Genomic DNA, 114528 nt, shown 5'->3' with positions numbered 1-114528 from the left:
GATGATCGAGACCTCGACGTTCTTGATCGTCACCGGGTCCTGGTTGATGCCCAGGACGCAGGCGGTCTCGCACGGCGCGGGGCACAGCCGCCCGGTGAACTCCGGGAAGTTGTTGGTGGCGTGGAGGCGCTCGATCGCGCCCTCCCAGTCACCGCGCCAGACCAGGTCGTTCCACTCGGGGATGATGTTGCCCAGCGGGCAGCCCTGGTGGCAGAACGGGATGCCGCAGTCCATGCAGCGCCCGGCTTGCTGGGTGATGATCGGCAGCAGCGCCCGACCGGCCGAGCCCGGGTAGACCTCGTTCCAGTCGTGGATGCGCTCCTCCACGGGGCGGCGCTCGGCCACCTTGCGGCCTTCCTTCAGAAAGCCCTTCGGGTCAGCCATGCAGCGCCTCCATCATCGCGTGGGCGATCTCGTCTTCGTCGAGACCGTCGGCCTCGGCCTTGGCCTTGGCCTCGAGCACGACCCGGTAGTCGCGCGGCATCACCTCGGTGAACCGGGTCAGGGCGGTCTCCCAGTCGGCCAGGAGCTCCTCGGCGACCAGCGAGCCGGTCTCCTCGTGGTGCTCGCGCACCAGCGACTCGAGCTCGCGGGCGGCCTCACCGAGGACCGGACCGAGCTCGACGAGCTCGGTGTTGACCCGGAAGTGCTTGAGGTCGAGCACCCAGGCGATGCCGCCGGACATGCCGGCTGCGAAGTTGCGTCCGGTCTTGCCCAGGACGGCCACCCGGCCACCGGTCATGTACTCGCAGCCGTGGTCACCGACGCCCTCGGTCACCAGCCAGGCGCCGGAGTTGCGGACGGCGAACCGCTCCCCCACCCCGCCGCGCAGGAAGATCTTGCCGGAGGTCGCGCCGTAGGCGATCGTGTTGCCGGCGATGATCTGCTCGTGGCTGTGGAAGGTGGCCGCCCGGTCGGGGCGCACCACGATCCGGCCGCCCGACAGGCCCTTGCCGACGTAGTCGTTGGCGTCGCCCTCGAGGCGCAGGGTGATGCCTCGCGGCAGGAAGGCGCCGAAGGACTGGCCCGCGGAGCCGGTGAAGGTGAGGTCGATGGTGCCCTCGGGCAGGCCCTCGCCGCCGTAGCGCTTGGTGACCTCGTGGCCCAGGATCGTGCCGACGGTGCGGTTGACGTTGCGGACGGCGACCTGGGCGCGCACGGGCTCGCCGCGCTCGAGGGCCGGCTCGGCCAACGGGACCAGCTCGGTCACGTCGAGCGACCGCTCCAGACCGTGGTCCTGGCTGCCGGTGCAGCGTCGGGCCTGGTCGGGGAAGTGGCTGGTGTCGACCTCGTGCAGGATCGGGCTCAGGTCGAGACCGGCGGCCTTCCAGTGGTTGACCGCGTCGGCCACGTCGAGCGCCGAGACCTCGCCGATCGCCTCCTCGAGGCTGCGGAACCCGAGCTCGGCGAGCAGCTCGCGGACCTCCTGGGCGATGTACTCGAAGAAGGTGACGACGTACTCGGCCTTGCCCGAGAAGCGCTCGCGCAGCACGGGGTTCTGGGTCGCGACGCCGACGGGGCAGGTGTCGAGGTGGCAGACCCGCATCATGATGCAGCCCGAGACGACCAGGGGCGCGGTGGCGAAGCCGTACTCCTCGGCGCCGAGCAGCGCGGCGATCACGACGTCGCGCCCGGTCTTGAGCTGTCCGTCGGCCTGGACCACGATCCGGTCGCGCAGGCCGTTGAGCAGCAACGTCTGCTGGGTCTCGGCCAGACCGAGCTCCCAGGGGCCGCCGGCGTGCTTGAGCGACGTCAGCGGCGACGCGCCCGTGCCGCCGTCGTGCCCGGAGATGAGCACCACGTCGGCGTGCGCCTTCGACACCCCGGTCGCGACCGTGCCGACGCCCATCTCGCTGACCAGCTTGACGTGCACCCGCGCCTGCGGGTTGGCGTTCTTGAGGTCGTGGATGAGCTGGGCGAGGTCCTCGATGGAGTAGATGTCGTGGTGGGGCGGCGGGCTGATCAGCCCGACGCCGGGCGTGGAGTAGCGGGTCTTGGCCACCCACGGATAGACCTTGTTGCCCGGCAGCTGGCCACCCTCACCGGGCTTGGCGCCCTGGGCCATCTTGATCTGGATGTCGTCGGCGTTGGTGAGGTACTCCGACGTCACCCCGAACCGGCCGGACGCGACCTGCTTGATCGAGCTGCGGCGCTCGGGGTCGTAGAGCCGCTCCGCGTCCTCGCCGCCCTCGCCGGTGTTGGACTTGGCGCCGAGCCGGTTCATCGCGATCGCCAGGGTCTCGTGGGCCTCCTGCGAGATCGAGCCGTACGACATCGCCCCGGTCGAGAAACGCTTGACGATCTCGGAGACCGGCTCGACCTCCTCGATCGGGACCGGGTCGCGACCGGTCACGTGGGCGCCCTTGAAGCGGAACAGCCCGCGCAGGGTCATCAGCTGTGTCGCCTGCTCGTCGACGGCCTGGGTGTACTGCTTGAAGACGTCGTAGCGCTGGGTGCGCGTCGAGTGCTGCAGGCGGAAGACCGTCTCGGGGTTGAACAGGTGGGGCTCGCCGTCGCGGCGCCACTGGTACTCGCCGCCGATCTCGAGCTCACGGTGGGTGGGCAGCACGCCGCCGCGGGGGTACGCCGTGGCGTGGCGCCGGGCGACCTCCTCGGCGATCGTGTCGAGACCGATGCCGCCGAGCTTGGAGGTGGTGCCGGTGAAGTAGGGGTCGATGACCTCCTGCGACAGCCCGATGGCCTCGAAGATCTGCGCGCCGGTGTAGGACGCCACGGTGGAGACGCCCATCTTGGACATCACCTTCAGCACGCCCTTGCCGAGGCCCTTGATCAGGTTGGCCACGGCCTTCTCGGGCTCGACCTTGACGTAGTAGCCCTCGCGGGCGAGGTCCTCGACGGACTCCATCGCCAGGTAGGGGTTGACGGCCGCGGCGCCGTAGCCGACCAGCAGGGCGACGTGGTGCACCTCGCGGACGTCTCCGGCCTCGACGAGCAGGCCGACCTGGGTGCGGGTCTTCTCGCGGACCAGGTGGTGGTGGACGGCGCCGGTGAGCAGCAGCGACGGGATCGGCGCGAGGTCGGCGTCGGCGTGCCGGTCGGAGAGCACGATGATGCGCGCCCCGTCGGCGATGGCCTGGCTGACCTCGGCGCAGATCTCCTCCAGGCGCGCCGCCATGGCGGCGCCACCGCCGGCGACCTCGTAGAGGCCGCGGGCCACGTGCGTGATGAAGCCCGGCATGTCGCCGTCACGGTTGATGTGGCGGATCTTGGCCAGGTCGTCGTTGGAGATGACCGGGAACGGCAGCACGACCTGGCGGCACGAGGCCGGGGTCGGCTCGAGCAGGTTGGACTCGGGCCCGATGGTGCCGTTGAGCGAGGTGACGAGCTCCTCGCGGATCGCGTCGAGCGGCGGGTTGGTGACCTGCGCGAACAGCTGGGTGAAGTAGTCGAACAGCAGGCGCGGCTTGTCGCTGAGCGCCGCGATGGGGGTGTCGGTGCCCATCGACCCCAGGGCCTCACCACCGGTACTGGCCATGGGGGTCAGCAGGACCCGCAGCTCCTCCTCGGTGTAGCCGAAGATCTGCTGGCGCCGGGTGACCGAGGCGTGGGTGTGCACGATGTGCTCGCGCTCGGGGATGTCGTCGAGGTGGATGAGGCCTGCGTGCAGCCACTCGCCGTAGGGGTGCTCGGCGGCGAGCTCGGCCTTGACCTCCTCGTCCTCGATGATGCGGTGATCGTCGGTGTCGACGAGGAACATCCGGCCCGGCTGCAGCCGGCCCTTGCGCACGATCGTGGCCGGGTCGAGGTCGAGCACGCCGACCTCGGAGGCCAGCACCACGAGCCCGTCGTCGGTGACCCAGTAGCGCGAGGGCCGCAGGCCGTTGCGGTCGAGGACCGCGCCGATCTGGGAGCCGTCGGTGAACACCACGCAGGCCGGACCGTCCCAGGGCTCCATGAGCGCGGAGTGGAACGAGTAGAACTCGCGCCGCTTGGCGTCCATCTCGGTGTGGTTCTCCCAGGCCTCCGGGATCATCATCAGCACCGAGTGCGGCAGCGAGCGGCCACCCATGTGGAGCAGCTCGAGCACCTCGTCGAAGGACGCGGAGTCGGACGCACCGGGGGTGCAGATCGGGAACAGCCGGTCGAGGTCGCCGGGGATCACGTCGGAGGCGAGCAGCGCCTCGCGCGCCCGCATCCAGTTGCGGTTGCCCATGACGGTGTTGATCTCGCCGTTGTGGGCGATGAACCGGAACGGGTGGGACAGCGGCCAGCTCGGGAAGGTGTTGGTGGAGAAGCGGGAGTGCACCACGGCCAGCGCCGAGGCCATCCGCTCGTCGCGCAGGTCGGGGAAGACCTGGTCGAGCTGGTCGGTGGTGAGCATGCCCTTGTAGGCCAGGGTGCGCGAGGACAGCGACGGGAAGTAGACGTCGGTCTCGCGCTCGGCGCGCTTGCGCAGGCAGAACGCCAGGCGCTCGAGGGCCATGCCGGTCAGCCGCTGGCCGGAGGCGGCCACGAACAGCTGCACGAAGGTCGGCATGACCGCACGCGCGGTGCTGCCGAGGGTCGACGGGTCGACGGGCACCTCGCGCCAGCCCAGGACGGTGAGGCCCTCCTCGACGGCGATCTCCTCGATGCGCGACCGGGTCTTGGCCACGTCGTCGTCGTCACCGGGCAGGAACGCCGTGCCGACGGCGTACGACGCGGGGGCGGGCAGCTCGAAGCCGGCGTCGGCGGTCACGGCGCGCAGGAACGCGTCGGGGACCTGCAGCAGGATGCCCGCACCGTCGCCGGAGTTGGCCTCGGCGCCGGCGGCGCCGCGGTGGTCGAGGTTGCGCAGCGCTGTCAGGGCCTTCTGCACGATGTCGTGGCTGGCCACCCCGGTGAGGGTGGCGACGAACGCGACACCGCAGGCGTCGTGCTCGGCCGCCGGGTCGTAGAGCCCCTGGGGCGGTGGGAACGCGTGCGGGTAGGGCACTGGGTTCTCCCGTCGGTGGACAGCGGAAAACTGCTGTCGTGGTGGTGTCGCAGGGACGACGTCGGCCCACGCGGCGGAGATGCTGAGATTACCAGGATGTTTCGCGCCCTTGGGGTGAGGAACGTCCCGTGGACACGTCGTGGACGCCGGCCCCGACGCGACCCGTCAGCGCGGGGGGTCGACGCCCGTCGGCCCGGCGTCCACCTCGGCGTCCACCTCGGCGTCGGCCTCGGCGTCGGAACCGCCGTCGGCCCCGGCGTCGGACCGGCCGTCGGCATCGGTGTCGGCCGCAGCGGCAGCGTCGGCGTCCGGGCCGAAGCCCTCGCGGTAGACCGACTCCTCACGACCCGGGTGGCGGCGCGAGCTGACCACGAAGTACGCCGCGGCCGCGACGAACAGCACGATCGAGGTCCACACGTTGAAGCGCAGCCCCAGGACGTTCTCGAGCTGGACGTCGTCGATGCGGAGGTACTCGATCCAGCCGCGGCCCAGGGTGTAGCCCATGACGTAGAGCGCCATGACCCGACCGAAGCCGAGCTTGAAGCGGCGCTCGGCCCACAGCAGCAGCCCGAAGACGCCGAGGTTCCAGATCGCTTCGTAGAGGAACGTCGGGTGGAAGAGCGTGGAGTCGGGGTAGCCCTGCAGGCAGGTGCCGCTGCCCCGGGGGTAGTCGCAGTTCTGGGGCCAGTTGTCGCGGTCGATCTCGAGACCCCACGGCAGGGTCGTGGGCTTGCCGTAGAGCTCCTGGTTGAACCAGTTGCCCCACCGCCCCATCGCCTGGGCGACGATCACGCCGGGGGCGAGGGCATCGAGCATGGGGGCGATGCGGATGCCCTTGCGTCGGGTCCAGAGCCAGACCCCGAAGGCACCGAGGGCGACGGCGCCCCAGATGCCGAGGCCGCCCTTCCAGATGTACAGGGCCTGCCAGGGGTTGCCGCCCTCGCCGAAGTACTTCTCCCAGTCGGTGGCCACGTGGTAGAGCCGGGCGCCGACGACGCCGAAGGGGATCGCCCAGACCGCGAGGTCCTGGACCTCGCCCGGTCGCCCGCCACGCGCGACCCAGCGGCGTTCGCCGAACCAGATCGCGAAGACGATGCCGGCGATGATGCACAGCGCGTAGCCCCGGATCGGCAAGGGCCCGAGGTCCCAGACCCCCTGGGACGGGCTGGGGATGCTCAGGGGGCTCAGGCTCACGTCAGTCCTCGAGAAGGGTGTGGATGTCGTCGGCGAACTGCGCCGGGCTGGTGTCTGCGTCCCAGTAGACCGGGACGGTGTGGGTCTCGCGCTCGACCCCGAGGACCTGGGTGGTGTGTCCGCCGGGGTCGCGGTCGTCGATGCCGACGGCGAGGTCGAGACCGACCGCACGGATGGTGTCGAAGTCGCCGTCGAGACCGATGAAGGAGGTGTCGAACCGGTCGAGGTAGGTGCGCAGCGACGCGGGGGTGTCGGTGCGGGGGTCGCTGGTGACCAGCACGACGTCGACCTGCTTGCGATCGGCGTCGTCGAGGCGGGTCATCGCCGAGGCGAGGTGGTTGAGCACCGCCGGGCAGATGTCGACGCAGTTGACGTAGCCGAAGAACACCAGGGTCAGGCGCTTGTCGAGGTCGTCGACCAGGGAGAAGGGCTGGCCGTCGGTGTCGGTCAGCGGCGTGGCCGGCACGGTGTAGGGGGTGTCGAGGACGCGGCCCGAGAACGGCTTCTGCTCGTCGCTCCCGCACCCGGCCAGCAGCACCACCGACGCCAGGGCGACGGCGAGGAGACGTCTAGCGCCCACGGCGGCACCCGTCGGCGAGGTCGGCGGTCAGGTCGCGCAGGGCACGCAGGCCGGCCTCCCGGTCGTCGGCGTGGTCGAGCAGCACCCGGACGAAGGCCGAGCCGACGATCACCCCGTCGGCGTACGACGCCACCTCGGCGGCCTGGTCTCCGTTGCTGATGCCGAGGCCGACGCCGACCGGCAGCCCGGTGGCGCGACGGGTGCGCTCGACCAGGGGGGCGGCGAGCTCGCTGGTGGCGGTGCGGGTGCCGGTGACGCCCATCACCGCGGTGGCGTAGACGAAGCCGCGGCAGGCGGCGGTGGTCATCGCGATGCGCTCGTCGGTCGACGACGGCGCCACGAGGAACACCTTGTCGAGGTCGTGGGCATCGGCCGACGCGATCCACTCGGGGGCGAAGTCGGGGGTGATGTCGGGGGTGATCAGCCCCGCTCCCCCGGCGCCTGCCAGGTCGGTCGCGAACCGCTCGACGCCGTAGCGCTCGACGGGGTTCCAGCTGGTCATGACCAGGGTCGGCGTGCCGGTGGCGGCGACGGCCTCGACGGCCCGCAGCACGTCGGTGGTGCGGAACCCGAGCTCGAGCGCCTGCTGGACCGCTGCCTGGATCGTCGGGCCGTCCATGACGGGGTCGCTGTAGGGCAGCCCGATCTCGATGACGTCACAGCCGGCCTCGACCATCGCGAGCATGGCGTCGATGCTGCCCTCGAGGTCGGGGAAGCCGGCCGGGAGGTAGCCGACGAGGGCGGCGCGACCCTCGGAGCGGGCCTTGTCGAAGGCGACGGACACGGGGGTGGCGACGGTCATGGTCACTGCTGCTCCGGGGTCGCGGCCTGGGGGTCGGCGACGGGCTTGGCCTTGCCGAGACCGAAGTACTCGAGGGCGGTGCCCATGTCCTTGTCGCCGCGTCCCGACAGGTTGACCAGGATCGTCTGACCCGGGATCTCTCGGGCGAGGTCGACGACGCCGGCGATCGCGTGGGCGGTCTCGATCGCAGGGATGATGCCCTCGGTGCGGGCCAGCAGGGCCATCGCCTCCATGGCGGCCTTGTCGGTCACCGGCCGGTAGGTGGCGCGACCGGTCGCGGCGAGGTGGGCGTGCTGCGGTCCGACGCCCGGGTAGTCGAGCCCGGCCGAGATCGAGTGGGACTCGACGGTCTGGCCGTCCTCGTCCTGCAGGACGTAGGTGCGCGCACCGTGGAGCACCCCGACGTCACCGGCGTGGATGGTCGCGGCGTGCCGGCCGGTCTCGACGCCGTCACCGCCGGGCTCGAAGCCGTAGATCGCGACCTCGGGGTCGTCGAGGAAGCCCGCGAACAGGCCGATGGCGTTGGACCCGCCGCCGACGCACGCGGCGACCGCGTCGGGCAGCCGGCCGTCGAGGTCGAGGCACTGGCGGCGGGCCTCGTCACCGATGCCGCGCACGAACGACAGCACCAGGCTGGGGAACGGGTGCGGCCCGGCGGCGGTGCCGAAGAGGTAGGCGGTGTGGTCGACGCTGGCGACCCAGTCGCGCAGCGCCTCGTTGATGGCGTCCTTGAGGGTCCGCGAGCCACTGGTCACCGGCACCACCTCGGCACCGAGCAGCTGCATCCGGGCGACGTTGAGCGCCTGGCGCTCGGTGTCGACCTCGCCCATGTAGACGGTGCAGTCGAGGCCGAGGTAGGCCGCGGCCGTGGCCGAGGCGACCCCGTGCTGGCCGGCTCCGGTCTCGGCGATGACCCGCTTCTTGCCCATGCGCTTGGTGAGCAGCGCCTGGCCCAGCACGTTGCGGATCTTGTGGGCGCCGGTGTGGTTGAGGTCCTCGCGCTTGAGGAGGATCCGGGCACCGGCGTGGTCGGAGAGCCGGTGGGCCTCGTAGAGCATGCTCGGGACGCCGGCGTAGGTGCGCAGCAGGTGGTCGAACTCGAGCCCGAAGGTCGGGTCGGCCAGGGCCTCCTGCCAGGCGACGTCGAGCTCGTCGAGCGCGGCGATGAGCGCCTCGGGCATGAACCGGCCACCGAAGGCACCGAACCAGCCCTTGTCGTCGGCGAGGTACGTCGTCACTGCAGCACTCCTGTCATCCGGGCGACCGCGTCGCGCGGCGCCCCGTCCTTGACCAACGCCTCGCCGACCAGGACCGCACGGGCGCCCTCGGTCACGTAGCGCTTGACGTCGGTCTCGTCGTTGATGCCGGACTCGGCGACCAGCACCCGGTCCGACGGCACCAGCGGAGCCAGCCGGCCGAACGCGTCGGGGTCGACCTCGAGGGTCTTGAGGTTGCGGGCGTTGACGCCGACCAGTTCGGCCCCCAGCGCGACCGCCCGCTCGGTCTCGGGCTCGTCGTGCACCTCGACCAGCACGGTCAGGCCGAGGTCGCGGGCCTCGTCGTGGAGCCGGCGCAGGGTGTCGTCGTCGAGGGCGGCCACGATCAGCAGCGCGAGGTCGGCGCCCGCGGCGCGGGCCTCGACCAGCTGGTAGCTCTCGACGATGAAGTCCTTGCGCAGCAGGGGGACGTCGACGGCCGCGCGCACCGCGCGCAGGTCGTCGAGGCTGCCCCCGAAGCGCCGCTCCTCGGTGAGCACGCTGATCGCAGCGGCCCCGCCGGCGGCGTACTCGACGGCCAGCGAGGCGGGGTCGGGGATGTCGGCCAGGTGCCCCTTGCTCGGGCTGCGCCGCTTGACCTCGGCGATCACGCTCGAGCCGGGGGCACGCAGGTGCGGCATGGGGTCGCGTGGCGCAGGGGCGTCGGCGAGGGCGGCGCGCAGGTCGAGCAACGGGGTCTCGGCCTCGCGGCGGGCCAGGTCGAGACGCACGCCCGCGACGATCTCGTCGAGCACGGACATCGCGGAATTCCTCTTCAGCTGCACGTCAGGGGGCGTTTCCAGTGTGGCACGGTCCGTCACACCGACGGGTGACGGGCCGGCCGGTCAGCGCGTCCGGCCCGGTGGTCGACGTGCTGGGGTCAGGAGGCCAGCCACCCGAACGCCGGCACGTTGCGCAGCACGGTGAAGACGACCAGCACGACGCCGGCGGTCACGAGCAGGGGCGTGGTGAGCGGGGACGCCGCGCGCTCGGTGCCGCGCCACGCGTCGAGGACCCAGCGGCCCAGGAGGTAGACGGCCACCGGCAGGCCCACGACGAGGTAGAGGTTGCTCGACGCCGCGTCGAGCAACCGGCCGTGGGTGAGGTCGTTGACCGCGCGCAGTCCCCCGCAGCCCGGGCAGTCGAAGCCCAGGGCGCGGCTCGGGCACAGCCCCCACGAGCCACGCTGGTGCGGGTCGCGCAGCGCGAGGGCGATCGTCGCGGCCCCGAGACCGGCGATCGTGAGCAGCGGCCCCGACACGCGTCGGGCGCGGGTGTCGTCCCGCAGGGCGACCTGGGCGGGCAGCATGCTCACAGGTCGGCCGGACACAGGTCGGTCAGTGACCGGACTCGTGCAGGCCGAGCTTGGCCATCACGACGAAGAGCACACCTGCGACGACGTTGAGGCCCACGCCGACCCAGAAGATCGTGTAGTTGATCGGGTCGAGCATCAGTCCGGCGGCACCGACGGCGAAGCCGACCAGGGCCACCACCACGGCCGTCCAGGCCGCCGGGGTGTTGCCGTGGTTGTCAGACATGGGTGCTCCTCGTGCTGGTGCGTGCTCGTGCGTGGGGATCGCTGCCGAGTCTAGTGGCCGGGGTCCTCGGTCGGGTCGCGACCCTCGTCGAGGGCCTTCCACAGGTTGATGCTGGCCTGCTCCTCGACGGGGAGGCCGGACGGGCCGACCCCCTTCGCGGCGCCGGCAGCACCGGCGGGGGCGTCGTAGCGGGTGCCCATCTCGGGCCAGCCACGGACGCCGCGCACGGCCAGCAACGAGGTGGCGACGGCCCCGGCCCCCGCCAGGACTCCGACGTGGGCCCACAGCGTGCGACCGACCCCGACGTCGAGGTTGCGGAGCTCGTCGCTGACGTCGCCGGGCCGGGTCACCCAGGTGGCCAGCGCGAACCCGAGCACGGCCAGCGCGGCGAGCAGGCCCAGCCAGGCCACGGCGCGCCGTGGTCGCCCACGGCTGACCAGCACCACCCCCCAGGTCGCGAGCAGCACCAGGGCGGTCGCGGTGACCGGAGGGGCCGTGAGGTCGCCGCCGGCCGAGACGGCCGAGGCGAACGCCGCGTCCCCGGTGCCGCCGTCGTCGATCGACACCCAGGCCTGGTTGCCGGCGACCGCCGCCAGCGTGCCCGCGGCCAGGCCACCGAGCACCACGACACCGAACCGGCGGCGGGCCGCCTGCTGCTCAGCCACCCAGCAGGTCCTCGTCGAAGCAGGTGCGCGCGCCGGTGTGGCACGCCGCCCCGGTCTGGTCGACCTTGAGCAGCACGGTGTCGCCGTCGCAGTCGAGGCGGACCTCGACGACCCGCTGGACGTGGCCGGAGGTGTCGCCCTTGACCCAGTACTCACCGCGCGAGCGCGACCAGTAGGTCGCGCGGCCGGTGGTCAGCGTGCGGTGCAGCGCCTCGTCGTCCATCCACCCGAGCATCAGCACCTCGCCGGTGTCGTGCTGCTGGGCCACGGCGGGGACCAGGCCCCGGCCGTCACCACCGGGGCTGGGGTCGGGGGTGCGCTTGAGGCGCTCGGCGATCGCGGGGTCCAACGGGCTCACCGGTCCAGTAAACCCGCGGGTGCGTCGGGCTGGCGCGGCAGGTGGGCGGTCACGCAGCGCCGGGACCCTGCTGGGCCACCCAGCTGCGGTGCAGGCCGGCGTAGACACCGTCGGGGTCGGCGACCAGCTCGGCGTGCGGGCCGCGCTGCACGACGCGGCCCTGGTCGACCACGATGACCTCGTCGGCGCTCTCGGCGGTCGACAGCCGGTGGGCGATGGTGACGCTGGTGCGCCCCGACATCAGGCGCTCGAGGGCCCGGCCGATGCGCATCTCGAGCTGGGGGTCGACCGCGCTCGTGGCCTCGTCGAGGACCAGGAGGTCGGGGTCGGCGAGGTGGGCGCGCAGCAGGGCGACGAGCTGGCGCTCCCCCGCCGACAGCGACTCGCCGCGCTGGCCCACGCGGGTGTCGAGGCCGTCGGGCAGACCGGCGACCCAGTCGCCGAGGCCCAGCTCGTCGGCGCTGGCGAGGATCTCGTCCTCGGTCGCGGCGAGACGGCCGTAGCGGACGTTGGCGGTGAGGGTGTCGTCGAAGAGGAAGCCCTCCTGCGGCACGAGCACCACGCTGGAGCGCAGCGAGGTCTGGGTGAGGTCGCGCACGTCGATGCCGTCGAGCAGGACCGTCCCCTCGCTGGGGTCCATCAGCCGGGTGAGCAGCTTGGCGAAGGTCGACTTGCCCGAACCGGTCTCGCCGACGATCGCGACCCGGCGGCCGGCGTCGATGGTGAGGTCGACGTCGCGCAGCACCGGTGGACCACCGGGGTAGGCGAACCCGACGTGGTCGAACCGGACGTCGATCGGGCCGCGTGGCAGGTCGTGGCCGTCGGGGCCGGGGTCGACGAGGTCGGCGGGGGTGTCGAGGATGCCGATGACCCGCCGCCAGCCGGCGATGGCGCTCTGGGCGTCGGTGAGGATCTGCGTGCCGAGCTGGACCGGCCCGACGAACAGCGTGACGAGGAACGCGAAGGCCAGCACCTCGCCGGCGCTGATGTCGTCGGCGAAGCCGAGCCAGATGCCGACGATGAGGACGCCGGCGTTGGCCAGCCCCGCGGACAGCCCGCCGAGGGAGAACGACACCGCGGTGAACCCCTGGGCGCGGGTGCTGGCGCGCTGGTAGACGTCGACCGCCTCGTCGATGCGGGCCTGGGTGCGGGCCTCGACGGCGTAGGACCGCACCACGGAGGCCCCCACCACCGGCTCGGAGATGGCCGAGAGCATCGAGCCGACCTGACGGCGTACGACGCCGTAGGCGTCGGACAGCTTGCGCTGGAAGAAGCGCAGCGAGAGGAAGAGCGGGGCGAAGCAGACCCACACCACGAGGGCGAGCTGCCAGGAGTAGACGACCATCACGATGGTGGCGATCAGGACCTGGCCCACGCTGATCACGAACAGCAGGCCGCCGAAGACCAGGAACTGGCTGACCTGGTCGACGTCGCTGGTCACCCGGGAGACCAGGGAACCCCGGCGCTCGCTGTTCTGGGTGAGCAGCGGCAGGTCGTGGACGTGGCGGAACGCCTTGATGCGCAGCGTGGCCAGGCCGCGCTCGGAGACCCCGAACAGCCGAGAGGTCATCAGGTAGGACGCCACGCTGGTCAGCACGACCGCGCACGCGGCGACCAGCCCCATGACCACGGTGAAGGACAGGTCGGGGCCGTCGGGTCGCGACAGCCCGCGGTCGAGGGTCTGCTGGACCGCGATCGGCACCACGACCTGACCGACGGACGCCACGACGGCGAGGGCGAGGGTGCCGCGGATGCCATCGGTGAGCTCGGGCGAGTGGTGGACCCCGCGGCGGATGGTCTCGAGGGCGCCGAGGTCCTCGCCCGTGGTCATGGTCGTGCCCGAGGCCGAGGCCTTGCGGGCGCCCGACGCGGCGGTGGGCCGGGTGTCCTCGGCCAGGTCGGTCTCGGTGCTCACGCGGTCACCTCGTGGTGCTCGTAGGCGTTGACCAGGCGCGCGTAGGCCGGCGAGCGGTCGAGGAGCTCGGCGTGGGTGCCGCGGTCGACGATGCGGCCGTCCTCGAGGTGGAGCACCTCGTCGGCCAGGCCGATGGTGGCCTTGCGGTAGGCCACGACGACCAGGGTCGAGCCGGCGTCGGCGCGGCGCAGGCCGGCGAGGATGCGGGCCTCGACCTCGGGGTCGACGGCCGAGGTCGCGTCGTCGAGGACCAACAGCCGCGGTCGGCGTACGAGCGCCCGTGCGAGGGAGATGCGCTGGCGCTGCCCTCCGGAGAGCGAGGTGCCGCGCTCGCCGAGCCGGGTGGACAGCCCGTCGGGGAGGGCGGCGACGAACCCGTCGGCCTGGGCGGTGCGCAGCGCGGCCCAGATCTCGTCGTCGCTGACGTCGGCACCGAGCGCGACGTTGCCGCGCACGGTGTCGTCGAAGAGGAACGCCGTCTGCGGGACGATCGAGAGCACCTCGGCCAGGGCACCGCGCTCGAGGTCGCGCACATCGAGGCCGTCGACCAGGACGGCGCCCTCGTCGGGGTCGACCAGGCGCGTGAGCAGGGTGGTCAGCGTGCTCTTGCCGGAGGCGGTGGCGCCGACCAGGGCCACGGTGCGGCCGGGCTCGACGGTGAAGGACAGGTCGCGCAGCAGCGGCTGTTCGGGGACGTAGGAGTAGGCGAGGTCGACCACCTCGAGCCGCGCCCCACCTTCGTTCGCCGGGATGCGCAGCTCGCCGTAGGGCATCTCGCCGGTGGTCTTGAGCACGGCGTCGACGCGCCGGAACCCGACGACGCTGCGCGGGAACTCGCCGAGCAGCCAGCCGATGGAACGGATCGGGAACGACACGATCGTGAGGAGGTAGGCGACGGTGACCACGTCACCGGGCTGGGTGGCGCCGCTGGTGACCCGGGAGACCCCGACGGCCAGGACGATGAGCACGCCCAGGTTGGGCAGCGCCGCCAGGGTCGGGTCGAACGCGGCGCGGATGCGGCCGACGCGGATGTTGACGTCACGCAGCTCACGGGCCTTGGCCGCGAAGCGCTCGGTCTCCTCGCCCTCGCGGCCCAGCGTCTTGACGACCATCGCGCCGTCGAAGGACTCGTGGGCGATCTCGCTGACCTCGGCCCGCAGCTCCTGGGCGCGGGTGGCCCAGCCCTGGGCGATGCCCTGGTAGACCACGTTGGTCGCGATGACGGCCGGGAAGACCAGCAGGCCCACGACCGCCAGCACGACGTCGGCGAAGAACATCTGCACCACCGCGATCACCATCATGGCAACGGTGCCGACGGCCATCGGGAGCGGCGCGATGGGGCCCCACGCCGCCTCGACGTCGGAGTTGGCGTTGGACAGCAGCTCGCCGGTCGGGTGCTTCTGGTGCCACTCCATCGGCAGCGCGAGGTAGCGGCGGGTGACGGCGCGGCGGTAGTGGGCCTGCATGCGGTACTGCATGATGCCGGCGCCGAGACGGCGCGCCACGATGCCGACGGCCCGCAGGATCGCGACCCCGACGAAGAGGGCCAGGACGGCCAGCAGCATGTCGTTGCCGATGTCGCCGTCCTCGAAGGCGGGCAGCACGACGTGGTCGGTCGACCAGCCGAGCACCCACGCGTCGGCGACGGTGAGCGCGCCGAAGAGCACGCTGCCGATGGTCGAGACGGTGAAGATCCACGGCTCGCGCTTGATCGCGACCCAGAGCACCCGGAACCCGGCGCTCGTCGACCCGCGGCCGCGCCGGTCGGCGCCGTCGTGGTCGAGTGCCTCGTCGAGGCTCTCGGTGGTGGTGCTCACGGTTCTCCTGACTGACCGGTGGCGGGTCCGGTGGTGGACCGGACGACCGGCCCGCTCGGCAACCTGTCGCCCCGGGCAGGCTATTCCCGGGCACCGGCGTCGTGCTCATCCAGGCGGCGTCCGCACCACGCCCTGTCCGGCACGCTCCTAGGCTGGCGCCATGAGCCCGACCCTCGCCCGCCGCGAGCGCCACGACCTGTGCGACCTCGCCCTCGAGCTCGGGCCGGACGCCCCCACCCTCTGCGGCGACTGGGACGCCCGCGAGCTGCTCGCGCACCTGTTCGTCCGCGAGCACCGACCGCTCGCGGGCCTCGGCATCACCCTGCCGCCCCTCGCCACGCTCACCGACCGGGCCATGGACCGCGCGGGGCGCGACGACTTCCGCAGGCTGGTCGGCCGGGTCCGCGAACCGGGGCTGACGCCGTTCGTGCTGCGCCCGGTGGAGGTGCTCGCCAACACCCTGGAGTACGTCGTCCACCACGAGGACCTGCGCCGCGCCCAGGCCGGGTGGACCCCGCGCGTGCTCGACCCCGACGACCTCGACACGGTGTGGCGCTCGATCCGGACGGCCGGTCGGATGCTCGTGCGCGGTGCCGGGGTCCCCGTCTCGATCCGGCGCGACGACACCGACGAGGTGGCGACCCTGCGCGGGGGCGAGCCGTCGGTGACGATCACCGGACCGGTGGTCGAGCTGGTGCTGTTCCTCTTCGGCCGCGAGCAGGTGCGGGGGCTCGGGTTCAAGGGCCGCGACGAGCTCGTCGCGAGGGTGCGGGGGGCCGACCTGGGGTTGTGACCGCTGGGTCAGCGCACCGGGTGGCCGGCCTCGCGCAGCGCGCCCTTGACCTCATTGATCCGCAGGGTGCCGAAGTGGAAGACGGTGGCGGCCAGGACGGCGTCGGCACCGGCCTCGACGGCCGGGGCGAAGTGGTCGAGGCGGCCGGCTCCGCCCGAGGCGATGACGGGGACCGAGACCTCGGCGCGCACGCGCCGGACCAGCTCGAGGTCGAAGCCGTCCTGGGTGCCGTCCGCGTCCATGGCGTTGAGCAGGATCTCGCCCGCGCCGAGCTCGGCCGCCCGCGCCGCCCACGCGACGGCGTCGAGACCGGCGGACGTGCGGCCGCCGTGGGTGGTGACCTCGAAGCCGGAGTCGGTGCCCGTCGCGACCCGGCGCGCGTCGACCGACAGCACCAGCACCTGGTTGCCGAAGCGGTCGGCGATCTCGGCGACCAGCTCGGGGCGGCGGATCGCGGCGGTGTTGACCGCGACCTTGTCGGCGCCGGCGCGCAGCAGCCGGTCGACGTCGTCGACGCTGCTCACCCCTCCCCCGACCGTCAGCGGGATGAACACCTCCTCGGCGCACCGCGAGACGATCTCCATGGTCGTGGCGCGACCCTCGTGCGAGGCGGAGATGTCGAGGAAGGTCAGCTCGTCGGCGCCCTCGGCGTCGTAGGTGCGGGCCAGCTCGACCGGGTCACCGGCGTCGCGCAGGTCGAGGAAGTTGATGCCCTTGACGACCCGGCCGGCGTCGACGTCGAGGCACGGGATGACCCGAACGGCCAGGGTCATGCCGGCGCCCCCTTGGTCAGCGCGAGGGCGTCCTGGAGCGTGAAGCGGCCCTCGTAGAGCGCGGTGCCGGCGATGGCGCCCTCGACGCCCGCGTCGACCAGGCCCATCAGGGCCTCGATGTCGGCGAGCGTCGACACGCCGCCGGAGGCGATGACGGGGCGGTCGGTCGCGGCGCACACGTCGCGGAGCAGGTCGAGGTTGGGGCCCTGGAGCATGCCGTCCTTCTGCACGTCGGTGACGACGTAGCGCGCGCAGCCCTCGGCGTCGAGGCGGGCCAGCGTCTCGTAGAGGTCGCCCCCGTCCTGGGTCCACCCGCGCGCGGCGAGAGTGCGGCCACGTACGTCGAGGCCGATGGCGATGCGGTCGCCGTGCTCGGCGATGACCTTGGCGCACCAGTCGGGGTCCTCGATGGCGGCGGTGCCGATGTTGACCCGACGGCAGCCGGTCGCCAGCGCGGACGCCAGCGACTCGTCGTCGCGGATGCCCCCGCTCATCTCGACGTCGATGTCGAGCGCACCGACGATCTCGGCCTGCAACGCACGGTTGGAGCCCCGGGCGAACGCCGCGTCGAGGTCGACGAGGTGGAGCCACTCGGCGCCGGCGTCCTGCCAGCGCCGGGCCGCGGCGACCGGGTCGCCGTAGACCCGCTCGGACCCGGCGACGCCCTGGGCGAGCTGGACGGCACGACCCTCGGTGATGTCGACGGCGGGCAGCAGCTGGAGGTAGGGGGCAGCACTCACGGGGCGTTCACTTCCGGTTGAGGATCGACACGACGATGGGGGCCACGAGCACGCTCAGCAGCAGGAACAGGGTCCGGGCCGCCCACTGGTCGGTGCCGAGCCAGACCAGGGCGTTGAAGGCGATCACGAACGCCACGACGAGCCCGGTGCGTTGGCGACGCCGAGCCGCCAGCGAGCCGCTCTCGACCGGCGCGGGGCGCGGCACCCAGCCGGTGAGCACCTGGCGCCGCGCCTCCCGTCGGGCCCGCCGGGCGGCGGCGGCCGCGCGCTCCTCGGCCGCCTCGGCGGCCAGGCGCTCGCGCTCCTCGCGGCGGCGGGCCCGCTGTCCGGCCGCCACCTCAGAGTCCTTCGACCCAGTTGCGCAGCAGCGCCACGCCGGCGTCGCCGGACTTCTCGGGGTGGAACTGGGTCGCGCACAGCGGACCGTTCTCGACCGCGGCCACGAACCGGTCGCCGCCGTGCTCGGCCCAGGTGACCAGCGGCTCGCGGGTGTGCCCGGTGGTGACGAGGTCCCACGAGCGGGCGGCGTAGGAGTGCACGAAGTAGAACCGCTCGCCCTCGACGCCGCGGAACAGGCCGGTGCCCTCGGGCACCTCGACGGTGTTCCAGCCCATGTGGGGCACGACGTCGGCCTGCAGCCGCGTCACGGTGCCGGGCCACTCGTCGCAGCCGTCGGTCTCGACCCCGTGCTCGACGCCGCGACCGAAGAGCACCTGCATGCCCACGCAGATGCCGAGCACCGGGCGACCACCGGCGAGGCGGCGACCGATCAGGCGGTCGCCCTTGACGGCGCGCAGCCCGGCCATGCAGGCGGCGTAGGCCCCCACCCCGGGTACGACGAGCCCATCGGCCTCCAGGCCCGCGTAGAAGTCGCTGGTGAGCGTGACGTCGGCCCCCGCACGCTCGACGGCGCGCACCACCGAGCGGAGGTTGCCCGAGCCGTAGTCGAGGACGACGACGTCCTTGCCGTTCAGAGGGCACCCTTGGTGGAGGGGATGCCCGTCTCGCGGGGGTCGATCGCGACGGCGTCGCGGAACGCCCGGGCGAACGCCTTGAACTGGGTCTCGACGATGTGGTGGGGCTCGCGGCCCGCCAGCACCCGCACGTGGAGCGCGAGGTGGCCGTGGAAGGAGATCGACTCGAAGACGTGCTGGGTCAGCGAGCCGAGGTAGGACACCCCGGAGCCGCCGAGCTGCACGTAGGCCTGTCCCTCGGGCTCACCGGTGTGCACGCAGTAGGGACGGCCGGAGACGTCGACGACGGCCTGGACCAGCGCCTCGTCGAGCGGCACGGTGGCGTCGCCGAAGCGGCGGATGCCCTGCTTGTCGCCCAGCGCCTGGCGCAGCGCCTGGCCCAGCGCGATGGCGGTGTCCTCGACCGTGTGGTGGGCGTCGATGTGCACGTCGCCCTCGGTCTGCACCGTGAGGTCGACCAGGGAGTGCCGGGCGAACGCGGTGAGCATGTGGTCGTAGAAGCCGACCCCGGTGGAGACGTCGTGGCGGCCCGAGCCGTCGAGGTCGACCTCGACGACGACCTTCGACTCCGAGGTCTGTCGCTCGACGCGCGCGGTGCGGGTCATGGAAGCTCCTTGAGGGTGTGGGTGAGGGCGTCGCGGAACTCCGCCATCTCGTCGGCGGTGCCGACCGAGACGCGCAACCACCCGTCGGGTCCAGTCTCGCGGATCAGCACCCCGTGATCGAGCAGGTTCTGCCACACCGCGTGGCGGTCGGCGAAGGTGCCGAAGAGCACGAAGTTGGCGTCGGAGTCGGCGACCTCGAGGCCCTGCTCGCGCAGCCAGGTCACGGTGGCATCGCGCTCGGCGCGCAGGTCGTCGACCCGGCCGAGCAGCTCGGGGGCGTGGCGCAGCGCTGCGAGCGCGGCGGCCTGGGTGACGGTCGACAGGTGGTAGGGCAGCCGGACGACGCGGATGGCGTCGCAGATCGCGGGGTCGGCGGCGAGGTAGCCCAGCCGCAGGCCGGCCCCGGCGAACGCCTTGCTCATGGTGCGGGTGACCACCAGGTTGCGGTGGGCCGGGAGCAGGGCCAGCGCGGACGGCACGCCCTCGCGCCGGAACTCGCCGTAGGCCTCGTCGACGACCACGATCCCGTCGTCGCCGACGGTCTCGCACAACGCGCTCACGGCGTGCTGCGGCAGGGCGGTGCCGGTCGGGTTGTTGGGCGAGGGCAGCAGCACGACCGACGGGCGCTCGGTCTCGATCAGGGCGCGGGCCGCGTCGAGGTCGACGCTGTAGTCGCTGGCCCGGTGCCCGGCCACCCAGCGGGTGCTGGTGTCACGGGCGTACTCGGGATACATCGAGTACGTCGGGGCGAAGCTCACGGCCGTGCGGCCCGGTCCGCCGAAGGCCTGCAGCAGCTGCAGCATGATCTCGTTGGAGCCGTTGGCCGCCCAGACCTGCTCGGGCGCCACGGCGGTGCCTCCCCCGTCGGGCGTCAGGTACGCCGCCAGGGCGGTCCGGAGCGCGAGGAACTCGCGGTCGGGGTAGCGGTTGAGGGTGGTCGCGGCGTGGGCCACGGCGGTCGCGATGTCGGCGACGACCGCGGATGAGGGGCCGTAGGGGTTCTCGTTGACGTTGAGCTGGACGGGCACGTCGAGCTGGGGGGCGCCGTACGGCTCGATGCCGCGCAGCTCCTCCCGCAGGGGAGGCCAGGTCATCGCGGGAAACGCACCCGGACGGACTCGCCGTGGGCCGGGAGGTCCTCGGCCTCGGCCAGGGTGATCACGTGGTCGGCCACCGCCTGCAGGCCCTCGCGGGAGTAGTCGACGACGTGGATCGACTTGGTGAAGTTGCGCACCGAGAGGCCGCTGCTGTGGCAGGCGCACCCGCCCGTGGGCAGCACGTGGTTGGACCCGGCGCAGTAGTCGCCCAGGGCCGTCGGGGCGTGGTCGCCGACGAAGATGGCACCCGCGTTGCGGATGCGGCCGGCGACCGCGGCGGCGTCGCGGGTGTGGATCTCGAGGTGCTCGGCGGCGTAGGCGTCGGCCACGGCGACGCCCTGGTCGAGGTCGTCGACCAGCACGATGCCCGACTGGCGACCCGACAGCGCCTCGCGCACCCGCTCGCTGTGCTTGGTGGCGGCGACCATCGTGTCGAGGCGCTCCTCGACGCGCGCGGCGAGCTGCTCGGAGTCGGTGATCAGCACGGCCCCGGCGAGGGGGTCGTGCTCGGCCTCGGCGACGAGGTCGGCTGCGACGTAGTCGGCGTCGGCGCTGTCGTCGGCGAGGATCGCGACCTCGGTCGGACCGGCCTCGGAGTCGATGCCGATCTGGCCCTTGAGCAGTCGCTTGGCCGTGACGACGTAGATGTTGCCCGGCCCGGTCACCAAGTCGACCCGGGCGCACGGCCCGACGCCGTAGGCGAACATCGCGATGGCCTGGGCGCCGCCGACGGCGTAGACCTCGTCGACGCCGAGCAGGGCGCAGGCGGCGAGGATCGTCGGGTGCGGCAGGCCGCCGAACTCCTGCTGCGGCGACGAGGTCAGGGCGATCGACGGCACGCCGGCGACCTGGGCGGGCACGACGTTCATCAGCACCGTGGAGACCAGCGGCGCGAGGCCGCCCGGGACGTAGAGGCCGACCCGGCCGATGGGCACCTTGCGGTGGACGACGCGCGCCCCGGGGCCGAAGTCGGTCGTGACGTCGTGCTCGAGCTCGCGCTCGCTGGCCGCACGCAGCCGGGCGATCGACTCCTCGAGCCCGGCGCGGATGTCGGGGTCGAGCTGCTCGAGGGCCTGGGTCAGGGCCTCTGCGGGGACGCGGATGTCGTCGGCCTCGACGCCGTCGAAACGACGGCCGTAGTCGAGGATCGCCTCGAGCCCGCGGGTGCGCACCGACTCGCAGATCTCATGCACCGCCGGGACCGCCGCCTCGATGTCGAAGTCGGCTCGGGGCACCACGGCTCGGTAGTCGTCGGCGGACGCCAGGGTGGTGCCGCGCAGGTCGATGCGACGGATCATGGGGCCAGTCTAGGAGGGCCGGGCCCACCCCTCCGCGCGGGTCGCGCGGTGTGGGACCGACCGCTCCCGGCCGGGCTGCCGGCCGCACCCGTCCTCTGGGGCACGTCTGCCCCGAGGGGGCCGATCGTCGCCCATCGGGGTGACGGTCGCGTATAGGTTGGCCCCCGTGACCGTCGAGCTGCCGATGTTCCCGCTGAACTCGGTGCTGTTCCCCGGGCTGAGCGTCCCCCTGCGGGTCTTCGAGGACCGCTACCGCGCGCTGGTGCACCACCTGCTGCGCATCGAGGACCCGACCGAGCGGGTCTTCGGCTCGGTGGGCATCCGCGAGGGGTACGAGGTCGGCGACCACGGCGCGCAGTCGTTGTTCCGGGTGGGGTGCAAGGCGCTGCTGACCGAGGTGGAGGCCAACGCCGACGGCACCTTCGACGTCGTCGCGGTGGGCCTGAGCCGCATCCAGCTCGACCGGCTCGACACGACCGGGCTCTTCCCGGTGGGTCACGTGACCGACCTCGCCGAGCCCGACGCCGGCGTCGGCGAGGACGTCCTCGAGCGGGCGCGGGCGACCTTCACCGCCTACCGGCAGGCCCTCTCGGAGATCCGGTCCGACCCCTACGAGGGCACGCTCCCCCGCGACGCCAACTACCTGTCGTGGACGCTCGCGGCCTGTGCGCCGCTGCCGTTGCAGGAGCGCCAGGCCCTGCTCGAGGCCGACGACGCCGAGACCCGGCTGATGCTGGTCACCGACCTGCTGCGCTCCGAGCTGCGGGCCATGAACGTCATCGCCTCGCTGCCGGCCACCGAGGTGGCCCGCACCCGGTGGAGCCCGAACTAGGTCTCACCCGCCCGAGGAGCACGCATGGCCAGGAAGCAGCCCGCAGGGACCCCTGCCACCCTCGCACTGGTGCGGGCCGGCGTGGCGTTCGAGGTGCGTGAGTACCCCCACGACCCGCGCGTGACGTCGTACGGCGCGGAGGCGGCGCAGGCCCTCGGGGTCGACCCGGCCCGGGTCTTCAAGACGCTGCTCACCGACGTCGACGGGCGTCTGGTCGTCGGTGTCGTGCCGGTCACCGGCCAGCTCGACCTCAAGGCGCTCGCCCGGGCGGTCGGCGGCCGCAAGGCGCAGCTGGCCGACCCTGCGGCCGCCGAGCGCGCCACCGGCTACGTCGTCGGCGGCATCTCGCCGCTGGGCCAGAAGCGGGCGCACCCCACCGTCGTCGACGAGTCTGCGCTCGAGCACCCCACGGTCCTGGTCTCGGGCGGGCGCCGCGGGCTCGACCTCGAGCTGGCCCCCCAGGACCTGGTCGCGCTCACCGCGGCCGCCACCGCTGCCATCGCCCGCCCCTGACGCCGTCGACCCGCCGCCCCGGGGTGCGGGGCGACGGGTCGGCCCTCGTGCTCGTGGTGGGTGGGCGTCAGTCGGTGGTGATCCGGAAGACGCTGTGCGACACGTCGTCGTCATCGGTCCACGCCGACAGGCCCAGGGCCCGCAACGGCGCGACGTTGGCGAGCACCTCGGGGTCGCCGCCGTCGGACTGCACGGCACGCTCGAGCCAGTCCCCCTCGTCGAAGTCGACGTAGAGCACGGCAGCGGCGTCGCCGGACTCGGCGACGACGTCCTGGTAGGTGTCGCTGTCGCCGAGGTCACCGCCGTCGATGAGCTTCTGGGACCACTCGTCGGAGAAGCCGGCCACGACGTGGTCGTCGTCGGTCTGGTAGGCGAACGCGTCCTTGACCCCGGCGCTGATCGCCGGGTCGGTCAGGAGCCGGTCGATGATCGAGGTGATGGCGTCGGGGTCGCCCTTGACCTTGATCCCGACGGGCTGGTCGTCGGGGGCGTCACCGTCGAACGCCGCGGGGTCGAAGTCGCCCCCGATCGCGATGGCCGCCGACTCGCCGGCCAGCGTCTCGGCGTCCTCGGGCAGCTGGAGCCCGGTCTGCTCCTCGATCGCCTGCAGGCCGTCCTCGACGTCGAACAGACCGCCGCCGAAGGAGTCGAGGTAGTCGGTGAGGTTGGTGAACCACCCCTCCTCGAAGCCGACGCCGAGCGCGATCGCGGTGTCGTCGGGCAGCCCGGCGACCACGTCGTCGCCGCGGTCGGAGCCGTAGACCTTGTCGAGGCCCAGGTAGTCGGCGCTGGAGGCCGACTCGACCTCGAGGCCGCCGTCGTCGAAGCGGATCGTCACGGCCGCCCCGCCGAAGTCGGCGAAGGAGTCCTGCAGGGCCTTGACCGACTCGTCGGCGGTGTCGTCGGACGGCGACTCGGTGCAGTCGGTGGAGTAGTCGGAGAAGTCGTCGGAGAAGTCGGACCCGTCCCCCGGCACGGCCTCGGAGGAGCTCGAGCACGACGAGACACCCACCGGGAAGGTGCCGAGCGCGTCGGCGATGAACTTCCCGGCCCGGGGGGCGAGGTAGGCCGACACGATGCCGGGGTCACCGGCGGCGTCGGTCCACTTCTGGTAGGCGTCGTCGTCGGACAGCGGGGCGTCCTGGGCGGCGTCGGTGACGGCCTCGGCGATCTCGGTGCTCTGGGCGATGACGACCCAGTCACCCTGGATCGACCACCCGCCGCTCGTGTCGGAGGCCCCTTCAGACCCGTCGGGCCCCGACTCGCCGGCCGCGCAGTCCTTGAGCTTGGTGAGGCCGGCGTCGGCGGCGTCCGCGTCGTCGATCTGGACCACGCCGACCGGGGCGATGCCGACGCTGTCGGGGGCCAGCGCCTTGCCGACCTCGACCGCGGCCACGCCGAACCGGTCACCGAGCCAGGGCTCGATGTCGTCGCCGAAGTCGACCCCCGGGCAGGCACCCTCGTCCTGGACGTACTCGAACAGCTTGGCGCGCAGGTCGTCGTCGGTGCCGATGTCGACGTTGTCGTCGAAGGCCGGGAACTTCTTCAGCGTCTCGAGCGCCTCGAGCTTCTGCTTGCCACTGGGGTCGAGGTCGACGCTGACGTAGCCGATCGTCGAGTCGGGCAGCGCCTCGGCAGGCTGCGGGCCGGTCGCGAACGCCAGCTGGTAGACGGCGAAGGCGCCGCCGGCCACCGCAGCCAGTCCGACCACGCCACCGCCGACGAGCAGGCCCCGACGCCGACCGCGGCCCGTACGGGGCGGGCCCGACGGCGGCATCGGTCCACCGTGGCCGCTGTCGAGGAACTCGGGGCCGCCTCCCGGCGGCGGACCGAGGGGCGGGCCGGTGGGGGGTCCCGTGGGCGGACCCGTGGGCGGACCGGCGGGCGGACCCGTGGGTGGGAGGTTGCTGGACATGGCCTGACCCTCTCTGGGGCGTGTGCCGCGCTGCTCGAGGTCAGCGCGGCACGTAGGAGTCGAACGGGTGTGTGACGCTGCCCTACCCCTGGTGGTGGCGGGCTAACCGCGCGCGTCAGCGGCATTGTGACGCACGGACGCCGCCTGTGGGGCACGTCGGGGCTCAGGCTGCGCGATCAGGGTCGGTGGGCGCGGACCCGACGCCGCCGAGCTCGACGCGACGGGCCTCCGCGACGCTCGCGGAGACTCCGGCGGTGAAGAGGTAGGTGACGCCCAGCCCGAGGAGCGAGCCCAGCGGCCAGGCGACGAAGGGGGTGCGGCCGGTGACCTCGAGCCGCCCGGGGAGCCGGGTGCCGTCGGGGAGGGACAGGGCGAGCAGGTGGGGGTCGGGCGCGCTGCGCGAGAGCCCGACCCGGTAGGCGAGGTAGCTCGCCAGCGCGCTGCCGGCGACGACCACCACGAGGGTGACCAGCTCGGAGGTCCGGCAGACCAGGGCGGTCACCACCCCGAGGACGACACCGGCCACCACGCCGACCACGACGTAGAGACCGGTCCCGGAGAAGACGTGGGCGATCGTGGGGAAGTCGAGGTAGAGCCACTTGCCGTCCTGGACCGCGCCCTTCGGCGGGTCCCAGAGCTGGAACCACAGCCACCCGCCCGCGACGCCGAGGACGACGTAGGCGAGCAGCACCGCGAGGTGCTCGACCACGAGGCGACGCCACGGGCGCCCGGGGCGGGAGGGGGCAGGGTCGAGGGCCGCACTCGCCGGCGCGTCGGTGGTCACCCCGTCAGACAACCCGGTCCGAGCAGCGCCTTCAAGTCGGCGAAGAGCGCCGGGGTCGGGGTGACCCGCAGGCGGTCGTCGAGCCGCATCACCTTGGTCGACTGTCGCGAGAGCAACCGCAGGCGCACCTCGGTCATCCCGGGGTGGGTCCCCAGGACGTCCTTGAGCTGCTCGATGACCGGTGCGGTGCACCGCGTCGAGGGCAGGCTGATCGTCACCGGCCCGCTCGGTCCCTCGGACAGGTCGGGCATCGAGACCTCCTGCCCGTGGATCTCGGGCTGGTCCTTGCTCTTGGACAGTCGGCCCTTGACCGTGAGGATCGCGTCCTCCTGCAGCAGCGGGCTGGCGAGCTGGTAGGCGCTCGGGAAGAGCAGGACGTCGATGGCTCCGTCGAGGTCCTCGAGGGTGATCATCGCCCACGCGTCGCCGCGCTTGGTGATCTTGCGCTGCACCGAGGTCACCAGGCCGCTGATGGTGATCGGCGACCCGTCGGTGCGCTCCTCGTCGAGCATGAGCTGGCCGATGGTGCAGTCGGTGCCCTGGGACAGCACGTGCTCGAGGCCGAGGAGGGGGTGGTCGGAGACGTAGAGGCCGAGCATGTCGCGCTCGTGCCCGAGCAGGGTCATCTTGTCCCACTCGTCGATGTCGGGGACGGTGACCGTCACCCCGAACGCCCCGTCCTCGGGGTCGTCGAGCCCGGCGAACAGGGAGTCCTGGCCGATGGCCTCGTTGCGCTTGATGTCGACGTACTGGTCGACCGCCGACTCGTGGATGGCCACCAGGGCGCGACGCTTGAGCTTCATCTCGTCGAAGGCGCCGGCCTTGATGAGCGACTCGAGCACCCGCTTGTTGCACACCAGCGCCGGGACCTTGCTCATGAAGTCGTTGAAGTCGGTGTAGCGGCCCTTCTCGGTGCGACCCGCCACGATGCCGTCGACGACGTTGACGCCCACGTTGCGCACCGCGGTCAGGCCGAAGCGGATGTCGCGGCCGACGGGGGTGAAGTCGGCCGCCGACTCGTTGACGTCGGGCGGGAGCACCTGGATCTTCATCCGTCGGCACTCGTTGAGGTAGATCGCGGACTTGTCCTTGTCGTCGCGCGTCGAGGTGAGCAGCGCGGCCATGTACTCGGCCGGGTAGTTGGCCTTGAGGTAGGCCGTCCAGTAGGAGACCAGGCCGTAGGCCGCCGAGTGGGCCTTGTTGAAGGCGTAGTCGGAGAACGGCAGCAGGGTGTCCCACAGGGCCTTGATGGCCCCTTGCGAGAACCCGTTGGCGGCCATGCCCGCGGAGAAGCCCGCGAACTGCTTGTCGAGCTCCTCCTTCTTCTTCTTGCCCATCGCACGGCGCAGGATGTCGGCCTGGCCCAGCGTGTAGCCGGCGAGCTTCTGGGCGATCGCCATGACCTGCTCCTGGTAGACGATCAACCCGTAGGTCTCGCCCAGGACGTCCTCGAGGGCCTCGGCCAGCTCGGGGTGCAGCGCCTCGACCGGCTCGCGCCCGGTCTTGCGGCGGGCGTACTTGTTGTGCGAGTCGGCTCCCATCGGCCCGGGCCGGTAGAGCGCGCCGACCGCGGAGATGTCCTCGAAGCTGTCGGGGCGCATCGAGCGCAGCAGGGCCCGCATCGGGCCGCCGTCGAGCTGGAAGACCCCGAGGGTGTCACCGCGCTGGAGCAGGGCGTAGGTCGCCTCGTCGGTCAGCTCGAGGTCCTCGAGCACCACGGTCTCGCCGCGGTTGGCCTGGATGTTCTTCAACGCGTCGTCGAGGACCGTGAGGTTGCGCAACCCCAGGAAGTCCATCTTGATCAGGCCGAGGTTCTCGCAGGTCGGGTAGTCGAACTGCGTGATCATCGCGCCGTCGGCGGGGCGCTTGAGCATCGGGATGATGTCGAGCAGCGGCTCGCTCGACATGATCACGCCGGCCGCGTGCACGCCCCACTGGCGCTTGAGGCCCTCGATGCCCATCGCGGTGTCGACGACCTTCTTGACGTCGTTGTCGGCGTCGTAGAGCTGACGGAACTCGCCGCCCTCGCCGTAGCGCTTGTGCTGGGGGTTGAAGATCTCCTGCAGCGGGACGTCCTTGCCCATCACCGCGGCCGGCATGGCCTTGGTGATGCGGTCACCCATCGCGAAGGGGTAGCCGAGGATGCGCGAGGAGTCCTTGACGGCCTGCTTGGCCTTGATCGTGCCGTAGGTGACGATCATCGAGACGCGCTCGTCGCCGTACTTCTCGGTGACGTACTTGATGACCTCGCCGCGACGGCGCTCGTCGAAGTCGATGTCGAAGTCGGGCATCGAGACGCGGTCGGGGTTGAGGAAGCGCTCGAAGATCAGGCCGTGGACCAACGGGTCGAGGTCGGTGATGCGCATGGCGTAGGCGACCATCGAGCCCGCACCGGAGCCACGACCCGGCCCGACCCGGATGCCGTTGTTCTTGGCCCAGTTGATGAAGTCGGCGACCACCAGGAAGTAGCCGGCGAACCCCATGCGGGTGATGACGTCGATCTCGAACTCGGCCTGCTTGCGGACAGCGTCGGGGACCTGGCCCTTGTAGCGGACCTGCAGGCCGCGCTCGACCTCCTTGACCATCCAGGAGTCCTCGTTCTCGCCCGGGGGGCACGGGAACTTGGGCATGAACGTGCCGCTGCCCTCGGTGAAGGCCACGTCGCAGCGCTCGGCGATGAGCAGGGTGTTGTCGCAGGCCTCGGGGAAGTCACGCCACAGGTGGCGCATCTCCTCGGCGGTCTTGAGGTAGTAGCCGTCGCCGGAGAACGCGAAGCGCTGGCCCGGGCCGTCGCCGGCCGGGATGTCCATCGTGGAGCCCGAGTTGATGCAGAGCAGGTGCTCCTGGGACGGCGCGTCCTCGCGGTTGACGTAGTGGGAGTCGTTGGTGGCCAGCAGCGGGATCTGCAGGTCCTTCGACAGCCGCAGCAGGCCGTCACGGACGCGGCGCTCGATGTCGAGGCCGTGGTCCATGAGCTCGAGGAAGTAGTTGTCGCGGCCCAGGATGTCCTGGAAGTCGGCGGCGGCCTGGCGGGCCGCGTCGTAGGCGCCGTGGCGCAGGTGGACCTGGATCTCCCCCGAGGGGCACCCGGTGGTGCCGATCAGGCCCTTGCCGTGCTGGGTCAGCAGCTCGCGGTCGGCCCGCGGGTGCTGGAAGAAGCCGTCGCGCCAGGCCCCGGTGGAGAGCCGGAACAGGTTGTGCATGCCCTCGGTGGTCTCGGACAGCAGCGTCATGTGGGTGTAGGCGCCGCGCGAGGAGACGTCGTCGGGGCCGCCGCCGTAGAAGTTGACGCGCTTGCGCTCGAAGCGGCTGATGTTGGGGGCCATGTAGGCCTCGATGCCGATGATCGGCTTGACCCCGGCCGCCTTCGCCACCTTGTAGAACTCGTAGGCCCCGAACACGTTGCCGTGGTCGGTCATCGCGACCGCAGGCTGGCCCAGCTCGGCCGCCCGCGCGGCCAGCGCTCCGAGCCGCGCCGCACCGTCGAGCATGGAGTACTCGGTGTGGACGTGGAGGTGGACGAAGGGGTCGCCGGTAGGCATCGGGTGGGCGCTCCTGGAGGTCGTGCGTGCGGGCATGCTGACGCCCGGGTCACGGGCGACGAACGTCAGGCCGGCGGGGGAAGAGCGTCGATCCTGGGGGAAGGACCTCAGCCTACGCGAGCCGTGAGCCCGATGGTGCCAGCCACCACCGACGAGTTGGTCTGGTCGCCTGCGGCCGGGCCGCCTCCGGCTGGCCGCCTATGCCTGGCATCGCTGCCGCCAGGCTGGGTGGCGGCCGCCCGGACGCTGGGCCCACCCTCCGGCTCCGTGCGCCCTGTGGTCACCCTGACGCCGTGGCCCGGGCGCCGTCCTGCTCGACGGGTCGCCTCCGGGCGCCCTGATGCCACGTTGGTCGAGGAGGTCGCCCGCGACCGTCACGAGACCACCTCCACCGCAGCCCACGAACCGGCCTGACATGCCACCGCGGCCGGTGGGCAACGTGACTGATCATCACAGCCAGCGCGACTTCCTCGACCGACGTGCGGCCCGGCCGTCGTAGGACCTCTCCCCACGCCGTCACTCCGCCCAGGACATCCGGAGGTCGGGGGCCTTCTCCTCGTTGTCGCTGCCGTCGGTGTGCTCGCGCTCGACCAGGCCGTGGCGCGCGTAGAAGGCGCGCGCCGCGGTGTTGGACTCGAAGACCCACAGCGAGAAGCCGTCGGGGCGAAGCGCCTTGGCCAGGTCGAGCAGCATCGAGCCGATCCCGCGTCCGGCGTGCTCGGGCAGGACGTAGAGGTCGTCGAGCCAGGTGTCGGTCAGGCGCGCGTAGGCCACGACGGTGTCGTCGGCCTCGGCCACCCAGACCTCGTCCTGCGTCAGGCGGGTCGTGAGCCAGGCCTCGACCTCGCGGTCGCCGTGGACACCCGGCGGCATCGGGGCCGCCCGGCGCGACGCCAGGTGGACCCGGGTGACCGCGGCTGCGTCCTCGACGCCGGCGCGGCGCAGGGTGACGTCAGTGGGACTCACGGACCAGCTCGAGGGAGCGCGCGAGGTCGTCGGGGTAGGGCGAGACGTACTCGACCTGCTCACCGGTGTCGGGGTGCTCGAAGCCGAGCTTGACCGCGTGGAGCCACTGGCGGGCCACGCCGAACCGCTTGGCCAGGGTCGGGTCGGCACCGTAGGTGAGGTCACCGACGCAGGGGTGCTTGAGGGCCGACATGTGGACCCGGATCTGGTGGGTGCGCCCGGTCTCGAGGTGCACCTCGAGGAGGCTGGCGAACCGGTGGGCCTCGAGGGTCTCGTAGTGGGTGACGCTCGGGCGGCCACCGTCGAGCACGGCGAAGCGGTGGTCGGCGCCCGGGTGACGCGCGATCGGGGCGTCGATCGTGCCTTCGTGCGGGTCCGGGTGGCCCTGCACCAGCGCGTGGTAGGTCTTGTCGACCGTGCGCTCGCGGAAGGCGTTCTTGAGCACGGAGTAGGCGTGCTCGGACTTGCAGATGACCATCACGCCGGAGGTGCCGACGTCGAGGCGCTGCACGATGCCCTGCCGCTCGGAGGCCCCCGAGGTGGCGATCCGGAACCCGGCGCCCGCGAGGTGACCGACGACCGTCGGGCCGGTCCAGCCGGGCGAGGGGTGCACGGCGACCCCGACGGGCTTGTCGATCACGACGATCGACTCGTCGTCGTGGATGATCCCGATGCCCTCGACGACCTCGGGCACGACCTCGAGCGGGTCGGTCTCGTCGGGGATCTCGACGTCGAGGTGGAGCCCCGGCAGCACCCGGTCGCTCTTGCTCACCGCGGCGCCGTCGAGGCGCACCAGGTCGCGGCTGATCAGCTCGGCCGACCGCGTGCGCGAGAGCCCGAACATCTGAGCCATCGCGGAGTCGACGCGCTCTCCCGCCAGCGAGTCGGGCACGGGCAGGCTGCGGTGGTCGGAGGTGGTCACTCGGCCCCTTCCTGGAGCGCGTCGGTGTGGTCGGAGGTGCGGGTCGACCCGTCGGCGACGTCGTCGACGTCGGCGGACTCGTCGGGCGTGGCGCCACCGCGGGTCCCGTCGAGGGCGACGCCCCTGATCGCCTGGAGCACGATGAGCCCGGCGGCGACGTTGATGCAGATGTCGGCGACGTTGAAGACCGGCCAGTTCGGCAGCTGCAGGAAGTCGACGACGTGACCTCGCATCGGCCCCGGCTCACGCAGCAGCCGGTCGGTGAGGTTGCCGGTGATGCCGGCCAGCAGCAGGGCGAGCGCGACGCCCCACGTGGCACTGCCGACGCGTCGGGCGTAGTAGAGGACCGCCAGGGTCGCCACCATCGCGATCGTGGTGATCACCGGCGTCAGGCCGGTGCCGGTGCTGAACGCCGCACCCGGGTTGTAGGTGAGGTGGAGCTGCAGGACGTCACCGAGGACGCGGACGTCAGGTCGACCCTCGAGCCGGTCGACCGCCAGGGCCTTGGAGACCTGGTCGACGACGTAGGCCGCGGCTGCGACGACGACGACGAGCAGGCGGAGCCGGACTGATGGGCCTACCGGCGTTCCTCGCGCTGCTTGCATGTCATACAGAGTGTCGCACGCGGAAAGGCCATCAACCGATTCTTCCCGATGGGGTTGCCGCACGACTCGCACACGCCGTAGGTGCCGTCGTCGATGCGGATGACGGCGCGCTCGATCTGGGCCAGCTTGTCGCGCTCGTTGCTCAGCACGGTCAGCTCGTGGTCGCGCTCGAAGCTCGACGCCCCGATGTCGGCCTGGTCCTGGCCCGCGCCGTCACCGGAGTCGCGCATGAGGCCGGCGAGCTCGATCTCCATGGTCTCGACGATGCCGGCACTGTGGGTCTGCTGCTCGTGGAGCTCGTCGAGCACCTCCTTGAGCTCCGCAGTGGTCCAGGCCGACTCGCCCTCGCCCACGACGAGGCCGCTCGGAGCCGCCTTCGTGGCCGTCTTCAGGGTCGTCGGCGCCTTCGTCGCCGGAGCCTTCTTCGCGGGAGCCTTCGTCGCGGGAGCCTTCGTCGCGGGAGCCTTCGTCGCGGGAGCCTTCGTCGCGGGTGTCTTCGCCGCGGGTGTCTTCGTGGCGGGTGCGGCCTTGGTGGCCGGCGCGGCCTTCTTCGCGGCCGGCGCCTTGGTCGCCACCGGCGCCTTCGTGGCGGGCGCAGCCTTCGTCGTCGCCGGGGTGACCTTCTTCGCCGGCGCGGTCTTCTCGGCCGCCGGCGCCTTCGTCGCCGCCGGCGCAGCCTTCTTCGCAGGCGCTGCCTTCTTCGCCGCGGGCGCAGTCTTCTTCGCCGCGGGCGCAGTCTTCTTCGCCGCCGGTGCGGCCTTCTTCGCGGGCGCGGCCTTCTTCGCGGGCGCGGCCTTCTTCGCGGGCGCGGCATTCTTCGCGGGCGCGGCCTTCTTCGCGGGCGCGGCCTTCTTCGCGGGCGCGGCCTTCTTCGCGGGCGCGGCCTTCTTCACCGGTGCCGCCTTCTTCGCAGCCGGCGTGGCCGTCTTCTTCGTAGCCGTCTGCTTCGCGGCGGCAGCCTTCTTCGTGGCCGGTGCCGACTTCTTCGCGGGCGTGGCCTTCGTCGGCGGGGCGGACGGGGGCGTGGCCGGCTTCGGCGTACGGGTCAGGGCCTTGCGGGCTGCCTGGGCGAGCTTGCGAGTACTGCGAACCATCGGACCGGGGCCCTCCCTCGTGCCATGGCCACTGCGGGGTGCCACGGGCGGCACGAACGGTAGCGGCTGGTGACAGAGGTCTCAACGAGGCGCCCCGCGCGGCACCGGACAAATGCGGAACGGCCGCCCCACCGGGGCGGCCGTTCCGTCGTGCTGTGCAGCGGGTGGAGGCTCAGGCCTCTTCCTCGCCGAGGATCGAGCGCAGCCGCTTGGGAGCGGGCGTCTCGTCCGGGCTCGCGGTCTCGCCGCCGCCGGCGAGGGCCTCCAGCTGCTGGGTGAAGTAGCTCTTGAGCCGCGAGCGGTACTCGCGCTCGAAGGACCGCAGGTTCTCGACCTCGATGCTGAGCTTGTCGCGCTCCTTCTCCAGGTCACCGAAGAGCTGGGTGCGGCGCTCGGCGGTCTCCTGGTCGAGCATCTGCGCGCGGGTGCGGGCGTCGGACTCCATCCGGTCGGCCTTGGTCTTGGACTCGGACTCGAGCCGCTCGGCCTTGGTACGGGCCTCGCCGATGATCTTGTCGGCGTCGTTCTTGGCCTCGTCGACGAGCTCGTCGGCGTTGCGGGTGGCGATCTCGAGCAGCCGGGCGGCGGCGTTGGAGGCCTGCGGCACGGTCTCGACGCGGATGGTCTGGACCTCCGCGGTCGCCGAGGCGGCGACCGGGGCCGGGGTCTCGACCGGGGCGACCACCGGGGCCGGGGCGGGGGGCTCAGGCGCCTTGTCGAAGGTGACGGGGGCGGGCTCGGGAGCCGACTGGGGCATGGGAGCCCCGGACTGGGCGGCGGCCAGCTTGGCGCGCAGGTCGTCGTTGTCCCGGGTCAGTCGAGCCAGCTCGGCCTCGACCTCGTCGAGGAACTGGTCGACCTCGCCCATGTCGTAGCCCTCACGGAGCCGGACAGGCGTGAAGCGCTTGTTGCTCACGTCCTCAGGCGTCAGCGGCATGGCTTGGCTCGATTCTTGTCGGAGTTCTTGGCGTCGTACGGGCGGTGCGCGGACGAAGGGTCCGATGCATCCCGAGCACCCTAGCGCCTGGATGGTGCAGGTGTGACCAGGTGTGCCTGGGGTGGCGTGCCGCGACGTGGTCGCCGCGGCACCGGATCGGGCTCACAGCAGGTAGTTGAGGACCAGCCGGGAGGCGATATAGGCGGAGATGAAGACGATCAGGAAGCTGAGGTCGAGCGCGAAGTTGCCCAGCCGCAGCGGAGGGATGACCCGCCGCAGCGCCTTGATCGGCGGGTCGGTGAACGAGTAGACGGCCTCGAGCAGGACCAGCAGCACGCCTCGCGGGCTCCAGGAGCGCGCGAAGACCTGGACCCAGTCGACGATGAACCGGACCCACATGCAGCCGATGAACACCATGATCAGGCCGTAGAGGATCTGTGCGGCGATCAAGAGAGACGGTCCTGCCTGTCGAGGGGTCGTGGAGCAAGGAGCCTATCGGGCACGCCCTGAACAGCTGCCGCCAGTCCCAGGCCCCAGGGCAAGCAACATCCAGCCGATGGACGTCCCGGACCACAGGCTCTGACGGACACAGGGCGCCCGGGCCACACGCAGAGGCGACCACACGGCGCACGTCGGGACCGGTGGGCCACCGGGCCGGTCGGCCCCGCCGTACCAAGAAGGCGGCAGCGCTACCAGGCAGCGCGGGGACGCGGCCCGAGCCCACCGGTCACGACAGATTCAACTCTGGTTGAAGAAGGCGCCGCTCTCGGCGATCCGCGCCTTGTCCTCGGCGGCCACCGACACGTTGGCCGGCGAGAGCAGGAACACCTTGGCGGTGATCCGCTCGATGGTGCCGCGGGTGGCGAAGACGAGCCCGGCAGCGAAGTCGACCAGGCGCTTGGCGTCGTTGTCGTCCATCTCGGTGAGGTTCATGATCACCGGGGTGCCGTCGCGGAAGTTCTCGCCGACCACGCGCGCCTCGTTGTAGGTGCGCGGGTGCAGGGTGATGATCCGCGACAGCTCGGCCACCGACGGGGGGGCGGGCGCCGCCACCATGTTGGGGGCCGTGCGGCGACGCTCGGCGAGGTCGGCGACCGGCGCGGGGCGCAGGTCGGCGTCGTGGGGACGCCGCTGCGCGCGGGTCACCGGGGCGGCCTGGACCGGCTCGGTCTCCTGGGTGTGACCGTCGTAGTCGTCGTAGGCGTACTGGTCGTCGTAGCGTCCGGTGTCCTCGAGCAGGCCGAGGTACTCACCGATCCTGCGCATCGCGCCGCTCATGCCACACCACTCATCTCGCTCGATTTGCTGCCGGACGTGCTTGGGAACCTGCTGCTGGGACCCTGCTCGGACACTACTTCACCGGGGGCCTCGATCCGAGGACCGCGGACCCGACGCGCACGTGTGTCGCGCCCACCCTGATGGCGTCATCGAGGTCGCCGCTCATGCCGGCGGACAGCAGGTCGGCACCGGGGTGGTCGTGGAGGAACCGGCGTCGGACGACGGCCAACCGGTCGAAGGCCGTCGCGGGGTCCTCACCCAGGGGCGCCACGGCCATCAGCCCGCGCAGCCGGAGCCGGTCGGCGGCCTGGACCGCCCCTGCGAGCGCGTCGAGGTCGGCCGGGTCGGCACCGCTGCGGGCCGCGCCGGCGTCGGGCGGGTCGAGGCTGACCTGCAGCAGCACGTCGACGGTGTGGGAGCGCTCGTGGGCGCCGCGCTGGAGCCCGGTGACGAGCTTGGCGCGGTCGACGGACTCGACGACGTCGGCGTAGGTCGCGACCGCGGCGGCCTTGTTGCTCTGCAGCCCGCCGATGAAGTGCCAGGTGAGCCCGAGGTCGGCGCACTCGGCCGCCTTGGCCTCGGCCTCCTGGTGGCGGTTCTCGCCGACGTCGGTGACGCCGAGGTCGGCCAGGATGCGGACGTCGGAGGCGGGGAAGAACTTGGTGACGGCGACCAGGGTGACCTCGCCGGGGTCGCGACCGGCCGCGACGCAGGCCGAGGCGATGCGTCGGCGTACGTCGGCGAGCCGGGCGGCGACCTCGTCGCTGCGCTCGCTCACGAGACGCCCCGGCGGATGAGCCCGGCCAGGCGTCCGGAGTCGGCACCGTCGCGGCGGTAGGAGAAGAGGTCGGGCGACTCGCGGGTGCACGCGGACACGTCGACCACCCGGACGTCGAGGGCCTCGAGCTGGGCGCGGACGCCGGCGCCGAGGTCGAGCGCCGGGGTGCCCCACGAGGTGGTGGCGCGGGTGGCCGGCACTATGGCGGCGACCTCGGCCTGCAGGTCGGCCGGCACCTCGTAGCAGGCCCCGCACACGTGGGGTCCGATCCAGGCGGTGACGTCGGTGGCGCCGAGGTCGCGCATCGCCTCGACCGTGGCCGGGACGACGCCGGCGGCCACGCCGGGGCGCCCGGCGTGGGCGGCCCCGAGCACGCCGGCCACGGGGTCGGCCAGCAGGACCGGGACGCAGTCGGCGGCGCGCACGAGAAGCACGACGTCGGGCCGGTCGGTGACGATGCCGTCACCCTCGCTGCGGTGCTCGCCGGGGGCGGCCACCACGACGTGGCGCCCGTGGACCTGGCTGAGGTCGGCGACCTCGCAGCCCGGCGCGAAGTCGTCGAGGACGAGGGCGAGGTTGCGCTGGGGCACGGTGCGCTCGCCGTCCTCGAAGAAGGCGAGGTTGAGGGAGTCGAAGGGCGCACCACTGACCCCGCCGTGCCGGTCGGTGAAGGCCAGCTCGACGGGGCCGAGGGTGCTGCGGTGGTGGTACAAGACGCGCCTGGAGCCCTACTTGAGGAAGTCGGGGATGTCGAGGTCGTCGTCGTCGAAGACCACCTGGCGCGCCGGGGTGGCCGGACGCGCGGGCTGGGGGGTCGTCTCACGACGCTGCTCGACGACCGGCTCGGGCTGGCGGGGCTCGGGCCGGGCGGCGACCGCGGCCTTGACCTCCTCCTGGGAGACCGGCGCCGGGGCGTTGTGGCGCAGCGAGCTGCCCTCGGTACGGCGCTTGGGGGTGCCGCCGTCGAACCCGGCGGCGATGACGGTGACCCGCACCTCGTCACCGAGGGCGTCGTCGATCGTGGCGCCGAAGATGATGTTGGCCTCGGGGTGCACGGCGTCGGCGACCAGCGCGGCGGCGTGGTTGATCTCGAACAGGCCCAGGTCGGAGCCACCGGCGATGGAGAGCAGGACGCCGTGGGCGCCGTCGATGCTCGCCTCGAGCAGCGGGCTCGACACCGCCATCTCGGCAGCGGCCACCGCACGGTCCTCGCCGCGCGCCGAGCCGATGCCCATCAGGGCGGAGCCGGCGTTGGCCATGACCGACTTGACGTCGGCGAAGTCGAGGTTGATCAGGCCTGGGGTCGTGATCAGGTCGGTGATGCCCGAGACGCCCTGGAGCAGCACCTGGTCGGCCTGCTTGAACGCGTCGAGCACCGAGACGTTGCGGTCGCTGATCGACAGCAGCCGGTCGTTGGGGATGACGATGAGGGTGTCGACCTCCTCGCGCAGCTGGGCGATGCCCTCGTCGGCCGAGCCCATGCGCCGCCGTCCCTCGAAGGCGAACGGGCGGGTCACGACGCCGATCGTGAGCGCGCCGAGCGAGCGGGCGATGCGGGCCACGACCGGGGCGCCACCGGTACCGGTGCCGCCACCCTCGCCGGCGGTCACGAACACCATGTCGGCGCCCTTGATGACCTCCTCGATCTCGTCGGCGTGGTCCTCGGCCGCCTGCGCCCCGACCTCGGGGTTGGCGCCGGCACCGAGGCCGCGGGTGAGCTCGCGCCCGATGTCGAGCTTGACGTCGGCGTCGCTCATCAGCAGTGCTTGGGCGTCGGTGTTGATCGCGATGAACTCGACGCCCTTGAGGCCGACCTCGATCATCCGGTTGACGGCGTTGACGCCACCGCCTCCGATGCCCACGACCTTGATGATCGCCAGGTAGTTCTGTGCTGCAGCCACGACGGCTTCACCTCTCGAAGGATCTGTTGGGGGTGGGGCGGGGAGCTCGGGGAAGTCGGCGTGTCCCTCAACTATGACCCTCAACCTGAGGGTTATAGTTATGTCAACCTCGCCGTGTCCATGACAGTAGGCACCCGCGCGTGCGATCTGCGGCAGACACGCCGGGGCCTCCGGCGCGAACCGCCCACATGCCCCCACCGCCCTACCGGTCCGATCGCACACCGCCCCACGGTGGTCGAGGAGGTCGCCCTGGCGACCGTCACGAGACCACACCGGCCGCACCGACGCACCCGACCCGCCTCCAGGCCTCACGGGGTCCGGGTCGGGTGCCCCGTAGGTCACGGTGGTCCCACCGGGACGCTGAACCTGTGACAGGGCCGCTGAGATCTTGTCGGCCCTGTCACGGCTTCAGCGTCCCGGTGCAACAGGTGGGGCTCGGCGAGACCCGCGATGCCAGGCGCGCGGACAACCCGACGGCCAGGACCTGAGGCCAACCCCGACCCCGAGCGGACTACCCCGACACCCGCGGTCAGCCGCTGGTGGTCGGCTGCGCCGGCACCGAGACGTCGTAGACCTTGCCGGGCTGTCGGAGCAGCGCGAGCAGGACCTCGGCCTTGTCGGCCGAGGAGTCAGCACTCCCCCAGCGCACGACCCGGTCGTCGCGCAGCACCAGGTCGATCTCGTCGACGCTGCGCAGGTCGAGGTGGTCGACGAGGACCGAGACTTCGCGCGGCAGCGCGGCCACGACGGTCACCGCCTCGCGCAGCGCGTCCTCGTCGGTGGCCGACACGCTGCCGGAGGTCTCGATGCGCGGCAGGCCCGAGGGCGGACGGCGGTAGGAGCGGAACGGCACACCCTCGACGTCGATGCCCTGCAGGTCGGCACCCAGCTGGACGACGGCCACGGCCTCCCGCTCCTGGATCGTGATGAGGACGCCGTCGGGCCACTTGCGGGTGACCTCGACGCTGCGGACCTCGGCCAGGGCCTGGACCCGCAGCCGGATGGCGTCGAGGTCGAGGGTGGCCAGGGGCCCTCCCGTCGGGACGTCGGCGGCGGCCTCGACATCGGCCGCGCTGATCGTGCGGGCGCCGACGACGTCGACCTCGCGCACCGACAGCGCGTCGGAGAAGTAGACCGCGAACAGGCTCCCGCCGGCGAGCACGACCAGCACCGCGGCCGCGACGAGGTAGCGCAGCGTGAGCCACCTGCGGGCCCACTGCCGTCGCGCGAAGCGGCGGCGGCTGCGCTCCTCGGAGGTCGGCCGGGTGCGGGTCCGGGTCCTAGTCGTGGCCGCCACCAGGACCTCCGGTCTCGAGCAGCGCCAGCACGCGTGGACCCACGTGGGTCACGGTGCCGGCACCGAGGGTGAGGACGAGGTCACCGGGCCGGGCCCGGGAGACCAGGGCCGCAGCGGCCGTGTCGAGGGTGGCCCGGGCGACCCGGCCCGCCGGCAGGGGCACGGCGTCGGCGACGAGCGCCGAGGTGACCGCGGGGTCCGCGGCCTCGCGGGCCAGGTAGAGGTCGAGGACGACGACCTCGTCGGCCGCGCCGAGCGCGCGACCCATCTCGACGCCGAAGATGCGGGTGCGCGAGACCAGGTGGGGCTGGAAGGCCACCAGGAGGCGCCCCTCCCCCGCCAGGGCCCTGGCCGACTGCAGGTCGCCCACGATCTCGGTGGGGTGGTGGGCGTAGCTGTCGTAGACCCGGACGCCGGCGACCTCGCCCTTGGGCTCCATCCGGCGTCGGGTGCCGGTGTAGGAGGCGATGCCGCGCAGCAGGTCGGCGCGGGGGACGCCGAGGGCCTCGCCGGCGGCGAGGGCGGCCAGCGCGTCGGCCCGGTAGTGGTCGCCGGGCGCCCACAGGGTGGTGCCCTCGAGCGCGGCGTCGTCGGCCGCGGAGACGGTGACCACCCGACGCCCCGCCGCGCGCTGGCGCTCGGCCAGGGCCGCGGCCCCCGGGTCGTCGACGCAGCACACCAGGAAGCCCTCGGGGTCGAGGGCGTCGGCGAACTCGTCGAACGCCGCGGCGTAGGCCTCGGGGGTGCCCCACTGGTCGAGGTGGTCGGCGTCGACGTTGGTCACGATCGCCGCGTGGACGTCGTAGACGAGGAAGGCGCCGTCGCTCTCGTCGGCCTCGGCGACGAAGAGGTCGCCTGCCCCGACGGCGGCGTTGACGCCCGTGGCGGCGAGGTCGCCGCCGATGGCGTAGGACGGGTCGACACCCGCGGCCTGCAGCGCGACCGTCAGCAACGACGTGGTCGTCGTCTTGCCGTGGGTGCCGGCGACCGCGACGACGCGGCGGTCGGCCATCACCGAGGCCAGGGCCGCCGAACGCGGCAGGACGGTGAGGCCGCGGCGCACGGCCTCGGCGTACTCGGGGTTGTCGTCGTTGATCGCGGTGGACACGACCAGGGTGTCGCCCGGACCGAGGTGGGCCACGTGGGCCGCGTCGTGGCCGACGTGGACGATGGCGCCCAGCCCGCGCAGCACCTCGAGGGTCCGGGAGTCGGTGCCGTCGCTGCCGCTGACGCTGACACCGCGGGCCAGCAGGATGCGGGCGATGCCGGACAGGGCGGCGCCGCCGATGCCGACCAGGTGGACCCGGCCGAGGTCGGCGAGCGGGGGGATCCGGTCGGGGACGGGCACCCTCATCGCCGCGCCTCCTCGGTGATGATCGCGGCGAGCCGGTCGTCGGCGTCGCGCGGGACCAGGCCCGAGGCGGCCGCGCTCATCGCGGCGAGCCGGGTCTCGTCGTGCGCGAGCCCCGGGACGGTGGCCGCGACCCAGTCGCTGGTGAGGTCGGCGTCGTCGACCAGGAGCGCTCCCCCCGCCTCGACGACCGCGGCGGCGTTGCGCCGCTGCTCGCCGTTGCCGATCGGCAGCGGGACGAAGATCGTCGGGACGCCCGTGGCCGCGGCCTCCACGACGCTGTTGGCGCCGGCGCGGCAGACCATGAGGTCGGCCGCGGCCAGCGCGAGGTCCATCCGGTCGACGTAGTGGGCCACGACGTAGGGGGTGCCGGTCGGCTCGGGCGTGGCCTCGCCCTTCGGTCCGACGACGTGCAGGACCTGGACGCCGGCGTCGCCGAGGGCGCGCGCGGCCCCGGCGACCGACTGGTTGAGCCGCCGGGCGCCCTGCGAGCCACCGGTGACCACGAGCGTGGGCCGGTCGGGGTCGAGGCCGAAGAAGGCACGGGCCTCCTCGCGCGACGCGGCGCGGTCGAGCCGGGAGATCATCCGCCGGATCGGGAGACCGACGTACTCGGCCCGGGGCAGCGGGGTGTCGGGGAAGCTCACCGCGACCCGGCTCGCGACCCGGGCCCCGGCCTTGTTGGCGAGCCCCGGGACCATGTTCTGCTCGTGGACGACCAGGGGCAGTCGGCGGCGGCGGGCCGCGACGTAGGCGGGCATCGAGACGTAGCCGCCGTAGCCGACGACGACGTCGGGCCGGACCCGGTCGAGGATCGCGAGGGTCTCGTTGACGGCCCCGCGCAGGCGACCGGGCACCCGGAAGAAGTCGGCGTTGGGCCTGCGGGGCAGGGGTACGGGCGCGATCAGCTCGAGGGGGTAGCCGGCCTCGGGCACGACGCGGGTCTCGAGCCCGCGGGGCGTGCCGAGGCAGGTGATCGTGACGTCGTCGTCGAGCCGACGCAGGGCGTCGGCGGTGGCGAGCAGGGGCGAGGTGTGGCCGGCGGTACCGCCGCCGGCGAGAAGGACGCGCATCAGGGGCACGACGTTACCGGCGAGCAGCGCCGAACCGCCGCACGCTCACCGGCGTGCGGACAGCCCGGCCGAACGCAGCTTCTTGCGCTGCGCGAGGGCCCGCGCCGCCGCGGGCTCGCGCCGCGCGAAGCCGACGAGGAGACCCAGCGCGGCCAGCGTGGGCAGCAGGCTCGACCCGCCGTAGGAGACCAGCGGCAGCGGGATGCCGATGACGGGCAGCAGGGCCAGCACCATGCCCACGTTGATGATCATCTGACCGATCAGCCACACGATCACCCCGAACGAGGCGTAGCGGACGAACGGATCCTCGGTGTGGCGCGCGATCCGCAGGGCGGAGAAGGCGATGGTGAGGAACAGCACGATGACCAGCAGGGTGCCGACCAGGCCGAGCTCCTCGCCGAGGACGGCGAAGATGAAGTCGGTGTGGGCCTCGGGGAGGGCACCCCACTTCTGCTGGCTGGCACCGATGCCCTGCCCGAAGATGCCGCCCGACGACATGGCGTAGAGACCGTGGGCCGGCTGCCAGCCGGTGCCGTGGAAGTCCTGGAACGGGTCGACGAACGTGGTGATGCGGGCCAGCCGCTCGGTGTCGGTGGCCGCCAGGGCCAGCACGAGGACGCCGATCAGCATGCTGGACAGCACGAAGAGCCGCGCCGGCGCGCCGACGACCCACAGCATCCCGATCAGGATCGCGAACATGATCAGCGCGGTGCCGAGGTCGCGCCCGACGATGACCAGCCCGGTGGCCAGCAGCATGCCCGGCACCACGGGCACCATGACCTGGTGCAGGCTGCGCAGCCGGCGGTCCTTGTTGGCGTAGATGTGGGCGGCCCACACGACCAGCGACAGCTTGGCGATCTCGGAGGGCTGGATGACCAGCGGCCCCAGGGCCAGCCAGTTGGTGTTGCCGTTGCGCTCGACGCCCATGAACGCGGTGAGCAGCAGCAGCACCAGCGACACCGAGAAAGCCGGGTAGGCCAGCCGGCGGATCCACCGGTGGGAGACGCGGCTCGCGACCCACGCGCACGGCAGGCCCACGACGACCCACACCAGCTGGCGGCGCACGATCGTGTAGGAGTCGCCGGTGGCGCGGTAGGAGAACACGCTGGAGGCGCTCAGCACCATCACCAGGCCGATGGTGAGCAGCAGCGCCGAGGCCCCCAGCAGCAGGTAGTAGGTCGTGAGCGGGCGGTCGAGCGCCTCGCGCAACGACCCCAGCCACGTCGTACGGCGCACCGCGGGCTGTGCGGTGTGCGCGGTCGGCGCGGGCCGCGACGGGCGTGGCAGCCGTGGCAGCCGGACGGATCTCTCGGGGGTCGCTGTCGTCACCCGGGGTCTCCTGTCGTGCCGGCTTCTAGGGGGAAGTAAGGCCGTGAACGGCTGCGGCGAACAGGTCTCCCCGTGCGGCGTAGTCGGTGAACTGGTCCTGCGAGGCGCACCCCGGGGCCAGGAGCACCGTGTCGCCGTCGACGGCCAGGTCACTGGCCGCCGCGACGACCCGCCGCATCAGCTCGGGTCCGCCGTCGATCGTTGAGGCAGACCCAGTGTCGGGCGCGTCGATCGCGATCACCCGCACATCGGGCGCGTGTCGCGAAAGCGCCTGGGCGATGACGTCGCGGTCGCGCCCGAGCAGGACGACGCCGCGCAGCCGCGAGGCCACCGAGCGGACCAGCTCGTCGAAGGTGGCACCCTTGGCCAGACCCCCCGCGACCCACACGACGGGGTCGTAGGCCTGCAGCGACGACTGGGCGGCGTGGGGGTTGGTGGCCTTGGAGTCGTCGACCCAGGTGACGCCGTCGTGGGTCGCGACCTTGGCGATCCGGTGGCCGTCGAGCCGGAAGCCCCGCAGGCCCTCGCGGACCGCGGCCTGGCTGACGCCGTGGGCGCGGGCGAGGGCCGCCGCGGCCAGGGCGTTGGCGACCACGTGGGGGGCCGGCACTCCCCCGTCGACGCCGTCAGCACCGTCGGGAACGAGGTCGGCGAGGGTGCACAGCTCGGCGGCGCTGGTGGCGCGCTCCTCGATGAAGGCACGGTCGACCAGGAGGTCCTCGACGACGCCGAGCATGCCGACGCCGGGCATGCCGAGGGTGAAGCCGACGGCGCGGGCGCCGTCGACGACGTCGGCCTCGCGGACGAGGTCCTCGGTGGCGGGGTCGGCGACGTTGTAGACGCACGCTCGCTCGACGCCGTGGAAGATGCGCCCCTTGTCGGCGGCGTACTGCTCGTAGCCGGTGCGGGCCCCGAGCCAGTCGCCGGCGTACCAGTCGAGGTGGTCCTCGGCGAGGTTGAGCACGGCGGCGGCCTGGGCGCCCATCGAGCGCGTGTAGTGCAGCTGGAAGCTGGAGAGCTCGACGGCGAAGACGTCGTAGGGCGCGGGGTCCATGACGGCCTCGACGATGGGCAGCCCCACGTTGCCGACCGCGACGCTGCGCAGGCCGGCGGCCCGCAGGATCGCGTCGAGCATCTGGGTGGTGGTGGTCTTGCCGTTGGTGCCGGTGACGCACAGCCAGGGCGCGGGCTCACCGTTCGGGCCGGGGGCACGCAGCCGCCAGGCGAGCTCGACCTCGCCCCACACGGGTACGCCGCGGGCGTGGGCCTGCTGCAGCAGCGGGCTGTCGGGCCGGAACCCCGGTGAGGTGACGACCACGTCGACGTCGTCGGGCAGGGTGTGGGTGGCACCGGCGTGGATGTCGACCCGGGCGCCGAGCACCTCGAGCAGCTCGGCCTTCTCCAGCTGGGCGGCGGTGGCCTGGTCGGCCAGCGCGGTGACCGAGGCACCGAGGTGGGTGAGGTTGTCGGCGGCGGCGAAGCCCGACACCCCGAACCCGGCGACCACCGCACGCACGCCGTCCCAGGACGACTGCCGGTCGAGGCCGCTCACGTCGCGGGCGGTCACAGCCGGGTGACCCACTCGGCGTAGAAGATGCCGAGGCCGGTCGCGACGAAGAGCCCGGTGATGATCCAGAAGCGGATCACGACGGTGACCTGCTCCCAGCCGAGCATCTCGAAGTGGTGGTGCAGCGGGGCCATCCGGAACACGCGGTGGCGCGGGCCGACCCGGAACACCCGGCGGAACAGGGCGCTGGAACGGCTCGCCTTGAAGACCAGGGTCTGGATCATCGAGGAGAGCGTGATGAGCACGAACAGTCCGCCGAGGATGACCAGCAACAGCTCGGTGCGGGTGAGGATCGCGAAGCCGGCCAGGGCGCCGCCCAGGCCCAGGGAGCCGGTGTCGCCCATGAAGATGGCCGCCGGCGAGGCGTTCCACCACAAGAAGCCGAAGCAGGCGCCGGTGATCGCCGCCGCGATGATCGCGAGGTCGAGCGGGTCGCGGACGTCGTAGCACTGGGGACCGGGGCTGTTCTCGCACGACTGCCCGGCCTGCCAGATGTTGACCAGCATGTAGGCGCCGAAGACCATCACGCACGAGCCGGTGGCCAGGCCGTCGAGGCCGTCGGCGAGGTTGACCGCGTTGCTGGTGCCGGTGACGATCAGCCAGATCAGGACCACCGCGACCACGGCGGGCAGGGCCAGCCAGTCGATCTCGCGCAGGAAGGAGATCTTGTCGCTGGCGGGGGTGCGCCCGCTCTCGTCCTCGAGCCACGGCGACAGCGCGAGCGCGCCGAAGGTGACGGCGATCAGCGTCTGGCCGACGACCTTGGCCTTGCTGCGCAGGCCGAGGCTGCGCTGCTTGTAGATCTTGATGAAGTCGTCGAGGAAGCCGACCAGCCCGCAGCCGACGAACAGGAAGAGCAGCAGCAGCCCGGACGCCGAGGGCGCCGTGAGCGTGATCAGCTTGGCGCCGAAGTAGGCGACCACCACGGCACCGATGATCGCGACGCCCCCCATGGTGGGGGTGCCGCGCTTGGTGTGGTGGGTGGTGGGCCCGTCGTCGCGGATCTCCTGGCCGTAGCCGAGCTTGGTGAACTGCGTGATGGCCACGCGGGTGCCGAGCAGGGACACCAGCAGGGCGATGCCGCCGCCGAGGAGGATCGCTCTCATCTGGCGTGTCCCTCCCCGTCGTCGATCAGTGCGGCGGCCAGCACCTCGAGCGCTGCCGCACGGGAGGCCTTGACGAGGACGGCGTCCCCGGCGCGAGCATTCTTCCGCACCCAGGCGAGTGCGTCGTCACGCCCCGCCGTGACGATCACCTCACGCACGCCGGCCGAGCGGGCGCCCTCGGCGATGCCGGCGGCCGCGTCGCCGACGACGACCACCACGTCGACCCCGGCCGTGGCCCGCCCGACCTCGAGGTGGCCGGCGTCGTGCTCGCCGCCGAGCTCCTTCATCTCTCCCAGCACGGCGACGGTGCGCCCGGCCCGGTCTCGCCCCAGGGCACGCAGCGCGTCGAGGGCGGCGCGCATCGAGGCGGGGTTGGCGTTGTAGGCGTCGTTGAGCACCAGCAGCCCGTCGGCCCGCTCGGCGAGCTCCATCCGCCACCGCGACGCGGCCTCGGCGGTGGACAGCCGCTCCCCCACCGCCTCGAGGGGTACGCCGACCGCGAGGGCCATCGCCGCGGCCGCGGCCGCGTTGGCCACCTGGTGGGCGCCGGTCTGGCGCAGCGTGACCCGGGTCCAGGAGCCGGCGTGGCCGAGCTCGAACGTGGCGCGGCCCAGGGCGTCGAGGGTGACGTCGCGCCACCGCACGTCGCCGGTCCCGCCGAAGGTCAGGACCTGGCCGCGGGTGCGCGAGGCCATGGCCGCGACGCGGTGGTCGTCGGCGTTGAGCACCGCGGTCCCGTGCTCGTCGAGGGCCTCGACCAGCTCGCCCTTGGCCGCGGCGATCGCCTCGACGCCGCCGAACTCCCCGACGTGGGCGGTGCCGACGTTGAGCACGGCCGAGACCGTGGGCGGCGCGATCTCGCACAGGTAGGCGAGGTGGCCGATGCCGCGCGCGCCCATCTCGAGCACGAGGTGGGTGGTGGTCTCGTCGGCGCGCAGCACGGAGAGGGGCACGCCGAGCTCGTTGTTGTTGTTGGCGCGCGTCGCCACGGCGGTCGGGCCGAGGAGGTGCGCGAGGTAGTCCTTGGTGCCGGTCTTGCCCTGCGAGCCGGTGACGGCGAGCACGGGCACGTCGAGGGTGCCGACCACCCGCCGGGCCAGGCGGCCCAGCGCGACGGTGACGTCGTCGACGACCACGGTCGGTGCGCTGGTCGGACGGCTGCCCAGCACCGCGTGGGCCCCGTCGGCGTGGAGGTGGCCGTCGACCCGCTCCCCCACCACGGCGACGAAGAGGCCGCCGAGCACGGCCGCGCGGCTGTCGACGTAGGCCGCCCCGCTGACGAGCACGTCGGGGCCGTGCAGCCGGCCGCCGACGGCGGCCGCGACCTCGCTCAAGCGCATCGTGATCACCGGCGGGCCTCCAGGACCTGGCGGGCGACGACCCGGTCGTCGAAGTCGTGGACCACGCCCGCGACCACCTGACCGGTCTCGTGGCCCTTGCCGGCCACCAGCACGACGTCGCCGGTGCGGGCCACGCCCAGGGCGTGCTCGATCGCGGCGCGCCGGTCGCCGATCTCGACGACCCGGTCGCGGTGGGCTTGCTCGACGCCGGCCAGCATGGCGGCGCGGATGGCGGCGGGGTCCTCGCTGCGGGGGTTGTCGTCGGTGACCACGAGCACGTCGGCCAGGCGGGCGGCGATGCCGGCCATGATCGGGCGCTTGCCGGGGTCGCGGTCGCCACCGGCGCCGAGCACGGCGATGACGCGGCCGCCGCCGGCCTCGGCCAGCGGGCGCAGGGTGCTGATCGCGGCCTCGACGGCGTCGGGCTTGTGGGCGTAGTCGACGACCACGAGGAAGTCCTGGCCGGCCTCGACCCGCTCGAGCCGGCCGGGCACGCCGCCGGAGGCGGCGATCGCCGTGGCCACCGCCGCGGCGTCGAAGCCGGCCTCGGCGGTCGCCGCGACCGCGGCGAGGGTGTTGGAGACGTTGAACCGTCCCGGCAGCGGTACGCCGGCCGCGAACCTCGACCCGTCGGGCCCGACGACGGTGAAGCGGGACCCCTCGCGCTCCAGGACCAGATCGACCGCGCGCCAGTCGGCGCGGCGACCCTCGGGGGTGTCGTCGAGGGCGAAGGTGCGCACCGGCACCGACGTCGCCGCGATCTCGCCGGCGAGCCGGCGGCCGTGCTCGTCGTCGACGTTGACCAGCGCGAGCCGGGTCCGCTCGGGGGTGAAGAGCGAGGCCTTGGCGCGGTAGTAGTCCTCGACGTCGGTGTGGAAGTCGAGGTGGTCGCGCCCGAGGTTGAGGAAGACGGCCACGTCGAAGACGACCCCGTCGACGCGGCCCATCACCAGCGCGTGGCTGGAGACCTCCATCGCGCAGACCTCCACGCCGTGCTCGCGCATCACGGCGAACAGGGCGTGCAGGTCGGGGGCCTCGGGGGTCGTGAGGGTGGTCCGGACGTCGGTGCCGGCGATGCGGGTGCCGACGGTGCCGACGACGGCGGCGCAGGAGCCGGCGCCGGCGAGCCCGGCCTCGGCCAGGCGCGTGGTGGTGGTCTTGCCCTGGGTGCCGGTCACGCCGATCATCGCCATGGCGCTCGCCGGGTCGCCGTTGAGCAGCGCGGCGAGCCCTCCGAGCGCGGCGCGCGGCCGCTCGACGACCACGACGGGGACACCCGCCGCGACCGCCCGTTCGAGGCCGGCCTCGTCGGTGAGCACGGCGACGGCACCCGCGGCCACGGCCGCGGCCGCGAACTCGGCGCCGTGGGCCCGTGAGCCGGGCAGGGCGGCGTACAGGTCGCCGGGCTCGACGCGCTGGGTCGACAGGGTGAGACCCGTGACCTGCGCGGCGCCGTCGCCGACGAGCCGGGCCCCGGCGACGGCGTCGGCGACGTCGTGGAGCGGGGTCCTGAGGGGGTGCTGGGGGCGGGTCGACATGGCCGGCCCATCCTGGCCCATCACCACTCGACGGGCAGCCGCGAGGGTGGGGTGCCGGTCGGCGCGACCGCGTAGCGGCGCAGCGTGTAGCCCATGATCTTGGAGAACGCCGGCCCGCCGACCGAGCCGCCACCGCCGCCGTTGCGCGGGTTGTGCACCACGACGTAGGCCGTGAAGCGTGGGTCGTCGGCCGGGGCGAACCCGGCGAACGAGACGGTGAACGAGCCGTCGTAGACGCCGTCGACCACGCGCTGGGCCGTGCCGGTCTTGCCGGCGACGCGGTAGCCCGGGACGGCCGCACCGGGGGCGACCCCGGCCTCGGGGTCGATGACGCGCTCCATCATCTCCGACGTCTGGCGCGCGGCGTCCTCGCTGACGACGCGGCGCCGCTGGGCGACCCCGCTGCCGACCTCGGTGCCGTCGGCGAGGGTCGCCGTGCCCTTCACCAGGCTGGGGTCGACGCGCTCGCCGCCGTTGGCGATGGTGTTGACCGCGGCCCACATCTGCAGGGCGTTGACCGACAGCGACTGGCCGAAGGCGATGCGGTCGGCGGTCTGGCTGGTCCACATGCTGCCGTCGGGCAGGATGCCGGGCGACTCGCCGCCGATGCCGACACCGGTGCGCGAGCCGAGCCCGAAGCGGGTGAGGTAGGACCGCAGCTGGCCGCGGTCGAACTTGTCGGCGGCCATCACGGTGCCGATGTTGGACGACTTGGCCAGGATGCCGGCCAGGGTCAGGCGCAGGGTGCCGTGCTCGAAGTAGTCGTGGATCGGGCGGTCCTGGCGCAGCAGCACGCTCGGCACCTTGAACCGGGTGGTGTCGGTGACCTTGCCGGCGTCGATCAGCGACGCCATCGTCAGGGTCTTCTCGACCGAGCCGGGCTCGTAGGCGTCGCTGAGCGCGCGCGACCCGTAGAGGTTCTCGGGCGACAGGTCGGGCCGTGAGGCGTCGTACGTCGGGTAGTCGGCCAGGCACAGGATCTCGCCGGTGCGTGAGTCGCCGACGATCACGGTGCCCGAGTCGCCGCGGGCGTTGCGCACGGCGTCGGCCAGCACCTGCTGGCAGTACCACTGCAGGTCACGGTCGAGGGTCAGGGTCAGCCGGGACCCGTCGCGCGCCGGGTCGACGGTGTTGTCGCCGAGCGGGATCTGGCTGCCGGTGGCGCCGACCTGGTAACGCGCCTCGCCGTCGTGGCCCGAGAGGTAGCCGTTGAAGGCGAGCTCGAGCCCGGCGGAGGGCCGGGCCGCGCCGTTCTTCCTGGGGGTGCCGAGGAAGCCGAGCAGGTTGGCGCCGATCGAGCCCGCCGGGTAGACGCGCACCGGGTCGTCGCGCGTGAAGATCCCGACGAACCCCTTGTCGCGGGCGGCGTCCACGACGTCGCGGGCGTGGGCGGCCGGGACCTGTCGGGCGATGTACTGGAAGCGGCTGTCGGGCATCCGCAGCCGCTTGAGGGTCGTGAAGTAGTCGAGGTCGAGGCGCCGCGACAAGAAGCCGGCCAGGGCGGCGGCCTTGGCCTCGGTCAGCGACGGGTCGGCGACCACCATCAGCCCGTCGATCGAGTCGGCCAGGGGCTGGCCGTTGCGGTCGACGATGTCGCCGCGCTCGGCCGGCAGCACCACGCTGATCTTGCCCTCGGCCGCGGCCATCGCGGCGTACTGGCCGGGGTCGACGCCCTGCAGCTGCACGAGCCGCGCCGCGAACAGCGACAGGATCATCGCGATGAACACGAAGCCCACCCGCAGGCGGAAGGCCGAGGACCCGCGTCGCAGCCCGGTGCCGGGACCCTGGACGGGGCGTCGTGCGGGGCGTCGTGCGGGGCGTCGTGCGGGACGTCGTGCGGGTCCGGCGCCGGGCCGTGGGCGGGCCACTAGCGGCGCACCTTCGACGCCGGGGCCGGCGGGGTCCCGAGGCACGGACCGGCCTCGGCGGGGGCCGGGACGCCGGTGACGCGTCCGGTGGTCAGGTCGATGAAGGCAGCGGGCGGGCCGACCACCATGCCCTGCTTGCAGGCCAGCGCCGCGAGCCGGTCGGGGTTGCGCAGCCGGTCGAGCTCGGTGGTCAGGGCCTGCTCGCGAGCGGCCAGCACCTTCGACTCGTCCTCGAGCCGCGAGGCCGTGAACGACGCCTGCTGCATCGAGGTGTTGAAGAGCAGCAGGCCCACGACACCGGTCAGCAGCAGCACGCTCACGAGCATCACGAACGGTACCCGGGGGGCCCGGCTGCGCAGCCGGGGCACCACGGCCAGGCGGGCCCGGTCGAGGGCGGCGCCGTCGAGGTGGGGGGCGAACCGGCTCCGGACGGTCGCCGGACGGCGCTGGGGTGCGGTGCTGCTCATGATGCGGCTCCCTTTCCGGGTCGGGTGGTCCTGCTGGAGGCGTGGGTGGAGGCATGGGTGGAGGCGGGGGTGCGGGGACGGACGCGCTCGACGGCCCGCAGGCGCACCGAGGCGGCGCGCGGGTTGGCGGCGGTCTCGGCGGCGTCGGCCTTCTCGGCGCCCCGGGTGACCAGGCGCAGGGCCGGCTCGCTGCCCTCGGGCACGAACGGCAGGTCGGGCGGCAGCTCGCTGCGCGTGACCGCGACGAAGGCCTGCTTGACCAGGCGGTCCTCGAGGGAGTGGTAGGACTCCACGACCACGCGCCCGCCCACGGCGAGGGCGTCGATGGCCGCGGGGATCGCGCGGCGCAGCACCGCGAGCTCGTCGTTGACCTCCATGCGCAGGGCCTGGAAGGTCCGCTTGGCCGGGTGCCCGCCCGTACGCCGGGCCGGGGCCGGGATCTCGTCGTAGAGCAGCTCGACGAGCGCGGCGCTGGTGGTGAACGGCGTGGTCTCGCGGCGCCGGACGATCGCGCCGGCGATCTTGCGGGCGAACTTCTCCTCGCCGTAGTCGCGCAGCACCCGGGTCAGCTCGCCGGCGCTGTAGGTGTTGAGGACGTCGGCGGCGGTGGCGCCGGTGCTGCCGTCCATCCGCATGTCGAGGGGGGCGTCGACGGCGTAGGCGAACCCGCGCTCGGGCACGTCGAGCTGCATCGAGGAGACCCCGAGGTCGAACAGCACGCCGTCGACCTCGCTCAGGCCGAGGTCGGCGAGCACGTCGGGGATCTCGTCGTAGACGGCGTGGACGGCGGTGAAGCGCTCGCCGTACGGCGCCAGCCGGGCCCGCGCGAGCTCGAGGGCCTGCGGGTCGCGGTCGATGCCGACGACGCGGGCCAGGCCGCAGCGGGCCAGCACCGCCTCGCAGTGCCCGCCGAGCCCTAGCGTGGCGTCGACGAGCACCGCACCCTCGTGGTCGAGGGCGGGCTCCAGGAGGGCCACGACCCGGTCGAGGAGCACCGGGTCGTGCTGGGGGCGGGACACCTCAGCGTCCCAGCCGGGCCAGCAGCAGGAACGCTGCTGCGAGGAGCAACGACGTGGCCAAGGAGAACGACATCAGCACCGCCGCGTCGCGGGCCTGGTGGCGGACCCGGCGATCGGCAGGGTTCACCACCTCGGCGCGGGTGGCGGGTGCGGTGCTCATCGGTTCGACCCCAGATGTGTTGGTGGTGCGCGGTGGTGCGTGGGAGGTGGTGGAGCGCGGTGGTGGAGCGCGGTGGTGAAGCAAGGTGAAGCAAGGTGGAGCGAGGTAGAGCGAGGTGGAGCAGGGTGGATCCGCAGGGCCAGGTCCCGCCCGCTCCGGCCACCTCGGTGCTGGTGGGCGGAGGTCTCGGGGAAGCGCTGCTTTCTGGGGCCGGGGAAGGTGTCCCAGACGGCGGCGTGCAGGAGCGGGCAGAGCCTCGTCCTACGGATCCGTTGTGCAGTTGTCGTGGTGCGGTGGTGCGGGGTGGAGCAGGTGGAGCGGAGTGGGGTGGCCGGCTAGTCGGACTCGTCGAGGTCGGCGAAGCGCTGGATCTCGGCGGCCTGGTACTCGTCCCACGCGGTGGGGTTCCAGATCTCGAGGCGGTTGCGGACGCCGATGACGACCACGTCCTTCTCGAGCCTGGCGTACTCGCGCAGCGCCGGCGGGATCGAGACCCGGCCCTGCTTGTCGGGCACGACCTCGTCACCGCCGGAGAAGAACATCCGCTGGTAGCCGCGGGCGGCCTTGTCGGTCATCGAGCGCTCGGCGGCCTTGTCGGCCTCGATGTCGAAGACCTCCGGCGGCCAGACGACCAGGCACTTCTCCTGTCCCTGCGTCACCACGACCCCCTCGGCGAGGCGGTCGCGGAACTTGGCGGGCAGGAACAGACGGCCCTTCTCGTCGAGCTTGGGGCGGAACGTGCCCATGAAACGCATCGGGCACCTCCTGCCTCAGCCATCTCGACCCACCACACTGCTCGGTTGCTCCACTTTCCCCCACCATACGCCACTTTGCTCCACTCGCAACCACTTTCGCTCCCGTTTCCTCCACGGCGCCCCCCGCTCTTCCCCGGCCCGCCCCGGCCCGCCCCGGCCCACCCGGTGCCGCGCGGTGCCGGGGTCGCAACCAAAACGTGACCCGCGCCGTCGGATCCCCGGAGCACGGAGCGTCGTAAGTTGCCCCGACGCCCTACGGTGGGTGCCAGTGACGGACGGGTCAGGGAAGGACCTCGCAGACGTGGAGACAACGAGCGCCGCTTCGGCCGACCTCGAGACGCTGGCGCGGGTGGTCGCAGCCGTGCGCGCCAACATCGAGCGGGTGATCGAGGGCAAGCCCGACGTCGTCCAGTCGGCGCTGGTGGTGCTGCTGGCCGAGGGCCACCTGCTCATCGAGGACGTCCCGGGGGTCGGCAAGACCATGCTCAGCAAGGCCCTGGCCCGCAGCATCGACTGCTCGGTGCGGCGCATCCAGTTCACGCCCGACCTGCTGCCGTCCGACGTCACCGGCGTCTCGATCTTCAACCAGAACACCCGCGAGTTCGAGTTCCGCCCCGGCGGGGTGTTCGCCAACATCGTCGTCGGCGACGAGATCAACCGGGCCTCGCCCAAGACGCAGTCGGCGCTGCTGGAGTGCATGGAGGAACGCCAGGTCACCGTCGACAACGTCACCTACGAGCTCGACGCCCCCTTCATGGTCATCGCGACGCAGAACCCCATCGAGATGGAGGGCACCTACGCCCTGCCCGAGGCCCAGCGCGACCGCTTCATGGCCCGGGTGTCGATCGGCTACCCGGTCGAGGCCGCCGAGATCGCGATGCTCGACAGCCACACCTACGCCCGCCCGCTCGACGACCTCGAGGCGGTCACCGACGCCGGCGAGATCCGCAAGCTCAGCGGCATCGTCAACCAGGTCTACGTCTCCCCCGCGATCCAGCAGTACGTCGTCGCGCTCACCGGGGCCACCCGTCGTACCGACGACCTGGTGCTGGGGGCCTCGCCGCGCGCCACGCTCCACCTGGTGCGCGCGGCCAAGGCCCACGCGGCGATCCAGGGCCGCGACTACGTGCTGCCCGACGACGTCCAGCTGCTGGCCCGCCCGGTCCTGGCCCACCGGCTGCTCCCCAGCGTCGAGGCCGCGATGGGGGGCCGCACCACCGCGACGATCCTCGACGCCATCGTGGCCGGCGTCCCCGTGCCCAGCCCCCAGCGCGCAGCCGGCGCCCCACCGGTCGCCGCCCCGGGCCCCGCCGGCTCCCGCCACCGTGCGTGAGGCGTTCTCCGGCCTGACCGTCCGCGGACGGGCGTTCCTGGCCGCCGGCATCACCGCGATCGTCTGCGCGGTGCTGCTCGGCCAACCGGCCCTGACCCGGGTCGGTGTCCTGGTCGTCGCGCTGCCGCTGGTGACCGCCCTGGTGCTGGGGCGCTCGCGCTACCGCCTCGCCCTGGTCCGCACCGTGACCCCGCAGCTGGTCGTCGCCGGCCAGCCCGCCCGGGTCAACCTGGCGCTCACCAACGAGGGACGCACCCCCAGCGGCGTGCTGCTGCTCGAGGACCACGTGCCCTACGTGCTCGGCACCCGTCCGCGCTTCGTCCTCGACGGCATCGGCCACGGCTGGCGGCGGCAGGTCTCCTACCAGATCCGCTCCGACGTGCGCGGCCGCTTCGAGATCGGCCCCATGACGGTGCGCGTGGGCGACGCGTTCGGCCTGGTCGAGCTGGGGCGCGCGTTCCGGATGACGGTCCCGCTGGTCGTCACCCCCCGCACGGTGCCGCTGCCGGCCATCCCGCTCGGCGGTGGCTGGACCGGGTCGGGCGACAACCGCCCGCGGGCCTTCGCGATGGGCTCCGCCGAGGACGTCACCGTCCGCGACTACCGCCAGGGCGACGACCTGCGCCGGGTGCACTGGCCCAGCTCGGCGCGCACCGGCGAGCTGATGGTGCGCCGCGAGGAGCAGCCCTGGCAGTCGCGGGCCACGATCCTGATCGACAACCGGTTGACCGCCCACCGCGGCCAGGGCATCGCCTCCTCGCTCGAGGCGGCCGTCGTGGCGGCGGCCTCGGTCGCGGTGCACCTGGCCCACCGCGGCTTCCAGGTCCGGCTGGTCACCGCCTCCGGCGAGGACGCCGGCGGCCCGGCGGGCGGCGGCCAGTGGCACCTGCGCGACGCCGACCTCAACGCCCGCCCGATCCTCGAGGCGCTCGCCGTGGTCCAGCTCGACCACCGCCGCCAGATCGACACGTCCTGGATGGGCGAGCAGGCCCACGGCGGCCTCACGGTCGCCGTCGTCGGCGGCCTCGACCAGTCCGACGCCCCCGCGCTGCGGCGCATCGTGCACCACACGACGTCGGCGATGGCGATCGCGCTCGACGTCGACGCGTGGTCGGGCTCGCAGGCCACGGGCGGCACGGGCGCGGCGACGCCGTTCCTGGCCCGCAGCGGCTGGCGCGCGGTCACCCTCGGCCCCCGCGACCGGCTCGAGTCGGTCTGGGAGGACCTCGGCCGTACGTCGTCACGCGTGCCCGCCCGCGAGCACGGGCCGACCGCGGAGGGTCCCGCCTCCCCCGCCCCGGCGGTGGTCTCGTGAGCACCGTGCGTCGCCGCGAGCGCGCGGCCCTGACCGGCCACCTGCGCTTCTCCCTGGCCGCCGCGGCGACGACCTGGGCGGCGATGTGGTCGTGGCGGGGCTTCACCGACCGCTCCGGGTCGTTCCTGGTCGCGCTGGTCGTCGTGGGGGCCGCGATCGCCGTGTCCGGCGCCCTGGCACGGTGGCGACGCCTGCCCGGCGCCGCGGTCGTCCTGGTCCAGCTGCTGGTCGGCGGCGCGGTGACCTGCCAGGTGGTGGCCTCGCGCCCCTACCCCTTCGACGCGTTCTGGGCCGCCCTGTCCGACGCCGTCGACGCCGCCAACGTCTACGCCTCGCCCGTCCCGTCGACCGACACCATCACGGTCCAGCCGCTCCTGGTCGTCGGCGGGTTCGTCGCGATGGTCCTGGTCGACCTGTGCGCGGCCACCCTGCGACGGGTCCCGCTGGCGGGCCTGCCCCTGCTGACCGTCTACAGCGTGCCGATCAGCCTGCTCGACCGCGGCCTGTCCTGGTGGGTGTTCGCCGCCACGGCGGCGGGGTTCCTGCTGCTGCTGTTCCTGCAGGAGGAGGAGCACCTGTCGCGGTGGGGCCGCTCGCTCGACGGTGGCAACGCCCCCGTACGCCGCCTGAGCCCCTCGGTCCGGGCCAGCGCCCTGGGCGTCGGGTCGCTGGCCACCGTCATCGCCGTGCTCGTGCCGCTGGCGGTGCCCACCTTGAGCTTCTCGGTCTTCGACGTCGGGCCGGGCAACGGCGGTGACGGCGACATCCGGGTCACCAACCCGATGCTCGACCTGCGCGAGGACCTCGTGCGCGGCGCCGACATCGACCTGGTCACCGTCCGTACCGACGACCCGGCCCCCGACCACCTGCGCATCTCGGTGCTCAACCGCTTCACCGCCAACGAGTGGAGCTCGGGCGACCGCGACGTCCCCACCTACAACCTCGCGCAGGGCACCCTCCCGCCGCTCGCCGGTGTCAACCCCAGCGTGGTCAGCTTCTCCGAGGCCGGCTACCAGGTGGAGACCTCCGAGCAGTTCGAGTCGCGCTGGCTGCCGACCCAGGCGCCGATCACCGGCATCGACGCCGAGGGCGACTGGCGCTTCGACCCGACGACGATGGACTTCCTGGCCAGTGACGACGGCCTCACGACGGCCGGGCTGAGCTACACGATGACCGCCGCCGAGCCGACGTACGCCGACGACCAGCTGCTCAAGCTCAACGCCTCGACCACCGTCGTGCCCGACGAGCTGACCGAGCTGCCCGACGACCTCCCGCCGGCGATCGCCACCTACGCCCGCCAGGCCACCCAGGGCGCCACGACCGACTTCGAGCGCGCGGTGCTGCTCAACCAGTTCTTCCGCGAGACCGGGGGCTTCCGCTACGCCCTGCCCGACGACCCCGGCGGCGGGGTCGGCACCGGCGAGCTCCTCGACTTCCTCGACCCCGACGCCAAGGGCGGCCGGGTCGGCTACTGCGAGCAGTTCGCGGCCGCGATGGGCGTGATGGCGCGCCAGCTCGGCATCCCCGCGCGGGTCGCGGTCGGGTTCCTCAAGCCCGAGCCCGTGACCAGCCAGCCCGGCACCTTCGTCTACAGCTCGCACGACCTGCACGCCTGGGTCGAGCTGTTCTTCCCCGGTGCGGGATGGGTGCTGTTCGACCCGACGCCCGACGCGCGCACCGGTGGCACCCAGCCCACCTACGCCGACGAGGTCGTCTCCGCCGTCGAGCCCACCGACCTGCCCAGCACGCGACCCAGCGACGACACCCCGAGCCGCGGGACCACCCCGACGCCGACGGCCCCGCGCGAGCGGGCCGAGGTGCCGCAGGCCGCCTCCACCGGACCCGACAGCGGGTCGTCGTTCCCGTGGCTGCGGCTGCTCGTCGTGGTCGGAGGGCTGCTGCTGGTCGTGGGGCTGGTCCTGCTCCCCCGGACCCTGCGTCGCCGCCAGCGCGAGCGACGCCTGGCCGGCGGCCCCGAGTCCGCCTGGCACGAGCTGCGCGCCTGCGCCGTCGACCTGCGCCTGCCCTGGCCGGAGGCACGCTCGCCCCGCGAGACCCGTGACGTCCTGGTGCGGTGGTTCGGTCGACCCGGCATCAACGACCCGCGCCCCGCCCAAGGACCAGACCTTGCCCCCGACGCCGTCGCGGCCCTCGACCGGGTCGTCGGCGCGCTCGAGCGGCTGCGCTACGCCCGCCGCCACGCCGTCGAGCCCGGCCAGCTGCGCGACGACGTCCTGCTCGTCTGCGAGGCGCTCACCGCCGGCACCCCGCCGCGGGTGCGCCGGCGCGCGGCGTGGGTCCCGGTCTCGGCGTTCCAGCGGGCGCGGGTCAGCGAGCCCGAGCAGCCGGTCGAGGGTGGCGAGCCCGAGCTCGTGGGGGGCCGGGCCGAGGTGCTCTGAGGGGCACTGTCCATGGTGCGCGGACGGTCCCTGTGATCCGTACGGGTCGTGTCGTGCCCCCGTGACCTGATCGGGTGCCCAGTCCGGCATGCCCACGCAACTCGTCGCGGCCCCCGATCGGCGGGTTCACCTTCGACGACCGCAGAGCCCTCCTGGCGGCACGGTCGGGCGCCCACGGTGGTTGAGGTGCGAGGAGCGCTATTGACGAGCCTCGAAACCACCGTGGGGGCGCGCCCGACCTCGGCATGCTCGTAGTTCGGCCCGAGCAGAAACGACTCTGATGAGAACCGATGGCGAGGGGCACAGCAACAGGGCGGTGCGTCTACACCATCGTTCGATCAGGTCACGACGACGAAGCGGTCGCTCGTTGACCGCCGCATGGTCAGGGGGTGGACCGGGCGGCCGTGCGCGGTGGCGCTAGAAGCCGCCACTCTCGCGGCGCTTGCGCCAGCGGTTCTCCATGCGCTCCATGAACGGCGGCCGATTGCCACCGGAGCGTCCGCGGGTGCGTCGGGTGCGACGGCCCCCGTCGAACGAGGTCAGACCGGAGGCGTGCGTGGTGCCGCGCGGGTCGGCGGCCGCGGCTTGGCGCGTCTTGACGGTGCTGAGGGCCAGCGTGGCCGACCCGAGCATCAGCACGAAGCCGACGATGCCGACGTACCACTCGGTGAGCACGCCGACGAACAGCAGCGTGATGCCGAGGGCGAAGACGAACCCCGCGATGATGCCCCGCCGGCGCGCACTGGTCCGCATCGCGGTGCCGCGCAAGGTGGAGGCGAACTTGGGGTCCTCCTCGACGAGGGCGCGCTCCATCTGCTCGAGCAGTCGCAGCTCCTCTTCGGAGAGTGGCACCGGGTCCTCCTGGTGGTCGCCAGCCAGCACGTGTTGACCAATTCTAGGCAGGTGGTCGTCGTCACGGTAGGCGGGTTGAGAAAATCCTTGGGGTGAGTATGACCGACCGGTCAACGCCCCAGCAGCGAGGCCGGTCGCACGGCCGAGGAGCCGAAGCGACGCGTCGCCCGGTCGACCGCGCGGTCGGCGTCGGACCAGCCACGCTCACGCTCGCCGAGGACGCCCTGGCGCTCGACCCGGTCGCGCGGCACGAGGCCCTCGACTCGCACCCCGACCAGGCGGACCCGCGCCCGTTGGAGCCGCAGCCCGTCGTAGAGGCGGACCGCGGCGGCGTAGACCTCCTGGGTGACGTCGGTGGCCTCGGCGAGGGTGCGGCTGCGGGTGATCGTGGTGAAGTCGGCGAAGCGGACGGTGAGGGTCACGGTGCGGCCGGCCACCTCGGCCGCGCGCAGCCGTGAGGTGACCTTGGCGGTCAGCATCAGCACCTCGCGCAGCACCACCTCGCGGTCGTCGGTGTCACGCCCGAAGGTCTCCTGGGCGCCCATGCTGCCCTCGGGGGTGCCGCCACCGTGGCCGAACACCCCGGCCCGGCCGGGACTCACGGCGCGGGTGTCGCTCCCCCACGCCAGGTCGTGCAGGTGACCGCCCAGGTGGTGGCCGACCGCGCGGCGCAGGGTGGCGACCGGGGTGTGCGCGACGTCGCCGACGGTGACCAGCCCCAGGCGGTGGAGCACGGCCCGGGTCTTCTCGCCGACGCCGTAGAGCTCACCGACGTCGAGCGGGTGCAGGAACGTGGTCACCTCGCCGGGCGGCACGACGAGCAACCCGTCGGGCTTGGCCCGCTTGCTGGCGAGCTTGGCGACCGAGATCGAGGCCGCGACCCCCACCGAGCAGGTGATCCGCTGCTCGTCGTGGACGGTGGCGCGGATCCACTCGCCGAGCGCGACCGGGTCGCCGGCGCGGCGACCGGCCGCGCGCACGTCGAGGAACGCCTCGTCGAGCGAGACCGACTCGACCAGGGGCGTGACCCGGCGGAAGACCTCCATCACCGAGCCCGACACGGTCGAGAACAGGTCGTGGTCGGGCTGGAGCACCACGATGTGCGGGCACAGCCGGCGCGCGCGGGTGCCGGTCATGGCCGAGCGGACGCCGTACTGGCGCGCGGGGTAGTTGGCGGCCAGCACGACGCCGCGGTGGCCGCCGCCGACCATCACCGGGACCTGCTGCAGGTCGGGCCGGTCGCGGGTCATCACCGACGCGTAGAACGCGTCCATGTCGACGTGGAGGATCGGCGTCGAGGTCTCGGTGGAGGTCACGTGCGCCCCCACACCGGCTCGAGCCGCGGCTCAGGTCGCGAGCAGGTGCACCTGGGTCGCGAGGGAGAGGTACTCGGGGCGGCCGGCCACGGCGCGCTCGAGGTCGACGAGCCCGGCGGCAGCGCCCGGCTCGAGGTCGAGCAGGGAGCCGGGGACCAGGTCGGCGAAGACGCGGACGCCGTGGGTGGAGACGACAGTGAAGTCGGCGGCCTCGAGCAGGTCGGCGGCCTCGCGGGCCGTGTAGCGGCGGGTCCGGCCGTGGGGCTCGGTGGAGTCGAGGAGCGCCGCGGCCTGGGCGAAGTGGCCGGCCATCGCGCGGGCCACGACGGCGGCGTGGCGCTGGGCGACCAGCAGCGAGAGGAAGCCACCGGGGCGCAGGACCTCGCGGATCGAGGCGAGCGCGGCGGCGGGGTCGTCGACGACCTCGAGGACGCCGTGGCAGAGCACGACGTCGGCGCCGTCGGCCCCGACCAGGCTCGGCAGGTCGGACAGGTCGCCCTGGCGGCCGAGCACCTCGACGCCGCGCTCGCGGGCGCGCCGGTCGAGCGCGGCGAGGGCGTCGGGACTGGGGTCGACGACGGTGACGCGGTGACCGAGGCCGGCGATGCGGACCGCGGACCCTCCGGTGCCGCCGCCGATGTCGACGACGTCGAGCGGACCGTCGCCGCGCGGGGCCAGGATGGGGTCGAGGACGTCCCACACCACGGCGGTCCGGGGGGCGGCTCGACGTTCGCTCGCGGACATGGCATGAACCCTAGTGGGGACCGTCGACGACTCATCCCGGGCTGCCGGGGCTGCGGTGCCACAGGGCACGGTCGACCCGGGCGGGACCGGACGCGACAGCGTCGCCGGCCGGGCGCACGTCGGCGTACGGCGACAGGGCGAAGCCGCTGCTGTGCACCAGGGCACGGCGCGTGACGGGCGCCCCGTCGTCGTGGCCGCCCCGACCCGGACGCGGCGCGGCGGCGATCAGGTCGAGGACCGCCTCGGTGCCGTGGGTGCGCCAGCGGGCGTGGAGCTCGGAGAGCTCCCAGGCCCCGGTGGCGCGCACCGACACCCCACGGTGACCGGTGCGGCGCAGCACGCCGCGGACCACGAGCAGCCACGAGCCGAAGACGGTGCGGGCGTAGGGGCCCTGGGCGTCCTCGAAGAACGTCGCGTCGACCGGCCCGGTGGCGTCGTCGAGGGTCAGGAAGACGACGCGGCGCCCCGAGCGGATCGGTGGGGTCTGGGTGGCGACCTTGACGCCCGCGACCAGCAGCTCGCTGCCGCTACGACGACGCAGCAGGTCGCGGCTGCGCGTGACACCCAGGGCGTCGAGCAGGCCGGCGTAGCCGTCGACGACGTGGCGGGTGACGTCGAGGCCGAGGATCTCGAGCTCGGCCGCGGTCGACTCGGCCGCGGTCAGCTCGGGCAGGCCCGACACGAGGCCCTCCTGCGGCGCGTCGCCGAGGTCGAGCGACAGCTGTACCGACGTCGTCGACGGCGGGGGCGGGGTGCTCCGGCCCTGGGCCGACGCCCGGGCCCAGACACCGCCGTCGCCCCACGGGTGGCGTTCGAGGTCGGCGGTGGTGGCCCGCGCCGACGGGTCGCTGCTGTTGCGGGCGGCCGAGTCGGCCGCCCGCTCGTCGGCGGGCCGGGCGGTGCGCGCGACCCGCCGACCGGCGAGGCCGCGTCCGCGGCCCGCGCGCTCGAGGGCCCGGCCGAACCGGTCGAGGTCGGCGACCTGGAGCAGCAGGTCGCGGCGGGTGACCCGGCCGCGCGCCGCGAGCCCGCTGGTCGTGTCGATGCCGTAGACGCGGTCGAAGCCACCTGCCAGGACCAGGCGCTCGACGACGGGGCGCGAGACCCGGGCGCGGTGCCAGAAGTCGGTGAGCGAGGCGTAGGGGCGGGCCGCGACGACCCGCTCGACCTCGGCGGCGCTGATGCCCTTGACCTCGCTGAGGGCCACGCGGACGGCATAGGGGTGGCGGGCGTCGGCGGTGGTCGGCTCCACGACGTAGGCCTGCTCGGAGCGGTCGACGTCGAGGCCGCGCACCTCGATGCCGAGACGGCGGACGTCGTCGAGGATGAGGCGCTTGGGGTACATGCCGGGGTCGTGGGTCAGGACGCCGGCCAGGAAGTGGGCCGGCCAGTGGGTCTTGAGCCACGCCGACTGGTAGGTCGGCAGCGCGAACGCCGCCGCGTGGGCCTTGCAGAAGCCGAAGGACGCGAAGGCCGCCACCACCTCCCAGACCCGTTCGACGACGGCGAGGTCGTAGCCGCGACCCAGCGCGCGTGGGAAGAACCAGAGTCTGGTCTGCTCCATGCCGTCGCGGCTGCCGAGGGCGCGGCGCTTCTCGTCGCCCTCGGCCAGCGAGCAGCCGGTGAGGATCGCGATCATCTCGATGACCTGCTCGTGGAAGACCACGACGCCGTGGGTCTGCTCGAGCACCGGGCGCAGGTCGTCGTGGAGGTAGCTCGCGCGTCGCCACCCATGCTTGACGTCGAGGTAGGGGGTGATCATGTCGCTCTGCACCGGACCCGGGCGGAACAACGAGATGTCGGTGATGATCTCGCCGAAGTCGTCGATGCCGGACTTGCCGATCAGCTCGCGCTGGCCGGGCGACTCGATCTGGAAGACCCCGAGGGTGTGGGCGCTGCTGATCAGGGAGTAGGTCGCCGGGTCGTCGAACGGCACCTGGGCCTCGTCGTCGAGGTCGAGCTCGACTCCGTCGACGCGGCGTACCTCGGCGACGGCGTGGGCCATCGCCGACTGCATCCGGATGCCGAGCACGTCGAGCTTGAGCAGGCCGAGGTCCTCGACGTCGTCCTTGTCGAACTGGCTCATCGGGAAGCCGGCGAAGCTGGCCTCGACCGGGGTGCGGTCGAGCAGGGTGCGGTCGGAGAGCAGCACGCCGCACGGGTGCATCGCGACGTGGCGGGGCAGCCCGTCGAGACGCTCGACGAGGTCGAAGAACAGGTCGAGCCGCTGCTCGCCCAGCCCGGCCGCGCGCAGCTCGGGCAGGTCGCGCAGGGCCGCGCGGGCGTCGCGGGCGCGGATGTGCGGGAAGGAGGTGGCGATCGCGTCGACCTCGCCGGGCGGCATGCCGAGCGCAGCGCCGACGTCGCGCACGGCGTGGCGCACGCGGTAGGTGTCCATCATCGAGACGGTCACGCACCGCTCGCCGCCGAAGCGGTCGAGGACCGTCTCGTAGACCTCGAGCCGACGCGCCGACTCGACGTCGACGTCGATGTCGGGCAGCGCGTCGCGCAGCGGTGACAGGAACCGCTCCATCAGCAGGCCGTGGCGCAGCGGGTCGACCCCCGAGACGCCGAGCAGGTGGTTGACCAGGCTGCCGGCCCCCGAGCCGCGCGCCGCGCAGCGGATGCCCCTCTCGCGGACCAGGTCGGTGACGTCGGCGACGGTGAGGAAGTAGGCCGCGTAGCCGAGGGTGCGGATGGTCTCGAGCTCGTCGTCGAGCCGCTTCCAGATGCGCTGGCGGGGGGCGGTGCCGTAGCAGCGCCCGATCGCCGCCTCGCAGCGCTCGCGCAGCACGCGGTCGAGGCTGTGACCGTCGGGGTGGGTGTCGACCTCGGGGAAGTGGACCTCGCCGAGCCCGAGGTCGGCGCGCGGGTCGAGCACGCAGCGCTCGGCGAGGCCCCGGGTGCGGGCCAGCAGGTCGAGGCCGCCCCGTTCCCCCAGCCCGGCGGCCCGGGCGACCTCGTCGGCGACGTCGCTCATCTCCTTGCCGGACTTGAGGTAGCCCTCGGCGTTGCGCCGCTCGAGGTGGCGCAGGTCGAGCGCCACGAGACGTCGGGCGGCGTCGAGGACGTCGACGGTGACCGCGTCGCGGCGCTCGGCGTGGCGCACGGCGTTGGTGAGCACCGCCGGGAGCCCGAGCCGACGCGCCAACCCGGCCATCCGGGCGGCGTGGGGGGTGCTGCCCGGCCCCCAGTCCTGCCGCCCGCGGCCCGTGCCGGGCAGCCGGTGGCTGACGACCTCGACGACCAGGTGGGTGCTCGGCACGAGCGCCCGCCACGGCGCCAGGGCCGCCAGGGCGTGGTCGTCGCGGCGGCGGGTCACGGCCGGACCGAGCTCGGAGGCCGGCCCGAGCAGGACGACCAGGTCGCCGCTTGCGAGCAGGTCGCCGACCCCGGCCGCCTCCAGCAGGGCCGGGTCGGCGAGGTCGAGGACCGGACGGCCGCGCTCGCCGGCGAGGTGGACCGCCGACACCAGGCGGCACAGCGCCGCCCAGCCGGCGCGCCCGCCACGGGTGTCGGCGCTGGCCAGGACGGTGACGCGGGCCAGGCCGCCGCGCTCGAGCGGCCGGTCGCGGTGGGTGCCGCCGCGGGCCGGTCCGGGCGCGGGGATGCGGGTGCGGGCGGTGGCGGTGGTGGGGGTGGGGGTGATGGACGCCGTGCGGTAGGCGAGGTCGACACCGAGCACCGTCCGCAGGCGCGCGGCCTGGCAGGCCCGCGCGAACCGCACCGCACCGTAGGCCCCGTCGCGGTCGGTGAGCGCGAGGGTGTCCATCTCCTGCTCCGCCGCGCGGGCGACCAGCGCGTGCGGGTGCGTGGCGCCGTACTGCAGGGAGAAGCCGGACGCGACGTGGAGGTGGACGAACGGGTCGGGCACGGTGCCTCCGGCGTGGTCCGACCCCTGCCTGGTGATCGAACGTGTGTTCGACCATGTCCAGGTTACGTCACCGTGGCCGGGACTGGCCAGTCGGGTTCCGTAGATCGGCTGCGGGGGTCTCGGCGCCGGTTCGCGACCTCGTTCCTCGGTCGGCGACCCGGACGCTCGACCACCCTCGAGGACAGCTCGGACTTCGTCCGACCGTCCTCACCAGATGCTGTCGGCCCACTCGGGGTGGTCGATGAACGGGTTGCGGTTGTGCTGGTAGGTCGCGTAGATGACGTCGTTGCGACGCAGCTCGGCCGCACTGGGCGGGTCCTGGGCGTTCCACCGCAGGAGCACCGAGAGCTTGCCGAGGTAGGGCGCCGTGCCGTTGCCCGTCAGGTCGTTGACCTCGAGGTCGGGGAAGCCGTCGCCGCCCTCGTAGCGCACCGACATGTAGAAGATCATCCGGGCGACGTCGCCCTTGTCGGCGTCGCGCGGCTCCCAGGAGTCGGCGTCGGCGTAGTTGCCGGGCGCCTCGGCGTTGGGGCTGCCGCCCTCGTCGAAGTCGAGGTTGCCGCGCGCGGCGTTGACGGTCACGTCGGTGGGCCGCAGGTGGTGCAGGTCGGTGCCCGGGCCGGTCGCGGTGCCGAAGTCGCCGTGGGACTTGGCCCAGACGTGCTCGCGGTTCCACTGGTCGACCCCTCCCCCGTAGTTGGACGCCGCCATCGAGGTGCCCTGGTAGAGCAGGATCACGTTGTTGCTGTTGGCCGGGTCGCGGTCGGTGACCTTGAGGGCGTTCCACACGGCGTCGTAGGAGATCGCGGTGACACCGCTGGAGATGATCGTGTGCAGCGACGACTCGAGGCCGGCGCCGGACCTGCCGAGGGCGTTCTTCCAGTACGTCGAGTCGTAGGCGGTCGTGCCGCCCGTGGCCCCGCCACCGGGGGCCGTGCCGCCGGCGAGGGCGAACGCGGTCGCGCCGGTGAGGCCGGGGTGCGAGAAATAGGCCGCGAGGGTGCCGGTGACGTCGATCTGCGTGCCGAGCAGGCCGGGGTTGGTGCGCAGGCCCCACGCCGAGCGGAACGCCGAGGGGATCTGGACGTAGAGCATCTGCGCGGGATCGGTGACCCCGGCGGAGTCGGCCAGGGCCAGCGCGTAGTCGCTGGGGTAGCCGCTGCGGACCACCGTCGTGGTCGAGGTCGGTTGCCCGACGACGTAGCCGCGCACCGTCGTGGTCGAACCGTCCTGGGTGGCCCGCGCGGAGGCCACCGTGACGGTGGCCGCCTGGGCCGGCGCGGACACCAGCACCGCCAGGAGCGGGACGAGCAGGAGCAGGGCGAGGACGGCGAGCGCGTGGCTGCGGCGGAACCCGGGAGTCATGGGTCGACCTTGGCGCCCGCACCCTCTCGCCGTCGCCCGGGGAAACCCTCGCGTCGAGGTGAACACCTGGTGACCGCGCTCAGGACACCCGGCGCACCAGCTGCTCCTGGACCGGCTCGTGGGGCACCAGCCCGAGCGACTGCTCGACGACGGCGAGGAACCGGTCGGCGTCGCGGACCAGGTCGTCGGCCTCGCGCTCGGTGACCGAGCGGGTGGAACCGGCCTCGGCCGCGGCACGCTTGCCGGCACCGGCGGCGAAGAACGTCGCCCACTCGGACAGCTCGGGAGCGACCTCGGCCAGCAGCACCCAGGCGTTCTTCTGGGGACGGCGCCGCGCAGGGGCGGGCTTGGCGCGGGCGGCGAGCAGGGCGGCCGCGGCGCGCAGGGCCGCGACGTGGGCACAGGCGTACCGCGTCGTCACCTCGGTGGCGGCGATCGCCTCGGACAACGACTCGGCCGAGCGGGCGAGATAGGAGTGGGTGGTCGCGGGCAGCAGCATCATCGTCACCGGCCCCTCAGTCCTCGCACCCGACGAGCTGCCAGGAGCCGTCGCTGCCGTCGTAGGACAGCTCGAAGACGCCGTCGCTCTCGAGGCCGCCACGCCCGGCCCGCACCCGCCACAGCTCGCGCTCGCGCAGCAGGTCGCGCGCCGGCGCCACGACGATGTCGCCCGCCTCGGCCCCGCCGTGGGGCCGGTCGTGGGGCTGGTCGTGGGGCCGGTCGGTGCCGAGGACGGCCCGCACGTCGTCGCCGTGCCACCACGAGCCGGTCTCGACCCAGCGGGCCAGCACGGCGCGGACCTTCCACAGCCGCCCGCGCCACAAGAACTGCTCGGGCCCCAGCTCAGGCCCGTCGGACTCGCCCGGCGCACAGCGCCGGACCTCCACGGGATCGTCGTAGCGACGCATCGTCGGACTCCTCCACCTGGTGCGGAGCCCGGCGGGGCCGGGGGTCGAGGTCGACCCCGCCGGACGTGTCGAACATCTGTTCGAACGAGGAGAACGCTACAACCGACCACCGACAAGTCAAGAGTGCAGGCACATCGCGAGGAACGAGCGGTGTGCCGCAGCACTCGCAGGTCGAGCAAGCGTCGCGGGCGAGGGACGAGCCGGCGACAGGCGCGCCGAGACCACCGCAGCCGACCCGCCCAGGGCGAGCACGCAGCCCCGCCGGGCCCAGAACGCTCAGGCCACGGGCGTGACGTACGCGGTCGTGCCGGGCCGGTAGAGCAGCACCACGACCAGCGCGTCGAGACCGAGCCACACCACCACCGGCGGCACGAACGCGACCGGCGGGCCGGTGCGCAGCATCGCCGCCGTGGCGACGGCCAGCAGCACCAGGGTCGCCGCCAGGCAGTGCCGCGCCCAGTTGTGACCGCCGCGGAAGAAGGCCAGGAGCACGAGGACCAGGCTGGTGACGACGACGTCGAGCACGATCACGACGGGGGTGAACGACGGCGGCACGCGGGTGTCGTCGGCCGACACCACCGACGCCGTCGAGCGCAGGATCTCGTCGTCGAGCACCACGGCCAGCACCGTGATCGCCGCGGCCAGCACGACCATCGCCCACACCAGCTGCACGACGCGGATGACCACGACCGGTCGCGGCGCGTGCAGCGTCAGGGCCTCGGTCACGGTCCCACCCACTTCCTCGATCGTCGTGATGCCGCCTGGCCCCTTAGTGTCGGGGCATGTCGAGTGAGCACCCGATGGTGGCCCGCTTCCGGGCCGAGCACCTACGCCTCGGCGGGACCGGCGAAATCGTCATTCTGCCCGACTCGGTCCACACCGCCGCCCTCGCCGCCGCCGCGCTGGGCTGCGAGCCCGGCGCGATCGCCAACAGCCTGGTCTTCGACGCCGGCGGCTCACCGGTGCTCGTGCTGACGTCGGGGGCCCACCGTGTCGACACGGCGAAGGTCGCGGCGACGATCGGGGTGCAGCGGCTCAAGCGGGCCTCGCCGGACTTCGTCCGCGAGCACACCGGCCAGGTGATCGGCGGGGTGTCCCCGATCGGGCACCCCGCACCCCTACCGACCTACCTCGACCCGTGGCTCGAGCAGCACCCGGTGGTCTGGGCCGCGGCGGGTCACCCCGCGGCGGTGTTCTCCACGACGTACGACGAGCTCGCCCGGCTCACCGGCGCCACCGTCGTCGCGGTGGAGTAGCGGTCGTGGAGTCACTCGCGCTGGCGTTCTCCAGCGGGTGGGCCAGCGGGGTCAACGCCTACCTCGTGGTGCTGGTCCTCGGCATCGGCGAGCGCCTCGGGGCGGCCGACGTGCCCGAGGTGCTGGGCCGCTGGGAGGTGCTCGCGGCGGCCGCGTTCATGTACGCGATCGAGTTCGTCGCCGACAAGGTCCCCTACGTCGACCCGACCTGGGACGCCATCTCCACCGTGACCAGGCCGACCGCCGGGGCGGTGGTCGGCGTGCTGATCGCCGGCGACGCCGACTCGCTCCACCAGGCCGTCGGCGCCGCGGTGGGCGGTGGCACCGCCCTGGCCTCCCACCTGGTCAAGGCCGGTGGCCGCCTGGCGGTCAACTCCTCCCCCGAGCCCGTCACCAACATCACCGCGAGCGTGGTCGAGGACCTCCTGGTGCTCGGCGTGGTCGCGTTCGCGATCAGCCACCCGGTCGCGGCCGCGTCGGTCGCGGGCGTCCTGCTGCTGGTCGGCCTGGTCGTGCTGTGGTTCGCCCTCAGGCTCGTACGCCGCGGCTGGCGGCGCTTGCGCATCCGCCGCTCACGCCGTGACCGCACCCCCGTCGACGCCGCCCGCGCGACACCGGGGGCGCCCCCGTGGACCTGAGCGACGACGACACCCGCGCCGCGGTGGTGGCGCGCCTGGGCGCGCTCTACGCCGGCCGGCGGGTGGTGCTCGGGCCCGGCATCCTGGCCGGGTTCACGCCGCTGGTCGCCCGGCTGCGCGACCTGGGCTGCCCGGTGCTGGTGCTCTCGACCGGCACCGGCGCCGGTCCGCTGCCGGGTCCCGACGAGTGCACGGTCGTCGAGGTCGCGCTGCCGCCGACGGCGTCGATGACCGAGGAGGTCCGGGTCCTCGACCGGGTCACCCGCTCTCTGCCCGCCGACGTCGTGGCCGCCGTGGAGGCCTTCGACCCCGAGCGCCGGGCACTGTGGCGCGCGACGCCGTTCGTGACCAGCGACGAGCCGGTGCTGGGGCGCCCCGTGCTCGGCGGTCGCCCTGCGGCGTGGCTGGCGCTCGAGGACAAGATGCTCGCCGACGCCATCTGGGACGCCGCCGGGGTCCGCCGCGCGTCCTACCTCACGTGCGAGGTCGACGCGGCCGCGCTCGAGGCCGCGAGCACTGCTCTCTCCGGGCCCGACGACCTCGGCGTGGTCTGGAGCGGTGACGCGCGCGACGGGCTCAACGGCGGCGGCAACTTCGTGCGGTGGGTGGGCGACGAGCAGGACCGCGCGGCGGCGTACGCGTTCTTCGCGCCGCGCTGCGACCGGGTCCGGGTGCTGCCGTTCCTCGACGGCGTGCCGTGCTCGATCCACGGCGTCGTGCTCCCCACGGGCACCGCGGTGTTCCGCCCCGTCGAGCTGGCGATCCTGCGCGAGCCCACGACGCGGTCGTTCGTCTTCGGCGGGCTGTCGACCTGGTGGGACCCTCCGGCCGCCGATCGCGACGAGATGCGCACCGCGGCCCGACGCGTCGGCGACCACCTCGCCGCGGTCCACGGCTACCGCGGAGCCTTCGGCATCGACGGCGTCCTGACCGTCGACGGCTTCCGCCCCACCGAGCTCAACACCCGGGCCTCGGCGGGCATCAGCACGCTCGCCCACGTCGACCCGGCCCTCTTCATGCTGCTCCAGGACCACCTCGTCGCCGGTCTCGACACTGGCCTCACCGTCGACGACGTCGAGTCGCTGCTGCCCCTGGTCGACGCGCGACGCAGCGGCCGTCCGTCGATGGTCGGGCAGGGCGTCTCCCTCGGCACGAGCGGCACCCTCTCCTACGACGTCGTGCTGCGTGACGGGCTCCTCGAGCGCGCCGACGACGAGACCACCGGCACCACCCTGGTCGCCGCCGACACCCCCGTCGGGTTCTTCGCCACGCTCGACCCCTGCGCGCTGCTCGCCCCCGGCGACCGGCTGGCGCCGCTCAACGTCGCCCTGGCCGCCCACCTCGACGAGGTCCTCGACGTCGACTTCGGCCCGCTCGAGGCCCCCCCCGACCTGCGTACGTCCGTGGTGCCGTCCCGGCGCGGGTCTTTGGCCCCGTGACCACCCGGCGCGAGGGCGAGCAGACTGGGTCCGTGCAGATCGACGAAGGCCGCCTGAGCCCGTCCACGGACGAGCTGCTCGACGCGCTCGGGCACGCCGTGATCGCGACCGACACCCAGGGGACGGTGCTGTACTGGAACGACGCTGCCGAGCACCTGTACGGCTGGCCCGCCGCGGACGCCGTGGGGCGCGACATCACCGAGGTGACGGTGCCGGAGGTCTCCCGGCAGGCGGCCGACGAGATCATGATGGCGCTGCGGGAGGGTCGTGCGTGGTCCGGCGGGTTCCCGGTCCGGCACCGCAACGGCCAGGTCCTGCACGCGCTGGTGACCGACAGCGGCGTCTACCGCGACGGGGAGCTGGTCGCCATCGTCGGCGCCTCCCTCAACCTCGGGGACGCCGTCCGGCACCTGATGGAGCGCTCGAGCGACGCCGCGGTCCTGGTCGACGAGCAGCACGTCGTGAGCTACGCCAGCCCGGCGGTCGGGAGCCTCTTCGGCTGGCGGGTCGACGAGGTCGTGGGCGCGGTCCTCGCCGACCAGATCCACCCCGCGGACCACCGGGCCTTCGCCGAGCTGCTGGTTCCCGACCCGTCCCGGACCGAGCGGATCGGCGAGGTCCGGGTCCGCACCGACGACACCTGGACCTGGGTCGAGGTCGCGGTGACCGACCTCTACACCCAGCCCGGACCGCAGGGCGCGGTCTGCAACATCCGGCGCAGCGAGCGCCTGGCGCGCCTCGAGGAGCGCGAGCGGATCGTCGACGCGGTCCACTCCGAGGTGCTCCAGGACCTGTTCGTGGCGGCGCTCGACCTCGACCGCGCGCTGACGCACGCGTCACCCTCGAGCGCGGCCCGGATCGAGGCCGCTCGCGACGCCGTGGGGCGCGCCCTGGAGACCCTCCGCGAGGTCGTGAAGCCGTAGGGACCGCCGCTCGAGGCGGTCGACGACGAGCTGGTGCTGACCGGTCGCAGCGGTCGCGTCGCCGGCCGGTGGCGTCGTCTCGTAGCGCGACAGGCAGGTCGGGCCGGGTCTGCGCCACACGGGCCCTGACGCGGTGCCTGCGACACCAACGAGTCCGACCTGCCCGTTCCTCTCCGGACCGACGGCGTGCGACGTCGACCACCTGCGGTGGTCAGCCCGCCCCCGGTCCCGCCGGCGGGTCGTCGTACGACGCGAGCTCGGCGGCGTCGACCGGCTGCCACCACCGCTCGAACGACTCGAGCTGGGCCCGGGTGATCACCACGGCGCCCTGCTCCGCGTTGCGGCGCTCGACGCGGCGCCACCGCTCCTCCAGCGGTACGTCGAGCACGCGCAGCTCCACCGCGGCACCTGTCTCGCGCGCCTGGTCGCGCATCCGGCGGCGCGCCACGCGGCTCCACAGCCCGAACTCGACCACCACCGTCAGCCCACGGGCCACGAGGTCGAGGCCCTGCGCCCACTGCAGCCGCTCGAAGGCCCGGCGGGCCCGCGGGTCGTGCGGGTCGACGCCCAGCGCGACCAACCACTCGTCGGGGCACAGCCGCACGGCGTCGCGCTCCTCGGCCAGCCGGCGCGCGAGCGTGGTCTTGCCGGCGCCCGGCATCCCGCAGACCAGCACGACCCGTCCCGCACCCTGTCCCGCACCCTGTCCCGCACCCGGTGCCCGACCCTGCTCCACGGCCTCACCGTAGGGTGCGCGCATGGCGCGCGTGGTGGTGGTCGGCGGTGGGTACGGCGGGATGGCGTCGGCCGCCCGGCTGGCCAAGCTCGGCCACGACGTCACGCTGGTCGAGGCCGGGACCCGGCTCGGCGGCGCGCTCACGGCGGTCGAGTCGCAGGGGTTCACCTGGGACGCCGGCCCGTCGATGCTGCACGTGCCCGCGGTGGTGCGCGACCTGTTCCGCAAGACCGGGCGCGCCCTGGAGGCCGAGCTCGGCGTCGAGACCGGCCAGGAGCTGACCCCCCTCGAGATCGTGCGCGAGCACAGGTTCGTCGACCGCAGCGTGCTGCGGCTGCCGGCGGGGTCGCGCCGCGCGCAGACCGCGGCCTTCGACGAGCTCGGCAAGGGCCTGGGGCAGGCCTGGGACGACTTCGTGACGCCGTACGCCGACGTGTGGGACGTGCTGCGCCGCCACTACTTCGAGGAGCCCTGGACCCCCGGCCACCTGCCACGCGAGGTCGCCGCGATCCTCGACAGCCGCGACACCCTCCACAAGGCGCTGCGCCGCGCGTTCCGCGACGACCGCCCGGCCGCCGTCGCCGGGCACCTCTTCGTCGCCGAGGGCCACGACCTGCGCAACGTGCCGGCGTGGGCCGGGGTCGCGACCCACCTCGAGCAGCTCTTCGGCGCCTGGACCCTGCCCGGCGGGATGCACCGGCTGCGCGCCCTGCTCGAGGCCCGGCTCGCGACCCGCGAGGTCACCGTCATCCTCGACTCCCCCGTGCTCGACCTGGTGGTGCGCGACGGCCGGGCCGTCGCGGTGCGCACCGCCCTGGGTGAGGTCGCCGCCGACGTCGTGGTCTGCGCGGTCGACCCGCGCCGTCTGCCGACGCTCGCGCCCCTCGTCGAGCGCACCATGCCCACGTTGCCCCCGGTCATCACCCACCTCGGCCTCGAGGGCGACGCCACCGACGCCACCGAGGCCGGCGGCCTCGCGCTCACCGACGAGACCGTCGTCCACGGCGACCCCACGGTCGTGGTGCGCCCCGGCGGCACCGCACCCCCCGGCCACACGGCCTGGACGCTGCACGGGCGCGGCCGGCTGTCGGAGGACATGCTCAAGGTCCTCGCCCGCGCCGGCCTCGACGTGCGCGACCGCGTGGTGGCCCGCGTCGACCGCACCCCCCTCGAGACCGTGCAGGCGTGGGGCGGCTCGCCCTACGGCGTGCTGTGGCAGGGCCGCGGGACGGTCCGGCAGCGCCTGGGCCCCACCACCCCGGTGCCGGGCGTGTACGCCGCCGGCGCGCACGCCACCCCCGGCTCGGGCCTGGCCTACGTCGGGCTGGGCGCGGCGCTGGTCGCCGGCGTCGTCGGCCCGGCCTGAGCCGCGCCGGGCTCCCCGGGTCCCCGGGTCTCACCGGGCCCAGCCGGGGTCAGCCGATCTCCCAGGTGACGGTCACCGTGGCGGCGACGTCCTCGCTGCCGCCCTCGAGGCCGACGTCGGCCTTGGCCAGCGCCTGACGGGCGACGGGTGCCGCCCCCGCCGACGAGCCCTCGACCACGGAGACGACCGAGCCCAGCGACGTGCCGGCGAGCCGGGCCAGGTGCTCGGCGCGGGCGTGGGCGTCGGCGTACGCCGCCTCGCGGGCACCGGCCAGGTCGTCGGCGCCCGGGGTCGCGGCGAGGGCGACGTCGTCGACCGCGAGCTGGTCGCCGACCTCGTCGGCCAGCCCCTGGAGCACGGCCGCGGCGACCTCGAGCCCGGCGCAGCGGACCTCGAGGGCGTGGCGCGCCTCGAAGCCGGCGGGCCGCCCGTCGCCGTCGTGCTGGGGCCACGTGTGCAGCCCCCGGGTGGCGACCGTGGCCCCCGCGGCACGCGCGCGCACGACCGCGACGAGCGCGGCGCGCGCCGACTCCGCGCCCGCGAGCGCCTCGGAGAGGGTCGGGGCCCGGTGGACGGCGGCGACGCCGAGCACGGCGGCGTCGTGCGGGACCGGCACCGCGCCGACGCCGGTGGTGGTGACGGTGCGGACGTTGATCATGGTCCGACCGTAGCCCCGCGCCGCCGGCGCTGGGACCCGTCAGACCCTGATCTGCAGCCGCTCGAAGATCTCCAGCGTCGCCTTGGAGTAGTTGAGCGTGTAGAAGTGCAGGCCCGGCGCACCGCCGGCGAGCAGCTCCTCGCAGAGCTCGGCGGCGATGGCGATGCCCTCGGCGCGCACGGCGGCCGGGTCGTCGTGGGCCGAGATGCGCGCCACGATCTCGTCGGGCACCGAGGTGCCGATCAGCTCGCCCTGGCGCTGGATCGCGGTGAGGTTGAGGATCGGCATGATGCCCGGGAGGATCGGCATGTCGACGCCACGGGCCCGGACCCGGTCGACGAGGTCGAAGTAGTCCTGGGCGCGGAAGAACATCTGGGTCACGGCGTACTCGGCGCCGGCCCGGGCCTTGGCGACCAGCACGTCGGCGTCGGCGTCGCGCGACGCGGCGCTCGGGTGACCCTCGGGGAAGGCCGCGACGCTGATGCGGAAGTCGCCGCGCGAGCGGGCCAGCTCGACGAGGTCGAGGGCGTAGGTCAGACCACCCTCGGTGGGGGTCCACGCGGCGCGGGGGCCCTCGGGCGGGTCGCCGCGCAGCGCCATCACGTGGTGGACGCCGGCCTCGGCGTAGGTGTCGAGGATCTTCTCGAGCTCCTCGCGGGTGTGGCCGACGCAGGTGAGGTGGGCGACCGGCGTCAGGGTGGTCTCGCGGGCGATCCGGCCGGTGATCTCGACGGTCGTGTCGCGCGTCGCGCCGCCGGCGCCGTAGGTCACCGACACGAAGGTCGGTTGGTAGGGCTCGAGGGCCTGGATCGCGCGCCACAGGCGCTCGACGCCGGCCTCGTCCTTGGGAGGGAAGAACTCGAAGGAGATCGAGCGCTGCCCGCTCCCGATGAGCTCGGCCATGCTGACCCCGCGACCCGTTGCCATGGGCCCGAGTTTATGGCTCTAGCCTCGAAGCGTGGGCATCGGCGACATCTCCTGGACAGAGCGTTGGGACGGCGTCGGGTTCCGCACCGCGCTCGACGCGAGCCTCACCGACTTCCTCGACGCGCAGGGCGCGCTGCTCGCGCCGCTGGGCCCCGACGCCGATCGGCTGCTGACCGAGGCCCGTACCGCCGTCGCGGGCGGCAAGAAGTTCCGTGCGGCGTTCTGCCACTGGGGGTTCCGGGCCGTGCAGCCGGTCGTGGGCGACGACGAGGAGGCCATGCTGCTGCGGGCCTGCACGTCGCTCGAGCTGCTGCACGCCAGCGCCCTGGCCCACGACGACCTGATGGACGCCTCCGACACCCGTCGCGGCCGGCCGGCGGCCCACCGCGCGCTCGAGGCCGAGCACCGCGCGGCCGGCTGGCGCGGCGACCCCGAGCAGTACGGCGCCGCCGCCGCGATCCTGCTCGGCGACCTGCTGCAGGCGTGGGCCGACGAGGCGCTGCGCCGCTGCGGCTTCGACTGGTCTCGGGTCGGACCCGCCCTCGAGGTCTTCGACCTGTGCCGCACCGAGGTGATCGCCGGGCAGTTCCTCGACGTCTCGGTGCAGGCCCGCGGCGCGGCCGACGTCGACGCCGCGATGACCGTGCTGCGCTACAAGTCGGCCAAGTACTCCATCGAGCGCCCCCTCCACGTCGGCGCCGCCCTGGCCGGCGCGGGCCCCGAGGTGCTCGACGCGCTGACCGGCTTCGGCCTGCCGCTCGGCGAGGCCTTCCAGCTGCGCGACGACCTCCTCGGGGTCTACGGCGACCCCGCCACCACCGGCAAGCCCGCGGGCGACGACCTCGTCGAGGGCAAGCGCACCGTCCTGGTCGCCCTGGCCCTCGAGGGAGCACCCGCGGCCGACGCGGCCCTGCTCGACTGCTCGCTGGGCACCCCGCTCGGCGGCGACGAGGTGGCGCGGCTGCGCGAGGTCATCGACGCCAGCGGGGCCCACGCACGCGTCGAGGCCCTCATCACCGAGCTCGCCGACGTCGCGGTCGCCGCCCTCGACGCAGCCGGCCTCGACCCCGTGGCCACCGAGGTGCTCACGGGGCTGGCCGGGGCGGTCACCCAGCGGGTGCTCTGAGCGAGGCTCAGTCGAGCCAGGGCAGCGCGAGGTCGGGCCCCGGGCCCCGCAGCAGCAGGGTCAACGACTCCTCCAGCAGCTCGACGGCGATGCCGAAGACCCGCGGCTCGGCCCGCGCCAGGCCACCCCAGGCGTCCCAGAGCAGCACGGTCGACCCCGGCCCGCCGGGCAGGTCACCCAGGCAGTCGTGCAGAGCGTCGAGGTTGCGGCCGTACCAGTCGGGGAACCCGAGCGCCGCAGCCAGCGCGTCGTGCAGCTCGGGCGCCGTGGCGACGTGCGCGCCGTCGACGTGGGCGAACCGTCGCCCGGCCAGCTCGACGGTATGGCGCACGTCGGCGACGTCGTACGCCGCGTGCCACCGGTAGGCCCCCGGGGGCGTGCGGCCGGCCAGCAGCCCGGCCAGGCCGCTCACGCCGACCTCACCGCCGGATCCGCTCGAACGACGCGTAGTGGTCCTGGGTCCAGTAGAGCTCGCCGTCGGCACCGGCCACGATTCGCCGCGCGCCCCGATCGTCGGAGCCCGGGGTCTCGACGGTGAACTCCTCGTAGTAGCCGCGCTCGCGCTCGGGCAGGATCAACTCGAAGTTGCCGAAGGTCGAGCCGTCCTGGGCGTAGGGGTAGGGCGGCCCCCGGTCGATCAGGTCGACGGTGTCGGACGCCTGCGGCGGCAGGTCGGCCAGGTCGACGTAGGGCAGGCCGCTGCCGGGGTCGGTCGCGGGGTCGGTCGCGGGGTCGGTCGCGGGGTCGGTCGCGGGGTCGGTCGCGGGGTCGGTCGCGGAGGGCGCCGACGACACCACCGGGGACGGCACCGAGCTGGTCCGGGCGCCCGGGTCGAGCGCGGTGGTGCCGGTGCCGGGGTCACGCCCGTTGAGGAACCAGACGCCGAGCACGACCAGCAGCACCAGCACCATCGACAGGGCGCCGGAGGTGCGGGGGACGAACCCGTCGGGGCGGGGCGGTACGCGGTGGATGACCACGCCGCCTCAGAACGCCATCGCCTGGGCGCGTCGCTTCACCTCGGTGCCGCGGTTCTCGCGCAGCGCGTCGATCGCCCGGCCCGGGAAGTCCTGGTCGAGGAACAGCCACGCGATGCACTCGCGGTCGTCGTAGCCGTTGTCGTGCATCACCGTGAGCAGCCCGGGCAGGCCCTTGACCGGCAGGCCGTCCTGGATGAGGTCGGCCGGCACCTGCTGGCCCGCGCCGGGGGTCGGGACGGCCGCCGCGAGCTCGTGCTCGCGGATCATCGTGCGGACCTTGCCGACGCTGACCCCCAGCCGGCGGGCGGCCTCGGCCCAGTCGATCCACTCGGGCACCAGCGCGGCCAGGTCGGCCTCGGCCAAGGGGGGCGGGGTGCTCGGATCGGTCGACATGGCGCCAGTTTTGCACGCCACGCCGGGGCCGGTGGCGCCGCCCGGCGGGCGCCGCCGCCGTACCATGGGCACTCCGGCGTCTTCCCCCCGCCGGTCAGGAGGGTCGACGTGCAGACACGCCCCGGCGCCGGCGGCGCGCGGCCTGCCGTGCCCGCAGAACGTGGTGTGCCTCCCAACCCTCTCACCGGGCGGCTCCTCGACGGTCGCTACCGGCTCGGCCCCCGGATCGCTCGTGGCGGGATGGCCAGCGTCTTCGAGGCCCTCGACGTCCGGCTCGACCGGACCGTCGCGGTCAAGGTGATGCACGCCGGGCTGTCCGACTCCGACTCCGACCGCGACTTCGCCGAGCGGTTCGTCCGCGAGGCCCGGGCCGCGGCGCGGCTCTCGCACCCCCACGTCGTCGCCGTCCACGACCAGGGCGACGACGACGGCGTCGTCTTCCTCGTCATGGAGCTGGTCAGCGGCCACACGCTGCGCGACACCATCGCCAAGGAGAGCCCGATGCCGCCGGCGCGGGCGCTCGCCCTGATCGAGCCCGTGCTCTCCGCGCTCGCCGCGGCCCACCGGGCCGGGCTCATCCACCGCGACGTCAAGCCCGAGAACGTGCTGATCTCCGACGACGGACGCGTCAAGGTCGCCGACTTCGGGCTGGCCAAGGCCATCAGCGCCGACACCCAGCACACCGCGACCCAGGGCGTGCTGATCGGCACGGTGTCCTACCTCGCCCCCGAGCTGGTCGTCGACGGCCGGGCCGACGAGCGCGCCGACGTCTACGCCGCCGGGGTCCTGCTCTACGAGCTGCTCACCGGGGTCAAGCCCCACGAGGGCGAGACCCCGATCGCGGTGGCCTACAAGCACGTCCACCACGACGTGCCCCCGCCCTCCGAGCGGGTCCCCGACCTGCCGCCGTACGTCGACGCGCTGGTCGCCCGCGCGACCGCGCGCGACCGCACCCGGCGTCCGGCCGACGCGGCGGTGCTGCTGCACCAGGTGCACCGGGTCGGCCAGGCCCTGGCCGAGGGGCTGCGCGACGACCCCGAGCTGACCCAGGACCTCGCCCTGCACCCGGCCCCCCGCCTCGACGACAGCGACGACCGCGGCGGCCCCCACGACCTCGACCCGCACGGCACCACCGACCTCGACGAGCTGGCCGCCCACGCCTGGGAGCCGTTCGACCGGGCCCAGCCGACGACGATGCTGCCCCAGCTGCCCCCGCCGACCCGGCCCGTACGACGCGACGTGCGCCCCCCTGACCGCCCGGCACCGCGCGGCCCGGTCGGCCCGGTCGGCCCGGTCGGTGGGCGCCCCCGCCGACGCCGACGGGGGCCGCTGCTGCTGGCCCTCGCGCTCGTGGTCGCGCTGGCCATCGGTGGTGGCGCGTTCTGGTACGGCTGGGCGCGCTACACCGTGGCCCCCACCGTCACCGGGCAGGACCAGGCGGCCGCCGTCGCCAGCCTCGACGACGCCGGCCTCGACGTCGCCTACGCCGACCCGGTCTACGACCCCGACCTGCCGGCCGGCACGGTCGTCGCCGCCGACCCGCGCGGCGGCGCCCAGGTGCTGCCGGGCGACACCGTGACCCTCACCCTCTCGCTCGGCGAGCTGCGGGTGCCCACGGTCCGCGGCCTCGACGAGGACGCCGCCCAGGACGCCCTGATCGAGCGCCAGCTCGAGTTCGGCGAGAGCACCGGCCGCTGGTCGGACAAGGTCCCCGAGGGCATCGTGCTGGCCAGCGACCCGCCGGCCGGCACCGAGCTCGAGCCGGGCACCACCGTCGACCTCGTGCTGTCCAAGGGCAAGCGGCCGATCCCCGTGGGCCGCTGGGTCGGCCAGCCGGTCGACGACGTCACCGCCCAGCTCGAGCGCCGCCGGCTGGTCGCGCGCGTGGTCGGGCGGGAGTACAGCGACGAGGTCCCCGAGGGCGACGTCATCTCGCAGAGCCCCGAGTCCGGCACCCTGACCAAGGGCGGCGTCGTCGAGCTCGTCGTCTCGCGCGGTCCCGAGCTGGTCGAGGTGCCCGACACCTACCTCTTCGGGGTCGCGGCGGCCGAGCAGGCCATGCGCGACGCCGGCTTCGACGTCGACGTGCAGGACGCCCCCGGCGGCTTCGGCCTCGGCTACGTCACCCGCAGCGACCCCGGCTTCGGCAGCCGGGCGCCCGTGGGCAGCACCATCACCCTCTACGTCGTCTGACCACCCGCCCCGTCCGGGGCGCGCGATCCCGAGGCTGCCAGGCTGGGCCGGTGTCCGACCGTCCGAGCCGCGCGACCCTGGCGACCCTCGCGCTGCTCGCGATGACGATGGTGTGGGGCTCGACGTTCATCCTCATCAAGGACCTCCTCGAGCGCGTCCCGACGCTCGACTTCCTGGCCGTGCGGTTCCTGGTCGCCGGGGCCGTGATGCTGGTCGTGGCCCCGCGGGCGATCGGTCGGCTCTCCCCCGAGGCACGCCGCCGCGGCCTCGTGCTCGGCGGTCTCTACGGCCTCGCGCAGATCCTGCAGACCGCCGGGCTCGCGCACACGGCAGCGAGCGTGTCCGGCTTCGTGACCGGGCTGTACGTCGTCGCGACGCCCCTGCTTGCCGCCGTGCTGCTGCGCACCCGGCTGACCGCCTGGACCTGGGGCGCGGTCGTGCTCGCCACCACCGGCCTCGCGGTCCTGACCCTCGACGGCCTCTCGATCGGCTACGGCGAGGCGATCACCCTGGTGGCCGCGATCCTCTACGCCCTGCACATCGTCGCGCTGGGCGCGTGGGCCGACGCCGACGAGGCGCTCGGGCTGTCGATCCTGCAGCTGCTCGTGATCGCGACGATCTGCCTGGTCGCCACCGCCCCCGACGGCGTGGTGCTGCCCGCCTCGGCGGGCGACTGGCTGTCGGTCGTCTACATGGCGGTCGTGGCCGGCGCGGCCGCCCTCATCGCGCAGACCTGGGCGCAGGCCCACCTCGCCCCCACGCGCGCCGCGATCGTGATGAGCATGGAGCCGGTCTTCGCAGCGACCTTCGCGGTGGGGCTGGGCGGCGAGTCGCTCACCTGGCGACTGCTCGGCGGCGGCGCGCTGGTCGTGGCCGCCATGCTCGTCGTCGAGGCCGGGCCGCGGCGTACGACCCAGGGCCCGGACCCCGGCGACGTCCAGCACCTCGCGGTCTGACCCCGCGTCCCTCCTGTCCACGGACTGGCACACCACGGCCACCGCGCCCCACCCCGGCTAGGGTTCGTCTCGTGGCGCGCACCTATTTCTTCGGACACCTGCCGGGAGCTCCCGTGCAGGCTCGTCCCTAGACGCGCCCGCACCCACCAACGCCCCGGCCGATGGCCCGGGGCGTTCGTCATGCCCGGGCCGGGCCGCCGGAGCACCGCCCCCAGCACGACACAGAGAACACGAGGAACACCATGGTCGTCGTCATGTCCCCGGACGCCACCGACGAGGACGTCGCGCACGTCGTCGAGAAGGTCGAGTCGGTCGGCGGTGAGGCGTTCGTCAGCAAGGGCGTCGTCCGCACCATCATCGGCCTGGTCGGCGACCTCGAGTCCTTCCACGGGCTCAACCTGCGCACCCTGCGCGGCGTCGCCGACGTCCACCGGATCTCCGACCCCTACAAGCTCGTCAGCCGCCAGCACCACGCCGAGCGGTCCACGGTCTGGGTGGGCGCCGAGGGCAGCCGCCGGGTGCCGATCGGCCCCGACACCTTCACCTTCATGGCCGGCCCGTGCGCGGTCGAGACCCCCGAGCAGACCCTCGAGGCCGCCCGGATGGCGCAGTCGGCCGGGGCGACGATCCTGCGCGGCGGCGCCTACAAGCCGCGCACGTCGCCGTACGCCTTCCAGGGCCTGGGCGTGCGGGGGCTCGAGATCCTCGCCGACGTCAGCGCCGCGACGGGCATGCCGGTGGTGACCGAGGTCGTCGACGCCCGGGACGTGCCCGTGGTCGCCGAGCACGCCGACATGCTGCAGATCGGCACCCGCAACATGGCCAACTTCGGCCTGCTCCAGGCCGCCGGCGACGCCGGGAAGCCGGTGCTGCTCAAGCGCGGCATGACCGCGACGATCGAGGAGTGGCTGATGGCGGCCGAGTACATCGCCCAGCGCGGCAACCTCGACGTCGTCCTGTGCGAGCGCGGCATCCGGACCTTCGAGCCGTCGACGCGCAACACCCTCGACATCTCCGCGGTCCCGGTCGTGCAGGCGACCAGCCACCTGCCGATCATCGTCGACCCCTCGCACGCGGCCGGCCGCAAGGACCTCGTCGTCCCGCTGTCGCGCGCCGCCATCGCGGTCGGCGCCGACGGCATCATCGTCGACGTCCACCCCGACCCCGAGTCGGCGCTGTGCGACGGCCCGCAGGCCCTGCTCGGCACCGAGCTGCGCGAGCTCGCCCAGGCCTGCCGGCGCCTGCCGGCCATGGTCGGCCGGGTCGGCTCGCACGAGCGGGTCGGCCAGGGCTGACCCGGGGGCCGACCGGCGGCTGACCGGCGGCTGACCGGGGGCCGGGTACGGGGTTCGTCCCCGTCGTGGTGGGCCGCGCTTGGTTAGGGTGGCCCGCAACCCAGCCCGGAGGAGTCGACCGTTGGACCTGTGCGCACGCTGCGGCCACGCCCTCGGCGTCGGCCGCTACTGCGTCAACTGCGGGCACCCGCGCGACGCCGGCACCGACGCCGCCACCGACGCCGCCACCGCCGGCGACGACTGGCGCACGGCCACCGCGGAGCGCCCCGCGGTCCCGTCGGCCGACCCCGCCGGGTCGTCCTGGGCACCCGCCGCACCACCGCCGGTGTTCGAGACCCCGCCCCAGGCGCGCTACCCGATGTACGCCGACGACCCCACCGGTCCGCCCGGGCCGGTCGCTCCCGCCGCCACCCCCGCGGCCTGGGACACCCCGACCACGGTCGGGGCCGGGGGCGCACCACACTCGCACGCCCACACGCACGCCCACGGCCGGCGCTCGGCGCTGCCCTGGGTGGTGGGCGCCGCGGTGCTGCTGCTCCTCGTCGGCCTCGGCGGCTTCCTGCTCCTCGGCGGGGGCTCCGGCGACAACGGGGACGGCGAGGCGAGCGACGTCGGGCAGCAGGCACCGGCCACCGGCTCGGCCAGCCCGACCGCCCCCAGCACCGCGCCGTCGACCTCGACCCCCACGGACCCGACGTCGTCCCCCACTGCGGTCTTCCCCGACGACGCCACCGACGTCGCGAGCGCGGCGACCGCGGTCGCGCCCGACACCGCCGAGCCCGGGGTCGACGTCAACGGCAACGCGGTGCGCTACGACGCCTACAACATGCTCGACCGCCAGGACGACACCGCCTGGCGCAGCCCCGGCGACGAGAGCGGCTCGACCCTCACCTTCACCCTCGACCAGCCGACCCGGCTGGCCGAGGTGGGCCTGCTCAACGGCTACGCCAAGACCGACCCGGGCTACGACGGCTACACCGCCAACCGGCGGGTCCTGGCCGTCGAGTGGGTCTTCGACGACGGCACCGTGGTCCCCCAGTCGCTCACGCAGTCGCGCTCGGTGCAGAGCATCGACGTCGACGTCGTGACCAGCGCCGTGCAGCTGCGGATCCTCTCGGTGAGCCGGCCCGCCCCGGGCCCGCGGGGGCGCGACTTCACCGCCATCAGCACCGTCCGGCTGCTCGGCGTACCCGCGTCCTGACCGGCGGCCGGGACCGGCGGTTAGGAGTGGCGGCTAGGAGCGGCCTCGTAGCGTGGCCCGGTGAGCACGTGGCCGGGCTGGCTGGGCCGACTGTCCCCCGCACGCCGGCGGCTGCACCTCGGCGTCGCTTGCCTGGTGGTCGGGGCGCTCGTGGTGGTCGGGGTGCGGGCGGTGCTCGACCGGTCGGCTGACGACCCGGCCCCGGTCGACCAGGCCCGGCGCGGCCCGGTCCTGCTCGTGCCCGGGTACGGCGGCTCCACGACCGCCCTGGAGGACCTGGCGGCCGCGCTGCCCGGCGCCGAGGTCGTCGCTCCGCCCGGTGACGGCACCGGCGACCTGCGTGAGGCGGCCCGGGCCCTCGCCGACCGGGTCCGCGAGGTGCTCGAGCGCACCGGCGCGCCGTCGGTCGACCTGGTCGGCTACTCCGCGGGCGGGGTCGTGGTGCGCTACTACGTGGCCGAGCTCGGGGGCGCCGCGGTCACCCGACGGGTCGCGACGGTCGCCTCGCCCCACCACGGCACCGACCTGGCGGCGCTGGCCACCAGCATCGGCAGCGGCACGTGCAGCGAGGCCTGCCGCCAGCTCGACCCCGGCAGCGACCTGCTGCGCGCCCTCAACGCCGGCGACGAGACCCCGGCCGGGCCGCGCTGGTTGTCGGTGTGGACCGAGACCGACCAGACCGTCGTACCCGCGGACTCGGCGGTGCTCGACGGTGCCCGGTCGGTCGACCTGCAGGCGACGTGCGGCACCGGTCCGCTGTCGCACGGCGAGGTCGTCCGCGCCCCGGTGACGGTGAGCGTCGTCGAGGCGTTCCTCGGCGCGGGCGGCAGCGACTTCCTCGTCGCCTGCTGAGCGTCGCGGCGCCGGGAGATTCACCGCTCCAGCGGTGAAACTCCCACCCGGGAGCCGCGTCAGTCCGCGACGTCCTTGGTGGCGAAGTTGGCCCAGGCCGCGGCGAAGAACACCGCGACGTAGGCGACCTGCAGCAGGACCCCGGCCTGGAGGTCGCGCCACAGGATCGGGTCGCGGAACAGGTCGACGAAGGCCAGCCAGTAACGCGTCGGCAGGTAGTCGCGCACGGCGTCGGAGGCGTCGAGGGTCAGCAGCAGGGCCGAGCCGACGAAGACCGCCATCGTGCCGAGCGCCGCACCGAGCGGCGAGGCCACGCAGGTCGACAGGAACAGCGCGATCGTGGCGACGCCGAGCATGCACAAGATCGCGTAGCCCAGCGCCAGGAAGGTGCGCCCGACGAGCTCCGGCGTCGACAGCGAGGAGCCCGAGACGCTCGTGGTGCCGGCGGTGGTCACGGACTGGTCGCCGAGCAGCAGCACGCCCAGGACGTACGCCGTGACCGCGACCACCAGCACCGTCAGCACGACGAACACCAGCACGCTGGCCAGCTTGGCGACCAGGAAGCGCAACCGGCTCACCGGCCGCACCAGCACGTAGCGCAGGGTGCCGGCCGCCGCCTCGCCGGCGACGGCCTCGCCGGCGGTGATCGCCACCGCGATCGGCAGGAACAGCGGCAGCACGATCGCCAGCGCCGCCAGGGGGAACAGGGTGCCGTCGGTGAGCACGGCCGACAGGAACGCCGGTCCCTCGCCCGGGCGCGGCCCGAGGTCGGTGACGGCGAGGAGCACCCCGACCAGGGTCGGCAGGGCGTCGACGAGCAGGATCGTCGCCCACGTACGACGGCTGCGCAGCAGCTTGCGCAGCTCGACCGCGATCACGCGGGCACCCCGGTCGGCCCGGTCGGGGCGCCACCCGCGTCGACGGGCGAGGTCCGGGCGAAGGTGTCGCTGCCCGCACCGGTGGCGGCCAGCACGATCTCCTCCAGCGAGCGACGCTCGGCGACGAGCTCGTCGACCCGCACCCCGGCGGCGACCAGCTCCGCGGCCAGCGCGGCCGCGTCGCCGTCGCGCACGACGATCCGCTCGCCGACGGCCTCGTCGATGCGGTGGTCGAGCAACCGGCGGGCGTCGGCGACGTCGCGGGTGCGGAGCACGACGCGACCCGTCGGCGAGCGCAGGTCGTCGAGGTGCTGCTGCAGCACCAGCCGGCCACGGTCGAGGACGCCGACCCGGGTGCACATCTGCTCGATCTCCAGCAGCAGGTGGCTGGAGACGAAGACCGTCGTCCCGGCGGCGTTGAGCTCGAGCAGCAGGGCCCGGATGTCGCGGATGCCCTGCGGGTCCAGGCCGTTGGTCGGCTCGTCGAGCACCAGCAGGCGTGGCTGCCGGATCAGCGCGTTGGCCAGCCCGAGCCGCTGCCGCATGCCCAGCGAGTAGGCGCGCACCGGGCGTCCGTCGACGCCGCCGAGCCCGACCCGGTCGAGCGCGTCGTCGACCCGGCCCGCGCGACCGCGACGCCGTGAGCCACGGCCCATGGCGTCGAAGAGCGCGAGGTTGGCGCGCCCCGACAGGTGCGGGTAGGCCGCCGGCGCCTCGATCATCGCGCCGACCTCGGGCAGCACGTCGTGCGCGGCGCCGGGCATCGCCCGGCCGAGCACCTCGGCGGTGCCCGAGGTGGCCAGCACCAGGCCGAGGAGCATCCGCACCGTGGTCGTCTTGCCCGAGCCGTTGGCGCCGAGGAACCCGTAGACGTCGCCCTCGTGCACCTCGAGGTCGAGACCGTCGACCGCGAGGAAGCCGCCGTAGTACTTCGTCAGCCCGCGGGTCCGGATCGCGGTGGTCATCGCTGGTCCACGTAGGGAAGCACGAGGAGGGCCCGGGCGACGTCCTCGAGGGTGTCGGGCGACAGGGTGCCCGCCACCAGCCAGGCCGCGCCCGGGTCGCGGTCGGCGCCGGTGAGCAGCACGGTGAGCACCCCGCTCCTCGCCACGGTGCGGTAGTCGCCCGTCACGACCCCCGGCGCCGCGCGCAGCTGGCGGCGCAGCGGGTCGGCCTCGCGGCTGCGCAGCGGCACCGCGAGGAAGCGGCTGACGCCGCTGCCGAAGGTGGCCGCCGCCACCTCGCCCTCGGTACGCCGCGCGAAACCGGCGAGCCGCCTCGGCAGCACGAACGGCGCGTAGCGGCCGGCCGCGTCGGCGACGTCCAGGGTGTCGGCCCGCTCGACCTCGACCCCGCGGGACGCCGGGAAGCCGACGCGGTCGTCGGCGGGTCGTGCGACCTCGACGTCGTCGAAGGTCGAGACCACGTCGGGCCCGGCCGGGTCGTCCGCGCCGGCGTCCCAGACCTCGACGCGCAGCGGCAGGCCCGACCCGGGCTCGACCCACACGTCGACGTGGTCGACGGTGGAGCGCCCCGCGGGCGGGGTGTAGCGCAGCCCGGGGGCGTCGACGCCGGCCACGCGACGCGGGCCGAGGCGGCGTACGTCGGTGTCGGCGGCGTCCTCGAGGACCGCGCGCCCCAGGACCGGCGGCAGCAGGTCGGAGGCCCGGGGCAGCCGGATCGCGGGGTCCTCGGTGACGACGGCCTTGGCGTCCTCGTAGTCGTAGGCGACCGTGACTGGCCCGTCGTGGACCAGGTCCTTCTCGCCGGCGACGAGCAGCCGGTCGACGCGCCAGGCGTCCTCGTCCTGCCACCAGACCCGCAGCCGCGTCGTGCCGGCCAGCAGCTCGCCGACGTCGCCGAGGTCGTCGCCCACGGGCAGCTGCACGGCGCCCCGGGTCTCGACGTAGCCGGAGTGGCCCACGTCGGCCGAGCCGCGCACCGCGTCGAGCAGCACGGCCGCCGTCACGTCGGTGTCACCGACCGGCAGGAGCCGTGGCGCCAGCGGCACCGCGACGACGGCGAGCACGACGCCCGCCACGACGGACCAGCGGCTCCGAGGCGTCATTGCCCAGACGGTACGTGGCCGCACCCAGACCGAGCCTCCTGCCGGCTGCTCAGCGCAGCAGCTGGGTGACGCCGAAGGACGCCGCAAAGGTGGCCGCGAGCACGAGCACGACCAGCAGCACGGCCACCACCCGCGACGGGGGCGTCCGGGTGCCGGTGTCGGCGCGGGCCGGGGTGCGGGAGGTCTGCGAGCTCGGGGTGGTCGTCGAGGTCGCGGCGGGCACGGCCGGGCGTGACCGCACGACCGTGGGGGCGAGGGCCGGGGCGGGCGCGGTCGCTGCGGGGGCGTCGTACGACGACGGGGCGACCGGGCACCCGATGGCCTCGCCGAGGGCGACGGCGAAGCCACGGACGTCGGGCCACCGCTCCTCGGGCCGCGGGTGCACCGCGCGAAGCAGCACGTCGTCGACGGCGCGCGAGAGCGGGGCAAGGGCCGAGGGCGGCACCGGCGGCCGGGCGTTGACCAGTTCGGCGAAGCCCCCGTCGCGCAGCACCCGGCCGGTCAGCAGGTGGTAGGCGACCGCGCCGAGGGCGTGGACGTCGGCGCGGGTGTCGAGGCCGTCGCCGGTGACCTGCTCGGGCGCCATGTACGCGGGCGTCCCGACGACCTGGGTCAGCCCGCTGGCGTGCAGCAGGGCCTTGGCGACGCCGAGGTCTGCGACCATCAGCCGGCCGGCGGCCAGCACCTCCCGGGCCGGCCGGGCGCCGTCGGGCAGTGCCGTGCCGTCACCGCGCAGCAGGAGGTTCTGCGGCTTGACGTCGCGGTGGATGATGCCCTGGTCGTGGAGCACGGCCAGGCCGCTGGCGGCCTGTGCGACCAGCGGCACGACGTGGTGCGGTTCCCACCGCTGGCCGGTGAGTCCCCCGTCGAGCGAGCCGAGGTCGGCGTAGGTCATGACGAAGTAGGGGGTGCCGTCGGTCTCACCGAGGTCGTGGACCCGGACCAGGTGGTCGGAGTCGGCCGCCCGCAGGATGCGGGCCTCCTCGAGGAAGCGCTCACGGATGTCGAGGCGCTGGGCCCAGTTGTCGGCCAGTGCCTTGACGGCCACGTCGCTGCGCAGCTCGTCGTCCCGGTAGAGCCAGACCGTCGCGAACCCGCCCGCCCCGAGCTGGCGGACACGCCTGAGCCGACCGAGCCGTTCGGGGAGGGACACGGCGGCTATGGTGCCAGAGCCTCGCCCCCACCCCGGACCACCTGGACCGCCCGGACCACCTGGAGCACCGTGACCGACACCCATGGCGCCGCCGACACCCCCGAGGGGGCCGACGCGCTCGACGCGCTGGCCGTCGCCGCCGCGGCCGGTGACGCCGACGCGCTCCACCAGGTGCTCGCGATCGTGCAGCCGCGCGTGCAGCGCATCTGCGGACGGATGCTGCAGCACCCCCAGGACGCCGAGGAGGCCGCCCAGGACGCCCTGCTCCTCGTCGCGACCAAGATCGACCAGTTCCAGGGACGCAGCCGCTTCACGACGTGGCTGCACGTCGTGGCCTCCAACAGCGCCCGCGGCACCTACCGCTCGCTCAAGCGCCGCTCGGTCGAGCAGAGCACCGACGAGATGCCGCTGCGCGCCGACCCACGCACCACCAGCGTCATCGCCGGTAGCCGGCTCGACCTGCTCGACGCGCTCGAGGTCGTCGGCCACGACCACCCCGAGTACGTCGAGCCCCTCGTGCTCCGCGACGTCCAGCAGCTCGACTACGCCGAGATCGCCCGGGTGCTCGACCTGCCGCTCGGCACCGTCAAGGCCCGCATCCACCACGCCCGCAGGGCAGTGCGGCCGCTGCTCGTCGTCACCGACTGAGCCGCGCTCCTCGCTCAGGTCGCTCAGGTCGCTCAGGTCGTCCGCCCCAGCACCGCGGTGCCGGCGGCGTCTCCCACGCGGGCGACCTCCTCGCACCCGCGCGTGGTGCAGGTGCTGATGACGGTGCCGTCGCCGTCGTAGTTCTTGGCGCCGAGCACGACCACCACCCCGTCGCGCAGGTACGCGCCGTCGAGGGTGGCCTCGGGCACGACGATCGCCTCCCGGGGCTTGCCGTCGCCGGTGCCGACGGGGCGCAGGAGCGCCGGGCCGAACCCGTCGGTGCCAGCCGGCAGGGTGAGCACCGTGTCGCCGTCGGGGGCGAACGACGGCCGGCCGGCGAACGTGCTGCCGCAGTCGACCAGGGCGTCGTCGGGGCCGCCGGTGGGCGAGACCAGCGCGCAATCAGCGAACCCGGTGTCGAGGTCCTGGCCCGCCGAGGACGTCGTCGCGAAGTAGCCGCCCTCCGGCGAGATCGCCCACGAACCCGCGACGTCGCTCCCGACGAGCTGTCGGTCGGCGGAGCCGAGGTTGCTGAGGAGCACCCGGTTGACGGCGTCGTCACCGCTCCACGTCGTCGCGACGGTGTCGTCGTCGACGAACTGGGCGCCGCCGGACGGGAACTGGTCACCGTCCTGGCCGTGCGTGACGCCGTCGACCTGCTCGCCGGTGGCGATGTCCCACACCCCGTAGCCCCCGCCGGCGCCCACCATGGCGACGTAGCGGGTGCCGTCGGGACTCACGTCGCCGTCACCGAAGGTGTCGGCGAGGAAGGTGACCGTGCCGTCGCCCCGCACCACCGAGACCTCGTACGAGGGCTCCTGCGGGCTGGTCGCGGTGGTGATCACCCAGGCGCCGTCGGCCCGCTCGAGCGAGGCCAGCCGGTCGTCCAGGTCGAGGGGCACGACCTGGTCGCCGTCGTGCAGGCCGCGCTGGTTGGCCCACAGGACGTCACCGGGCGCGCCCGGCGCTCGGCCGGCCGGTGCGCCCGGAGGGACCGGCTCGCGGGGCGTCGAACCGGCGGTCGCGGCTGTCGTGGAGGGTGTCGTCGAGGGCCGCGCGGTCACCCCTGGGCCACCGGGGTCGCGGGCAGGGCCGCCGTCAGCGGCGAGCCGGGTGGCGGCGAGCGTGCCGCCCGTGGTGCCAAGCACGGCGGCGGTCGCGAGCAGGGTGACGAGCGTGCGGTTCATCGGGTCCTCCGGGAGGGTCGGGCGGCTGGCACGTCGTCCGATGCCCGCGACGGGCAGAAGGTTACGAGCCGTCCGTGGCCAGTCGCGCCAGCACCCGGGCGGCACTCTCGGCCTCCGCCCTCCCGACCCCGAGGTGGGTCACGAGCCGCACCGTCGTCGGGCCGACGGTCGCGACCCGCACCCCCTCCGCGGCCGCCCGCTCGACGTACGCCGCCGCGTCGGGGCGCGTGAGCACGACGATGTTGGTGTCGACCCCGGCCGGGTCGACGCCCACCGCCTCGGCGAGCAGCCGGGCGTGGGCGTGGTCGTCGGCCAGGCGCTCGACGTGGTGGTCGAGGGCGTGCAGCCCGGCTGCAGCGAGGATGCCGACCTGGCGCATCCCGCCCCCCATGCGCTTGCGCCAGACCCGGGCCTCGGCGACGGTGTCGGCGCTGCCGACGAGCAGCGAGCCGACCGGGGCGCCCAGCCCCTTGGACAGGCACACCGACATCACGTCGGCCGTGGCGCCGTACTCGACCAGCGGGGTGCCCGTGGCCACGTGGGCGTTCCACAGCCGGGCACCGTCGAGGTGGACCCCGGCGCCGACGCCGGTGGCCCACTCCTTGAGGTCACGCAGCAGGTCGAGCGGCAGCACCGTGCCGCCGGCGAAGTTGTGGGTGTTCTCGACCGAGACCGCCGCGGTCCGCACGAAGAACGGACCCATGTCGGGGGCGTGCAGGGCCCGCAGGGCCTCGAGGTCGACGTGCCCGCGCGGGTGCGTCCAGGTGCGCGTGGTGATGCCGCTGTAGGCGCCGTGGGCGCCGAGCTCGGCGCGCACGATGTGCGCCGAGCTCTCGCACAGGACCTCCTCGCCGGGCTGCACCAGCGAGCGGACCGCCAGCACGTTCGACATCGACCCGGTCGGCATGAACAGCGCGGCCTCGTGGCCGAACATGTCCGCCACCCGCTCCTGCAGCGCGAGGACGGTGGGGTCCTCGCCGTAGACGTCGTCGCCGACCTCGGCCGCGGCCATCGCCGCCCGCATCGCGTCGGTCGGGGTGGTCAGGGTGTCGGAGCGCAGGTCGATCACTCCCCCATCCTCCCGCCCAGCCTCCACAACCCCACGTCGACCCGTCGCGTAGACGCGACGGGTCAGCTGGAGCGGGCCCTCAACATCTCGGCGACGAGGAAGGCGAGCTCGAGGGACTGCACGCGGTTGAGGCGGGGGTCGCAGACCGACTCGTAGCGGTCTCCGAGGTCGGCCTCGAGCAGCTCCTCGCCGCCACCGACGCACTCGGTGACGTCGTCGCCGGTGAGCTCGACGTGGATGCCGCCGGGCCAGGTGCCGAGCTGGCGGTGGACGTCGAAGAAGCCCTGCACCTCGGCGATCACGTCGTCGAAGGCGCGGGTCTTGTAGCCGGAGCTGGCCTCGAAGGTGTTGCCGTGCATCGGGTCGCAGACCCAGGCGACCTGGAGGCCCTCGCCCTGCACCTTCTCGACCAGCGCGGGCAGGCCGTCGCGGATCCTGCCGGCGCCGAAGCGGGTGATGAAGGTGAGCCGGCCCGCGACGTTGTCGGGGTTGAGCCGCGCGGCGAGCGCGATCGCGTCGTCGGGCGAGGTCGTGGGGCCGAGCTTGACCCCGATCGGGTTGCGCACGTGGCTGAGCAGCTCGACGTGGGCGCCGTCGAGCTGGCGGGTGCGCTCACCGATCCACACGAAGTGCGCCGACAGGTCGTACGCCGCCCCGTTGCCGGAGTCGAGGCGGGTCATCGCGTGCTCGTACTCGAGCACCAGCGCCTCGTGGCTGGTGTGGAAGTCGACGCGGTGGAACTCGTCGGGGTCGGCTCCGATGGCCTCCATGAACGCCATCGCCCGGTCGATCTCGAAGGCCAGCGCGTCGTAGCGCTGCCCGGCCACCGAGTCGGAGACGAAGTCGGTGTTCCAGGTGTGGACCTTGCGCAGGTCGGCGTAGCCGCCGGCGATGAAGGCGCGGATCATGCTCAGCGTCGCCGCGGAGGTGCGGTGCACCTCGAGCAGGCGGGCCGGGTCGGGCACCCGGGCCTCGGGGGTGAAGTCGTAGCCGTTGACCGCGTCGCCGCGGTAGGCCGGCAGGGTGATGCTCTCGCCGTCGACGACACGGGTCTCGAGGTCGGAGGAGCGTGGCTTGGCGTACTGCCCGGCGAGCCGGCCCAGCTTGACCACCGGGACCGACGCGGCGTAGGTCAGCACGACCGCCATCTGCAGCAGCACGCGCAGCTTGTTGCGGGTGTTGTCGGCCGTGACCCCGGCGAACGTCTCGGCACAGTCACCGCCCTGCAGCAGGAAGGCCTCGCCCCGGGCGACGGCGGCGAGCTTGTCGGTCAGCTCGTCGCACTCGTGACCGAAGACCAGGGGACGCAGGGTGCGCAGCCGGTCCACGGTCGCGTCGACCGCGGCCCGGTCGGGGTAGGTCGGCTGCTGCGCGGGGGACAGCGCGTGGAGCGCGGCGAGATCGGGGACAGCCACGACTCCAGCCTACGCGGGAAGGTGGATCGGCACGGACCGCGCCCGCCCCCGAGGCCGAGGGGCGTCAGCTCGCGGAGGTCAGGTCGGCCGGGAGCAGGTCGGTGCGCTCGGCCGCCAGCAGGACGGCGCCGACCAGCGAGGCGCGCCGCCCCAGCGAGCTGGCGACGACCGGGGTCGCCGCGACCGCGTCGAGCGCGTGGCGGCGCAGGCCCACCCGGGCCGAGTCGAGCAGCAGGTCACCGGCGCGCGCGAGGTCGCCGCCCACGACGATGAGCGCCGGGTTGAAGAGGTTGACCAGGCTGCCCAGGCCCCACCCGAGGTGCAGCCCGGCGTCCTCGAGGCTGCGCAGCGCCGAGACGTTGCCCTCGCGTGCGGACGCGATGACCTCGTCGAGGCTGGCGTCGGGCATCTGGGTGGCCATCAGCTCCAGCACGCTGCCGGTCGAGGCGTAGGTCTCCAGGCACCCGCGACTGCCGCACCGGCAGACCGGTCCCTGCTCGTTGACCGTCAGGTGCCCGACCTCGCCGGCCGTGCCGCTGGCCCCGTGGAAGAGCTGGTCGTCGATGATGATGCCCGAGCCGACGCCCGAGGAGAGCTTGAGGTAGATCGAGGTCGAGTGACCGCGGGCGCTGCCCAGCCGGTGCTCGGCCAGGGCGCCGAGGTTGGCGTCGTTCTCGATGTGGACGGGTCCGGCGAACCGCTGCTCGGCGACGCGACGCGCGTTGACGCCGACCCAGCCCGGCAGGATCGCCGAGGAGCGCACGACGTCGTCGATCACCGGGGCGGGCAGCCCCATCCCGACGGTGCGGATGTCGCCGGCGTCGAGCCCGAGCTCGGCCAGCTGGGAGGCGAGCATCTCCGCGGCGCGGCCGAGGCCCTCATCGTTGCCGTACGCCGGCGCGAGCGGGTGGTGCTGCTCGCTGAGCACCTGGCCGGTGAGGTCGCCGACCGCGACCGAGACGTGGCTGTGGCCGAAGTCGATGCCCGCGACCACCCCGGCGCTCGACGCGAGCTGCACGGTGGTGCCGCGGCGACCGCTGCCGGGCACCGTGGCGACCAGCCCGGCGGCGGCGAGCTCGCGCACGATGCTCGACACGGTCGCCGGGGCGAGGCCCGTCGTGCGGGCCAGGTCGGCCTGGGTGATCTGGCCCTCCGTGAGCTGGGCGGTCCCGGCGATCTGGGCCCGGAGCACGTCGAGGACCCGCCGCTGGTTCGCCGTGCGCAGCGACGCGGTGGAACCCGGGGCGGGGTCGATGGGGGACACGAGGTGAACTGTGCTCGACGCCACTCTTTGTCGTCAAGTGATGTTTGGTAAACGGCCACTTGGTCACGATTCGGTGTTTTTGCGTTCACCTCTTGACGACTAACCAGTGACGGACAACACTCCGGGGTACCAGTGGGCTCGTTGCCCGAAATATCCTGCAGGAGGAACCGTGTCTTCATTCATGCGCCGCGCCGCCCTCACCGGTGCCGCGGTCACGCTGTGCGTCGGCCCGTTGGCAGCGTGCGGCTCCGACGACAACAACGACTCGGGCAACGGGGGCGGTGGCGGTGACGCCGCGGCCATCACCGGAGCCTGCAAGCTCGACAACCCGCCCGTCAGCGGCGCGGAGAAGCCCGCCGAGGGCACCGCCGGCAAGGCGACCGGCAAGGTCGGCGTGATCCTGCCCGACACGACGTCGTCGACGCGCTACACCACCTACGACGCGCCGCTGCTCACCAAGGCGCTCAGCGACGCCGGGCTGACCCCCGACGTGCAGAACGCGCAGGGCGACATCAACAAGTTCACCTCGCTGGCCCAGAACATGATCGGCGCCGGCTCCAAGGTGCTCATCATCGACTCGATCGACGCCGCCTCGGGCGCGGGTGTCGAGAAGCAGGCCGACGCGGCCGGCGTCAAGGTCATCGACTACGACCGCGTCAACCTCGGTGGCACCGCGCCCTACTACGTCTCCTTCGACAACGAGGACGTCGGCAAGCTCCAGGCCCAGACCCTGGTCGACTGCCTCGACGCCAGCGGCGCCGAGAACCCCAACATCATCATGATGAACGGCGGCACCGACGTCGACAACAACGCCGTGCTGTTCATGAAGGGCGCCCACTCGGTGCTCGACCCGCTGGCCGACGAGGGCAAGCTGACGATCACCCAGGAGGCCACCGTCAAGGGCTGGAAGGTCGAGAACGCCGCTCCGGCGTTCCAGCAGGCCTTCACCGCCGCCGGCGGCTCGGTCGACGGCGTGCTCGCCGCCAACGACGACATCGCCAACGCGGTCATCGGCGTGCTCAAGACCAACGGCCTCGACGGCCAGGTCGTCGTCACCGGTCAGGACGCGGGCGTCCAGGGCCTGCAGAACATCATCACCGGCACCCAGAGCATGACGGTCTTCAAGGACGTCAAGCTCGAGGCCAACGCCGCCGCCGCGCTCGCGATCGCCCTGGCCGGTGGTACCGACCCGGCCGACGCCGGGCTCACCCTGGCCCCGTTCGAGGACCCCGAGTCCCCGAGCCACCAGCTGGAGGCCCTGCTGCTGCCCGCCCAGGTCATCACGCAGGCCAACATCCAGGACGTCATCGACGCGGGTGCCCTCAGCGCCGACGAGATCTGCCAGGGCATCGAGGACGACTGCAGCAAGCTCGGCATCTCCTGAGCCCCGGGTCTGTCCAGAAAGACCCCACAGACCCCAGAATCACGTAACACCCGTACGAAGCACCACCCGGACGGTGGCCGGGCCGGGTCCGGCTCGGCCACCGTCGTACGTCACCACGACGTCCTCGTCCACCGCACGCATCCCGTGCATCCATCCCACCGCTGCGAAAGGCGGGATCGTGACCGAACCGATCCTCTCGGCCCGGGGGCTCAACAAGAGCTTCGGGCCCGTCCACGTCCTGCACGACGTCGACTTCGACGTCTATCCCGGTGAGGTGACCGCGCTCGTCGGCGACAACGGCGCCGGCAAGTCGACGCTGGTGAAGTGCTTCGCCGGCATCAACAGCATCGACACCGGCACCATCACCTTCGAGGGCGAGCCGGTCACCATCTCCGACCCCCGTGCCGCGAGCGCCCTCGGCATCGAGTTCGTCTACCAGGACCTCGCGCTGGCCGACAACCTCGACATCACCCAGAACATGTTCCTGGGCCGCGAGATCAGCAGGATGCGCGCCTTCCTGGCCGACGGCGAGATGGAGCGCAAGGCCCGCGAGACGTTGGCCAGCCTGTCGGTGCGCACCGTGTCGTCGGTGCGCCAGCAGGTCGCCAACCTCTCGGGCGGCCAGCGCCAGACCGTCGCGATCGCCAAGGCCGTGCTGTGGAACAGCAAGGTCGTCTTCCTCGACGAGCCGACCGCCGCGCTCGGCGTCGCCCAGACCCGGCAGGTCCTCGACCTCGTCCGACGCCTGGCCGACCAGGGCCGCGGCGTCGTGCTGATCTCCCACAACATGAACGACGTCATGGAGGTCGCCGACCGCGTCGCCGCCCTCTTCCTGGGCCGCGTGGCCGCCGAGGTGCAGAAGACCGACACCAGCACCACCCAGATCGTCGAGCTCATCACCTCCGGGCGCACCGGTGACCTGGGCCTGACCGCTGCTACCGCCAACGAGGTGATGTGATGAGCACCGAGACCCCCGCACCCGCCTCCTCCCCCTCGCTCGACAAGCCCGAGCGCGCCGGGGAGTTCTCCCTCGACGTCGAGGAACGCTCCATCGTCGGCGCCTTCCACGACTGGGTCACCCGGCTGCGCACCGGAGACCCCGGCGCCCTGCCCTCGGTGGTCGGTCTGGTCGTCCTGGGCATCATCTTCATGCAGGTCAGCTCGGCCTTCCTGACCCGTTACAACATCGGCAACCTGCCCGGTCAGGGCGTCTACATCGCCGTGATCGCGATGGGTCTGGTCTTCGTCCTGCTGCTCGGCGAGATCGACCTGTCCGCCGGCACCGCGGGCGGCATGTGTGCCGCGCTCGCCGCGGTCGCGATCTTCGACGGCGACCTCAGCAACGGACTGCCCACCTTTATGTACTGGAGCCTGGTCGTCGGGCTGGCCATCGGCGTCGGCCTCGCCGTCTGGGTGAAGGCCTGGTCCGCGTCGGTCGTCATCGCCCTGGGGTTCCTGCTCGTGGTCACCAACCTGACCCAGCACCTGGAGCTCGCGCTCCTGGCCGCGATCTGCATCGGGACCGCGATCGGCGTCCTCAACGGCGTCCTGGTCGCCAAGGTCGGCATCCCCAGCTTCGTGGTCACCCTGGCGCTGTTCCTCGCGTGGCAGGGCGTGCTCCAGTTCGCCCTCGCCGGCCGCCCGGTCAACACCTCCAACTACGACTTCTGGCACAACCTGACCTACGGCACCCTCAGCCCGACGCAGAGCTGGATCTTCACGCTGGTCGTCGTGCTGGGCTTCCTGGCCTTCACCCTCACCGAGGCGCTGCGGGCCAAGGCCGCGCACCTGACCCACGACGCCATCAGCCTGGTCCTGCTGCGCGGCGGCCTCATCGCCCTGGTCGGCATCGTGCTGACGATCCTGGCCAACCAGAACCGCAACCCCAACGAGCGCTCGACCCTGGTCATCCAGGGCATCCCGACCGCGGCCGTCATCGCCCTGGTGCTCATGATCGCCTGCACGCTGGCCCTGAAGCGCACCACCTGGGGCCGCCACCTCTACGCCACCGGCGGCAACGCCGAGGCCGCTCGCCGCGCCGGCATCGACGTCGTGCACATGAAGGTGACCGCGTTCGCGCTGTGCTCGTCGTTCGGCGCCATGGGCGGCATCCTGCTCGCCTCGTCGCAGTCCTCGGCCTCGCTCGACCTGGGCTCCGGCAACGTGCTGCTGTTCTCGGTCGCCGCGGCCGTCATCGGCGGGACGTCGCTCTTCGGTGGTCGCGGCAAGCCGCGCGACGCGATCCTCGGCGCGCTGGTGATCGTCATCATTCCCAACGGCCTCGGCCTCAAGCCGAGCCTGGGGGCCCAGTGGCAGCAGGTCATCACCGGCATCGTGCTCCTGCTCGCCGCCGCCATCGACGCCGTCTCCCGCCGCCGCGCCCGGCGTTCCTAGGCGGTCTGGTCGCTTCCACCCGGCCTGCATCACGCTGACCCGTCGCGTATTCGCGACGGGTCAGCGTCACTTCTCGTCGACCCGTCGCGTCTACGCGACGGGTCGGCGTCATTTCGTGTCGACCCGTCGCGTCTACGCGACGGGTCGGCGCTATCAGTCGAGGTGCTCCAACCGCTCGACGTCGCGGAAGCCGGTCTTCTGGCCGCGGGCGCCGCGGTTGACCAGCCAGGTGACGGCCCACAGGACGACGCCGATGCCCAGCAGCCCCGCGGCGATCTTGTACTGCACCATGTCCTCGTCCAGGCGGGCCCACGGCCCGAGCAGGTAGGCGCAGGCCACCGCTCCGACGACCGGCAGGACCGTCGGGGCGCGGAAGGCGCCGGGAGGGTCGCGGCGCAGCACCAGGCAGCAGACGTTGACCACGGTGAAGACCGCGAGCAGCAGCAGGGAGGTCGTGCCCGACAGCGCACCGACGATGGTGCTCTCCGACTGGGTCCGCACGTAGACGATGAGGCCGAAGGCGAGGGCGGTGGTGAAGCCGATCGCGACGTACGGCGACCGCGTGTGCGGCGAGACCCGGCCCAGCTGGCGCGGCAGGACGTCCTGGATCGCCATGCCGTAGATCAACCGGCTGGCCATGAGCATGTTGATCAGGGCGGTGTTGGCCACGGCGAAGACCGTGAGGAACGGGAAGATCTTGTCGATCGGCAGGTCGGGCGCACCGATGCGGACCACGTCGAGGAGCACCCCGGCCTCGGGGTCGACCGGGTTGGCGATGTCACCGGACGGCACGACCGCGACGACCGAGATCGCGACGAGCACGTAGATCGCCACCGCGATGCCGAGCCCGGTCAGCATGACGCGCGGGAAGATCAGCTCGGGGTCCTTGGTCTCCTCGACCATGTTGACGGAGTCCTCGAAGCCGACCATGGCGAAGAACGCGATGGCGGTGGCCACGGTGACGGCCATGAAGAGGTTCTTGTCGCCCGGGCTCTCGAAGACGGTCACCGCCCCGAGGTTGCCGTCACCGCGGGCGACCACGACGAAGCCGATGACGATGACGATCGCCAGCGCCGTCATCTCGACCAGGGTCAGCACGACGTTGAACTTGACGCTCTCACCGACCCCACGCAGGTTGATGCCGGCCAGCAGCAGCATGAAGGCCAGCGCCACCACGAGCGTAGCCCCGTCCCCGGTGGGGACGCCGGGCAGCAGCTCGTCGAGACCGATGAGCAGGTTGGAGGCGAGCAGGCCCGACGACGTCGAGGCACTGGTGATGCCCGAGCACACGACGGCGAAGGCGACGATGAAGGTCACGAAGTGCACCCCGAACGCCTTGTGCGTGTAGAGCGCGGCGCCCGCGGCCTGGGGGTACTTCGTGACGAGCTCGAGGTAGGAGAAGGCCGTGATCGTCGCGACGGCGAAGGCGACGACGAACGGCAGCCAGGCGATGCCACCCACCTGACCGGCGAGCTTGCCGGTCACGGCGTAGATGCCGGCGCCGAGGATGTCGCCGACGATGAACAGCAGCAGCAGCCGGGGCCCCATCACCCGCTTGAGGTCGGGGACGCCGGGCCCGTTGACGTCTGCGGGGTCGCGCCCGTCGGGCGCGTCGAGATCAGGTCGCACGGTCATGTCCGAGACACCTCCGAGGTGGCGGGTGGGGAGGCTCCACCCAAACACCCGGAGCCGGGGTTGTCAGCACGGCCCCGCCACGAGTTGCCCCTGGCGAGTCGACGTGGTCTCATATGAGACATAACTGTCTCATATGGAACGAGAGTGTCCCATGGCGTCGCGTGACGACATCCTGGCCGCGGCCACCCGCCACCTCAACGTCGACCCCCGGGCGTCGATGGCGGTGCTGGCGACCGCCGCCGGCGTCGGCCGGGCCACCCTGCACCGCCACTTCGCTTCGCGCGAGGACCTGCTCCACGAGCTCGGCACCCGTTCGCTCGACCGGTGGGAGGCCAGCCTCGACGCCGCCGACGCCGACGGGGCGGCGACGTCCGGCGACCCGGAGCGCATCCTGGCCTGCCTGCGCGACCTCCTCTCGCGCTTCCTGGCCGACTCCGACGACTTCGGCTTCGCGCTGACCGACTCCTACCTGCTCGGGGCCGACGACCTGCTCGCCCGCTCCGACCGCCTCGTCGAGCGCGAGGTCCTGCTGTACGCCGCCGCGCAGGCCACCGGCATCCTGCGCGCCGACGTCCCCCCGCGCTGGCTCGGCCACGCCGTCTACGGGCTGCTGGTGGCGGCCCGAGAGGCCGTGCGCGACGGCGACGTCGCACGCCGCGACCTCGACACCGTCGTGCTGTCGCAGTTCCTCGAGGGCGGTGGCGCCCGATGACCGCGGTGCTGCTGCCCGAGGCGACGACCGACCGGCGGCGCTGGGCCGGGCTCGGCGTCCTGGCCGCCAGCCTGCTGGTCGTCGTGATGGACATGACGATCCTCAACGTCGCGCTGCCCGACCTGTCGGCCGACCTGCGCCCCTCCGCGGTGGCCCAGCTGTGGATCGTCGACGCCTACGCCCTGGTCCTGGCCGGGCTGCTCGTCCCGCTCGCGGCCCTGGCCGACCGCTGGGGCCGGCGCCGGATGCTGCTGAGCGGCTTCACGCTGTTCGGCTCCGCCTCGGTGCTGGTGCTCGTCGCCGACTCCGCCGGCGCGGTCATCGCGGTGCGGGTGCTGCTCGGGATCGCCGGCGCGATGATCATGCCGGCCACGCTCTCGCTGATCCGGGTGCTGTTCGCCGACCAGCGCGAGCGCGCCCTGGCCCTCGGCCTGTGGGCCGCGACGGCCTCGGTCGGCGCCGCCGTCGGCCCGATCGTCGGCGGGGCGCTGCTGGGGGCCTTCAGCTGGCACGCGGCGTTCCTGGTCAACGTGCCGCTGATGGCCGTCGCGGTGGTCGCCGGACGGCTGCTCCTGCCCGAGAGCCGCTCGCAGCGCCCCGGCCGCATCGACTCCACCGGCGTCGCGCTCTCGGTCGGCGGCATGGTGGCGGTCGTCTACGCCGTCAAGGAGCTCGGCAAGCACGGGCCGCACCCCGTGTCGCTGCTGGTGCTGGCCGCGGGCGTGCTCGCGGTCACCGCGTTCGTGCGTCGCTGCCTGCACCAGGACGACCCGATGCTCGCCGTACGCCTCTTCGCCGACCGTGTCTTCCGGGCCGGCGTGCTGACCGCACTGGCCAGCAGCACCGTGCTGATGGCGCTGCTCCTGCTCGCCTCGCAGTGGCTGCAGCTGGTGCGCGGCTGGTCGCCGCTCGCGGCGGGTGTCGCCCTGCTGCCCCTCGCCGTCGGCGGGCTCGTCGGCTCGCCGTTCGCACCGGCCGTCGCCGCCCGCATCGGCGTCCGCACCGTGCTGGTCGGCGGCCTGGTCGCCACCGCCACCGGCCTCGGCGCCCTCGGGGTGCTCCCCCGCCCCCTGTCGTACGCCGCCCTGGCCGGGGTGTTCCTCGTCGTCGGCCTCGGCACGGCCGCCCTCGGCGTCGGGTCGGCCCTGATCATGGGCCGCGCCCCCGCGCACGAGGCCGGCTCGGCCGCGGCGCTGGAGGAGATGTCCTACGAGATCGGCGGGGTGCTCGGGGTCGCCGTCCTCGGCAGCCTCGCCGGCGTCGTCTACCGCGCCGGCCTGCCCCAGGGCACCGGCGCCGCCGCGACCGAGTCGCTGGCCGGCGCGCTCGGCACCCCGACGGCCGGCGCGGCCACTACGGCCTTCACCGACGCGTTCGCGGTCGTCGGGCTCAGCGGAGCGGTGCTCGCGCTCCTCGCCGCCGTCGTCGTCTGGCGCTGGCTGCCCGTTGACCTCGACCTCGCCGACCTCTCCCACTGACGTCGGGGGCGGGTCGACGTGACGCTGCGGTGGTCTCGACGCGCCTGTCGCGACCCGTCCCTCGGTCGCGACGCTCGCTCGACCTGGTCTCGCTACGCCGCCCGCTCGTTCCTCGCGGGCGACTGCTCAACCAAAGAACACCTGGGCGTCGGCGTACTCCTCGGGGCTGACCAGCTTGAGCTCGGCGGTGCCCTCGGCGAGGGGGACGCGCTCGATGCGGGTGCCGCGCAGCGCCATCATCGTGCCGAAGTCGCCCTCGGCGACGGCCGCGGCGGCCTGCAGCCCGAAGCGGGTCGCGAGCCACCGGTCGAAGGCGGTGGGGGTACCGCCGCGCTGGACGTGGCCGAGCACCACGGCACGGGCCTCCTTGCCGGTGCGGTGCTCGATCTCGGAGGCGAGCCGGTCGCCGATGCCGCCCAGGCGCACGTGCCCGAAGGCGTCCTTCTCCCCCGACACCAGCGTCATGTCGCCGCCCTCGATCGGCACGGCGCCCTCGGACACCACGATGATCGGGGCGTAGGTCGACTCGAAGCGGGTCTCGACGAACGCGCAGACCTTCTCGATGTCGAAGGGCTGCTCGGGGATCAGCACGGCGCTGGCGCCGCCGGCGATGCCGGCGTGCAGGGCGATCCACCCGGCGTGGCGGCCCATCACCTCGACCACCAAGACGCGGTGGTGGGACTCCGCGGTGGTGTGGAGCCGGTCGATCGCCTCGGTGGCAATGTTGACGGCCGTGTCGAAGCCGAACGTGAAGTCGGTGCCCGAGAGGTCGTTGTCGATCGTCTTCGGCACACCCACGACCGAGACGCCGAGGTCGGCGAGCTTGGTGGCCACCCCGAGGGTGTCCTCGCCGCCGATGGCGACCAGCGCGTCGACCCCGGCGGCCGCCAGGTTGTCCTTGATGCGCTCCACGCCGTTGTCGAGCGAGAACGGGTTGGTGCGCGAGGAGCCGAGGATCGTGCCGCCGCGCGGCAGGATGCCGCGGCACTGCTCGACCCCGAGCGGCATCGTCAGGCCCTCGAGCGGGCCCCTCCAGCCGTCGCGGTAGCCGACGAACTCGAAGCCGTGGTCCTTGACGCCCTTGCGGACGACGGCGCGGATGACCGCGTTGAGACCGGGACAGTCGCCGCCCCCGGTGAGCACTCCGACCCGCATGGGAACTCCTCCGTCGCTGGTGATGTTGGATCGATCCAACCTAGCGACTCGGGCAGGCTGTGGCGAGGGTCACCCGACCCCGGTCGCCAGGACGACGAGGGTCGAGAGCCCCGTGGCCACCGCCGTGCCCACCGCCGTGCCCGCCGCCGTGCCCGCCGCGAAGGCCAGCACGAGCGCGAGGTAGCCGCCGACCACGGTGCGGTCGGTCGGCAGGGCCTCGGTGCGCCACCGCGGGTCGGCGTCGACGGCGGCGAGCTGCGCGCCGGTGACCCGGTCGTCGAGCACCGCCACGTCGCGCCGGTGCGGGTGCAGCAGGAGCACCGCCGGTACGCCGACGCCGCGCAGGCCGAGGTCGGCCGGCACCAGGGCCGCGACCCGGCGGGCCGGGCCGTCGCCGACCGCGGTCAGCACCGTCAGCGCAGCCCGACCGGGGCCCGCCCCGCGCCCGGGCAGCCACCAGGGCAGGTCGACGACGCGGCGGCGTACGACGCGCCCGATCGCCGGCACGGGCGCGACGGCACCGGACGCGATCTCGGCGCTGGCCGCGACGACCTCGCGGGCCAAGCGCCGCTCGGCGCGGCCCAGGAGCAGCGGGGAGCCGACGACGACGAGCGTCTCGAGACCGATCCCCGCCAGGAGCAGCCCGAGCGCGACCTGGGAGGTCGCGCCCGCGACCGGGCCGGCGAGCATCACGCCGACGGCCAGGCCGAAGGCCGCGACCAGCAGCCGGGCGGGCCGGGCGAGGTCCTGGAGCACACCGTGAAGCATGCCGTGGAAGCGCCGTCGGGCCGCGGAGGGCCCAGGGGCGAGCTCCTCGGCGGCGTGGGCGACCCAGGCGCTGGCTAGGCTCGCCACCATGACGTTCTCCATCGTGGCCCGGTCCGACGACGGCGAGTCGTGGGGCGTGGCCGTGGCCTCCAAGTTCCTGGCCGTCGGGTCGGTCGTCCCGGCCGCGGTCGCGCAGGTCGGCGCGCTGGCGACCCAGGCGCACGCCAACGTCGCCTACAAGGGCATCGCGCTCTCCCACCTCGACGAGGGCGCGACCGCCTCGGTCGCCCTGCAGCGCCTGCTCGAGGAGGACGAGGGCCGTGACCACCGCCAGGTCGGCATCGTCGACGTCGACGGCGGCGCGGCGTCCCACACCGGCGGCTCCTGCATCGACTGGGCCGGCGGGGTGACCGGCGACGGGTTCGCGATCCAGGGCAACTGCCTGGCGGGCCCCGAGGTCGTCGAGGCGATGCGACGCTCGTGGGAGGCCGGCGCCGACACCCCGTTCGCGCAGCGGCTCCTCGACGCGCTCGCCGCCGGTGACGACGCGGGCGGTGACAAGCGCGGGCGCCAGTCGGCGGCCATGCTGGTCGTGCGCGACGGGGCCGGCTACGACGGTGGCGACGACATCGACGTCGACCTGCGCGTCGACGACCACGCGGCCCCGGTCACCGAGCTGGCCCGGCTGCTCGACCTCAACGACCTCTACCTGGTCGCCTCGACCGACGACGAGAAGGTCACCATCGACGCCGCGCTGCGCGACGAGCTCGAGGCCTTCGCGCGCGCCCAGGGCCAGCCCGACTTCCACACCTGGGTCGGCTGCGAGAACTACGAGATGCGCGTCGACGACGGCCTGGTCTGGATCGATCGCCGGATCCTCGCGCTCGTGCGCGGCGACGACGCCTGACCCGCCCTGAGGACCTGAGGACCTGAGGTGAGCGTCCTCGCGATCGACGCCGCCACCACCGGCGTGACCGCGAGCGTGGTCGCCGACGACGGCACCGTGACGGCCACCGCCCACCACGACCTCGCCCCGAGCCACCCGGGTCCCGGCCGGGTCGAGCACGCACCCGACGAGCTCTGGCGGGCGACGCTGGGGGCCGTGCGCGAGGCGGTCGCGCAGGTCGACGCGACGACCCTGCAGGGCGTCGGGCTCACCACCCAGCGTGCGACGGTCGTGCTGTGGGACCGCGAGACCCTGGGCTCACCACGCCCGGCGATCGCCGGGGCGGACCGGCGTACGACGCAGGTGTGTGCGCGGCTGAGCAGCCACCGCGAGCGCGTCACCGCGCTGAGCGGCCTGCCCCTCGCCCCCGGCTTCGCCGGCCCCGCGCTGCGCTGGGTCGCCGAGCACGAGCCCCGCACCTGGGCGCTGGTCGGCGCCGGGCGCTACGCCGTCGGGACCGTCGAGTCCTACCTCGTGGCGCGGATGACGCGTGGCCTCGAGCACCTCACCGACGTCGCCAACGCCTCGTCCACGCTGCTCCTCGACCTCGCCGCCGGCGACTGGAGCGACGAGCTGTGCGCCGTGCTCGACGTCCCGCGCGACGCGCTGCCCGAGCTCGTGGCGAGCTGGGGCACGCTGGCGCACACCGACCCCCGCAGCTTCGCCGGCCTCGAGCTGCCCCTGACCGGCCTGGTCGGCGAGCCGGCGGCCCTGCTGCTGGCGGGCGCCAGCACGATCGACCACGACGACGGGCCGTGGAGCCTCGCCCCGACCGGTACGACGCCCGCGACACCGGACGCAGGGTCGTGGGCGACCGCGGCCCTCCGCTCCCCGTCGGGCGAGACGACGTACGCCGTCGAGCGCCCGCTGACCGCCGGTGCGGCGCCGCGCCCGGGGGCCGCAGTGCTCGGCGCCGCCGTCGCCGCCCGGCGCGGGCTCGCTCGCTAGTTGATCGCCTCCAGCGTGGCCCGCGCCTCGTCGCGGGCCACGGTGGCCTCGTCGAGGCTCGCCTGGGCCTCGTCGCGCACCGACTCGGCGTCACCGAGCTCGTCGTCGACCTCGTCGTAGGTGTCCTCCAGTACCGCGATCCGGCGCTTGAGCTCGTCGATCTCGGCCTCGATCTGCAGCTGCCGGGCGCGCAGCTGCTCGACGTCGGCGGCCGCCTCGTCGCGCGCGGTGAGGGCCTCGCCCACCTCGGCCTCGGCGTCGTCGAGCGCCTCCTGCGCGGCGGCACGGGCCTTCTCGTCGCGGTCGGGGTCGGGGACGACGCTCAGCCTGGGGGGCGCCGGCGCGGCCTCGGCCGCGCGCGGGGTGGCGGTGAAGCCGATCGCGGCGGCCACCGCGACCGCCGCCTCGACGTCGACGTCGTCGACGCCGGTGGTGCTCAGCGACGCGACCAGCAGGCCGCTGCGCACCGCCGCCCCGCAGCGCTCGGACACCATCGCCGCCGTGAGGGTCGCCTCGACCTGGTCGGCCACCGCCTCGGTGACCTTCACGCCCTCCTCGCGCGCCAGTCCGCGGGCCTGGGTGGTGATCGCGGCGGTCAGCTGACGACGCTGCTTGGTGAGCGCGCGCAGCTCGGCGCCCGACATCCCGGCCTGCGCCTCGCGCAGCGCCGCGCCGACCGACAGCACCTGCTCGACCTGGCCGGGGTCGCGGCGTACGAAGAGGTTGACGACCCAGGCGGCCAGCGACGGCTTCTTCAGGGCCCTGACCGCGGGCGCGAGGTCGGTGCCCTTGAGCTGCTTGACCCGGGCGTCACGGGCGGGGGTGAAGTCGGCCAGCGGCAGCGCGTAGAGACCGTCGGCGATCTCCAGCAGGTCCGGGGCCGCGTCGGTCACGACGGCGATCCTGCCAGGACCAGCTCGCGCTCGAGCAGGTACGGCGGCCACTCGGCCGGCTGCTCGGCGCCGGTGGCGACCCAGCCGAGATGGGCGTAGAGGCCGAGGGCCCGGTGGTTGGCCGCCAGGCACCACAGTCGCGGGCACGCACCCGACGCACTGATCGAGGCCACCGCGCGGTCGACGGCGGCCCGGGCCAACCCCTGGCCCCACCGCTCCGGGTGCACCGCCAGGTGGCGCAGCGTGCGGTCGTCGTGGGCCACGACGCAGTCGAGACGGCCGGCGACACCGTCCACGACCAGCACCGTGACGGCAGGGTCGTCGACGGCGTCGGCCCACCGGTCGGCGACCTCGGCCAGGGGGAAGGGCACGTCCCCGAAGACGTGGGCCAGCGCGAGCCGGTTGGCCACCTCCTCGAGGTCGGCCAGACCTGCGACGTCGGCGGCGGTCGCCGGCCGCAGGCTCACGGCCGGCCCGCCTCGTCCCACGTGCGGTGCGCGGCGAGCATCCGGTCGAACAGGGCGCGCAGGTCGTCGTCGGGCACGTCGGCGACCACGAGGCCGATCGCGTCGAGCGCCGCGCGCCAGTCGTCGTACGACGTGAGGTCGCGCTGGTGGGCGCCGCCGGCGTCGACGCGCGTGGCCACGCAGCACCGGACGGTGTCGCAGCCGAGCGGGTCTCGGCGCTGGGTGACCAGCACCCGGGTGAACACGCCCGTCGGCGGTGTGGACAAGGCGGCGTGCGCGGTGTCGACGACGTTCTGGTCGACCGGGAGGTCGCGCACCTCGAGCCCGCGGAAGGAGCCGCTCGGGTCGTGGGCGAAGGACCAGCCGTCGATGCCCAGGCCGCTGACCTCGAAGCGGAACGGCCCGTCGACGACGTCGCCCTCGACCAGCGGCACCGGGTCGAACGGTCCCTCGCCGAGCCCGACGTCGGGCCACCAGCGGCCGCCCGGGTTGGCGGCGGTCGCAAGGCCCGTGACCACGAGCACCAGGTGGTTCAGCTGGGTCTGGTCGCGTTGCTCCGGGAGCGTCCAGACGTGGCCGTGGCGGCGCTCGACGGTGAAGCCGAGGTCGCGCAGCACCGTCTCGAGCAGGCCGTTGTGGTGGAAGCAGTAGCCCGCCCGCCCCAGGCCGACCAGGCGCGCGAGCGCCTCGGCCGGGACCGTCGAGGGCGGCCGCCCGAGCATGATGTCGAGGTTGGTGTAGGGCACCTGCGCGAGGTGGGCGCGGTGGACCTCGACCAGGGTCTCGAGGGTCGGTGGCAGGTCGGCCGGCAGGCCGAGCCGCTCGAGGTAGGCCGCCGTGGTCACGCGACCGACCCTAGACCGGCCGCGAGCCCGGACCGCCGCGGCTCAGTCGTCGTCGGTGTCGAGGCCGCGCTCGATGGCGTAGCGGGTCAGCTCGACGCGGTTGTGCATCTGCAGCTTGCGCAGGGTGTTCTGCACGTGGTTCTGCACGGTGCGGTGCGAAAGCACCAGGCGCTCGGCGATCTGCTTGTAGGACATCCCCTTGGCGACCATCTTGAGCACCTCGGTCTCCCGCTCGGTCAGCTCGGGGTTGCCGGTGATCGACGGGTCGCCCGCGGGCTCCGACAGGCGGCGGAACTCGCCGAGCACCAGGCCCGCCAGACCCGGGGTGAAGACCGAGTCGCCCCGGGCCACCCGGCGTACGGCGTCGAGCAGCTCGGCGACCGAGGCCGACTTGACGAGGTAGCCGGTCGCCCCGGCCTTGACCGCCTCGAGCACGTCGTCCTGCTCGCCGGACGCCGACAGGATCAGCACCCGCGCGCCCGGGTCGTGCTGGAGCACCTGCCGGGTGACCTCGACGCCGTTGGGCCCGGGGATCTGCAGGTCGAGCACCACGACCTGCGGGCGCGCCGCCGGGAAGCGCGCGAGCGCCTGGTGGCCGTCGGCGGCGACCGCCACCACGGCGAACCCGGCGGCCTGCAGGTCGCGCTCGACCGCGTCACGCCACATCGGGTGGTCGTCGACCACCATCACCCGGACCGGGTCCTGCCCGTCGCTCCCCACGTCACTCACGCGCCGACCCTAACCGCCCCCCACCCCGATAGTCGTGGACCTTCTGCACCGAACGGGCTTCGGTGCAGAAGGTCCACGACTATCGCGGAGGGTCGGTGCGGTAGCGGCCGCGGCGGTGGAGCAGCGGCTCGGCGTCGTCGCCGACCACCAGCGTCGCCAGGTCGACGGTGCAGGTGAGCAGCCGCGACCAGCCGACCTCGGCCACCGACTCCACCTCCACCTCGACGTACGACGTCGCGTCGCCGAGCAGCGGACCCGACGCGGTCGGCGCGAAGGGGCCCAGACGGAAGGGACCGCCCGGCGCGGGCGCCACGCCCGCGAACGCGTCGGCCAGGTCGCGGTGGTGCCACGACAGCAGGTGGAACACCGCCCGGCCCGTGTCGGCGACGACGTCGGCGAGGTCGGAGTCGGGGTCGACCAGGGCCAGCAGCCGCGGGGTCTCGCCGTGGGCGAGCAGGACCGACGACACCGTCAGTCCCGCCCAGTCGCGGGCGCTCCCGCCCTCCCCCGCCGTCCACAGCGTGACGGCGCCGCCGAGCCGTCCGCGCAGGCGGCGCACGGGGTCGTCGTCGGTGGCGAACGGGTGGCCCGCGTGGATGGTCACGACACCATCATCGCGGGGCGTGGGTGCTGCGGGGCACCGACAGCTCCCACTCGGTGCCGAACGACCCCGTGGTGAGCTCGGCGGTGCCGCCGAGGTCGCGCACCCGGCCCTGGATCGACTCGAGCACGCCGAGGCGGCCCTGGGCGCGGGCCTCCTCGAGCCGGCCCTCGGGGATGCCGGGACCGTCGTCGCGCACCGACACCGCGACGTGGTCGGGGAACGCCTCGAGCAGCACCCACGCCGGGGCGTCCTCGCCGACGTGGCGCGCCACGTTGTCGAGGCAGGCCTCGACGACCGCGACGACCTCGGTGGCCGTGGCCGCGGGCAGGTCGACGGGCCCGCCGGGCACCGCGACGTCGACGTGCGGCCGGTCGCGCAGCCGGGCCAGGGCGTCGGCGAGGTCGACCACGCCGTTGTCGACCCGGTCGCGCAGGGCGTCCTGGGAGCGGATCAGCGTGCGCAGCCGCTTCTCCTGCTCGCCGGCCAGCCGTCCGAGCTCGGCCGCGTCGCCGCCGAGCTCGGCGCCGCGGCGCTGCACCAGGGCGAGCACCTGCAGCACCCCGTCGTGGACCACGCGAGCCAGCCGCGCCCGCTCGGCCGCGGCGGCCGCGGACTGCTGGGCCGCGTCGCGCTGGACCGCCATCTCCTGCAGCGACCCGCACAGGAAGCCGACGATCGGACCGCCGATCAGCAGCAGGTAGGCGTTGCCGAGGTTGGTCTGGGTGATGTCGGCGCGCAGCCACAGGTCGGCGGCGACGATGACGACCGCGGCCCCGAGCCCGCCCCACTGGCGGAAGCGGACCGCCCAGGCCAGCAGCGCCGCCATCACCCAGAAGCCCGGCACGGTGCCGTCGAAGTCAGGCCCCTTGACCAGCGGGGTCAGGGTCAGGGCCGCGAGCGCGACGGCGGCGTCGGCCAGCAGCAGCGGGATCGAGCGGCGTACGGCGTCGGTGTAGGCCCAGGTGACGAACGCCGTCCACGCCGCCATCGCGGCCAGGATCGCCGCGCCGCCCCACGGGTGGACGAGGTCGTCGCGCGTGACGACGTTGATCGCGATCGCGTTGAGCAGCGTGATGGCCCGCAGCACCGCGAGGGCCCGGAACAGCCGGTCCTCGACGGCGACCGCCGCGCGGACCCCGCTGGCGCCGTAGCGGCTCAGGACGCCTTCTTGTGCTCGGCCCCCGGGCCGGCCTTGTCGTCGGCCTTGCTGTCAGGCCCGGGGTCGGCCTTGGGGTCGGCCTTGGCCCGGGCCTCGGCCTCGAGCCGCTTGGTCTCCTCCTTGGCCTGCGAGGCGTACTTGTCGACGTACTCCTGGCCCGACAGGCGCATGATCTCGTACATGATCTCGTCGGTGATCGAGCGCAGGATGTAGCGGTCGTTCTCCATGCCCTCGTAGCGCGAGAAGTCGAGCGGGGCGCCGAAGCGCACCATCGGGCGGGTGATCGAGCCGAACTTCTTGCCAGGGGGCGCCACGACGTCGGTACCGATGACCGCGCACGGGATCACGGGTACGCCGGTCTCGAGGGCCAGGCGGGCCACCCCGGTCTTGCCGCGGTAGAGGCGTCCGTCGTGGGAGCGGGTGCCCTCGGGGTAGATGCCGAAGAGGTTGCCCTCGCCCAGGACCTTCTTGGCCGACAGCAGCGCGCCGGCCGCCGCGTCGGCGCCGGAGCGGTCAATCGGGACCTGTCCGGAACCGGAGAAGAACTGCTTCTGCAGCCAGCCCTTGAGGCCGGGGGTGGTGAAGTACTCCGCCTTGGCCACGAAGGTCACCCGCCGCGGCAGGGTCAGCGGCATGAACAGCCAGTCGGCGTAGGAGAGGTGGTTGCACGCCAGGATCGCAGGGCCCTCCTCGGGCACGTGCTCGACACCCTCGGTCTGCGGGCGGAACACCAGCTTGAGCAGCGGACCGAGCGCGACCAGCTTGAGGAACCAGTAGAACAAGGCAGACCCTTCCGCACTCACGACCGCCCACGACCAACGTCGCGGCGACCAACGACGCAGCGAACACTAGACCCTCGGGGCGTCAGGTCCGTCACACCGCGGTGACGCCGGCCACGAACGTGTGCACCACCTCGTAGCCCAGGCGCCGGTAGAGACCGACCGCGACGTCGTTGTCGGTGTAGACGCCGAGCGTGGCGAGCCCGGGGCCGGCCGCCAGGGCCCGGGTGGTGAGGGCCGCGGTCACCGCCTCCCCCAGGCCCCGGCCGCGGTGGGCGGCCAGGGTGGCGATCCCGCGCAGGTGCCCGGTGCCGTCGTGCTGGCGCAGCAGGGCGCCGACCGCGACGAGGCGCCCGTCGTCGGCCCGGACGCCGAGCCACCTCTCGAGGCCGGGCGTCCCCGAGCGCGCGAACGAACCCGGGTTGGCCTCGTCGAGCACGGCGTCGACCTCTTCGGGCGGCACCTCGGCTACGGTCACGCCGGGTCGCGCCGTCGACCGCGCCGGCGCCGACCGCGTCGTCATCCAGTGCCACCGGCGCGGACGGGTCGGTTCCCAGGCCGCAGGGAGCGCGGGCAGCGAGGCCGCCTCGACCACCACCCGCCAGGGGCGCGGCGCGCTCGGGGCCACGGCGCCGATCAGCGCGTCGAGCTCGGCGCGCGGGCCCAGGCACAGCAAGGCCTCGGCGTCGGTGGGTGCGTCGGACCACCCCACGGAGTGCGCCACGACCGCCGCGGGCCCGTCGACCCAGGCGCGGTGCACGTGGGCCAGGTCGAGGTGGTGGTGGACGAACGGGTCACGCGACGCCGCGACCAGCCCTGCCCGATCGACCTCCCGCACGTCGTCACCCTGCCACGCCGCAGACCCCCGCCACCCCACCCGCCGGCGTACGCGATGATCGGCGTCATGACCGTCCCCGCGTCGTCCCACGAGCCGTTCACGATCCCGGCCCGGCCCGAGCTCACCGGCGGGCGCCGGATCGGGGTGCTGCTGAGCCACGGCTTCACCGGATCGCCGGTGTCCATCAGGCCGTGGGGCGAGAGCCTCGGGGCCTGTGGCTACGGGGTCGCGGTGCCCCGTCTGCCGGGGCACGGCACGACCTGGCAGGACCTCAACACCCACCGCTTCGACGACTGGTACGGCGAGATCGCCCGCACCTTCGACCAGCTGTGCCTCGACCACGACGCGGTCGTGGTCGGCGGGCTCTCGATGGGTGGGTCGCTGACCCTCAAGCTCGCCGAGGACCACCCCGACCGGGTGTCCGGGCTGGTGCTGGTCAACCCGGCCCTGGCGACCAAGCGGCTCGACGTCAAGCTGCTGCCCGTGCTCAAGCACGTCGTCGGGTCGTTCCCCGGCATCGCCAACGACATCAAGAAGCCGGGGGTCGAGGAGGGTGGCTACACCCGCACCCCGCTGAAGGCGATCCACTCCTTCATGCAGGCCTGGCCGACGCTGATCGCCGACCTGCCCCGCGTCACGTGCCCGGTCCTCTACTTCCGCTCGGCCGAGGACCACGTGGTCGACGCGAGCACCCTCCCGCTGGTGCGCAGCGGTGTCTCGTCGGCCGACGTCACCGAGGTCACCCTGCACGAGAGCTTCCACGTCGCGACCCTCGACCACGACGCCCCCGCGATCTTCGCGCAGACGGCCGACTTCGTCGCGCGTGTGACGCAGGCATAGCCTGGGGGCGTGGCCAAGGACGACGACGACGCCTGGCGGGCGATCGTCGACAACTACGGCGACCGGCCCGAGCTCGACGACCCGCCGGCGCCCGTGCTTCCCGAGCCCTCCTGGGCCGACCTCGACGACGACCTCGGCGACCGCGGCGACCACCCCGGCGACGAACTCGGCTCGGCCGCCTTCGACGCCCGCACCTGGGACGACCCCGACTCCGACTGGGACACCGACCGCTTCGTGCCCCCGCCCCCGCCGCCGCTGCCCACGACGACCCCCGACCGGCAGGCCGCCTGGGCGGGCGTGTTCGGCGCGCCCGCGATCGTGCTGGTCTGCCTCATCGCGCAGGTCGACCTGCCGGCGATCCTCGCCTACGCGCTGATCGCGGCGTTCGTCGGCGGGTTCGTCTACCTCGTGGTCACCATGACCCGCGAGCCCCGCGACCCGGACGACGACGGCGCGGTCCTCTGACGCCGGCGCGGTAGTCGCCGCGCTCGGCGGCCACCCGCGTCGCGGGTACGGCGCTGCGCCCGGCCAGGGCGGCGCGCGCCGACCCCGACCAGCGGGCCGCGCGGGCGAGCAGGGCGGCCCCGACGATGCCGGCCTCCGGCCCCAGGCGGGCCGCGACCAGCCGCGGCGGCTGCCGGTGGGCGGCGCCGACCAGCGAGCGGGCCAGCGCGACCCGGGCCGGGTCGAGCAGCCGGTCACCGGCCGCCGAGACCCCGCCGCCGACGACCACGACCTCGGGGTCGAGCGCGGAGGTCAGGGCCCCCAGGCCGATCCCGAGCCAGTCGCCGACCGCGGCGTAGGCCTGCCGGGCCACCAGGTCGCCGGACTCGGCCGCCGCGGTCACCATCGGCCCGGTGAGCCGGTCGGGGCGCCCGTCGCACATCTCGGTCAGGACGGTCGGCTCGACCGCCATCTGCTTGCGGGCCAGGCGCACCAGGGCGTTGCCCGAGCAGTACTGCTCCCAGCACCCGGCCATCCCGCACTCGCAGGCCCGGCCGTCGGGCACCAGCCGCATGTGGCCGAACTCCCCCGCCATCCCCTGCGCGCCGCGCACCACCTCGCCGCCGAGCACGTAGGACCCGCCGATGCCGGTGCCGAGGGTGACCACCAGGGCCGACGACGCGCCCCTCGCGGCGCCGTACGCCGACTCGGCGACCGCCGCGCAGTTGGCGTCGTTGTCGAGCGCGACCGGCGCACCCCACCGGCGGCTGAGCCGCTCGCGGACCGGCTCGCCGGCCCACGGCAGGTGCGGGGCGAACATCACGCGCTCGCCCGCGGCGTCGACGAAGCCGGCGGCGGCCAGGCCCACGCCCGCGATCCGGCGGCCGCCGGCGACGTCGAGCACCGCGGCGGTCAGCGCGTCCTCGACGGACTCGACGCTGACCCGGCGCCCGGGCGTCGTACGACGCGCGGTCCGCAGCACCACGCCGGCGCGGGTGACCTCACCGGCCAGGACCTTGGTCCCGCCGACGTCGACCCCGACGTAGAGCACCACGGGCCGGCCCCGACCTCAGCGTCGGGCCAGGTCGGCGGCACCGATGACGCCGGCGGCGTTGCCGAGCGAGGCGGTCCGGACGTCGGCCACCGGCCGGTGGCCGCGACCCGTGAGCTGGTCGTGGAACGCCGTGCGGGCCGGGCCCAGCAGCAGCTCGCCGGCCTCGCTCACCCCGCCCCCGATGACGATGACGCCGGGGTCGAGCACCGCGGCGAGCGAGGCGAGGGCCTCGCCCAGCCAGCGACCGAGCTCGGCGACCTGCCCGGCGGCGAAGACGTCGCCGGAGGCCGCGGCGGCGGTGATCATCGGGCCGTCGATGGCCGCCGGGTCGCCACCGGCGCGCTCGAGGAGGGCCGCCGCCTCGGGGGTGTGGGCCAGGGCCCGGGTCTCCTTGACCAGCGCCGAGCCGCTGGCGTACTGCTCGAGGCAGCCGAGGTTGCCGCACCCGCACTGCCGCCCGCCCGGCACCACGCGCAGGTGGCCGATCTCGGCGGCCGCGCCGAACGCCCCGCGGAACAGCGAGCCGCCGGTCACGATGCCGCCACCGACCCCGGTGCCGACGGTCACCATGAGCATGTCGTCGTCGTCGGCCGCAGCGCCGAACGCGAACTCGCCCCAGGCCGCTGCGTTGGCGTCGTTCTCGACCACCACCGGCAGGTGGACGCGGGCCTGGATCTCCTGTCGCAGGTCCTCGTCGCGCCAGGCGATGTTGGGGGCGAACATCACCACGGCGCGACCGGCGTCGACGTAGCCCGCGGCCCCGATGCCGACGGCGGTCAGCTCGTGGTCGGCCGCCAGCTCGAGCACCAGCCGTGCGATCGCGTCCTCGACGGCGTCGGCGTCGGCCGCCGGCGAGACCACCCGGTGCTCGGCCACCACCGTGCCGTCGACGTCGACGACCGCGCCGGCGATCTTGGTGCCGCCGACGTCGATGCCGCACGTCAGTCCCGCGAGCGGGCCCGTCGTCGCGCTCGTCGTGGTCTCGCTCGCCGTCGTCTCAGTCATCGTCGTCTCAGTCGTCGTCTCGGTGGTCGTGGTCAGGATCCTCGAGGTCGTCGAGGTCGATGCGCTCGAAGTCGGCGCCGGCCGCCGTCGCGCGCGTCTGGGCCGAGCCCGGCGGCGGCACGGTCGCCAGCAGGCCCGCGACGGCCTGCAGGAGCGAGGACGCCGCGGTGGCCAGGTGGGCCTTGACCTCGGGACTGGTCTCCCGGATCACGTGCACGGTGCGGCAGATCGGGCAGTAGGTGCACTCGGCGGCACCGGTCGCGAGGTGGTCGTTGACGTCGGCGAGCCGGGCGGCGGCGTGGCCGGCGAGTCCGGTCAGGGTGGCGCCCAGGCCGGTGCCGAGGTCGCCACCGGAGTCCTGGGCCCAGTCCGAGAGGGCACCGAGCAGCTTGGCGACCCCCTCGCCGACGCTGCCGACCTCGGGATCGCCGGGCTCGCCGGGCGGGCCG

110 protein-coding genes (2 of these 110 only partly in view) are annotated in these 114528 nt (G+C 73.7%); 28 read left to right on the top strand and 82 right to left on the bottom strand.

All coding sequences use genetic code 11. The annotated features are described in order from the left end of the window. From FZC61_RS13625 to FZC61_RS13565, 13 genes are all read right to left on the bottom strand, one after another. On the bottom strand, positions 1 to 384 hold the 5' end (the start) of the coding sequence (locus tag FZC61_RS13625) for a glutamate synthase subunit beta (protein ID WP_148614725.1). 1104 nt of this gene lie to the left of the window's left edge; the window shows 384 of its 1488 coding nt (coding positions 1-384); the start codon lies at positions 382 to 384; its stop codon lies off the left edge, out of view. Then, on the bottom strand, positions 377 to 4936 hold the full coding sequence (gene gltB / locus FZC61_RS13620; protein ID WP_148614724.1) for a glutamate synthase large subunit: 4560 nt from the start codon (positions 4934 to 4936) through the stop codon (positions 377 to 379). Before gltB ends, FZC61_RS13625 begins: the two co-directional genes overlap by 8 nt. Positions 4937 to 5101: 165 nt before the next feature. Next, the gene (gene lgt, locus FZC61_RS13615; RefSeq protein WP_342780326.1) at positions 5102 to 6130 is read right to left on the bottom strand and encodes a prolipoprotein diacylglyceryl transferase; all 1029 of its coding nucleotides are present in this window, start codon (positions 6128 to 6130) and stop codon (positions 5102 to 5104) included. Between the two features lies 1 nt (position 6131). Continuing rightward, on the bottom strand, positions 6132 to 6710 hold the full coding sequence (locus FZC61_RS13610) for an SCO family protein (protein WP_148614723.1): 579 nt from the start codon (positions 6708 to 6710) through the stop codon (positions 6132 to 6134). Next, positions 6700 to 7512 (bottom strand): tryptophan synthase subunit alpha, encoded by an 813-nt coding sequence (trpA, locus tag FZC61_RS13605; RefSeq protein ID WP_148614722.1) that lies wholly within the window; start codon positions 7510 to 7512, stop codon positions 6700 to 6702. Before trpA ends, FZC61_RS13610 begins: the two co-directional genes overlap by 11 nt. A 2-nt stretch (positions 7513 to 7514) precedes the next feature. Beyond that, on the bottom strand, positions 7515 to 8750 hold the full coding sequence (gene trpB / locus FZC61_RS13600) for a tryptophan synthase subunit beta (protein ID WP_148614721.1): 1236 nt from the start codon (positions 8748 to 8750) through the stop codon (positions 7515 to 7517). Beyond that, positions 8747 to 9529 (bottom strand): indole-3-glycerol phosphate synthase TrpC, encoded by a 783-nt coding sequence (trpC, locus tag FZC61_RS13595; protein WP_148614720.1) that lies wholly within the window; start codon positions 9527 to 9529, stop codon positions 8747 to 8749. The genes trpB and trpC overlap by 4 nt, the downstream gene beginning before the upstream one ends. A gap of 119 nt (positions 9530 to 9648) precedes the next feature. After that, a complete protein-coding gene (locus FZC61_RS13590; protein WP_148614902.1) occupies positions 9649 to 10077 on the bottom strand; it encodes a DUF2752 domain-containing protein in 429 nt (142 codons plus the stop codon). Between the two features lie 28 nt (positions 10078 to 10105). Then, entirely contained in the window at positions 10106 to 10306 is a 201-nt protein-coding gene (locus FZC61_RS13585; protein ID WP_148614719.1) for an HGxxPAAW family protein, read from the bottom strand. A 50-nt stretch (positions 10307 to 10356) separates the two neighbouring features. Next, a complete protein-coding gene (locus tag FZC61_RS13580; RefSeq protein WP_148614718.1) occupies positions 10357 to 10971 on the bottom strand; it encodes a Trp biosynthesis-associated membrane protein in 615 nt (204 codons plus the stop codon). Further along, positions 10964 to 11329 carry a phosphoribosyl-AMP cyclohydrolase gene (hisI, locus tag FZC61_RS13575; protein WP_211357248.1) on the bottom strand — a complete coding sequence of 122 codons (366 nt, stop codon included), beginning with the start codon at positions 11327 to 11329 and terminating at the stop codon, positions 10964 to 10966. The genes FZC61_RS13580 and hisI overlap by 8 nt, the downstream gene beginning before the upstream one ends. Before the next feature lie 49 nt (positions 11330 to 11378). Continuing rightward, positions 11379 to 13244, bottom strand: a complete 1866-nt coding sequence (locus FZC61_RS13570) for an ABC transporter ATP-binding protein (protein WP_342780325.1) — start codon at positions 13242 to 13244, stop codon at positions 11379 to 11381. After that, on the bottom strand, positions 13241 to 15061 hold the full coding sequence (locus FZC61_RS13565; protein ID WP_148614717.1) for an ABC transporter ATP-binding protein: 1821 nt from the start codon (positions 15059 to 15061) through the stop codon (positions 13241 to 13243). The genes FZC61_RS13570 and FZC61_RS13565 overlap by 4 nt, the downstream gene beginning before the upstream one ends. 160 nt (positions 15062 to 15221) lie before the next feature. Between FZC61_RS13565 and FZC61_RS13560 the strand changes: the two genes are divergently transcribed. After that, a complete protein-coding gene (locus FZC61_RS13560) occupies positions 15222 to 15854 on the top strand; it encodes a TIGR03085 family metal-binding protein (protein ID WP_148614716.1) in 633 nt (210 codons plus the stop codon). 8 nt (positions 15855 to 15862) lie between these two features. On the opposite strand, the gene hisF is transcribed toward FZC61_RS13560, so the two are convergent. Genes hisF through hisD form a run of 7 tightly spaced genes read right to left on the bottom strand, consistent with a single transcriptional unit; the run spans position 15863 to position 21341 of the window. Then, the gene (gene hisF / locus FZC61_RS13555) at positions 15863 to 16627 is read right to left on the bottom strand and encodes an imidazole glycerol phosphate synthase subunit HisF (protein WP_148614715.1); all 765 of its coding nucleotides are present in this window, start codon (positions 16625 to 16627) and stop codon (positions 15863 to 15865) included. After that, positions 16624 to 17367 carry a bifunctional 1-(5-phosphoribosyl)-5-((5-phosphoribosylamino)methylideneamino)imidazole-4-carboxamide isomerase/phosphoribosylanthranilate isomerase PriA gene (gene priA / locus FZC61_RS13550; RefSeq protein ID WP_148614714.1) on the bottom strand — a complete coding sequence of 248 codons (744 nt, stop codon included), beginning with the start codon at positions 17365 to 17367 and terminating at the stop codon, positions 16624 to 16626. Before priA ends, hisF begins: the two co-directional genes overlap by 4 nt. 7 nt (positions 17368 to 17374) lie before the next feature. Beyond that, positions 17375 to 17704, bottom strand: coding sequence for a hypothetical protein (locus FZC61_RS13545; protein ID WP_148614713.1), 330 nt, complete (start codon positions 17702 to 17704; stop codon positions 17375 to 17377). A gap of 1 nt (position 17705) precedes the next feature. After that, entirely contained in the window at positions 17706 to 18341 is a 636-nt protein-coding gene (hisH, locus tag FZC61_RS13540; RefSeq protein WP_148614712.1) for an imidazole glycerol phosphate synthase subunit HisH, read from the bottom strand. Beyond that, the gene (gene hisB, locus FZC61_RS13535) at positions 18338 to 18946 is read right to left on the bottom strand and encodes an imidazoleglycerol-phosphate dehydratase HisB (protein ID WP_148614711.1); all 609 of its coding nucleotides are present in this window, start codon (positions 18944 to 18946) and stop codon (positions 18338 to 18340) included. The genes hisH and hisB overlap by 4 nt, the downstream gene beginning before the upstream one ends. Beyond that, positions 18943 to 20040 (bottom strand): histidinol-phosphate transaminase, encoded by a 1098-nt coding sequence (locus tag FZC61_RS13530; protein ID WP_148614710.1) that lies wholly within the window; start codon positions 20038 to 20040, stop codon positions 18943 to 18945. Before FZC61_RS13530 ends, hisB begins: the two co-directional genes overlap by 4 nt. After that, positions 20037 to 21341 carry a histidinol dehydrogenase gene (hisD, locus tag FZC61_RS13525; RefSeq protein WP_148614709.1) on the bottom strand — a complete coding sequence of 435 codons (1305 nt, stop codon included), beginning with the start codon at positions 21339 to 21341 and terminating at the stop codon, positions 20037 to 20039. The genes FZC61_RS13530 and hisD overlap by 4 nt, the downstream gene beginning before the upstream one ends. Before the next feature lie 166 nt (positions 21342 to 21507). Here hisD and FZC61_RS13520 point away from each other — a divergent pair, with 166 nt between their 5' ends. Then, entirely contained in the window at positions 21508 to 22173 is a 666-nt protein-coding gene (locus FZC61_RS13520; RefSeq protein WP_148614708.1) for an LON peptidase substrate-binding domain-containing protein, read from the top strand. A 24-nt stretch (positions 22174 to 22197) separates the two neighbouring features. After that, positions 22198 to 22686 (top strand): Cys-tRNA(Pro) deacylase, encoded by a 489-nt coding sequence (ybaK, locus tag FZC61_RS13515; protein ID WP_148614707.1) that lies wholly within the window; start codon positions 22198 to 22200, stop codon positions 22684 to 22686. Positions 22687 to 22753: 67 nt separating this feature from the next. Here the strand turns inward: ybaK and FZC61_RS13510 are convergent, their stop codons facing one another. The 7 genes from FZC61_RS13510 to FZC61_RS23705 form a co-directional block, all read right to left on the bottom strand. Continuing rightward, on the bottom strand, positions 22754 to 24601 hold the full coding sequence (locus FZC61_RS13510) for a DUF3352 domain-containing protein (protein ID WP_148614706.1): 1848 nt from the start codon (positions 24599 to 24601) through the stop codon (positions 22754 to 22756). A 163-nt stretch (positions 24602 to 24764) separates the two neighbouring features. After that, on the bottom strand, positions 24765 to 25385 hold the full coding sequence (locus FZC61_RS13505) for a hypothetical protein (RefSeq protein ID WP_148614705.1): 621 nt from the start codon (positions 25383 to 25385) through the stop codon (positions 24765 to 24767). Beyond that, a complete protein-coding gene (gene dnaE, locus FZC61_RS13500; protein WP_148614704.1) occupies positions 25382 to 28927 on the bottom strand; it encodes a DNA polymerase III subunit alpha in 3546 nt (1181 codons plus the stop codon). Before dnaE ends, FZC61_RS13505 begins: the two co-directional genes overlap by 4 nt. A 516-nt stretch (positions 28928 to 29443) precedes the next feature. Next, positions 29444 to 29893, bottom strand: coding sequence for a GNAT family N-acetyltransferase (locus FZC61_RS13495; protein ID WP_211357247.1), 450 nt, complete (start codon positions 29891 to 29893; stop codon positions 29444 to 29446). After that, entirely contained in the window at positions 29880 to 30815 is a 936-nt protein-coding gene (locus tag FZC61_RS13490) for an RluA family pseudouridine synthase (RefSeq protein ID WP_281289823.1), read from the bottom strand. The genes FZC61_RS13495 and FZC61_RS13490 overlap by 14 nt, the downstream gene beginning before the upstream one ends. Further along, the gene (gene lspA / locus FZC61_RS13485; RefSeq protein ID WP_148614703.1) at positions 30812 to 31420 is read right to left on the bottom strand and encodes a signal peptidase II; all 609 of its coding nucleotides are present in this window, start codon (positions 31418 to 31420) and stop codon (positions 30812 to 30814) included. Before lspA ends, FZC61_RS13490 begins: the two co-directional genes overlap by 4 nt. Next, positions 31393 to 31773: a TraR/DksA family transcriptional regulator gene (locus tag FZC61_RS23705; RefSeq protein WP_246142686.1), complete on the bottom strand. Its 381-nt coding sequence runs from the start codon at positions 31771 to 31773 to the stop codon at positions 31393 to 31395. The genes lspA and FZC61_RS23705 overlap by 28 nt, the downstream gene beginning before the upstream one ends. Positions 31774 to 31798: 25 nt before the next feature. Here FZC61_RS23705 and FZC61_RS23700 point away from each other — a divergent pair, with 25 nt between their 5' ends. Continuing rightward, positions 31799 to 32587, top strand: coding sequence for a hypothetical protein (locus FZC61_RS23700; protein WP_246142685.1), 789 nt, complete (start codon positions 31799 to 31801; stop codon positions 32585 to 32587). Positions 32588 to 32686: 99 nt separating this feature from the next. Here FZC61_RS23700 and FZC61_RS13475 read toward each other — a convergent pair whose 3' ends face one another. From FZC61_RS13475 to mraZ, 19 genes are all read right to left on the bottom strand, one after another. Continuing rightward, positions 32687 to 33451: a DivIVA domain-containing protein gene (locus FZC61_RS13475; RefSeq protein WP_148614701.1), complete on the bottom strand. Its 765-nt coding sequence runs from the start codon at positions 33449 to 33451 to the stop codon at positions 32687 to 32689. Positions 33452 to 33613: 162 nt separating this feature from the next. After that, complete coding sequence (locus tag FZC61_RS13470) at positions 33614 to 33901, bottom strand: YggT family protein (RefSeq protein ID WP_246142684.1); 288 nt, start codon at positions 33899 to 33901, stop codon at positions 33614 to 33616. Positions 33902 to 34189: 288 nt separating this feature from the next. Further along, entirely contained in the window at positions 34190 to 34729 is a 540-nt protein-coding gene (locus FZC61_RS13465) for a cell division protein SepF (RefSeq protein WP_148614700.1), read from the bottom strand. 73 nt (positions 34730 to 34802) lie between these two features. Continuing rightward, positions 34803 to 35507, bottom strand: a complete 705-nt coding sequence (locus FZC61_RS13460) for a YggS family pyridoxal phosphate-dependent enzyme (protein ID WP_148614699.1) — start codon at positions 35505 to 35507, stop codon at positions 34803 to 34805. Further along, entirely contained in the window at positions 35504 to 36220 is a 717-nt protein-coding gene (locus FZC61_RS13455) for a purine nucleoside phosphorylase YfiH/LACC1 family protein (protein WP_148614698.1), read from the bottom strand. Before FZC61_RS13455 ends, FZC61_RS13460 begins: the two co-directional genes overlap by 4 nt. Before the next feature lie 15 nt (positions 36221 to 36235). After that, positions 36236 to 37408 (bottom strand): cell division protein FtsZ, encoded by a 1173-nt coding sequence (gene ftsZ, locus FZC61_RS13450; protein ID WP_148614697.1) that lies wholly within the window; start codon positions 37406 to 37408, stop codon positions 36236 to 36238. A 529-nt stretch (positions 37409 to 37937) separates the two neighbouring features. Continuing rightward, positions 37938 to 38705 carry a cell division protein FtsQ/DivIB gene (locus FZC61_RS13445; protein ID WP_148614696.1) on the bottom strand — a complete coding sequence of 256 codons (768 nt, stop codon included), beginning with the start codon at positions 38703 to 38705 and terminating at the stop codon, positions 37938 to 37940. Beyond that, a complete protein-coding gene (gene murC, locus FZC61_RS13440; RefSeq protein WP_148614695.1) occupies positions 38689 to 40059 on the bottom strand; it encodes a UDP-N-acetylmuramate--L-alanine ligase in 1371 nt (456 codons plus the stop codon). The genes FZC61_RS13445 and murC overlap by 17 nt, the downstream gene beginning before the upstream one ends. Continuing rightward, complete coding sequence (gene murG / locus FZC61_RS13435) at positions 40056 to 41132, bottom strand: undecaprenyldiphospho-muramoylpentapeptide beta-N-acetylglucosaminyltransferase (RefSeq protein ID WP_246142699.1); 1077 nt, start codon at positions 41130 to 41132, stop codon at positions 40056 to 40058. Before murG ends, murC begins: the two co-directional genes overlap by 4 nt. A gap of 42 nt (positions 41133 to 41174) precedes the next feature. Next, positions 41175 to 42458, bottom strand: a complete 1284-nt coding sequence (gene ftsW, locus FZC61_RS13430; RefSeq protein WP_246142683.1) for a putative lipid II flippase FtsW — start codon at positions 42456 to 42458, stop codon at positions 41175 to 41177. Positions 42459 to 42483: 25 nt separating this feature from the next. Beyond that, on the bottom strand, positions 42484 to 44010 hold the full coding sequence (gene murD / locus FZC61_RS13425; RefSeq protein WP_246142682.1) for a UDP-N-acetylmuramoyl-L-alanine--D-glutamate ligase: 1527 nt from the start codon (positions 44008 to 44010) through the stop codon (positions 42484 to 42486). An 11-nt stretch (positions 44011 to 44021) separates the two neighbouring features. Continuing rightward, entirely contained in the window at positions 44022 to 45131 is a 1110-nt protein-coding gene (mraY, locus tag FZC61_RS13420; protein WP_148614692.1) for a phospho-N-acetylmuramoyl-pentapeptide-transferase, read from the bottom strand. Then, on the bottom strand, positions 45128 to 46471 hold the full coding sequence (locus FZC61_RS13415; protein ID WP_342780330.1) for a UDP-N-acetylmuramoyl-tripeptide--D-alanyl-D-alanine ligase: 1344 nt from the start codon (positions 46469 to 46471) through the stop codon (positions 45128 to 45130). Before FZC61_RS13415 ends, mraY begins: the two co-directional genes overlap by 4 nt. Before the next feature lie 5 nt (positions 46472 to 46476). Further along, positions 46477 to 48009 (bottom strand): UDP-N-acetylmuramoyl-L-alanyl-D-glutamate--2,6-diaminopimelate ligase, encoded by a 1533-nt coding sequence (locus FZC61_RS13410; RefSeq protein ID WP_148614690.1) that lies wholly within the window; start codon positions 48007 to 48009, stop codon positions 46477 to 46479. A 20-nt stretch (positions 48010 to 48029) separates the two neighbouring features. Beyond that, positions 48030 to 49736, bottom strand: coding sequence for a peptidoglycan D,D-transpeptidase FtsI family protein (locus FZC61_RS13405; protein ID WP_246142681.1), 1707 nt, complete (start codon positions 49734 to 49736; stop codon positions 48030 to 48032). A 140-nt stretch (positions 49737 to 49876) separates the two neighbouring features. Beyond that, entirely contained in the window at positions 49877 to 50344 is a 468-nt protein-coding gene (gene ftsL / locus FZC61_RS23695) for a cell division protein FtsL (protein ID WP_148614689.1), read from the bottom strand. Then, a complete protein-coding gene (gene rsmH, locus FZC61_RS13395) occupies positions 50341 to 51363 on the bottom strand; it encodes a 16S rRNA (cytosine(1402)-N(4))-methyltransferase RsmH (protein WP_148614688.1) in 1023 nt (340 codons plus the stop codon). The genes ftsL and rsmH overlap by 4 nt, the downstream gene beginning before the upstream one ends. 1 nt (position 51364) lies before the next feature. Further along, positions 51365 to 51523: a hypothetical protein gene (locus FZC61_RS23105; protein WP_170286107.1), complete on the bottom strand. Its 159-nt coding sequence runs from the start codon at positions 51521 to 51523 to the stop codon at positions 51365 to 51367. A gap of 335 nt (positions 51524 to 51858) precedes the next feature. Then, on the bottom strand, positions 51859 to 52278 hold the full coding sequence (mraZ, locus tag FZC61_RS13390) for a division/cell wall cluster transcriptional repressor MraZ (RefSeq protein ID WP_148614687.1): 420 nt from the start codon (positions 52276 to 52278) through the stop codon (positions 51859 to 51861). A 301-nt stretch (positions 52279 to 52579) separates the two neighbouring features. Here mraZ and FZC61_RS13385 point away from each other — a divergent pair, with 301 nt between their 5' ends. From FZC61_RS13385 to FZC61_RS13375, 3 genes are read left to right on the top strand one after another with little or no spacing between them, the layout of a single operon-like run. Further along, positions 52580 to 53611 carry an AAA family ATPase gene (locus tag FZC61_RS13385; RefSeq protein ID WP_148614686.1) on the top strand — a complete coding sequence of 344 codons (1032 nt, stop codon included), beginning with the start codon at positions 52580 to 52582 and terminating at the stop codon, positions 53609 to 53611. After that, a complete protein-coding gene (locus tag FZC61_RS13380; protein WP_148614685.1) occupies positions 53604 to 54926 on the top strand; it encodes a DUF58 domain-containing protein in 1323 nt (440 codons plus the stop codon). Before FZC61_RS13385 ends, FZC61_RS13380 begins: the two co-directional genes overlap by 8 nt. Continuing rightward, positions 54923 to 57325, top strand: coding sequence for a transglutaminase TgpA family protein (locus tag FZC61_RS13375; protein ID WP_148614684.1), 2403 nt, complete (start codon positions 54923 to 54925; stop codon positions 57323 to 57325). The genes FZC61_RS13380 and FZC61_RS13375 overlap by 4 nt, the downstream gene beginning before the upstream one ends. Before the next feature lie 417 nt (positions 57326 to 57742). On the opposite strand, the gene FZC61_RS13370 is transcribed toward FZC61_RS13375, so the two are convergent. From FZC61_RS13370 to FZC61_RS13335, 8 genes are all read right to left on the bottom strand, one after another. After that, complete coding sequence (locus FZC61_RS13370; RefSeq protein WP_148614683.1) at positions 57743 to 58177, bottom strand: DUF3040 domain-containing protein; 435 nt, start codon at positions 58175 to 58177, stop codon at positions 57743 to 57745. 110 nt (positions 58178 to 58287) lie between these two features. Next, positions 58288 to 59493 (bottom strand): DNA polymerase IV, encoded by a 1206-nt coding sequence (gene dinB, locus FZC61_RS13365; protein WP_246142680.1) that lies wholly within the window; start codon positions 59491 to 59493, stop codon positions 58288 to 58290. A 30-nt stretch (positions 59494 to 59523) separates the two neighbouring features. Then, a complete protein-coding gene (locus tag FZC61_RS13360) occupies positions 59524 to 60237 on the bottom strand; it encodes a methyltransferase domain-containing protein (protein ID WP_148614682.1) in 714 nt (237 codons plus the stop codon). Positions 60238 to 60268: 31 nt separating this feature from the next. Next, positions 60269 to 64111, bottom strand: a complete 3843-nt coding sequence (locus tag FZC61_RS13355; protein WP_148614681.1) for a DNA polymerase III subunit alpha — start codon at positions 64109 to 64111, stop codon at positions 60269 to 60271. 207 nt (positions 64112 to 64318) lie between these two features. Next, the gene (locus tag FZC61_RS13350; RefSeq protein ID WP_148614680.1) at positions 64319 to 65476 is read right to left on the bottom strand and encodes an endonuclease; all 1158 of its coding nucleotides are present in this window, start codon (positions 65474 to 65476) and stop codon (positions 64319 to 64321) included. 79 nt (positions 65477 to 65555) lie between these two features. Beyond that, a complete protein-coding gene (locus FZC61_RS13345) occupies positions 65556 to 65978 on the bottom strand; it encodes an SAV_6107 family HEPN domain-containing protein (protein ID WP_148614893.1) in 423 nt (140 codons plus the stop codon). A 13-nt stretch (positions 65979 to 65991) separates the two neighbouring features. Next, entirely contained in the window at positions 65992 to 66384 is a 393-nt protein-coding gene (locus tag FZC61_RS13340) for a DUF6504 family protein (RefSeq protein ID WP_148614679.1), read from the bottom strand. Positions 66385 to 66660: 276 nt separating this feature from the next. Continuing rightward, the gene (locus FZC61_RS13335; RefSeq protein ID WP_148614678.1) at positions 66661 to 67110 is read right to left on the bottom strand and encodes a hypothetical protein; all 450 of its coding nucleotides are present in this window, start codon (positions 67108 to 67110) and stop codon (positions 66661 to 66663) included. Positions 67111 to 67166: 56 nt separating this feature from the next. Between FZC61_RS13335 and FZC61_RS13330 the strand changes: the two genes are divergently transcribed. The 4 genes from FZC61_RS13330 to FZC61_RS13315 are packed head-to-tail and all read left to right on the top strand — an operon-like array spanning position 67167 to position 70640. Beyond that, positions 67167 to 67640: a YbaK/EbsC family protein gene (locus tag FZC61_RS13330; protein ID WP_148614677.1), complete on the top strand. Its 474-nt coding sequence runs from the start codon at positions 67167 to 67169 to the stop codon at positions 67638 to 67640. Positions 67641 to 67645: 5 nt separating this feature from the next. After that, a complete protein-coding gene (locus FZC61_RS13325; RefSeq protein ID WP_148614676.1) occupies positions 67646 to 68278 on the top strand; it encodes a DUF4126 domain-containing protein in 633 nt (210 codons plus the stop codon). Then, on the top strand, positions 68269 to 69717 hold the full coding sequence (locus FZC61_RS13320; RefSeq protein ID WP_148614675.1) for a hypothetical protein: 1449 nt from the start codon (positions 68269 to 68271) through the stop codon (positions 69715 to 69717). The genes FZC61_RS13325 and FZC61_RS13320 overlap by 10 nt, the downstream gene beginning before the upstream one ends. Positions 69718 to 69749: 32 nt before the next feature. Next, positions 69750 to 70640, top strand: a complete 891-nt coding sequence (locus FZC61_RS13315) for a sensor histidine kinase (RefSeq protein WP_148614674.1) — start codon at positions 69750 to 69752, stop codon at positions 70638 to 70640. A gap of 211 nt (positions 70641 to 70851) precedes the next feature. Here FZC61_RS13315 and FZC61_RS13310 read toward each other — a convergent pair whose 3' ends face one another. Further along, positions 70852 to 71376 (bottom strand): P-loop nucleotide/nucleoside kinase family protein, encoded by a 525-nt coding sequence (locus tag FZC61_RS13310; protein WP_211357245.1) that lies wholly within the window; start codon positions 71374 to 71376, stop codon positions 70852 to 70854. A gap of 22 nt (positions 71377 to 71398) precedes the next feature. Here FZC61_RS13310 and FZC61_RS13305 point away from each other — a divergent pair, with 22 nt between their 5' ends. After that, a complete protein-coding gene (locus FZC61_RS13305; protein WP_148614672.1) occupies positions 71399 to 72742 on the top strand; it encodes a phytoene desaturase family protein in 1344 nt (447 codons plus the stop codon). A gap of 49 nt (positions 72743 to 72791) precedes the next feature. Here FZC61_RS13305 and FZC61_RS13300 read toward each other — a convergent pair whose 3' ends face one another. Further along, complete coding sequence (locus tag FZC61_RS13300; protein ID WP_148614671.1) at positions 72792 to 73400, bottom strand: SIMPL domain-containing protein; 609 nt, start codon at positions 73398 to 73400, stop codon at positions 72792 to 72794. A gap of 39 nt (positions 73401 to 73439) precedes the next feature. Further along, positions 73440 to 74327 (bottom strand): methylenetetrahydrofolate reductase [NAD(P)H], encoded by an 888-nt coding sequence (gene metF / locus FZC61_RS13295; protein WP_148614670.1) that lies wholly within the window; start codon positions 74325 to 74327, stop codon positions 73440 to 73442. A 31-nt stretch (positions 74328 to 74358) separates the two neighbouring features. On the opposite strand from metF, the gene FZC61_RS13290 reads away from it, so the two are divergent. Further along, positions 74359 to 75453, top strand: coding sequence for a polyprenyl synthetase family protein (locus FZC61_RS13290; RefSeq protein ID WP_246142679.1), 1095 nt, complete (start codon positions 74359 to 74361; stop codon positions 75451 to 75453). A 7-nt stretch (positions 75454 to 75460) separates the two neighbouring features. Here FZC61_RS13290 and FZC61_RS13285 read toward each other — a convergent pair whose 3' ends face one another. Genes FZC61_RS13285 through FZC61_RS13275 form a run of 3 tightly spaced genes read right to left on the bottom strand, consistent with a single transcriptional unit; the run spans position 75461 to position 76823 of the window. Beyond that, positions 75461 to 75865 carry a barstar family protein gene (locus tag FZC61_RS13285; protein ID WP_211357244.1) on the bottom strand — a complete coding sequence of 135 codons (405 nt, stop codon included), beginning with the start codon at positions 75863 to 75865 and terminating at the stop codon, positions 75461 to 75463. Positions 75866 to 75872: 7 nt separating this feature from the next. Further along, positions 75873 to 76430, bottom strand: a complete 558-nt coding sequence (locus tag FZC61_RS13280) for a guanyl-specific ribonuclease (RefSeq protein ID WP_246142678.1) — start codon at positions 76428 to 76430, stop codon at positions 75873 to 75875. A 6-nt stretch (positions 76431 to 76436) separates the two neighbouring features. Next, positions 76437 to 76823 (bottom strand): helix-turn-helix domain-containing protein, encoded by a 387-nt coding sequence (locus FZC61_RS13275; RefSeq protein WP_148614669.1) that lies wholly within the window; start codon positions 76821 to 76823, stop codon positions 76437 to 76439. Between the two features lie 165 nt (positions 76824 to 76988). Here FZC61_RS13275 and FZC61_RS13270 point away from each other — a divergent pair, with 165 nt between their 5' ends. From FZC61_RS13270 to FZC61_RS13250, 5 genes are all read left to right on the top strand, one after another. Next, the gene (locus tag FZC61_RS13270) at positions 76989 to 79016 is read left to right on the top strand and encodes a Stk1 family PASTA domain-containing Ser/Thr kinase (RefSeq protein WP_246142677.1); all 2028 of its coding nucleotides are present in this window, start codon (positions 76989 to 76991) and stop codon (positions 79014 to 79016) included. A gap of 50 nt (positions 79017 to 79066) precedes the next feature. Beyond that, positions 79067 to 79972 carry a DMT family transporter gene (locus FZC61_RS13265; RefSeq protein WP_148614668.1) on the top strand — a complete coding sequence of 302 codons (906 nt, stop codon included), beginning with the start codon at positions 79067 to 79069 and terminating at the stop codon, positions 79970 to 79972. A 254-nt stretch (positions 79973 to 80226) separates the two neighbouring features. Continuing rightward, a complete protein-coding gene (gene aroF, locus FZC61_RS13260) occupies positions 80227 to 81267 on the top strand; it encodes a 3-deoxy-7-phosphoheptulonate synthase (RefSeq protein ID WP_246142676.1) in 1041 nt (346 codons plus the stop codon). Positions 81268 to 81388: 121 nt separating this feature from the next. Further along, positions 81389 to 82468, top strand: coding sequence for an NADase-type glycan-binding domain-containing protein (locus tag FZC61_RS13255; RefSeq protein WP_148614666.1), 1080 nt, complete (start codon positions 81389 to 81391; stop codon positions 82466 to 82468). Between the two features lie 60 nt (positions 82469 to 82528). Next, entirely contained in the window at positions 82529 to 83320 is a 792-nt protein-coding gene (locus FZC61_RS13250; RefSeq protein ID WP_211357243.1) for a lipase family alpha/beta hydrolase, read from the top strand. Positions 83321 to 83379: 59 nt separating this feature from the next. Here FZC61_RS13250 and FZC61_RS13245 read toward each other — a convergent pair whose 3' ends face one another. The 4 genes from FZC61_RS13245 to FZC61_RS13230 are packed head-to-tail and all read right to left on the bottom strand — an operon-like array spanning position 83380 to position 87419. Then, positions 83380 to 84198 carry an ABC transporter permease gene (locus tag FZC61_RS13245; protein WP_148614665.1) on the bottom strand — a complete coding sequence of 273 codons (819 nt, stop codon included), beginning with the start codon at positions 84196 to 84198 and terminating at the stop codon, positions 83380 to 83382. Beyond that, a complete protein-coding gene (locus FZC61_RS13240; RefSeq protein ID WP_148614664.1) occupies positions 84195 to 85163 on the bottom strand; it encodes an ABC transporter ATP-binding protein in 969 nt (322 codons plus the stop codon). Before FZC61_RS13240 ends, FZC61_RS13245 begins: the two co-directional genes overlap by 4 nt. Next, a complete protein-coding gene (locus tag FZC61_RS13235; protein ID WP_148614663.1) occupies positions 85160 to 86266 on the bottom strand; it encodes a transcriptional regulator in 1107 nt (368 codons plus the stop codon). The genes FZC61_RS13240 and FZC61_RS13235 overlap by 4 nt, the downstream gene beginning before the upstream one ends. Positions 86267 to 86315: 49 nt before the next feature. Continuing rightward, positions 86316 to 87419: a serine/threonine-protein kinase gene (locus tag FZC61_RS13230; RefSeq protein WP_170286106.1), complete on the bottom strand. Its 1104-nt coding sequence runs from the start codon at positions 87417 to 87419 to the stop codon at positions 86316 to 86318. Between the two features lie 69 nt (positions 87420 to 87488). On the opposite strand from FZC61_RS13230, the gene FZC61_RS13225 reads away from it, so the two are divergent. Beyond that, the gene (locus FZC61_RS13225; RefSeq protein WP_148614661.1) at positions 87489 to 88067 is read left to right on the top strand and encodes an RNA polymerase sigma factor; all 579 of its coding nucleotides are present in this window, start codon (positions 87489 to 87491) and stop codon (positions 88065 to 88067) included. 32 nt (positions 88068 to 88099) lie between these two features. Here the strand turns inward: FZC61_RS13225 and FZC61_RS13220 are convergent, their stop codons facing one another. From FZC61_RS13220 to FZC61_RS13205, 4 genes are all read right to left on the bottom strand, one after another. Then, the gene (locus FZC61_RS13220; RefSeq protein WP_148614660.1) at positions 88100 to 89254 is read right to left on the bottom strand and encodes a WD40 repeat domain-containing protein; all 1155 of its coding nucleotides are present in this window, start codon (positions 89252 to 89254) and stop codon (positions 88100 to 88102) included. A gap of 61 nt (positions 89255 to 89315) precedes the next feature. Next, positions 89316 to 90323 carry a threonine aldolase family protein gene (locus FZC61_RS13215; RefSeq protein ID WP_148614659.1) on the bottom strand — a complete coding sequence of 336 codons (1008 nt, stop codon included), beginning with the start codon at positions 90321 to 90323 and terminating at the stop codon, positions 89316 to 89318. A gap of 62 nt (positions 90324 to 90385) precedes the next feature. Continuing rightward, positions 90386 to 91738 (bottom strand): class II 3-deoxy-7-phosphoheptulonate synthase, encoded by a 1353-nt coding sequence (locus FZC61_RS13210; RefSeq protein WP_148614658.1) that lies wholly within the window; start codon positions 91736 to 91738, stop codon positions 90386 to 90388. Between the two features lie 64 nt (positions 91739 to 91802). Then, positions 91803 to 93002 (bottom strand): ROK family transcriptional regulator, encoded by a 1200-nt coding sequence (locus FZC61_RS13205; protein ID WP_170286105.1) that lies wholly within the window; start codon positions 93000 to 93002, stop codon positions 91803 to 91805. A 169-nt stretch (positions 93003 to 93171) separates the two neighbouring features. On the opposite strand from FZC61_RS13205, the gene FZC61_RS13200 reads away from it, so the two are divergent. The 3 genes from FZC61_RS13200 (at position 93172) to FZC61_RS13190 (ending at position 96780) form a co-directional block, all read left to right on the top strand. Beyond that, entirely contained in the window at positions 93172 to 94386 is a 1215-nt protein-coding gene (locus FZC61_RS13200) for a sugar ABC transporter substrate-binding protein (protein WP_211357242.1), read from the top strand. 178 nt (positions 94387 to 94564) lie between these two features. After that, positions 94565 to 95344 (top strand): ATP-binding cassette domain-containing protein, encoded by a 780-nt coding sequence (locus tag FZC61_RS13195; protein ID WP_148614656.1) that lies wholly within the window; start codon positions 94565 to 94567, stop codon positions 95342 to 95344. Next, a complete protein-coding gene (locus FZC61_RS13190; RefSeq protein WP_148614655.1) occupies positions 95344 to 96780 on the top strand; it encodes a sugar ABC transporter permease in 1437 nt (478 codons plus the stop codon). Before FZC61_RS13195 ends, FZC61_RS13190 begins: the two co-directional genes overlap by 1 nt. A gap of 153 nt (positions 96781 to 96933) precedes the next feature. Here FZC61_RS13190 and FZC61_RS13185 read toward each other — a convergent pair whose 3' ends face one another. Further along, positions 96934 to 98415 (bottom strand): APC family permease, encoded by a 1482-nt coding sequence (locus tag FZC61_RS13185; protein WP_148614654.1) that lies wholly within the window; start codon positions 98413 to 98415, stop codon positions 96934 to 96936. 151 nt (positions 98416 to 98566) lie between these two features. On the opposite strand from FZC61_RS13185, the gene FZC61_RS13180 reads away from it, so the two are divergent. Both FZC61_RS13180 and FZC61_RS13175 read left to right on the top strand, forming a co-directional pair. After that, entirely contained in the window at positions 98567 to 99127 is a 561-nt protein-coding gene (locus FZC61_RS13180) for a TetR/AcrR family transcriptional regulator (RefSeq protein ID WP_148614653.1), read from the top strand. Then, entirely contained in the window at positions 99124 to 100605 is a 1482-nt protein-coding gene (locus tag FZC61_RS13175) for an MFS transporter (protein ID WP_148614652.1), read from the top strand. The genes FZC61_RS13180 and FZC61_RS13175 overlap by 4 nt, the downstream gene beginning before the upstream one ends. Before the next feature lie 126 nt (positions 100606 to 100731). On the opposite strand, the gene FZC61_RS13170 is transcribed toward FZC61_RS13175, so the two are convergent. Together FZC61_RS13170 and FZC61_RS13165 are read right to left on the bottom strand one after the other, a co-directional pair. Continuing rightward, the gene (locus FZC61_RS13170; RefSeq protein ID WP_148614651.1) at positions 100732 to 101760 is read right to left on the bottom strand and encodes a 6-phosphofructokinase; all 1029 of its coding nucleotides are present in this window, start codon (positions 101758 to 101760) and stop codon (positions 100732 to 100734) included. Between the two features lie 69 nt (positions 101761 to 101829). Further along, positions 101830 to 102618: a hypothetical protein gene (locus tag FZC61_RS13165; RefSeq protein ID WP_148614650.1), complete on the bottom strand. Its 789-nt coding sequence runs from the start codon at positions 102616 to 102618 to the stop codon at positions 101830 to 101832. On the opposite strand from FZC61_RS13165, the gene FZC61_RS13160 reads away from it, so the two are divergent. Beyond that, positions 102617 to 103435, top strand: coding sequence for a DUF1028 domain-containing protein (locus FZC61_RS13160; RefSeq protein WP_148614649.1), 819 nt, complete (start codon positions 102617 to 102619; stop codon positions 103433 to 103435). The two genes, FZC61_RS13165 and FZC61_RS13160, sit on opposite strands and share 2 nt — an antisense overlap. A 27-nt stretch (positions 103436 to 103462) precedes the next feature. Beyond that, complete coding sequence (locus FZC61_RS13155; protein ID WP_148614648.1) at positions 103463 to 104422, top strand: FGGY family carbohydrate kinase; 960 nt, start codon at positions 103463 to 103465, stop codon at positions 104420 to 104422. Here the strand turns inward: FZC61_RS13155 and FZC61_RS13150 are convergent. The 8 genes from FZC61_RS13150 to FZC61_RS23430 all read right to left on the bottom strand — a co-directional run bounded on the left by FZC61_RS13150 (position 104419) and on the right by FZC61_RS23430 (position 110736). Next, positions 104419 to 105315, bottom strand: a complete 897-nt coding sequence (locus tag FZC61_RS13150; RefSeq protein WP_246142675.1) for a hypothetical protein — start codon at positions 105313 to 105315, stop codon at positions 104419 to 104421. The two genes, FZC61_RS13155 and FZC61_RS13150, sit on opposite strands and share 4 nt — an antisense overlap. Then, a complete protein-coding gene (locus tag FZC61_RS23100; protein WP_170286104.1) occupies positions 105312 to 105782 on the bottom strand; it encodes a GNAT family N-acetyltransferase in 471 nt (156 codons plus the stop codon). The genes FZC61_RS13150 and FZC61_RS23100 overlap by 4 nt, the downstream gene beginning before the upstream one ends. After that, the gene (locus tag FZC61_RS13140) at positions 105779 to 106627 is read right to left on the bottom strand and encodes an arylamine N-acetyltransferase family protein (RefSeq protein WP_148614646.1); all 849 of its coding nucleotides are present in this window, start codon (positions 106625 to 106627) and stop codon (positions 105779 to 105781) included. Before FZC61_RS13140 ends, FZC61_RS23100 begins: the two co-directional genes overlap by 4 nt. Before the next feature lie 42 nt (positions 106628 to 106669). Continuing rightward, positions 106670 to 107314, bottom strand: coding sequence for a response regulator (locus FZC61_RS13135; RefSeq protein ID WP_148614885.1), 645 nt, complete (start codon positions 107312 to 107314; stop codon positions 106670 to 106672). 121 nt (positions 107315 to 107435) lie between these two features. Then, entirely contained in the window at positions 107436 to 107960 is a 525-nt protein-coding gene (locus FZC61_RS13130; protein ID WP_148614645.1) for a flavin reductase family protein, read from the bottom strand. Between the two features lie 7 nt (positions 107961 to 107967). Next, positions 107968 to 109119 carry a MacS family sensor histidine kinase gene (macS, locus tag FZC61_RS13125; RefSeq protein WP_148614644.1) on the bottom strand — a complete coding sequence of 384 codons (1152 nt, stop codon included), beginning with the start codon at positions 109117 to 109119 and terminating at the stop codon, positions 107968 to 107970. Further along, a complete protein-coding gene (locus tag FZC61_RS13120; RefSeq protein ID WP_148614643.1) occupies positions 109116 to 109901 on the bottom strand; it encodes a lysophospholipid acyltransferase family protein in 786 nt (261 codons plus the stop codon). The genes macS and FZC61_RS13120 overlap by 4 nt, the downstream gene beginning before the upstream one ends. A gap of 91 nt (positions 109902 to 109992) precedes the next feature. Continuing rightward, entirely contained in the window at positions 109993 to 110736 is a 744-nt protein-coding gene (locus FZC61_RS23430; RefSeq protein WP_211357241.1) for a GNAT family N-acetyltransferase, read from the bottom strand. Between the two features lie 66 nt (positions 110737 to 110802). Here FZC61_RS23430 and FZC61_RS13110 point away from each other — a divergent pair, with 66 nt between their 5' ends. Next, on the top strand, positions 110803 to 111576 hold the full coding sequence (locus FZC61_RS13110) for an alpha/beta hydrolase (RefSeq protein WP_148614642.1): 774 nt from the start codon (positions 110803 to 110805) through the stop codon (positions 111574 to 111576). 9 nt (positions 111577 to 111585) lie between these two features. Then, entirely contained in the window at positions 111586 to 112041 is a 456-nt protein-coding gene (locus FZC61_RS13105) for a hypothetical protein (RefSeq protein WP_148614641.1), read from the top strand. Here the strand turns inward: FZC61_RS13105 and FZC61_RS13100 are convergent. The 3 genes in view from FZC61_RS13100 to FZC61_RS13090 are tightly spaced (at most 15 nt apart) and all read right to left on the bottom strand, a layout consistent with a single transcriptional unit that may run on beyond the window. Then, on the bottom strand, positions 111989 to 113074 hold the full coding sequence (locus tag FZC61_RS13100) for an ROK family protein (RefSeq protein WP_148614640.1): 1086 nt from the start codon (positions 113072 to 113074) through the stop codon (positions 111989 to 111991). The two genes, FZC61_RS13105 and FZC61_RS13100, sit on opposite strands and share 53 nt — an antisense overlap. A gap of 15 nt (positions 113075 to 113089) precedes the next feature. Next, complete coding sequence (locus FZC61_RS13095; protein WP_148614639.1) at positions 113090 to 114079, bottom strand: ROK family glucokinase; 990 nt, start codon at positions 114077 to 114079, stop codon at positions 113090 to 113092. A gap of 7 nt (positions 114080 to 114086) precedes the next feature. Further along, positions 114087 to 114528, bottom strand: partial view of a hypothetical protein gene (locus FZC61_RS13090; protein ID WP_148614638.1) — the 3' portion only. 38 nt of this gene lie beyond the right edge of the window; 442 of the gene's 480 nt are visible here — the last part of the coding sequence; its start codon lies off the right edge, out of view; it ends in the stop codon at positions 114087 to 114089.

The sequence above is a fragment of the Nocardioides rubriscoriae genome (assembly GCF_008087085.1).
Taxonomy (GTDB): domain Bacteria; phylum Actinomycetota; class Actinomycetes; order Propionibacteriales; family Nocardioidaceae; genus Nocardioides; species Nocardioides rubriscoriae.
Note: the sequence above shows the minus strand (reverse complement) of the source record. Positions and strands in the feature narration are given on the sequence as shown.

Bases quoted from the DNA above. Each gene is read 5' to 3' on its own strand.
- FZC61_RS13095 (WP_148614639.1), bottom strand. From the start codon at position 114,079: ATGACTGAGACGACGGCGAGCGAGACCACGACGAGCGCGACGACGGGC.
- FZC61_RS13160 (WP_148614649.1), top strand. From the start codon at position 102,617: ATGACGTTCTCCATCGTGGCCCGGTCCGACGACGGCGAGTCGTGGGGC.
- lspA (WP_148614703.1), bottom strand. From the start codon at position 31,420: ATGCAAGCAGCGCGAGGAACGCCGGTAGGCCCATCAGTCCGGCTCCGC.
- hisF (WP_148614715.1), bottom strand. From the start codon at position 16,627: ATGACCCTGGCCGTTCGGGTCATCCCGTGCCTCGACGTCGACGCCGGC.
- FZC61_RS13220 (WP_148614660.1), bottom strand. From the start codon at position 89,254: ATGAACCGCACGCTCGTCACCCTGCTCGCGACCGCCGCCGTGCTTGGC.
- FZC61_RS13530 (WP_148614710.1), bottom strand. From the start codon at position 20,040: ATGACCTGGCCTCCCCTGCGGGAGGAGCTGCGCGGCATCGAGCCGTAC.
- FZC61_RS13345 (WP_148614893.1), bottom strand. From the start codon at position 65,978: ATGATGCTGCTGCCCGCGACCACCCACTCCTATCTCGCCCGCTCGGCC.
- FZC61_RS13585 (WP_148614719.1), bottom strand. From the start codon at position 10,306: ATGTCTGACAACCACGGCAACACCCCGGCGGCCTGGACGGCCGTGGTG.
- mraY (WP_148614692.1), bottom strand. From the start codon at position 45,131: ATGAGAGCGATCCTCCTCGGCGGCGGCATCGCCCTGCTGGTGTCCCTG.
- FZC61_RS13340 (WP_148614679.1), bottom strand. From the start codon at position 66,384: ATGCGTCGCTACGACGATCCCGTGGAGGTCCGGCGCTGTGCGCCGGGC.
- FZC61_RS13360 (WP_148614682.1), bottom strand. From the start codon at position 60,237: ATGTCCGCGAGCGAACGTCGAGCCGCCCCCCGGACCGCCGTGGTGTGG.
- FZC61_RS13510 (WP_148614706.1), bottom strand. From the start codon at position 24,601: ATGTCCAGCAACCTCCCACCCACGGGTCCGCCCGCCGGTCCGCCCACG.
- FZC61_RS13590 (WP_148614902.1), bottom strand. From the start codon at position 10,077: ATGCTGCCCGCCCAGGTCGCCCTGCGGGACGACACCCGCGCCCGACGC.
- FZC61_RS13235 (WP_148614663.1), bottom strand. From the start codon at position 86,266: ATGACGCCTCGGAGCCGCTGGTCCGTCGTGGCGGGCGTCGTGCTCGCC.
- FZC61_RS13305 (WP_148614672.1), top strand. From the start codon at position 71,399: ATGGCGCGCGTGGTGGTGGTCGGCGGTGGGTACGGCGGGATGGCGTCG.
- ftsL (WP_148614689.1), bottom strand. From the start codon at position 50,344: ATGAGCAGCACCGCACCCCAGCGCCGTCCGGCGACCGTCCGGAGCCGG.
- FZC61_RS13415 (WP_342780330.1), bottom strand. From the start codon at position 46,471: ATGCGCTTGAGCGAGGTCGCGGCCGCCGTCGGCGGCCGGCTGCACGGC.
- FZC61_RS13465 (WP_148614700.1), bottom strand. From the start codon at position 34,729: ATGAGCGGCGCGATGCGCAGGATCGGTGAGTACCTCGGCCTGCTCGAG.
- hisB (WP_148614711.1), bottom strand. From the start codon at position 18,946: ATGACCCGCACCGCGCGCGTCGAGCGACAGACCTCGGAGTCGAAGGTC.
- mraZ (WP_148614687.1), bottom strand. From the start codon at position 52,278: ATGCGTTTCATGGGCACGTTCCGCCCCAAGCTCGACGAGAAGGGCCGT.
- FZC61_RS13475 (WP_148614701.1), bottom strand. From the start codon at position 33,451: ATGCCGCTGACGCCTGAGGACGTGAGCAACAAGCGCTTCACGCCTGTC.
- FZC61_RS13165 (WP_148614650.1), bottom strand. From the start codon at position 102,618: ATGGTGGCGAGCCTAGCCAGCGCCTGGGTCGCCCACGCCGCCGAGGAG.
- FZC61_RS13275 (WP_148614669.1), bottom strand. From the start codon at position 76,823: ATGTCGACCGATCCGAGCACCCCGCCCCCCTTGGCCGAGGCCGACCTG.
- FZC61_RS13300 (WP_148614671.1), bottom strand. From the start codon at position 73,400: ATGATCAACGTCCGCACCGTCACCACCACCGGCGTCGGCGCGGTGCCG.
- FZC61_RS13180 (WP_148614653.1), top strand. From the start codon at position 98,567: ATGGCGTCGCGTGACGACATCCTGGCCGCGGCCACCCGCCACCTCAAC.
- dnaE (WP_148614704.1), bottom strand. From the start codon at position 28,927: ATGCCTACCGGCGACCCCTTCGTCCACCTCCACGTCCACACCGAGTAC.
- murC (WP_148614695.1), bottom strand. From the start codon at position 40,059: ATGAGGGTGCCCGTCCCCGACCGGATCCCCCCGCTCGCCGACCTCGGC.
- FZC61_RS13110 (WP_148614642.1), top strand. From the start codon at position 110,803: ATGACCGTCCCCGCGTCGTCCCACGAGCCGTTCACGATCCCGGCCCGG.
- ybaK (WP_148614707.1), top strand. From the start codon at position 22,198: ATGGCCAGGAAGCAGCCCGCAGGGACCCCTGCCACCCTCGCACTGGTG.
- FZC61_RS23105 (WP_170286107.1), bottom strand. From the start codon at position 51,523: ATGAGCACCGCACCCGCCACCCGCGCCGAGGTGGTGAACCCTGCCGAT.
- metF (WP_148614670.1), bottom strand. From the start codon at position 74,327: ATGGCAACGGGTCGCGGGGTCAGCATGGCCGAGCTCATCGGGAGCGGG.
- FZC61_RS13175 (WP_148614652.1), top strand. From the start codon at position 99,124: ATGACCGCGGTGCTGCTGCCCGAGGCGACGACCGACCGGCGGCGCTGG.
- FZC61_RS13560 (WP_148614716.1), top strand. From the start codon at position 15,222: ATGAGCCCGACCCTCGCCCGCCGCGAGCGCCACGACCTGTGCGACCTC.
- FZC61_RS13170 (WP_148614651.1), bottom strand. From the start codon at position 101,760: ATGCGGGTCGGAGTGCTCACCGGGGGCGGCGACTGTCCCGGTCTCAAC.
- trpA (WP_148614722.1), bottom strand. From the start codon at position 7,512: ATGACCGTCGCCACCCCCGTGTCCGTCGCCTTCGACAAGGCCCGCTCC.
- FZC61_RS13185 (WP_148614654.1), bottom strand. From the start codon at position 98,415: ATGACCGTGCGACCTGATCTCGACGCGCCCGACGGGCGCGACCCCGCA.
- FZC61_RS13410 (WP_148614690.1), bottom strand. From the start codon at position 48,009: ATGTCGACCCGCCCCCAGCACCCCCTCAGGACCCCGCTCCACGACGTC.
- FZC61_RS13190 (WP_148614655.1), top strand. From the start codon at position 95,344: ATGAGCACCGAGACCCCCGCACCCGCCTCCTCCCCCTCGCTCGACAAG.
- aroF (WP_246142676.1), top strand. From the start codon at position 80,227: ATGTCCCCGGACGCCACCGACGAGGACGTCGCGCACGTCGTCGAGAAG.
- FZC61_RS13350 (WP_148614680.1), bottom strand. From the start codon at position 65,476: ATGACTCCCGGGTTCCGCCGCAGCCACGCGCTCGCCGTCCTCGCCCTG.
- FZC61_RS13240 (WP_148614664.1), bottom strand. From the start codon at position 85,163: ATGACCACCGCGATCCGGACCCGCGGGCTGACGAAGTACTACGGCGGC.
- hisD (WP_148614709.1), bottom strand. From the start codon at position 21,341: ATGATCCGTCGCATCGACCTGCGCGGCACCACCCTGGCGTCCGCCGAC.
- FZC61_RS13330 (WP_148614677.1), top strand. From the start codon at position 67,167: ATGTCGAGTGAGCACCCGATGGTGGCCCGCTTCCGGGCCGAGCACCTA.
- FZC61_RS13135 (WP_148614885.1), bottom strand. From the start codon at position 107,314: ATGGTGGTCGACGACCACCCGATGTGGCGTGACGCGGTCGAGCGCGAC.
- trpC (WP_148614720.1), bottom strand. From the start codon at position 9,529: ATGTCCGTGCTCGACGAGATCGTCGCGGGCGTGCGTCTCGACCTGGCC.